The sequence below is a fragment of the Burkholderia sp. CCA53 genome (assembly GCF_001685525.1).
GTDB lineage: Bacteria > Pseudomonadota > Gammaproteobacteria > Burkholderiales > Burkholderiaceae > Burkholderia > Burkholderia multivorans.
In genome coordinates this window covers 1494582-1608840 of record NZ_BDDJ01000002.1, presented here as the reverse complement: position 1 = coordinate 1608840, position 114259 = coordinate 1494582, and the positions used below count along the sequence as shown (strand labels likewise).

The following is a 114259-nucleotide window of genomic DNA, read 5'->3' as shown; positions in this document are numbered from 1 at the left end:
GCGCGCGATCGACACACGGCGAATGTCGTCGTCGAGATTCGCGCCGACCTTCAGCTTCACGTGATCGAAGCCCGCGTCGACCGCTTCGCGGCAGAGCCGCTGCAGCTTGTCGTCGCTGTAGCCGAGCCAGCCCGCGGAGGTCGTGTAGCACGGATAGCCTTCGCGCTCGAGCACCGCGATCCGGTCGGCCTTGCCGGACACCTGGCGGCGCAGCAGGTCGAGCGCCTCGTCCGGCGTCAGGCAGTCGGTCAAATAGCGGAAGTCGATCGCACGCACGAGCTGCTCGGGGCTCATGTCGGCGACGAGCCGCCAGAGCGGCTTGCCTTCGACCTTTGCCCACAAGTCCCACACCGCGTTGACGATCGCGCCGGTCGCGAGATGGATCGCCCCCTTGTCGGGGCCGATCCAGCGCAGCTGGCTGTCCGACGTCACGTGCCGCCAGAAGCGGCCCATGTCCTCGCGGATCCAGTCGAGATCGAGGCCGACGACGAGATGCCGCATCGCGGCGATCGCCGCGCAGCAGATTTCGTTGCCGCGCCCGATCGTGAACGTGAGTCCGTGCCCTTCGAGCCCGTCGCGGTCGGTTTCGAGCACGACGTAGGCGGCCGAGTAGTCGGGATCGGGATTCATCGCGTCGGAGCCGTCGAGCTGGCGCGAGGTCGGAAAGCGCACGTCGAGCACGCGTATCGATCGAATGAGCGTCATGAAGAACCGTCCGCGAAAGAAGGTCAGGCCTGTACCGTGCGCTGGCGCTGCTCGCCCAGCCCGTCGATGCCGAGCGTCATCACCTGCCCGGCACGCAGATAAACGGGCGGCTTCTGGCCGAGCCCCACGCCGGGCGGTGTGCCGGTCGAGATCACGTCGCCCGGCTGCAGGCTCATGAAGCGGCTCAGATAGCTGATCAGGTAGGGCACGCGAAACACCATCGTCGCGGTCGTGCCGTTCTGATAGCGATGGCCGTCGACCTCGAGCCACAGACGCAGCGCATGCGGATCGGGCACTTCGTCGGCCGTCACGAGCCACGGTCCGATCGGGCCGAACGTGTCGTTGCCCTTGCCCTTGTCCCACGTGCCGCCGCGTTCGAGCTGATATTCACGCTCCGACACGTCGTTGACGACGCAGTAGCCGGCGACGTGCGACAGCGCATCGGCTTCGGCGATGTAGCGGCCGCCGCGGCCGATCACGACGCCGAGCTCGACTTCCCAGTCGGTCTTCTCCGATCCGCGCGGAATCTCGACGTCGTCGTTCGGCCCCGAGATCGCGCTCGTCCACTTGCCGAACACGACGGGTTCCTTCGGCACGTCCATGCCCGACTCGGCCGCGTGATCCGAATAGTTGAGCCCGATGCAGATGAACTTGCCGACGCGGCCCACGCAGGCGCCGATGCGCGGCGTGCCTTCGACGAGCGGCAGCGACGACGGCGGTATGTCGCGCAGCCGCGCGAGCGACTCCGGTAGCAGCACGTCGCCGGCGATGTCGTCGACCACGCCCGACAGATCGCGGATCTGTCCGTGCGCATCGAGCAAGCCCGGCTTTTCACGATGTTTGTCGCCGAATCTGAGCAGTTTCATGTCGCGTCGATAGGAAAGGAGAATGGGAACGGTCAGTTGGACCAGCCGCCGTCGATCAGATGAATCGCGCCCGTCGTGAACGACGATTCGTCGGAGGCCAGATACAGCGCGAGCGCCGCGACTTCGTCCGGGCTGCCGATGCGGCCCATCGGCTGACGCGCGACGAACGCCTGTCGCACGGTGTCGACCGGTACCTGCCGCGCCCGCGCCAGCTCGGCGATCCGCTGCTCGAGCGACGGCGACTCGATCGTGCCCGGGCAGATCGCGTTGCAACGAATGCGCTGCTCGACGAAATCGGCGGCGATCGACTTCGTGAGGCCGATCACGGCCGCCTTCGTCGTCCCGTAGACGAAGCGGTTCGGCACGCCCTTCACGCTCGACGCGGCCGAGGCCATGTTGACGATCGACGCGCCACCGGCCGCGATCATCGCGGGCAGCAGCGCGCGCACGAGCCGGTACATCGACGTGACGTTCAGCTGCCACGAGAAGGTCCATGCCGCGTCGTCGCAGTCGAGGATCGAGCCGTGATGGACGTAGCCCGCGCAGTTGAACAGCACGTCGAACGCAGGTTCGGCTGCCGCCAGCGCCGCGATCGCCGTCGCGTCGGTCACGTCGAGCCCGCGCGTGGTCACACGCGTGCCGGCCGCGTCGGCGTCGGCCGCGAGCCGCGCGAGCGCGGCTTCGTCGATGTCCGTCGCCAGTACGTCGGCGCCTTCGCGCGCGAAGCGCAGCGCGGTCGCGCGGCCGATGCCCTGACCGGCGGCCGTGACCAGCGCGCGTTTGCCCTGCAATCTCATGAGCCGCTCTCCGATGACGTCGCCAACGCCCGCAGACCGCCGTACATTGGCGCAATGGACCAAAGGTCCAACCAATCATAGGAAGCGATCCCGCGTTTGTCACGGGCCGGCAATTCAGTGTTTTCCCGAGCGAACGGATCGCGCGGCTGCGCCGCGATGCTGCCCTCTCCGGCACGGCGGCAGGTTCGCCTCGTTCGCCGCACAGCCAATACCGGCGCGGCTTTCAGGCCGTCGCCGCACGCCGCGTCGCGGGCCCTTTCGTCGAAACTGACCGAATCGTCATCTTCGCGTCAGGGTCTCAACGGGCCGCGCGCGCGATCATCCGAAGACCGGGCCGCGCGGTGCGTCGCCAGCGCCCGCCGCCGATCCCTGCGGGCGTCTCCGTCCCCCGGCGGCGCACCCCGTGACTGGGCGAGCAGACACGGTTGCGCGGGCCCGTTTTGCCGCCTCGGACGTTCGCGTCCGGGGCGTTTTTGTGCGCGCGTGCGCAAGAAAATAAGCGTGGATTGTTTCTGAATCGGCAAAAGGTAATTCAATCCAGACAGGATGTTTTTTCACGTCACAGACGCTTACATTTACCGCACCACTCATGGAAACCCCTAACGGAAACGCCATCGGGCACTGAGACCTGTTGCCCGGCGCACACCGCACGAGCTTTAGGAAACGGCACAATGAAGGCTTCCAAATCTTTGCCTGCGCTCGATCCCGCCGACGTCCACGTCGAAATCCTCGAACAGTCCGATACGCTGCTCGTCGTCCGCTGGGTCGAACCCGGCCGCTGCCACTACGGCGAGCAACGCTGGCGCCGCCGCTTCGCGCAGCGCACCGGCACCTGCGCGCTGTCGCGCCAGGTGATCCACCGCGGCGACGAAGTGTTCCGCCCCGCCGAGCGTCCGGCGCCCGCGAATGCCGGCGCGATGATCTCGGCCGCCGAAGTGCTCGGGCTGTCGAGCGGCAAGTAACGCGCTTCGTCGCGCACCGGCATCGCAGTCGCGCCATGCCGGCATGCCACGGCCGCCGCGCGCTTTTCTTCATACTTATTGCGCAAGTTGCAAAGAAAGGCGAATGAAAGATTGATTCTTGCGCCGACTGTTACGACCCAGGAAACAATTTATCGTCAAAATCAGCGTTTACCCTGAGGCCGCCGGTCACTACCATGGAGTCAATCGCTCGAGACATGGTGTCGCGAGCGAACCGAATAAAACACCGGAGGTCATCATGAAATCGCTCGTTATCGCCGCTGCTGCCGCTGCCGCCCTGTCCGCTTCGTTCAGCACGTTCGCCCAAAGCACCGTGACGCGTGCGCAAGTGCGCAACGAACTGGTTCAGCTCGAAAAGGCCGGCTACAAGCCCGGTCTGGCAAGCCCGTACTACCCGAACGACATCCAGGCCGCCGAAGCACGCGTGCATGGCGCCGACGCAAGCGGCTACGGCGCACAGCCGGCGCCGGTCGTCCACTCGGGCGCGCCCGCTGCCGCGACGTCGAACGCACGCGATTCGATCTTCTTCGGCCAGTAAGCCGAAGCGCCCCGAGCGGGCGCCGCGCGTTGCGCGATGAAGCTGTATCCGGACGAGCCCGTCATGCGGGCTCGTCTTTTTTTGCGAAGCACCGCATACCTCCGCCGCCCGGCAACGGGTGGCTTCGCCCGGGCGCATCGCGTCCGGGCGCTTTTTCGTCTGCGGCACGCGAGCCGCGCGGCCGGCCCGCTAGGTATCGGGCGCGAGCAGGAACGCGCCGACCATGCGGTGCAGGCGCGCCGCCTGCGGACTCGTCGCCAGCGCGCGCCAGCAGCCGTGCACGAGCCCCTCGCCCATCCAGTAGCGCGCACGGCCGCCGGCCGCGCGAATCCGTTCGACGTACGCGCGCGCATCGTCGCGCAGCGGATCGTGCTCGGCGCCGATCGCGAGCACCGGCGGCAGTCCGTCGAAACGCGCGGCCTCCAGCGGCAGCGATGCGCGCAGCAGCGGATCCGCGTGCGACGAACGATCGCCGGTGCGCGCCGTTGCCTCGCGTTCGCCCCAGTACCACGCGCGATAGCGATGCACGTCATCGAGCGTCAGCATCGGCGCATGCGCTTCCGTCTCGCGCGCCGGCGATTGCGGTTCGAAGCCGAGCATCGGATAGACGAGCGCGACGCCGTCGATGCCCTCGATGCCGCGCGCGTCCGCATCGCGCAGCACCGTCGCGACGGCCGCCGCGAGATTGCCGCCCGCGCTGTCGCCGGCGAGCGTCAGCGGGGCCGTGCACCGGCCGAACGGCAGGCGCGCATCGCGTGCCGCGCGCGCGACGGCCGCGCAATCCTCGAGCGCGGCCGGCGCACGATGCTCGGGCGCGAGCCGGTAGTCGACCGCGATCACCGCGAGGCCCGTATCGGCCGCGAGCCGCGCGGTGATCAGCTGATGACTGTCGAGCGAGCCGACGACGAACCCGCCGCCATGAAAAAACAGCACCGTGCCGCGCGGCGCGCCGTGCGACGGCGCGTAGCGCCGCAGCGCGATCGCCTGGCCGTGCGGCGCGTGCCATACCGCGTCCTGCCGTGCGACGCCGGCCGGCAGCGTCGCGGGCGTCCACGCGGCCGCGAAGCGGTCGTACAGGCGACGCTGCTCGTCGGGCGGGCACGCGGCCGCGCCCGGCGGATACCAAGCGTCGACCGCCGCGACGAACGCCGCGATTTCCGCTTCGAGCATCGCGTGACCCGCGTACGTTAGCGGCGCGGCGGCAGCGCGATCACCCGGCCCGCATACGCGGGCGCCGCGCAATCGCGCTGCAACGCGTGAAGCTCGGCCACACGCGCGGCGACGTCGTCGTCGAACGGCGCCGATTTCGCGCCGCCGCGCGTATCGACGTGCAGCAGCATCTGCTCGCTCGCCGACACCGCACCGTCGTGCCCGTCCGCGAACAGCTCGAGATACAGATGCAGCCGCTTCGCGTCGTGCGCGAGCACGCGCGCATCGACGCGCACGCGCGTGCCTTCCTTGATCTCCTGCAGATAGTTGACGTGCGCTTCGAGCGTATAGACCGAGCGGCCGCGCTCGCGACGCGCCGCGTCGTCGAGCCCGATGCGGTCCAGCAGCGCATCGGTCGCGAAGCTGAAGATCAGCAGATAGAACGCGTCGCGCAAATGGCCGTTGTAGTCGACCCACTCGGGCCGCACGACGTCGCGGTAGAGCGTCAGCGGGGTATCGCCGGTCATGTTCGTTCAGTCCTCGAATCGCATCCCATGCCGCGCCTTCACCGCGGCGATCGCCTTCAGCACCTCGGTAATGCACTCGTCGCGATAGCGTTCGAGTTCCTTGATGCTGCGCTTGCCCTGCTGCTCGCTCGTGCCGTCGACGACGCGATCGATCAGTTCGTCGGTCAGCGTCGGCGCGACGAGCTTCGTCCACGGCAGTTCGAGCGCGGGGCCGAACTGCTGCATGAAGTGTCGCATGCCCGCGTCGCCGCCGGCGAGCGTGTAGGTCAGGAACGTCCCCATGAAGGACCAGCGGATGCCTGCACCGAAGCGGATCGCGTCGTCGATTTCGCCGGTCGTCGCGACGCCTTCGTTGACGAGATGTAGCGCCTCGCGCCACAGCGCTTCGAGCAGCCGGTCCGCGATGAAGCCCGGCACTTCCTTGCGCACGTGCAGCGGCCGCATGCCGAGCTTCCGATAGATCGCCATCGCGGCCTCGACCGCTTCGGGCGACGTGCGCGCGCCGCCGAGCACTTCGACGAGCGGCAGCAGATACACGGGATTGAACGGATGGCCGACCACGCAGCGCTCCGGATGCGTCGCGCGCGCATAGAAATCGGTCGGCAGCAGTCCCGACGTCGACGATGCGATGATCGCGTCGGGCTTCGCCGCGCGGCTGATCTGCTCGTGCAGTTCGAGCTTCAGCGCTTCGCGCTCGGGCGCGCTTTCCTGGATGAAGTCGGCGTCGGCGACGCAAGCTTCGATCGTCGACTCGAAACGCAGCCGCGCGGGATCGGCGCCCGCTGCAAGACCGACGCGTTCGAGCGCGGGCCACGCGTTCGCGACGTTCGCCCGCAGCCGCGCTTCCGCGCCCGGCGCCGGATCCCATACCACCACGTCGAGACCGTGCGCGAGCGCGCGGGCGATCCATCCGCTGCCGATCACGCCGGTGCCGATGGCGGCGAACGTCTTGATGTCGGTTATCACTGCCATGTCAACGCATCCTTCAATTCGAGAGAAATCGGACGGCGCGCGCGCATCGTGCGCGCCGCCATGTCATATCGGTCGTTCAGCGCGCTCATGCAAATTCGGCGATCGCGCGGCGCTCGAGCGGACGTTCGCCGCGCGGCGGCAGCCCGAGCTTGCGGCGGCCTTCGGCCGGCGTCAGCACGCGTCCGCCGAGCCGCTCGACGATTTCGCGTGCGCGCTCGACGAGCGTGCCGTTGCTCGCGTGAACGCCGCGGTCGAGCCACAGGTTGTCTTCGAGGCCGACGCGCACGTGCCCGCCGAGCAGCATCGCCTGCGCGACCATCGGCATCTGCATGCGGCCGATGCCGAAGCCGGCCCAATGCGCACCCGGCGGCAGGTTGTCGACCATCGCCTTCATCGTGCCGGTGTCGGCCGGCGCGCCCCACGGAATGCCGAGACACAGCTGGAACAGCGGCGGATCGTCGAGCAGCCCTTCCTTCAGCAGCTGCTTCGCGAACCAGAGATGGCCCGTGTCGAAGATTTCCAGTTCCGGCTTCACGCCGAGTTCCTGGATCCGTTTCGCGCCGGCGCGCAGCTGCGCGGGCGTCGACACGTAGATGTAGTCGCCGTCGCCGAAATTGAGCGTGCCGCAGTCGAGCGTGCAGATCTCGGGCAGCAGCTCCTCGACGTGCACGAGCCGCGTGAGCCCGCCGACCAGATCGGTGCCCTTGCCGAAGCGCATCGGATCCTCGCCGGGGCCGATCTCGAGATCGCCGCCCATGCCGGCCGTCAGGTTGATGATCACGTCGACGTCGGCCGAGCGGATCCGGTCGACCACTTCGCGATACAGGTTCGGGTCGCGGCTGCCGCGGCCCGTTTGCGGATCGCGCACGTGGCAGTGCGCGACCGTCGCGCCGGCCTTCGCGGCCTCGATCGCGGCGGCCGCGATCTCCTTCGGCGTGACCGGAATCGCCGGGTGTTTGCCGACCGTGTCGCCTGCGCCGGTGACCGCGCAGGTGACGATGACTTCATGGTTCATGCTGTATGCCTCGCTTGAAACGGGTTGTGTCGCATTGCGCGGAAATCGTTGCGCGCGGCGCGCGCGCCGGCCGTCACAGGCCGAGATACGCCTTCACCGCGGGCAGGCCGTCCTTGCCGTCGAACGTCTTCACGCCCGCGAGCCACGGATCGAGCACCTGCGGATTCTTCTTCAGATACGCCTTCGCGGCGTCGGCAGGCTTCGTCTTGTTCATCACGGCCTGCATCAGCTGGTTCTCGAGCTGCGTCGTGAAGCGCAGGTTCGTCACGAGCTTGCCGGCGTTCGGGCAGCGCGTCAGGAAGTCGGGCGCGGTCAGCGTGTAGACGCGCGCTTCGCCGTAGTTCGGCCCGAACGCCGCGTCGCCGCCCGACAGATAGTTCATGCTGATCTGGATGTTCATCGGGTGCGGTTCCCAGCCGAGGAACACGACCCACTTCTTCTCGCGGATCGCACGTTCGACCGTCACGAGCATGCCCGCCTCGCTCGACTCGACGAGCTTGAACCCGCCGAGCCCGTACTGGTTCGTGTCGATCATCTTCTGGATCGTCGCGTTCGCGCTGCTGCCCGGTTCGATCCCGTAGATCTTGCCGTCGAGTTCCGCGCGGTGCTTCGCGATGTCGTCGAACGTCTTGAGGCCCGCCTGATATTCGTAGCTCGGCACCGCGAGCGTCGCCTTCGCGCCGGACAGGTTCGGCGGTTCGATGACGTTGATCGACTTGCTGTCGAGGAACGGCTGCAGCTGCTTCTGCTGCACGGGCCACCAGTAGCCGAGCGACACGTCGAGCTGCTTGCTCTTCAGGCCTGCGAACGAGATCGGCACGGAAGAGATCGTCGTCGTCGGCTTGTAGCCGAGCGCTTCGAAGACGGTCGACGCGAGCGCCGTCGTGGACGTGATATCGGTCCAGCCGATATCGGCAAAGCGGACGTTGCGGCAGGAGGCGGCATCCGCATCCGCGTGCGCCGCCTGCATGAATGCGCCTGTCGTCAGCATGACCGCGGCCAGCGCGGCGATCTTCGTCGACTTCATGGTCTCTCCCGGTTCAACCGATGGGCCGCGGGTGCGCAGGATTGCGTCCCGGCCTGCATGGTGGACTCAAAAGTAACGAGCCATATTGGCGGCGAGAAGCCCGGCGGCGACCTATTCTTGACTGGCTGCGACTATGAGTGGAAACCACTATGTTGCGCCCGATGCTTGCCGCACGGCGGTTTGCGCGTGGTTTCCGCGGATGCGGGTTTGTTTGGATGCGGCGTCGGGCGATTTGCGGCGGGCGGTCCGTGTCGGGTTGCGGCGCCGCGCGCCTGCGCGGTGCGCGAAGCGGCAGGGCGAAGACGGTCGGGGACCGCCGCCGGCATGCCGCGAGCGCGGCGTGCGGTGTGCGGCGCGACTGCTCAGAAGTTGTGCCGCACGCCCATCGTCAACGCCAGTTGCCGGTTGCCGTTCGCATTCGGCAGGTTCGGAATCTGCGCATAGTTGGCCGGCGCGCCCGTCGCCGGATCGCGACCGATGCCGTGCCCCGCGGCCTGCTGGAAGAAACCGACCGCATAAAGCGCCGTGCGCTTCGAGAGGTTGTAGGTCGCGCCGAGATTGATCTGATGGAGGGTCGGCGAGCCGCTCGCGTCAATCTTCATCGCGTTGTAGATGTATGCGGCACCGAGTGTCAGCGCCGGCGACACCGCAAACGCCGCATTCACCTCGACGATGTCGAAGCGTGCGTCGGCGCCGTGCGGATGCGCGGCATCGGCAAAGTACCGGCTGTCGTCGAGCGTCGTATGCGTGTAGACGAGGCCGAGCGTCAGCGGCCCGATCGTGTACGCACCGCCCGCGCCGATCGCCGTCAACGATCGCGCGTTCTGCAGCGTGCAATACATCGCGGCCGGATTCGAGCACGCGAAATCGCCGATATAGCCGCTCGCGCCGCCGAGCGCCGCGTCGAGCGGCCGGTTCAGATCGAGCACGCCCACGCCGAACGAGAGCGGCGCACGGTTGTAGCTCGCGGCCAGGGCCCAGCCGCGCTGCCGCGAGAAGTCGCCGGCCACGCCGCCGAACGAGAACGTGCCGCTGAACGAGAAACCCGCGAAGGTCGGGCTCGCGTACTGAATCGCGCTGTTCAGGTTGAGCGCCGCGTTCAGGTTGTCGACGTCGCCGATATGCGAGCCGTACAGCGTCGCCCACGGAATGCTCGATGCGTACGGCGCGAGCGTCGTCGTGTACGAGTCGAACTGGCGGCCGACGGTGAGCGTGCCGTAGCGTTCGTTCGTCAAGCCGACCCACGCGTTCTGGTTGAACAGCGTACCGGCCTGCAGCAGGCTGCCGCTGCCGGTCCAGAAGCTGTTCTCGAGCTTGAACGTCACGGCCGTGCCGCCGCCGATGTCCTCGCTGCCCGTCAAGCCGAGGCGCGACGGCGCGAGATTGCCGCCGCCGAGCTGCACGGCGCGGCCGCCGCGCACGCTGCCGTCGGCGCTCGTCGTCTGCTGATCGTTCGTGTACGTGATGCCGGCATCGACGTCGCCATACAGCGTGACGCTGCTCGATGCCTGCACGCCCTGCGCGACGGCGAGCGCCGCCACCGCCGCCACGATCCGGCGCGGCGTCGTCAGACTGTTCATCGGTCATCCCCCTGATCGATCGCGTTGGTGTCGCGCGCGACGGACCGCGCATGCATCGGCCTGGCGTCGCGCGGCGCACTGCTGAAGCGAGCGGGCACGCGCGCGCGTGCCGCAGCGCTCACGCGTAGTTCATCATCACCGACTTCGTTTCCGTGTACTGGTCGATGACCGCGCGCCCGAGTTCGCGGCCGAAGCCCGACTGCTTCATCCCGCCGAACGGCATCGCGTTGTCGAGCAGCGAATGGCAGTTCACCCACACGGTGCCCGCCGCGATGCGCGGCACGAGCTTGTGCACGGCCGACAGATCGTTCGACCAGATGCTCGCGCCGAGCCCGTACGGCGTATCGTTCGCGAGCCGCACGGCCGTATCGATGTCGTCGAACGGCATCGCGACGAGCACCGGCCCGAAGATCTCCTCGCGCACGACGCGCATCGCATGCGTCGTGTCGACGAGCACGGTCGGCTCGACGAAGAAACCCGCGCCGTCGCGCGCGCGTCCGCCCGCGATCGCGCGTGCGCCTTCCTCGAAGCCGGACGCGATGTAGTCGCACACGCGCGCACGCTGCTTTGCCGACACGAGCGGCCCGATCTGCGTCGCCGGATCCATGCCGGGCCCGATCTTCAGACCGGCGGCAATCTGCGCGACGCGCTCCATCACGCGGTCGAATACCTTCGTATGGACGTAGGCGCGCGAGCCGGCCGTGCAGACCTGCCCCTGGTTGAAGAAGATCGCATTCGCGATGCCCTCGGCCGCCTTGTCGACGTCGGCCAGCACGATGACCGGCGACTTGCCGCCCAGCTCGAGCGACATGCGCGTCATGTTGTCGAGCGCCGCGTGGCCGATCGCCTTGCCGGTCTGCGTCGAACCGGTGAACGCGATCTTGTCGATACGCGGATCGCGCGACAGCGCCGCGCCGGCCGTATGCCCGTAGCCGGTCACGATGTTGACGACGCCGTCCGGAAAGCCGGCGTCGCCGATCAGTTCGCCGAGCCGCAATGCGGTCAGCGGCGTATCTTCGGCCGGCTTCAGCACGACCGTGCAGCCGGTCGCGAGTGCGGGCGCAAGCTTCCAGGCGGCCATCAGCAACGGAAAATTCCACGGAATGATCGCGCCGACCACACCGACCGGCTCCTTGCGCGTATAAGTGAACGTCTCGCTGCCCGGCAGATACGGCATGCCGGCGTCGATCACGCTCCCCTCGATCTTGGTTGCCCAGCCGGCCATGTAGCGAAAGCACTGCGCGGCCATCGCGACGTCGAGCCCTTGCGCGACGCTCACCGATTTGCCGTTGTCGAGCGATTCGATCTCGGCGAGTTCGCGCGCGTTCGCGTCGATGAGGTCGGCCAGCGTCAGCAGCAAACGCTCGCGGTCGGTCGTCTTCGCGGCACGCCACGGGCCCGTATCGAAGGCGCGGCGCGCGGCCGCGACCGCGCGCTGCACGTCGTGCTCGTCCGCTTCGGGCACGCGCGCGAGCGTGCTGCCGTCGGCCGGATTGACGACCTCGATCGTGCGGCCCGACGCGGCGTCGCTCCACTCGCCGCCGATCAGCATGCGCTTCGGCTTCGCGAGGAAGGCGCGCGTGGCGTCGAGCAGCGCAAAGTTGTCGTTCGTCTCCATCCTGGTTCTCCTGGAATCGGTCACAGCCGTGAGTGGTTCAGTAGCGGTCGGCGACGCCGTCGATGCCGCGCTCGTGCAACGCGCGAACGAGCCGTGCGCGTACGGTCGCGACGTCGGACAAGGCGGGACGGCGATGCGCGGCGACTTCGTCGGCCGTATAGGGCTTGAAGTCGCGCGGCAGCGCATCGCGACTCATCGTCGTCAGCACCCAGTTCAATACGTCGGCCAGTTCCTGATCGGACAGCGCCGAATTCGATGCGCCGGGCACGCGCATCACGTACTCGCGTCCGGCCGGCACATGCGTGAAATAGCCGAGCGAATTCGCGAGCGGCGGCACCTTGCCGGGAATGCCGCCGCCCGTCGCCGTATGGCAGCCCATGCAGTTGAGCACCCAGTGCTGCCGCGCGCGCGCGGCATCGGCAACGTCGCCGGCCCATGCGTGTGCCGCCATCGCACACGCGGCGGCGGCAGACAGCCACCGTGCGGCGACGCGCCTGCCGACGCGACGCACTGCGCCGTGGCAGCCCCGTGCACGCGCGGCAGTCACAGCCCGAGCCCCTTCGTCACCGCCGCGCGCTGGGCGTGCACGGCCGCGCCGTCCATCTCCTTCGCGCGCCCCGCGCGAATCTCGGCCGCGGTGAACGGCTTCGCATCGCCGTGCTGCACGCCGAGATCGAACACGATGTAGTTCAGCACGTGCGCGATATCGTCATCGCTCGCACTCGCAAACGACGGCATCTTGAAGTTGTAGTGTTTGTCGCGCACCGCGATCTCGCCGAACATGCCGTGCAGCAGCGTCGCGACGAGCTGCGCGCGACCCTGCTCGACCGTCGCGTACTTGCCCGGATAGTCGGTCAGCGGCGGCGCGAGGCCGTCCTGCCCCTTGCCGCCCGCCTGATGACACACCGCGCATTGCGCATCGAACAGGCTCTTGCCCGCCGGGTAGTGCACGGCCTGCTGCGCGCCGGCCGCACCGGGCCACGCGAATGCGACGGCCGCCGCCACGCATGCGGCCCCCCACTTGCTTGCATCGATCGCCTTCATTGCTTTGCCGCTCCCAGCAGGACCGAAACCGAACAGTGATAGTTCGAGTTGCCGTTCGCCATGCACCAGTTGATGTCGTTGTTTAGAGACAGCTTGTAGAGCGGCTTCTCGCGCTCGTTCCGGTTGCAGAAGCACTTGCCGCACGAGGTTTTCCCGCAGCAGTCGTTGTACGACACGATGTAGTCCGACCCGTCGTGCGGATTGCGGCAGGTGCCGATCCACGTGATCGGCGACGGCGTCGTGCCGGGCGGGCAGCTGCTCGACGTACCGCCGCAGCAGCTGCAGAGCCACCCGTCGATCGCGCAGTATTTCCAGTAGTCGCAGCTCGTCGGATCGTCGCTCGTGCCCGAGGCGGCCGCGCCGCCGGCACTCGACGCGCCGGACGCCGCATCGCCCGCATACGCGGTGCGATCGACGGGCAACAGCGGCAGCATCGCGGATCCGACGAGCACCTTGCCGAGCTTCGCCATCGTGCTGCGCCGCGAGCTGTGCTGCGCGACGCCGCGCGCGGAGCGCTCGAACCATGAATCAAACAGCCCCATCTCGTTGTTCTCCCGTGACGTTGAAAAAGGTCCGGTCGCTCACGCGTGCTGCGCGTGCGCTTCGTGGCCGTGACGATCGCGATCGCCGTGCACGAACTGCTGCAGCGATGCGACGCCGCGCTCCTTCGCTTCGAACAGGCTCTCCAGATGCTCGCGCGTATTGACGAGCCCCTTCGCGCGCACCGTGCCCGTTTCGTCGAGCAGCACCGCGTAGGGCAGCTTGCCGATCTGATAGGCGAGGCCGAGCTCCTGCGACAGCACGTACGGGAAGCGTGAGAGGTCGTGCTTCTGCGCGAAGCGCGCATGCTCGTCGCGATCGCCGTCGCTGGCGAGCACGATGTCGACCGGCGTCGTTTCGCTCGCCTGCAGCGACGGCAGCAGCGGCAGCAGCTTCTTGCACACCGGGCAGGTCGGCGACAGGAAGAACAGCAGCGTCGAGCGGCCTGCCGTGTCGATGCCGCCGATCTTCACGCGCGTGCCGCGAATGTCGGTCAGCTCGAACGTCGGCGCGATTGCACCGACGGCCGGCCCCTTGTCGATCATCAGTGCGCCGGCCGGCATGATCCGTTCGTACAAGATGCCGATCTGACGGACGAGCGCGAGACAGATCGCGCCGAGCGCGACGACGGCAACCCACAGCAGGGCGGTGGAAACGGCAAGAGCGGTTTGCATCATGAATTCCTCATAGCGGTCAGGCGCGGTACGTTGGCGAGCAGCACGTCGACGGTGAGCAGCGCGCAGACGATCAGCGGTACGGAAAAGAACAGCGTCAGATAGTCGAACCACACGACGGCACGTGTGTCGGGTGCGAGCAGTGCCGTCGCGACCAGCGCGACGAGCAGCAGCACACGTGCGACGTGCAGCCAGCCGATGCGACGCGGCGTGCCGTCGCCCGACGCAGCGGCGCCCGGCACGGCGCGGACGCCGGCAAGCCCGGTGCAGCCGCAGTCGATGTCGGTGCGGCCGCGCAGGATGTTGGCGGCGAGCGCGGCAGCGAACGCGATCAGCAGCGCGATCAGGCCGATCGCGGCGGCCGTACGCGTAGCGGGGAACAGCAGCGCGGCGGCGCCGAGCGCTTCGACAAGCGGGATCGCGAGCGCGGCCGGCGCGACGAGTGCGTCCGGCAACAGCCGGTAGCCGGCCACCGCGTCACGGAACGCAACCGGCGCGCGCAGCTTCGCAATCGCGCCGAGCAGCACGACGGCGGCTGCGCCGGCCTGCGCGCTGGTGGCGAGTACGGGATCGATCGTCATCGCGGCCTCACGGGTTGACGAGCAGCGTCGACGTGTTGCCGATCTGCTTCTCGACGTGCTGCAGCTTGCCGCTGCGCGCGTCGATCACGACGAGATCGGACGCCGCCGTCAGCCCGTAAAGCAGCGGCGCATCGTCGTCGCTCACCTGGATCGACACGAGCGGCTCGACCTTCTGCTGCGCGAGATCCCAGCGCGCGATGCGCTGCTTCGTCTTCAGGTCGTACGCCCACACCTGCGTGCCGGGATCCTTGTGCGAGTGCGCGTCGCCCTGGTGCATCAGCACGTAGTAGCGGTCGAGCTTCGCGTGCACCGCGGTCTGCTGCATGCCGCCCGGACGCCATCCTTGCGCGCGCTCCGCATCGCTCAGCAGCGACCACGGCCGGCCGAACGACGGCTGATCGCCGCTGAAGTCCGCACGCCGCACGTTGCCGCCGAACGTCGTGAACAGATAGCCGCCGCGATACGGCGACGCATTCACGAATGCGGGGTCGCGATCGACGTCGATGAACGCATCCGACATCGTGCGCTTCACTTCGTGGCCGTTCGCGTCGAGCATGACCGTCAACGCCTTGCCGCTTTCGCAGAGCGAAGTAAAGCGATCGTTCGCGCTCGGATACGCGAGCACGCAGGCGGCCGTGTCGATTTCGGAGAGCACCTTCTTCGAGACCGCGTCGATCACCGTCACCGATGCAGCGGGCGTGATGTTCGCGACGTACAGCCGCTTGCCGTCCGCGCTGAACGCGGTGTTGTACGGCGACGGCACGTGCTGCGCATGCTTCGCCGGAATCGCGATCTCGCCGGCATGATCGAGCGTCGTGTTGTCGGTCAGCTCGACGACGTCCGTGCGCGCGCCGTGCGAGCCGCGCGAGAAGTAAGTCGTCGCGACGTAGCTGGTCTTGTGATCGGGCGAAATCGCCAGGCCGGGCGCGAAGCCCGCGTCGATCTGGCCGAGCAGCTTTTTCGCATCGGCGTCGTAGACGTAGATGCGTCCGTCGGTCATCGACGGCATCGAGATGTCGACGATGTAGATCTCGTGCGGATGCCATGGCGGCATCTTCTGCACGACCAGTTCCTCCGGTTTCTCTGCTGCGTGCGCGCCGCCGGCCGATGTCGCAGCGAGCGCCAGCGTCGCTGCGAGCGCCGCGGCTCGTCGCGTTGTCCTCATGTCGCCTCCAGTCGGAAAATCGTGTGATGTGGGGCGACTGTAGTTCGACAATAAATCGCGTCAGCACCCGGACCGGCAACGCGTGCGTGCCGATTCGGGATATTGGAAAACCGCCTGAAAGCCGCGCGTCGCGCGCACGCTCCGACCCTTGGCACGCGGCGCCCGGAATAACCCTCGGCCTTATTGCACCGGTCGGTCGGCCGGTTTAATCTTGCGCCGTTTGCACGCTACCGGGAGGCGCTGTGTTGGTGTTTCACCAGACGTTCGACGACGCAGACCGACATGCGGAGGCGCTGCGCGGCTGGAATCAGCGCTACGACCAGATCGGGCCGGGCGCGTATCGCAGCGCGGTCAAGCATCTGGCGCTCGAGGGCCTCGAGCTGTTTCAGGAAACCGCGAACGTCCGCATCACGCAGCGCGGCTGGCTGCCTGCCGGTCACACCGTGTTCGGCATGCCGCTCGCCGGCGCCGGCGCATTCGCGTTCGGCGGCGCGCGCATCGAACGCGGGACCATCGTGCTGGCGCGAGGCGGCGCTCCTTTCGAATTGCATTCACCCGACGACATGTCGCTGATCGGCGTGCTCGTCGATGCGGCGCTGATGGCGCAGATCGAGGAAGCCGCCGAGTTGCGCATCGACGAACGCACGCTGCGGCGCGGCGTGATCGATCTTCCGATGGCCGCGCGCATGCGCGCGGGCGTGCAGCTCGCGACGCTGCTCGAGCGCGCGCTCGCCGCGCCGGACGCGCTGCGCGACGCGCGCATGCAGTGCGAGTTGCGCGGCGAAGTGGGCAACGTGCTCGTCGATCTGCTCACGTACTGGATGCCCGACGCGTCCAGCGGCCTCACGCAGGCGTGCCGCGCCGACATCGTGCGGCGCGTGCACGACTACGTGATCGCGCATCCCGAAGCGCCGGTCGACATCCTGAGCCTGTGCGCGCAGTTGCGCGTGAGCCGCCGCACGATGCAGAACAGCTTTCAGTCGGTCGTGCAGACGAGTCCGCTCAACTACGTCCGCTCGCTGCGCCTCGCGCAGGTGCGCCGGATGCTGCTCGATACGCGGCAGTCCGATCTGTCGATCGCCGATGCCGCCGCGCACTGGGGCTTCATTCATCTCGGGCATTTCGCGAACGCCTACAAGGCGCAGTTCGGCGAATTGCCGTCGACGACGCAGCGCCGCTCGACGCGCGGTGCAAAATCGCACTGAGCCGGCCCGAAACCCGCGATAATCTGCGGCAGACCGTTCTGCCGTCGCGGCCGCGCCCCGCACGCGACCTTTCGTCGACTTCTTCCTACGCTCCGATGCCCGAGGATTTCCACTTCCTGCTGCTGCCCGGCTTTTCCGCGCTCGGCTTCATGTCCGCGGTCGAGCCGCTGCGCGTCGCGAACCGGTTTCGCACCGAGCTTTACCGTTGGCACGTGCTGAGCATCGACGGTGGGCCCGTGCGCGCGAGCAACGGCATCCCGGTCGCTGCCGAAGCCGCTTGCGCGGACGTCGAGCGCGTCGATACGGTCTTCGTCGTGGCCGGCTTCGAACCGCTCGCCTGCTACACGCGCGCGCTCGGCGACTGGTTGCGCCGGCAGCATCGCCACGGTGCAACGCTCGGCGGCATCGATACGGGCAGCTTCGTGCTCGCGGAAGCCGGGCTGTTCGACGCGTCGCAGCCGCTGACCGTGCACTGGGAAGCGCTCGCCGCGTTCCGCGAGCGCTATCCGCGGCTGAAGGCGACGCAGGAGCTGTTCGAGATCGACGCGCGCCGTATCACGTGCGCGGGCGGCACCGCGTCGATCGACATGATGCTCGACCTGATCGGCCGCCGGCACGGCGCCGAACTCGCGGCCGTGATCTCCGAACAATTCGTCGTCAGCCGGATCCGGCAGCGCTCCGACAGCCAGCGGCTCGAGATCGCCGCGCGCTACGGCGTGCACAACCGCAAGCTGATCCAGGTGATCGGCACGATGCAGCGGCATATGGAGAACCCGCTCGGCTCCGACGCACTCGCGCAGGAAGTGTCGATCACGCGCCGCCAGCTCGAACGGCTGTTCAGCGCGACGCTGAACGACACGCCGACGCGCTTCTATCAGAACCTGCGGCTCGACCGCGCACGCGAACTGCTGCAGCAGACGGACATGAGCATCACGTCGGTGTGCGTCGCGTGCGGATTCGAATCGCCGTCGCATTTCTCGCGCGCGTATCGCGCGCGGTTCGGGACGAGCCCGCGCAACGACCGGTGCGCGACGCGCTGAAGCGGCCGGCGCTCGCCCGGCGTTCCGGCATCGGCGCCGGCACGCATGGCGGCCCGGCTACAATCGCCGTTCGACCCGCAACCGATGGACGGCTTTCCCGATGACCGACGCTCCCCGCTCTCCCGACGCGCTGTCGCCCGATCGCGTCACGACCGCATTCGACCTGCCCGGCCATACGACGGTACGCGCGCTCGGCGTCGCGCAAGGCATCGTCGTGCGCTCGCGCTCGATCGTCGGCACGTTCGGCGCGTCGCTTCAGACGCTGTTCGGCGGCAACATCACGCTCTATACGTCGCTGTGCGAAAAAGCGCGCCAGCACGCGTTCGACAAGATGCTCGACGACGCACGCCGGCTGGGCTCGAACGCCGTCGTCGCGATGCGCTACGACTCGACCGAGATCGGCTCGGGCGTCACCGAAGTCATCTGCTACGGCACGGCCGTGCAGGTCGCGCCCGACGCGGGTCGCTAGCGCCGGCTCGAAGCAATACGCGCCGGGCGCTTCAGACGCTCGCCGTGCACACGATCGCGACGATCGAGCCGACCACGAGCAGCGCACCGACCGTCTTGCGCTTGTTGAGCCCCGTCCACAGCAGCACGCCGGTCAGCGACAGCAGGATCAGCGCGCCGGCCAGCGTATCGACGAGCAGCACCCAGCCGATGCTCATGCCGACGCCCTTGTGCAGGTTCGTCAGCCACGCAAGCGTGCCGTTGCCGGTACGCTTGAGCGTGATCGCGTCGCTGCCGACCCAGTAGTCGACCGCGACGTTCTCGCGCGGCGACGCGAACACGAGCTGCCAGTGCTCGGGCTGCACGGTCTCGCGATCGCCCCATGCGACCGGATGCGCGGGTTCCTGCTGCACGCGGCCCATGCGCGCCGGCAGATGCAGATCCGGTTGCGTACGCAACCACGTCGCGAGTTCGCGCGGCGACGCGGGCGCCGGGACGGGCACCGCGAGCCGCAGCGTGTCGACGCGCGGCGCGCCGGTCTGGATGCGCAGCGGCGGCGCACGATGATTCAGCAGGAAGCCGGTCGTGCCGAACAGCAGCCCGAGCGCCGCGCCCCAGAGCCCGACCCAGCCGTGTATCTTGCGCAGCCATTGGAGGAACGTGCCGCGGCGCGAGCGCGCGCTGCCGCCCCGCGCGCCGGACGCCGTCCGCGACACGGGCACCGATGCAATCTCAATGGAATCGATCACGCTCACATCTCGCTCCAGATTCGCAAAAGGTTGTGGTAGCAGCCGACGAGGCTGCGGCATGCCTGCGGATCGGCGCCACCGGCATTGAGCCGCTGGATCGCCGTATCCATGTCGAACAGCAGCGCGCGCTGCGCATCGCTGCGCACGAGGCTCTGCACCCAGAAGAAGCTCGCGACGCGCACGCCGCGCGTGACCGGCGTGACCTGATGCAGGCTCGTCGCCGGATAGACGATCATGTCGCCGGCCGGGAGCTTCACCTGCTGCACGCCGTACGCATCCTCGATCACGAGTTCGCCGCCGTCGTATTCGTCGGGCGCGGACAGGAACAGCGTGACCGACACGTCGGTGCGCAGCTTCACGCCGTTCGGGAGCACGCGCACCGCGCCGTCGACGTGGCTGCCGAACGTCATCCCGCCTTCGTAACGGTTGAACAGCGGCGGATAGACCTGATTCGGCAGCGCCGCGCTGATGAAGAGCGGATGGCGCTCGATCGCCGCCAGGATCACGTCGCCGAGCTCGCGCGCGATCGGCGAATGCTCGGCGATCTGCTGGTTGCGCTTGACCGGCGCGCCCGTATAGCCGGCCGTCGCGCGGCCGTCGACCCACGCGTCGCCCGCCTGGTCGAGCCGGCCGCGGATCATGCGGACCTGTTCCGGCGTCAGCACGTTCGGAATGTGTACAAGCATCGTTTCACCTGTTTCGTCGATTGGCACGCCGGCCGCACGCGCCGCTCAGAACCGGTAGTCGAGCGTCGCGAGGAACGTGCGCCCGATGCCCGGCACCGCGCGCCCGCCGTCCGACTGGATCAGCGCATCGTAATAGAACTTGTCGGTCAGGTTCAGCACGTTGAGCCGCAGATCCCACCGCTTCGCGTGATACGCGGCCGTCGCATCCCAGCGCGTGTAGCCGCCCACCTGCACGTAGTTCGTGTTGGCCGCATAGCGCCCCGACATGTAGGTCGGGCCGCCGCCGATTTCCCAGTGCGGCGTGAACGCGTACGTGGTCCACAACGTGAACGTGTTGCGCGGCGTGTTCGCGAGCGTCTTGCCCTGCGTGCCGTCGCGCGCACTGAGGATCGTACCGTTCATGTACGTGTAACTGCCGAACACCTGCCACTTCGGCGTGATATGGCCCGTCACGCTCGCCTGGAAGCCGCGCACGCGAATATCGCCTTCGAGCAGGTATTCGCCCGTCGACGTCTGCGTGCGTGCATTGCTCTTCTCCTGCTGGAACAGCGCCGACGTGACCGACAGGTTGTCGTTCAGCAGATCCCACTTGCCGCCGACCTCGTACGACTTCGTGTGTTCGGGCGACAGGTTCTGCGTGTTGTTCGTGACCGTCAGCGTCTCGAGCGACGGGTTGAACGACGTGCCGTACGAGAAGTAGTACGACTGCGATTCGGTCGGCTGATAGATCACGCCGGCACGCACGCTCGTGAAGTTGTTCGTCTGCGACGCGTAGCCGGGCGCGCTGATCGTGTTCGCGAGATGCGCGCGGAAGCGATCCCAGCGCAGCCCGCCGACGAGTTTCCAGTCGCGGCCGATCGATATCGTGTCGTTCAGATACGCGGCGAGCGTCGTCGCGCCCGATTCCGCGTGGTTGGCCGGCGTCTGCCGCGCGTTCGCCGCGCTCGACGACAGATATGCGGGATCGATCAGCGACAGGATCGGTAGCCCGCTGCGCGTGTATGCCTGGTTCGTATAGCTGTCGTGGCCGACTTCGATGCCCGCGATCAGGTCGTGCTTGACGAAGCCCGTGTCGAACTTGAAATGCGCCATCGTATCGTTGTCGATCGAATGGTTTTCGATCACGCGATCGTGGCTCGCGAGCCGCACGTACAGCGCAGACATCGGCAGCGACGTGTAGTTGCCGTTCGTCAGCGCGGTGCTCGACGACAGCGGCCCCGTCAGCACCGCGTTCGCGGCCGTCTCGCGCGCGTCCGTCATCGAATGGGAGAACGACGTGCGGTTGCTGATCGTCAGCGCGTCGTTCACGCGATGATCGATCCGCGCGGACACCGTCTGCACGTCCTGGATCGTGCGGTCGTCGGTCAATCCGTAGAACGTGTGCTTCGATACGGGCGCCGGATGGCCGTTCACGGCGAGCACGCCGTAATCGGGCATGTCGTAGTTGTGCTGGATCAGCGCGGACAGCGTGATCTCGGTCGGCGTGCCGATGCCGAAGCGCAGTTCCGGCGCGATCCCGTAGTCCTTGTTTTTCATCACGTCGCGCGTCGAGCCGAGCGACTGGCCGAACGCGTTGATGCGCAGCGCCGCGGTCGCGCCGAGCGGCCGGTTCAGATCGACGCTCGTGCGATAGCGGTCGTCAGTACCGATCGTCGTCGACACTTCCGCCGACGGCTTCAGGTTCGCCTTCTTCGATACCTGGTTGATCACGCCGCCCGTCGAGCCGCGCCCGAACAGCATCGAGGACGGTCCGTACAGCACCTCGACCGCATCGAGATCGAAGGTGTCGCGGTAGTACTGGTTGCGATCGCGAAAGCCGTCGAGATAGATGTCGTTCTGCGCGGTGAAGCCGCGCAGATTGATGTTGTTGCCGATCTGCCCGCCTTCCGCGCCGCCGATCGTGATGCCCGGCGCATTGCGCAACGCATCCTGGAACGACGTGAGCCCCTGCGACTCGATCAGCGCCTTGTTGATCACCGTGACCGACTGCGGAATGTCGCGCAGTGCGGTCGGGGTCTTCGCGCCGACCGTCGAGCGCTCGGCCTGGAAGTCCTGCTGCACGGCTTGCCCGGATACGCTGATCGTCGGTAGCGCGTCGCGCACGGCGCTGGAAGCGGCCGGCGCCGTATCGCCGGGCGAGGCCGCAGCGGGCGAAGCGTCGACACGCGCACTCTGTGCGACGGCGGGCGAAGCAATAGGCAAGGCAAAGGCCAACGCGAGCGCGCTCGCGAACGGGGTCCTGTTCGGCATGGTAATTCAGTGTGGATGAACCGGCCGCGTGGACGCGCGGCGATACGCGCGCACGAGGCACGATGCGTTGGCTTGCCGGCCGCGGACGCTCGGAATCAGCGCCGACGAGGCTGGCTGGCTACGGTTGACAGGTGACCGGCGGCAGCGCCGCGGCGGTCATGCAAATGAGAATCGGTATCATTCCATGTATTTCTTTTTGTTTCAATTGATAACCGCATCATCAGACGAAAGCGAGTTGTTTCGGAAAATTACAGAAAGAGAAGCGTAATTTTAATAATGCTTTTGTAATGATCGCGCATCGATTCATCCGACGAAATGATCGCGTCAGCCTTTACCAGCAAGGCTTTGACGCATATGCCGTTTTGAATTCCACCCGCGCACCCGAAAGCTTCCGACAACTTTCTGCCGAATCGACATTCCGCATTCAGCTGCATGGCTGCCGGCATTTTTATCGGTCGGACGATTGCACCGGCTAAAAGCGTTGTTAATTCGACAGAAACAAGAAGGCAATTTGAAATGAACCGCACGCAATATGTCCGCGGCCGTCGCCGCACCCGTTACCCGCGCGCGTTACCGATCGCGTTCGAGCGACGTCATGTTGCGCAGCGTCGGAAAGAGCCGCATCCACGCGAGCGCGACCGCGATCGTGGCCGCGCCGCCGACGACGATCGCCGCGGGCGCGCCCCACCACGCGGCCGTGACGCCCGATTCGAACTCGCCGAGCTGGTTCGACGTGCCGATGAACAGCGCATTGACGGCGCTGACGCGGCCGAGCATGTCGTCGGGCGTGCGCAGCTGCACGAGCGAGAGCCGCACGACCACGCTGATGACGTCGGACGCGCCGAGTGCCGCGAGCGCGACGAGCGACAGCGCGACATGCCGCGACAGGCCGAACACGATCGTCGCGATGCCGAACGCGATCACGCCGCCGAACATCGCGCGGCCCGGCCGCGCCTTCAATGGAAAACGCGTGAGCCAGAGCGTGCCCGCGAGCGCGCCGACCGCGGGCGCCGCGCGCAGTGCGCCGAGCCCCCACGGCCCGACCTGGAGGATGTCGCGCGCATAGATCGGCAACAGCGCGGTCGCACCGCCGAACAGCACCGCGAACAGATCGAGCGACAACGCGCCGAGTATCGCCGGCTCGCGCCGGATGAACGCGATGCCGGAAAACACCGAGCGCAGCGTCACGGGCTCGCGCGCGGGCGGCGCGCTGCGCAGCGGAATCGTGCCGCTCAGCAGCGCGGCGATCGCGAACGCGGCGACGCTCGTGCCGAACGCGACCGGCGCACCGAGCCCGTACAACAGCCCGCCGAATGCCGGCCCGAGAATCTGTGCGGCCTGATTCGCGGAGGTCGACAACGCAGTCGCACGCGGCAGCTCGGCGCGCGGCACGACGGCCGGCAGCAGCGACGATACGGACGGCGACTCGAATGCGCGCGCGGTGCCGACGATCGCCGCGAGCGCATAGACGCCCGGCGCGGCGAGCCAGCCTTGCGCGGCGCCGAGCAGAAACACGCCCGCGGCAAGCGCCTCCACGCTTTGGCAGATCGTCGCGATGCGCCGCCGGTCGAAGCGGTCGGCGACCTGCCCGACGACGAGCGTCAGCGCGAACATCGGCACGAACTGCGCGAGGCCGACGAGGCCGAGCGCGAACGCGCTGTGCGTGAGCGCGTACACATGCCAGCCGATCGCGACCGACAGGATCTGGAAAGCCAGCGACGACATCACGCGCGTGCCCCAGAACCGCCGGAACGGGGCGTGACGAAACAGATTGGCGGGCAGTTCGGAAGCGGTGCGGGCGTCGGGCAACGGAGCGGTCATCGATATCTCGGCTGGGCGGCGCGGCGTGCCGCCGACCGCTTGGCCGGACGGCCCGATCGCGGCCAAGCCGCGATGATATGACAAATGCGCGCGCGCAGCCGGCCCGCCCTGCGCGCCGTGCCGCGCACATAAAAAAAAGCGCGAACCGCAGTTCGCGCGAAAGAGAGACCTCGCTGAAGACGTCGAACGAGCCGGTGCGCCGGTCAGAACGAATGCCGCATCCCGATGCGCACGTCGGCCTGCGTCTGCGTCGTGGACGGCGTGAAGCTGTAGCCGATCACCGCATCGACACCCTGCGATGCACGCAGGTAGTCGCCCGAGATGTACACGTCGGTGCGCTTCGACAGCAGGTAATGCAGGCCGGCCGTGCCCTGGTTCCAGTGGTGGCCTTCGAAGCGCGTGTGCTGATAGCCGGCGATGAAGCTCAGTGCCGGCGTGAACTGATACAGGCCACCGCCTTCGTACACCTGCATGTGCGACGACTGGCCGAAGCCCTTGATCGTCGTGTACGAGTAGTTCGCATCGAGCGTCAGCTTGCCGATCGTATAGCTTGCGCCGACGCCGAACGTGCCCTGGCTGTCGACGTTCATCGCCGTGTTCGCGAACAGGTCGGTCCGCTGGCCGGTCGCCGGATCGACGGTCACCGTCTGCTGGCCGAGGAACGTGTGCGTGCCGATCATCGCGTACGGATCGAACGCATAGATGCCGTTCGGGTTGTTCAGGCGCGTGTAGGCCGCGCCGATCGAGAAGTCGCCCTTCGTGAAGCTGGCGCCCGCGCTCCATGCGCTGTTGCGGTGGAAGTTGCCGGCGACGTTGCCGAACGAGTACATCGCGCCGAACTTGAAGCCGCTCAGGTCGCTCGACAGGAACTTGACGGAGTTGGGCAGGCGATCGCCGTTGAAGCGGTCGAAGTCGCCCTGGTGGATCGCGTAGCCGCTGCCCCACGCGGAGATGTTGTAGATCGACACGAGCTCGTTGGTGATGTCGAGCTGATTGCCGAACGACAGCGTACCCCAGTTGTTCTGCAGGCCGACGTAGGCCTGGCGGCCGAATTCGGCGCCGCCGAAGCCGAGCTGCCCGTTGCCGAGACGGAAGCCGCTTTCGAGCGCGAACACGGCCTTCAGGCCGCCGCCCAGATCCTCGGTGCCCTTCAGGCCGAAGCGGTTTCCATATGCGACGCCGTCGTCGAACTTGAACACGTGCGAGCCGCCGGTGTTGTTCACGTACGTGACGCCTGCGTCGATGATCCCGTACAGCGTCACGCTGCTTTGTGCATGACCGATCGCGGGAACACACGCCGCGCATGCGAGCGCGACTGCCACGGCAACTTTCGATTGCTTCATTGTCGACCACCCTCCCTGACCCGTTCGATGGAAATAACCGCTGGTCCGGCGCGCGCCGCGATACGCCGGCTCAGGGTTGATATGTAATTCGGTAAATCGGATGGCTTCGGTATTTCGTTTTCCGCAATAGCGCAGCCATGGCCGAAAAATACAAACCCATATTTCCTGCGACCCGTCTGAACGCGACACCAAATGGTCTCGTTGCGACCGCTCGGGAAAACACGGATGCCGCGCGGCACGGTGCAACCGGCCGGCGGCGCAGCCGATCAATGGCCGTCCAGCGCCGCGCGCACGGCCGGCAGGCCCGGTGCGCCGGTAGCCGTCGTCACGCCGTCCAGCCAGCCGGCGACGAGCGACGGGTCGGCCTTCAGCGCGTGTTGTGCGGCGAGCGCAGGCGACGTCTTCTTTTCCAGCATGTCGGCGATCATGCGGTTCTCGACATCGACCGAGAACGTCATTTGCCGGAACAGGCGCGCGAGGTTCGTGCACTGATCGGCGAAGCCGGCGCGGGCCACCGTGTTGACCGTCGCGCCGCCGTAGTTCGGGCCGAAATATGCGTCGCCGCCGGACAGATATGTCAGCTTGAACTTCGTGTTCATCAGGTGCGGCTCCCACGCGAGGAACACGATCCAGCGCTTGTCGCGCACCGCGCGCTCGACCTGCGTGAGCATCCCGGTCTCGCTCGACTCGACGAGCGACCAGTTCGCCGGGCCGAGCGCATGGTCGGACAGCATCCGCTTGATGTTCTGGTTCGCCGGCGCGCCGGGCTCGATCCCGTAGATCTTGTCGCCGAAGCGATCCGCGTAGCGTGCGAGATCGGCGAATGTATGAACACCGGCCGCAGCGACGTAGTCGGGCACCGCGAGCGTGAACTTCGCGCCGCTCAGATTCGCGTGCAGCACGTCGATCGATTTCTCGTCGACGAACGGCTTCACGAGCGGCGCCTGCGCCGGCATCCAGTTGCCGAGGAATACGTCGACCTGCCCTTTCTTCAGCCCCTGATACGTGATCGGCACCGACAGGTTCGCCACGTCCTGCCGATAGCCGAGCGCCTTCAGCACGACGCCCGCCATCGCGTTCGTCGCGTCGATGTCGGTCCAGCCGGGCGCCGCCATCCGCACGTCGCGGCAGGTCTGCGGTTCGGCCGCATGCGCGGCCGTCATGCACGCGGCCGCGGCGAGCGCCGCACCGATCCGGATTGCTGCATTGCATTGCCGTTGCCGTTTCATCGTCCGCTTCCTCCGTCGTTTGTCAGTGATCGCGATGCGATACGTTCAGTGCCCGACGCGCGGAAAGCGCGCCATCGCTTCGAGCGTGTCGAGTTCGATGTGATTGCGCATATAGCGCTGGCTCGCATCGGTGAAAGGCTGCCAGTCCCACGGCTGGATCCGGCCTTGCGTCGTCGCCGCGTAATGAAAGCGGCGGCGACGCTGGCTCGCGCGCACCTGCCGGTCGAGTTCCGCCAGGTTCCAGCGCCGTGCCGCTTCCGCGCGGAAGGCAGCGAGCACGTCGGCCGCCTCCGGCGCGCCCGCGAGATTCGTCAGTTCGCGCGGATCGTCGGACAGGTTGTACAGCTGCTCCGGATCGGCCGGGCAATGCACGTACTTCCAGTCGCCGCGCCGAATCATCACGATCGGCGCGATCGCGCCTTCAGCCAGATATTCGCCGAGCGCGACATCGTGTGCGGCCGTGCCGCGCAGATGCGGGACGAGACTGGCGCCGTCCACCGCGTCGGGCCAGCCGCCTTCTGGCGTCGCGTTCGCGAGTTCGACGAGCGTCGGCAGCAGATCGAGATGCGACACGGGACCGCGCACGCGCGCCGCGTCGAAGCGGTGCGGCGCATGGACGATCAGCGGCACGCGACAGCCGCCTTCGAAGAACGTCATCTTGTACCAGAGCCCGCGCTCGCCCAGCATGTCGCCGTGATCCGACGTGATGATCACGATCGTGTCATCGGCGAATCCGCACTGCTCGAGCGCCGCGAGCACACTGCCGAACTGCGCGTCGACGTACGACGTCGCGCCGTAGTAGGCGCGCCGCGCCGCGCGGATCTGCGCGTCGCTCGGCGGCGTGCGGTCGTTCTCGCAGACGAAGCGCAGCCGCTGCGAATGCGGATCGCTGTCCGATGCGCCGAGCCGCACGGCCGGCATGTCGATCTCGTCGTCGCTGTACAGATCCCAATATTCGCGCGTGATCGCATACGGGTCGTGCGGGTGCGTCAGCGACATGACCATGCAGAACGGCCGTTCGTCGCGGCCCGCTGCGCGCTCGCGCGCGACGTCGTAGAGCTTCTGCTTCGCGGCGAACGTCACTTCGTCGTCGAAGTCGAGCTGGTTCGTGCGCACGCACGGGCCAGCATCGAGCACCGAGCTCATGTTGTGATACCAGCTCGGCCGCTCCGTCGGGCGGTCCCAGTCGGGCACCCAGCCGAAGTCGGCCGGGTAGATGTCGGTGGTCAGCCGCTCCTCGAAACCGTGCAGCTGGTCGGGGCCGCAGAAGTGCATCTTGCCGGACAGCATCGTCCGATAGCCGGCCGCGCGCAGGTAGTGCGCGAACGTCAGCGTTTGCGCCGGCAATTCGGCGGCGTTATCGTAGGCGCCGATCCCGGACGGCAGCTTGCCGGTCAGCAGCGAGAAGCGCGACGGCGCGCAGAGCGGGCTTGCGCAGTAGGCGGCGTCGAACACCACGCCTTGCGCGGCGAGCCGGTCGAGCGTCGGCGTGCGCGCGACGCGGTTGCCGTAGGCCGGCAGCGCGAACGGCGTCAGCTGGTCGGCCATCAGGATCAGGATGTTGGGAGTCGGGTTCGTCATCGGCGTTCGTGAGGAAATCGCTGTTCGAATGGAACGGATCGACGCGCAGGCAGCGGCGCATCCGGCATCGCGGACGCAGCCTGCAGAAAGTGCCGCGCGCAGCGGCCGCGACTGGCTAGAATCGCGGAAGGCCTTGCGCGGCGCGGTGCCGCGCCGTCGGATGCACTATCTCCCGCCCGAATTCGCGCGGGAAGGCGTCCGGCTCTTATGGGGCCATTAGAGGGACTTATGTCGAAACCGGAACCGTTACCGTCGATGCAGGCGTTGCGCGCGTTCGAGTCGGCCGCGCGGCTCGCGAGCTTCACGGCCGCTGCGCGCGAGCTCGGCTCCACACAGCCGGCCGTCAGCCAGCAGGTGTTTCAGCTCGAGGCCGAGCTCGGCGTGCCGCTGTTCGAGCGCAGCCCGCGCGGCGTCACGCTGACGGCCGACGGCGAATGCCTGTACGAGGCCGTCCGGCTCAGCCTCGACACCCTGCGCGGCGCCACCGCCACGTTGCGCGCGCGCCGCGAGCACGGCACGCTGACGATCGTCACCGACTTCGGTTTCGCGACGTACTGGCTGATGCCGCGCCTTGCGGGGCTCAAGCGCGTGATGCCCGACGTCGACGTGCGCGTGGTCACGTCGCAGGACTACGACGCGCAGCGCGACCATGCCGACATCGCGATCCTGTTCGGCGACGGCCACTGGCCGTCGTGCACGGCCGCAAGGCTGTTTGCGGAGTCGGTCACGCCCGTCTGCTCGCCGGCGTTCCGCGCTGCGCATCCGCACGTCTCGCGGCCCGAGCATCTGGCTGCGCTGCCGCTGCTGCACGTGCAGCCGACGCGCCCCGAGCGCTGGCTGTCGTGGGCCGGCTGGTTCGACGCGCACGGCCTCGACGCGCAGGCCGCGGCGCGCGGCGTGACGTTCAACAGTTACGCGCTCGTGATTCATGCGGCGCTGCTCGGCGAAGGCGTGGCGCTCGGCTGGTCGCCGCTCGTCGACGAGCTCATCGCGGCCGGCCAGCTCGTGAAGCTCGTCGACGCGCCGGTCGTCACGTCGCGCGGTTATTTTCTGGTACGGCCGCCGCAGCGGCCGGAGCCGGACGCGACGCATGTGTTCCGGCGGTGGCTGCTCGATGCGTGTGCGGGGGCGGGGGCGGGCGTGTAAACCCTGCGCCGCTCCCCTTCCCCGATTTCCCGGCCGCCCGCCCGCTGGCGCGCCGATACCAGTCACACGGCGCGTCGGTTCTATCCGCTCGCAATCTGGCCTGATTTACTACGGCATCGCGATTTGCAGTCGCGAATCGCCTACCGAGACCAGAGGAGCCCCATGAGCGACGTCCACCGTCCCGAACAATTCGTCCTGACGCTGTCGTGCGCGAGCGCAGCCGGCCAGGTCGCTGCCGTCGTCGGTTTTCTCGACCGCCATCGCTGCTACGTCGACGCGCTGAACGTGTTCGACGACGATCTCAGCAATCGTTTCTTCGTGCGCTGCGTGTTTCATCCGACGGATGAGACGCTGCAGATCGACGCGCTGCGCCAGGAATTCGCGCCGATTGCGGCCGGCCTCGGCAGCGAGCTGCAATGGGCCATCCACGACGTAAACGCGCGTCCGAAGGTACTCATCATGGTGTCGAAGCTCGAACACTGCCTCGCGGATCTGCTGTTCCGCTGGCGGATGGGCGAGCTGAAGATGGACATCGTCGGCATCGTGTCGAACCATCCGGACTTCGAACCGCTCGCCGCGCAGCACGGGCTGCCGTTCCGCCACTTCCCGATCACGCCCGACACGAAGGCGCAGCAGGAAGCGCAGTGGCTCGACTTCTTCGAGACGAGCGGCGCCGAGCTCGTGATCCTCGCCCGCTACATGCAGGTGCTGTCGCAGGAAACGAGCGCGAAGCTCGCGAACCGCGCGATCAACATCCATCATTCGTTCCTGCCGGGTTTCAAGGGCGCGAAGCCGTATCACCAGGCGCATGCGCGCGGCGTGAAGCTGATCGGCGCGACCGCGCACTTCGTGACCGACGATCTCGACGAAGGCCCGATCATCGAGCAGGTCGTCGAGCGCGTCGATCATGCATTGCGGCCGGAGCAGTTGCTCGCTGTCGGACGCGATGTCGAATGCATCACGCTCGCGCGCGCGGTGAAGGCGTTTATCGAGCGAAGGGTGTTTTTGAACGGGGATCGGACGGTGGTGTTTTCGTAAGGCGCGAGAGCTTTTCCTTGCGGTCGCGGCCTGCCAAGGAACGCACGACACGCGTGTCGTGCGCTCTGCGTCCGGCCGGAAATCTCTGAACCGATATCGGTCAAGCGCGCATTCGCTTCCCGTCCTTGCTGTTCCTCTATGCAGCGTTGGAACCTGTGGCTACGGCTCAACGCTTTTTGCGCGCCTTCAATCCCCGGATTGATCCATGCGGGACGCTGCCAGCAAGTCCTCGGCAAAGTGATAAAACCCGTGTGCCGCGTGCGTATTGACGATCCATCTGACAGGAATCCGCGTCTCTCCGTAGCAGGCGCCGGCGACCTGCCCAAAAACGGCGCCGATGGTATCCGAGTCTCCCGCCAGATTAACCGCCGCAAGCATTCCCGGCTCGAAATCGTCATGGTGATAGAACGCCCACAATGCCGCTTCGAGCGTGTCGATCACGTAGCCCGACGACGAGATCTCGCTGCGGGATTTTTTCTTGTACGAGCCGCGTGCGATTTGCTCGACGGCCGGCGCGAGTGGATTTTCATCCCAATACCCGGGCAGAGGCGAGAATCGACCGCCTAAGATGTCTTCTTTTGAAAACCCCGCGAACGCGCCCCACATCAGCGCGGCAAAAAACCTGCAGGCATCGACGGCCTCTTTCGCCCCATGCGTAAGCCGGGAGCTTTCGGCTGCAAAATGCACCGCCTTCTCGAAATCGTTCGCATAGAACAGCACGACCGGAGCGAGCCGCATCAGCGATCCGTTTCCTGCCGAATGCGGATCGGTGTCGCCGGAGAACGCATTCCCCGTTTTCAAGAAACGATCGAGCGCTGCCCGGGTGGTACCGCCGATATCGAAACACTCTCCAGTCGGGCTGTATGCGCCGAATCGATACCAGTAGGAAAAAGCCAGCATCGCATGGTCGGGATCGAATCGATGCGAATGGAGAAGACTGTACGCGAGACAGCATGCCATGCTCGTATCGTCGGTCCAGTCGCCGGGCTTGAGATGAAAGGGGCCGCCCCCGACGATATCGGTAACCGTAGCGCTGTCTCTCGGCGAAAACTCGAGCGTCGTGCCTAGCGCATCGCCAATTGCCAGTCCCAGCATTGCGCCGCGAAACCGATCGATGATTTCCGAGCTGTCCGCGCCGATCTGCTGCTGAACGGCGCGCAACGCATCACGATCGGCCCGCGGATTCCGATTCCTGAACTTGAAATATTCGCTCAGCCATGGCGTCTTGAGCGTCACATCCGCGTTGGTGAATCGGCCGGAATAGGGCTGAAAACCCATATCCGCGGGATATCGGCTACGTCGCGCCACACGCGCGGCCGCACGCTCGACGGCCGCCCGCTGCTCTGCCGACAACGCTGCATCCTTATCGCTCATCACTGTTCTTCCAATGTGATATTCCAAGATCCCTCGCGGCGTCGTTACTACGGTCGAGAACCTTGAACAGCGTATCAGACTTGAGCAATACCTCCGCTCCCCGAGCGGTATTCCGAAGTGAGCTGACCGATAGCCATTGTCCGCAAGCTTGGTCAGTCCGTTAGACGCCTCCGTGGTCAAGCGGCCCGATTCGCCGGGGTTCCTGGCACACAGTGCCGGGTTGGCCTCCTCGTACAGGTTGGAGCTATAGCCGCGTATCGCCAGAAATTCGCGGAACTCCATCCTGCATGACCGAGCGGGTCGGTCCGACGAGGCGAGCTCCGCGAACTAACAGAAGGCGGGAGGATGAGCGGAGAAAAAGACAATGCCGCAGAACGCAGCCGTAGAGATGAACGGTTCGGCCGGGGCGGCCTGTTACACCTGCCGTACCGCGATCGCGCGACAGCCCCGTGCGAGCTTGCCAGGACCGGCGCGCGAATCGGGCACGCGTGAAGCGCTCACTTCACCCAGGCAAAGTAATACGACAACCAGATCGTCAGCGCCGCGCCGATCAGCGCCGCATACGGTGCGAGATTCAGCCACACGCTGCGCTTCGGCACCTCGAGCTCCATGTCGCGCTGCATCTGCGCGGGAAAGCGGCCGCGATCCTGCCAGTAGTGACGATAGAGGAACACCGGCACGATCAGCAGCATCGCGATCAGCCCGTTGCGCAGCGTGCCTTCGCCTTGCAGATTCGCGCCCGCGCCGACATACACGAGGTTCGCATACCCGCAGATCGAGCCCGCGACGAGCAGCCAGGTCGGGCAACGGAACGGACGATCCCAGCTGCCGCGATCCATCCGGTGGATCCAGCCCGACTGCAAATTCAGGAACACGAACAACATGTAGCAGACGTTGGAAATCGACAGCACCGTCATGTAGTCCGACATCATCAGCAACACGAGGTTGAAGCCGAGATCGGTCCACATCGCGCGCGTCGGCGCGCCGTGCTCGTTCACGTGCGACAGGAATTTCGGCAGCCAGCCGTCGACCGATGCCTGATAAAGCGTGCGCGACGAGCCCATCATCGACGTCATCACGATCAGCAGGATCGACAGCATCAGCATCACGACGACCGCATTGGCGACCCACGCGCCGCCGCCGACGATCTTCGCCATTGCGGCCGCGACGCCGGTGCCGTCGCCGATCGCCGGATCGAGCATCGCCTGCGTGCCGAGCGCGCCCTGAAACGCCATCGGCACGAGCGTCATCACGACGAGACAGAGCGCACCCGACCAGAAAATCGCCTTCGCGGTGTCGCGACGCGGATCGCGGAATTCGCGCGTATAGCAGACGGCCGTCTCGAAACCGTACGACGCCCAGCCCGCCATGAACATCGCGCCGAGCGCCATCACGACGCCCTGCCCGTTCCACGTACCGAACGTCGCGGCCGTCAGATTGCCGTGCGCGTCATGGCCGAGCGGCAGCAGCGGGAGCAGGTTCGACATCGGCACGTCGCCGGTGACGAACGGCACGATGCCGACGATCAGCAGCGGCGTCAGCGAAGCGATGCCGAGAATGCGCTGCGTGCGCGCGGCTTTCGACGCACCGCTGTGCTGAAGCTTGAACGTGATCAGAAGCAGGATCGTCGCGATGATGAACGTCGCGTTGATCCGCAATGACAGACCCGGCTTGATGAAACCGAGATCCGCGACCTTGAACTGCCAGTGCAGCACCGCTGCATCGGCCGGAAAGAGACTCGTGAGCGCATAGCTCGCGGCGAGACCGCAGCCGAGCGCGAGCATCGGAGACCATGCGAGCCAGTTGCACCACACGGAAACCGGGGCAATCAGCTTGCTGTAGCGAACCCAACCGATCGCGCCGTATACCGACGCGCCGCCCGATTTATGAGGAAATAGCCCCGATATTTCCGCATAAGTCGCGCTTTGGATCAGCCCCATCGTGATCGCGGCGATCCAGATCGCCCACGCGGGCTGGCCGATCGTCGCACATACCCCGCCGATCGTGAACAGCACGCCTGCCGGCACGCCGCTCGTCACCCAGAATGCGTCCTTCCATGTCAGGCCACGATGCAGCGTATGGCCTGTCGAATCATGTGAGATGGTTGCCTCGACATCACTGGTGCGGCTCGCACGCAGTCCTGCTTGACTCATCCAAATCCTCCTGTGATGACTCCGCACAAGCGCCGTAGTGTAACAACATGCGCACTTTCTTGCAGAATCGGTAAAAAAATTCCGGGATATGGGAGCAAGTCATCGCGATCGTTTCGGATTCCTGCTCGCCATTCCCGGCGTATTGTTTTGATGTTTCGGCTGACGAACCGTCAGCCGTTTACTGCGCGCCTTCGGTCCATGCGTTCACGCGGTCGGCATGCGCGGCGATCCACGCGTCGGCAGCCGCTTCCGGCTTCGCGCCGTTCTGGATCGCGAGCATCACGCTGTCGATCTCGCCCGGCTTCCACTGAAATTTCTTCAGGAAGGCAACGACCGGCTTCGCCTTCGTTTCGAGCTGCGGATTCACGACACTGTCGACGTGCTCGGCACCGCCGAACACCTTCTTCGGATCCTCGAGGAAGCGCAGCTTCCATTTCGCGAACATCCAGTGCGGCGCCCAGCCCGTCACGATCACCGGCTTGTTCGCGCTCACCGAGCGCGACAGTTCGGCCGTCATCGCGCTGCCAGAACTCGGCATCAGCGTATAGCTGAGCCCGTAGTTCTTGATCGCTTCGTCGGTCTTGCGCATCACGCCCGCACCGGCGTCGATGCCGACGATGCGGCCGCCGAAACTGCTCTTCTCCGCGTTCAGATCCTCGATGCTCTTCGCCTTCACGTAATCCGGGACGATCAGGCCGATCTTCGCGTCGGGAAAGTTCGCGCCGACGTCGACGACCTTGCTCTTGTATTCGCTCCAGTACGAGCCGTGCGTGACCGGCAGCCAGGCCGACAGCGTCGCGTCGAGATCGCCGCGCGCAACGCCCTGCCACATGATCCCGGCCGCGACCGGCACGAGCTGCACCTGGTAGCCGAGCTTCTTCTCGATCACGCGGGCCGCGACATTCGAGGTCGCGACGCTGTCGTCCCAGCCTTCGACGTAGCCGATCTTCAGCGTCGGTTTCGTATCCGCGAGCGCGGATGCACTCAACGCCACCATCGCCGACAGTGCGCCGGTCCACAACAGTTTTCCGAGTAGCTTCATGGTCGATCTCCTTGAAATGCGCACCCTGCGCGTTGTCTCTCTAGGTTCTTCAACCACAAATCCGCGGTAGCGTTTTTTTCCGACAGATGCTTGTCCGGATGCGACGCGGCGCGTCGCATCGCGGCCGGTCGTTACTTATCGATGACGAGATCCGAAAGCGGCTTGCTGCAGCACAGCAGCACCATGCCCTGGTCGATCTCGCGCTGGCGAATCCCGCCGTTGTGCTTCATGTCGACCTGACCCGACACCAGCTTTACCTTGCAGGTGCCGCACATGCCCTGCGTGCACGAGGCCGGCAGCCGCACGCCCGAGCGGCGCGCCGCATCGAGCACGTGCTGATCGGCGCCGCACGACACCTCGCGGTTGCTCTTCGCGAAGCTGACCGTGAACTGCTTCGTCGCGACCTCGGCGTCGTCGGCCACCGGCGCGAGCTCGGCGAGCAGCTCGTCGCTGGCCGTCTGCGCGAGCGTCTCGAACGAGAAGCTTTCCTCGTGATAGCGCTTGCGGTCGAAACCGGCTTCGTCGAGCAGGTCGCGCACGGCCTTCATGTACGGCGCCGGGCCGCACGTGAAGATCTCGCGCTCCATGAAGTCCGGTGCGATCAGCTTGAGCAGCGGCAGCGTCAGAAAGCCGGTGACGCCCGGCCAGTTCGTGCGCGTGCCGACGCGTTCGACGACGAACGACGTGCGGAAATTCGCGTGGTTCGACGCGATCAGATCGAGCTCGCGCGCGAAGATGATGTCGTCCGGCGTGCGTGCGCTGTGCACGAACACGATGTCGCGATCCTCGGCGAGATCGTGATGCGCACGGCTCATCGACATCAGCGGCGTGACGCCCGAACCCGCGGACAGGAACAGATACTTGCGCGCTGGATGCCGCGCGCAGGTGAACTCGCCGGCCGGCCCGAGCACGCGTACCGACGCGCCCGGCTGCAGGTTGTCGTGCAGCCAGTTCGACACCTTGCCGCCCGGCACGCGCTTGACGGTGATCGAGATGGTGTGCGGCCGCGTCGGCGACGACGAGATCGTGTAGCAGCGATTGATCGTCTCGCCGTCGATGTCGAGCTCGAGCGTGATGAACTGGCCGGGCTCGAACGAGAACGTGCGGCCCTGCGGCGAACGGAAGAAAAAGCTCTTCACGTCGTGCGTTTCCTGCCGCACGTGGCAGCACACCAGCGTTTCCTCGACGTCGCTCGTCCAGCGCTCGGCAAGGGCGTTCCAGAAAGCCGGGCGCGTGACCCGGCTGTCGGTCGGCTCGAAATTGGCCGCATCTCGCATCATGTTTGACTCCGCTGCTAAATCGCTAATCGCTATGCGCCGGTCTTTTCGGCGAGCCGGCCGATGTACCACGCCGAGAATTTCTCGACGAGCCCTTCCGTGAACGGCGAGTACGGGCCGGGCTCGTATGCGCTGCTGTTCGCGCCGCGCTGCGAGAATTCGACGAGCGCGCGGTCCTGGTCGTTGGTCGCGTTCCACACGGCCGTCAGGTTCTTCACGTCGTAGTCGATGCCTTCCTTCGCATCCTTGTGCACGAGCCACTTGGTGCGCACGAGCGTCTTGCCGGCCGACAGCGGAATCACGGAGAACGTCACGATGTGATCGCTCATGAAGTGATGCCACGAGTTCGGCTGCGTCCAGAACGACAGCCCGCCGAGATCGGCCTGGCGGAATTCGCCGAGCAGCTTCTTCGAGGCGACCTTGGCGTCGAGCGTCTGCGACTCGCCGCTGCGATCGAGCGGCAGCCGCTGCGTGCGAAAGCCCGTCACGTCGAGCAGCTTCTCGATCTCGACCGACGGCAGGCCCATCTCGGCCCATTCCTTGCCGCGGCGGATGCAGGTTTCCGCAAAGGCGTCCATCCCTTCGGCGTTCGCCTCCGAGCGCTGATAGCCGAAGCCGTATTCGTACAGCGAGATCGTCAGCTCCGGATGGTTCGCGACGCAGTGATAGCACTCGCGGTTGTTCTCCATCGTGAGCTTCCAGTTGCCTTCCTCGATGATGTCGATCTGCGCGGCGATCTTCGTGTTCGGCAGATCGTGCGGCAGCAGATACGGCTCCATCGCGGCGCGCATCTGCGCGAAATCGGCGGGCGGCTCCTCGGCGAGGCAGATGAAGATCAGGCCCGCGAGGTTCTCGACGTGCACCGGCTTCAGGCTGTGCTTGCAGCGGTCGAACTTCTCGCCCATGTGCTCGGCGAACATCAGCTGGCCCGTCAGGTTGTACGTCCAGCTGTGGTACGGGCACACGATGTTGCCGACCGAACCCTTGTCCTCGTTGCACAGGCGCGCGCCGCGGTGGCGGCACACGTTGTGGAACGCACGGATCTCCATGTCGTCGTCGCGCACGATCAGGATCGAATCGCTGCCGAGTTCGACCGTCACGTAGTCGCCCGGCTCGGGAATGTCGGGTTCGACCGCGACCTGGATCCAGTGCTGGCGGAAGATCGCTTCCATGTCCAGCGCGAAAATCTCCTCGCTCGTGTAGAACGGCGCCTCGAGGCTGTGGCCTTCCTTGCGTCGCTCGATCAGTGCACGAATGTCTGCCGATACTTTCATCGTTTGCTCCGGATTCCTTGCATCCCTGGGTTCTTGCCGACAGAATCAATAGTCGATGAGCTGATGCTCGCGCAAATACGCGAGGATCACTTGTGCTTTTTCGACCGAACTCCCCTCAATTACGACGTTGCCGCCACGGCTTTCGGTCGTCGTCGCCGACAGCATCCGGGCATGCCCGGAGCGCTTCTCGGCGGCCGCCAGCTTCACCGGCTTGCGCTCGATCGGGCCGACCTTCCATGCGGCCGTTTCGGCGTCGGCGCCGGTCACGGTGCGCGCCGGACGAATCGTCCCGGCACGCAGCCGGGCGTACGCGTAGCGCGGCTGCGCATTCGCGAGCGGATGGACCGCGACGACGGCCGGCAGCGCGGCATCGACACGGCGACGCAGGCCTTTCGGTAAGAATTGCCGCACCGTCGCGCGGCCGCCGTCGACCGACACGTCGACGGCCGATCCGACGAGCGGATAGCCGAGCGCCGCGGCGACGCGATACGGCAGCATCCCGCTGTCGAACGCACCTTCGGCGCGCGTGCCGGTCAGCACGAGGTCGTAGCCGTCGACGCGGCCAGCGAGCGCGCGCGCGACGTCTTCGCCGTCGTCGCAGACGAGCACGTCGACCGTGCGCGCACCGAGCGCAAGGTATTCGGCGAGCGCGGGATTCGCGGGATCGCCCGCATGAATCACGTCGAGCTGCGCGCGATGCCGTTCCGCGAGTTCGCGGCCGAGTTCGAGCGCGGCCGCATCGTTGCGGCTGTAGCGCGCGGTCCCGCTGACCGGATGCCGGCCGACGGACACGAGCACGGCGATGCGTTGCAACTGGCGAGGGGCGTTCATGCTGCGACTCCTTCCGGTTCACGAGCGCCGACCGCGGTCGGCGATTGTCCGCGCGCGGCACGCGCGGCCTGCACCTGTTCGATCAGCGCGGCGATCGTCGCCTGCGCGTCGCCGACTACCGTCAGGTTCGCGCGCTTCGCGATCGGCGCGCTGCCGTCGAGGTTGACCGCGATCACGTGGCGGCAATCCTTGATGCCCTGCAGGTGCTGCACCGCGCCCGAGATCCCGAACGCGATATAGACGCTCGCTTCGACCGTCTTGCCGGTCGCGCCGACCTGCTTGTCGCGCGTGAAGTGGCCGTTGTCGACCGCGACGCGGCTCGCGCCGATCGCCGCGCCGAACGCGCCGGCCAGCCGCTCGAATGCGGCGATGTCGGTCACGCCGTTGCCGGCCGATACGATGAAGTCCGCTTCTTCGAGCGCGACCTGCGCGGCGTCGATTTCCTCGAGGCCGAGATCGCGATACGGCTGTGCGGCGTCGGCGGCCGGCCGGATGAAATCGGCGGCCAGCCGCTCGCCCGCGCCGACGAACGGCAGCTTCGCTTCGACCGCGTTCGGCGCGAGCAGGATCACGTCGGGCAGCGCGCGCGTCGCGAACGCGCGCTTCGCATGCACGTAGGCGCCGACGTGCTTCGCATCGATCTCGACGACGTTCGTCGCGACGCTTGCGCCGGCGACCGCGGCATAGCGGCGGCCGAGATCGCCGTCGCCCGTCGCGTTGTCGGGCACGAACACGTGTTTCGGCGCGAGCGCGGCGACGCAGGCCTGCAGCGCCTGCAGCTCGCTCTCGGGCGCGAACGCACGGCGATCGAAGCCCGCGAGTTCGACGAGCTTGTCGACACCGAGCTCGGCGATGTCGTCCTTCAGTTCGCCGAAGGCGAGCAGCGCGACTTCGGTCTGCGCGTCGGCGAGCAGCGCGGCCGCGGCGATCGCCTGGCGCGACAGGTCGTCGAGCGAGCCGCGTTCGGCATGCGCGACCACCAGCATCGTATGCTTCGGGTCCTGCACCGCGCGGCGCGGCTTCGCGGCGGCGGCCGCATGGCCGTGGGCCGGCCATTGCGCGGCACTCGCGTCCGCGCTGCCTTCCTCGCCGAGCGTGATGCGTTTCAGGCCGGCGGCCGTGATGACGAACGGTCGGCGCGGATCGATTCGTTTGATCTTGTTCATCGATTCACTCCAGCGAGGCAGCGACGAGTTCGGCCACGTCGAGCACGTCGGGGCGCGGGCCCACGACACCTTCGAGCATCGCCGTGCAGTTCGGGCACGCGACCGCGACCACCTCCGCGCCGACCGTGCGCGCGTCGGCGATACGGATGTCGGGAATGCGCTGCTTGCCGGGAATGTCGGTCAGCGGCGCGCCGCCGCCACCGCCGCAGCAGCGGCCGCGCATGCCGTTGCGCTCCATTTCGACGACCTGGATGCCGATCGTCTTCAGCAGCTTGCGCGGCGCTTCGATCTCGCCGTTATAGCGGCCGAGATAGCACGGATCGTGATACGTGGTGCGCTTCTCGCGCAGCGCTTCGACAGCCTTCGGCGCAATCTCGCCGCTGTCCGCGAGTTCCGCGAGATAGGTCGTGTGATGCTTGACCGTCACGCGCAGCCCGAGCGCGCGGTATTCGTTGCGCAGGCTGTGCATCACGTGCGGGTCGGCCGTCACGATCTGCTTGTACGACAGCTCGCCGAGCGTGCCGATCAGGCGCTTGGCCATCTGCTGGAACGTCGCCTCGTCGCCGAGCCGGCGCGCGACGTCGCCCGTGTCGGTTTCGTCGGGGCCGAGCACCGCATAGTCGACGCCCGCCTTGTTCAGCACCTTCACGAACGCCCGCAGCGTGCGCTGATAGCGCATGTCGAACGCGCCTTCGCCGGCGACGAACAGCACGTCGACCGGCTTGCCGGGACGCGCGACCGGCGCATTGAGGTCGACCGACCAGTCGTAGCGCGCGGCCGTGTCGTAGCCGCCCATCGTGCCCGTCTCGCGCAGGTTCGCGAGCACTTCCTGGCCCTTGCCCGGCACCGTGCCGTGCACGAGCGTGCGGTTGCGGCGCATGTCGACGATCGCGTCGACGTGCTCGATCAGCATCGGGCACTCCTGCACGCAGGCGCGGCAGGTCGTGCACGACCACAGCGTCTGTTCCTCGATCAGCGCCGACACGATCGGGCCGTTCGGTTCGCCGCGATGCTGGCCGACCGGCAGGCCCGGCGTCGGGCTGCCCGCATAGGCGGCATCGGTGCCGCCCGCCATGCCGACGACGAGATCCTGGATCAGCTTCTTCGGGTTCAGCGGCTGGCCCGATGCGAACGCGGGGCACGCGGCTTCGCACTTGCCGCACTGCACACACGCATCGAAACTCAGCAGTTGATTCCAGCGGAACTCGACCGGCTTCGCGACGCCGTACTCCTCGTGCTCGATGTCGGGCAGCTTCAGCGCGGTGGGCGGCGTGGCGGTGCCGTTGCCCGTGAACGATTCGCGCGATGCGGCGAAACGCTCCTGGCGCGGATGGAACGCGAGATGCAGCAGCCCGGCGATCGCATGCTTCATCGGGCCGCCCTTCGCGGCGCCGACCGTCATCGCGAATGCGCCGACGCCGATCAGCAGCGCGCAGAGCACCGCGAACGCACCGGACATCGCGCCGGTCGGCACGAGCATGAACAGCACGAGGCCGAGCGCGAACGAGCCGAGCAGCCACGGCAGCGTATTCCACGGGCCGCGCGACAGACGCGCCGGCACGTTTTTCGCCGCGCGGCGGCGCCACACGAACACCGCGCCGACGAGCATGGCGAGCGCCGCGAGGAAGATCAGCTTGTCGAGCCACGGAGAATAGATCGCGAGGCCGTAGTTGACGAACACCAGCGCGAGCGCGGCGATCGCGCCGCCGGCGGTCGCGACGTGCGTCTTCGCGATGTACGGATCGCGTGCGACCACATGATGCAGATCGACGAAGTACCGCTTCGGAATCGCGAACAGGTTCGACACGCCGAACGAGCCCGGCGCGGTCGCCCGCCCGAGACGCCAGTACGACGAGCGCTTCGCGACCGCGAACGCGAGCCCCGCCACCGACAGCCACAGCAACGCGGTAATCAGGAATGCCGGATTCATCGTCAGAAATCCTTCACGAGACGCAGCGAGTCGTAGATCGCACCGTGGACGTTGTGCATCGAGATGCAGTCGCCGACACGGAACAGCAGGAAGCGGCCGTTGCCGAGTTCTTCCGACAGGCACGGCTGCGGCTCGGCCGCGAACAGCGTGTGCGGATCGATCTGGCCGCGGTTCACCGATTCCGGCTTCAGCTTCCAGTAGAGCTCGTCGTTCGGCGACGAGCCGTTCTCGATCACGACCTGGTCGACCGCGCGCTCTTCCAGTTCCTCGGTGTATTCGTTGCGCAGCACCGCGATCTTCTTGCCATCTTCCTCGTAGACGCGGTCGAGCATCGTGTTCGGCGTCTGGATCACGCCGAGCGCGTACAGCCGGCGATAGAAGATCGGGAACGTCGTGCCGCCGCAGTCGTCGGCGACCTTCACGTCGGGCGTGACGACCTCGACCTTCGAGCCGCGGCTCGCCATGAAGTCGGCGACGCCCGCACCCGCATGCGTGCTGACGCCGTCGAACAGCAGCACGTTCTGCTTCGGCTCGACCTTGCCGGTCAGGATGTCCCACGAGCTGACGGCGAGCCCTTCGGCGACGCCCCACGCGGGCACCTGCCACGTGAAGCTCGAGCCGCCGGTCGCGAGCACGACGATGTCCGGCTTCTCGGCCATGATCATCTTCTCGTCGGCCGTCACGCCGAGACGCCGGTCGACGCCGATGCGCTTCGTCTCCATGTCGAACCAGCGGATGATCCCCGACATCTGTTCGCGTTGCGGCGCCTTCGCGGCGATCATCACCTGGCCGCCGACTTCCGCGTTCTTCTCGAACAGCACGACGTCGTGGCCGCGCAGGCGTGCCACGCGCGCCGCCTCCAGCCCGGCCGGGCCCGCGCCGACGACGACGACCTTGCGCTTCGGGCCGCGCGACTTCTCGATGATGTGCGGCATCGTCGCTTCGCGCGAGGTCGCCGCGTTCTGGATGCAGAGCACGTCGAGGCCGTTGTACTGGCGGTCGATGCAGTAGTTCGCGCCGACGCACTGCTTGATCTCGTCCTCACGACCGTCGCGGATCTTGATCACCATGTGCGGATCGGCGATCTGCGCGCGCGTCATGCCGACCAGGTCGATCATCCCGTTCGCGAGCAGGCGTTCGGCCTGCCCGGCGTCGCGGATGCTCTGCGCGTGCATCACCGGAATCTTGACGACCGACTTGATGCCGGCCGCGAGATGCACGAACGGCTCCGGCGGCAGCGCCATCGGGGGCATGCAGTTCGCGATCGTGTTGTGTGTATCGCCACCCGAGCCGACGACGCTCAGGTAGTCGATCAGCCCCGTCTCGGCCATCGCCTGCGCGATTTCCTTCAGCGCTTCGTGGTCCAGGCCGTCCTCGTGAAATTCGTCGCCGCACATCCGCAGGCCGACGCAGAAATCCTTGCCGACCGCTTCGCGCACGGCCGTCAGCACCTCGATGCCGAACCGCAGACGGTTCTGCAGGCTGCCGCCCCATTCGTCGGTGCGGTGGTTCGAGCGCGGGCTCCAGAACTGGTCGATCAAATGCTGGTGTGCGGCCGAGATCTCGATGCCGTCCATGCCGGCCGCCTGCACGCGCTTCGCGGCCGCGGCGAAATCGCCGATGATGCGGCGGATCTCCTCGATCTCGATGATCTTCGCGTTGCCGCGGTGCACCGGCTCGCGCACGCCCGACGGCGACATCAGATGCGGCCAGTGCTCGCCGTGGAACGACGAGCGGCGGCCCATGTGCGTCGCCTGGATCATGATCTTCGCGCCGTGCTTGTGCATCGCGTCGGCGAGCCGCGTGAGCGGATCGATGATCTTGTCGTTCGACAGGTTCACCGACTTCCACCAGCCCTGCGGGCTGTCGATCGACACGGGGCTCGAGCCGCCGCAGATCGCGAGGCCGACACCGCCCTTCGCCTTCTCCTCGTAGTAGCGGATGTAGCGGTCGCCCGGCAGGCCACCCGGCTCGGCATACACCTCCGCGTGCGCGGTACTGACGATCCGGTTACGCAGCGTCAGCTGATTGAGCTGCATGGGTTTGAACAGGTGGGGATAACGCATCGCTGGCGACCTCTGGCGTTCGAATGTCTCGTGTTGCGGGTGTTGTTCTGTTTCAGTGCATCAATGCGCGAGCGGCGACACTTCGAAGATGCAGCGGTCGTGATGTTCGGCCGCGCACTGCACTTCCTTCGACTGCGCGCGCGGCGCGCCCTTGCCTTCCGGCGTCGTGTCGTTCACCCAGTCCATCGCACCGGCGAACCAGCCGGCGAACATGTAGCAGAGCTTGCCTTCCTTGCCCGGCTGCTGGAGCACGAACGACGAATGGCGCAGCTCGATCTTCGCGCGCGCGGTGGCCGGGTCGGCCTCGACGATCGAGAACAGCCCCCAGCCGCGCTGCGACAGGCGCTTCAGGTAATGCTCGAACACGGCCATCCCGGCGATGCCGTGCTGCTTGGCTTCCTTGTCGCACCAGTGGTACGCGGACTTGTAGCCGGCCTTGTACAGGATCTCGGCATAGGCCTCGACGCCGAGCGCTTCCTCGACCGCGACGTGGTTGTTCGTGAAGAAGTGGCGCGGCACGTACAGCATCGGCAGCGCGTCGGTGGTCCAGACGCCGGTAACGGGATCGACGTCGATCGGCAGTTGCGGTTGCATCGTGGTGACTCCGTGAGGAAAAGTGGCTGCGCGGCACAGGCGCAGGCACGGCATCGTCCGCGTGCCCGCACACTGTGTGCGGGCACGTCCGGATTGTTGTTGTGGTGTAAATCGCTGGCGGCGGCCGGGGTCGTGCGCGCTTACGCGCCCCAGACGTCCTTGAACACGCGCACCCAGTTCTCGCCCATGATCTTGCGGATCCGCGACTCCTTCCAGCCGTGGCGTTCCATCGCCGCGGTCAGGTTCGGGAATTCGCCGATCGTGCGGATGCCTTCGGGGTTGATCACCTTGCCGAAGTTCGTCAGCTGGCGATAGCGGCCCTTGTCGTGCGTCAGCATGTCGAAGAACTCCTTCGCGTAGTCCTGCGTGAAGTCCGTGCCGATGCCGACCGCGTCTTCGCCGATCAGGTTCACGACGTAGTCGATCGCCTCGATGTAGTCGTCGATGTTCGCTTCGATCCCGCGCTTCAGGAACGGTGCGAACATCGTCACGCCGACGAAGCCGCCCGCATCGGCGATCTCCTTCAGCTGGGCGTCGCTCTTGTTGCGCGGATGCTCCTTGAGGCCCGACGGCAGGCAGTGCGAGTAGCACACCGGCTTCTTCGAGAACGCGATCGCCTCGGACGACGTGTTCGCGCCGACGTGCGACAGGTCGACCATGATCCCGACGCGGTTCATCTCGGTGATCACTTCGCGGCCGAAGTCCGACAGCCCGCCGTCACGCTCGTAGCAGCCCGTGCCGACGAGGTTCTGCGTGTTGTAGCAAAGCTGGACGACGCGCACGCCCATGTCGGCGAAGGCCTCGATGTAGCCGATGTTGTCCTCGAACGCATGCGCGTTCTGGAAGCCGAGGATGATCCCCGTCTTGCCTTCCTTCTTCGCGCGGAAGATGTCGTCGGTCGTGCGCACCAGCGTCAGCAGCTCGCTGTTGTCGCGGATCTTCTTCTTCATCACGCCGATGTTGTCGACGGTCTTCGCGAAGTTTTCCCACACCGACACCGTGCAGTTCGCGGCTGTGATGCCGCCCTTGCGCATGTCCTCGAACACCGGCTTCTCGAACTTCGAAATGTTCAGGCCGTCGATGATGATGCTGTCGTCATGCAGCGTGCTCATATCCGTCTCTCGCTCCAGTCTCGTCCGGTGTGGGTCAGTAAATCGGGAAGCGCTCGCAAAGCGCGAAGATTTCGCGGCGCACGCGCTGCTCGGTCGCGGCGTCGCCCTCCGGGTTCGCGCGCAGTGCGTCGAACACCTCGAGGATCAGGCGGCCGATCTCGCGGAACTCCGCGACGCCGAAGCCGCGCGTCGTGCCGGCCGGCGTACCGAGACGGATGCCCGACGTGATCGTCGGCTTCTCGGTGTCGAACGGAATGCCGTTCTTGTTGCAGGTGATGCCCGCACGTTCGAGCGCCTGCTCGACCTGCGCGCCCTTCAGCCCCTTCGGGCGCAGATCGACGAGCAGCAGGTGGTTGTCGGTGCCGCCCGTGACGAGATCGACGCCGCCCGCCTTCAGCACTTCGCCGAGCGCCTGCGCGTTGGCGAGCACGTTGTCGATGTACGCCTTGAAGTCCGGCTGCAGCACTTCGCCGAACGCGACCGCCTTGCCGGCGATCACGTGCATCAGCGGGCCGCCCTGCAGGCCGGGGAACACGGCCGAGTTGATCTTCTTCGCGATCTCTTCGTCGTTGGTCAGCACGAAGCCGCCGCGCGGGCCGCGCAGCGTCTTGTGCGTGGTCGACGTGACGACGTGCGCGTGTTCGACCGGGTTCGCATGGCGGCCGGCGGCGATCACGCCCGCGATGTGCGCCATGTCGACCATCAGCTTCGCGCCGACGCTGTCGGCGATCGCACGGAAGCGCGCGAAGTCGAGCGCGCGCGGATACGCGGAGAAGCCCGCGATGATGAGGCTCGGCTTGTGCTGCTGTGCGAGTTCCTCGACCTGGTCGTAGTCGATGCGCATCGTGTCGCGGTTCACGCCGTACTGCACCGCGTTGAACCACTTGCCCGACAGTGCCGGCTTCGCGCCGTGCGTCAGGTGGCCGCCCGCGTCGAGCGACATCCCGAGCACCGTGTCGCCCGGCTTGGCGAGCGCGAGCATCACGGAGCCGTTCGCCTGCGCGCCCGAGTGCGGCTGCACGTTCGCATAGCCGGCATTGAAGATCTTCTTCACGCGGTCGATCGCGAGCGCCTCGACTTCATCCGCGAACTCGCAGCCGCCGTAATAGCGCTTGCCCGGATAGCCTTCCGCGTACTTGTTCGTGAGCACCGAGCCCTGCGCCTCGAGCACGGCGCGCGACACGATGTTTTCCGACGCGATCAGTTCGACCTGCGACTGCTGACGCTCGAGTTCCTTCAGGATGGCGCTGCGCACCGGCGCGTCGCGCTCTGCAAGGGGCTGCGAAAAGAAAGACTGGGTGTTCGACATAGTGCGTCCGTGACGAAGAATAAGGGGCTGCAACCGATGCTCAAGGGCCCGCCCTGCCTGGCTTTGCAGCGTGTGGCAGACAAGGTTGCCGACGGCTCTATTCTTGTCGTTCGGATTTTCGGCGGATTGATGAATTTAGACGCGTTCTTTGCCTTTTCCGCCATGCGCGTCCGTTTTACACAAGTGATCGATCGTGCTTTTTCGGATGGCCAATAAAAAGCGCGCTGGCAGTTCACCTATGAACAGGCACGCCGCTGGTGCCGGGCACGCGCGTCGGCAGTGCGCGCGGTCACGCTTTCGGTGCAGTGCAGCAACGCGCTTCAACGCAGACAACGTATGGAGCTAGGGTTTAGCCGTATGGCACGCTTGTTGCGCTCGCTCACACAATACTGCAGCCCGATTCGTGCCTCGGGCAGAAGCTATTAGAGATTCAAGGAACGCTCCCCATGTCGCCCGACCGTACAGCGTCGCTGTCCCACTTCGCGTTCATGCCTTTACCGAACTTCACGATGATCGCGTTCACGAACGCGATCGAGGTGCTTCGGATGGCGAACTACCTGAGCGGTCAGCCTCTGTATCGATGGTCGGTGATCAGCCCCGACGGCGGCCCGGTCACGGCGAGCAACGGCCTGACGGTCGACACCGGTCCGGCCGAATGCGTCGGGCAGCCCGACATCGTGTTCGTATGCGGCGGCGTCGACGTGCAACGCGCGACGACGCCCGCGCATCTGTCGGCGCTGCGCCGTTTCGCGCGCGCCGGCATTCCGCTCGGCAGCCTCTGCACGGGCACCTATGCGCTCGCGAAGTCGGGCCTGCTCGCCGGCTACGCGTGCGCGATTCACTGGGAAAACATGTCGGCGCTGAAGGAAGAGTTTCCGGACACGCGCTTCCTGAAGGAACTGTTCGTCATCGATCGCGACCGCATCACCTGCACGGGCGGCGTCGCGCCGCTCGACATGATGCTGAACCTGATCGCCGCGCGCGTCGGCACCGCGCGCGTCACGCAGATCGCCGAGCAGTTCATCGTCGAACACGTGCGCGACACGAGCGCACAGCAGCGGATGCCGCTCGTCGCGCGCCTCGGCTCGGCGAACAAGTCGCTGTTCGAAGTGATCTCGCTGATGGAAAACAATATCGAGGAGCCGCTGTCGCGCGAGGAGCTCGCGCGGCTCGCGAACATGTCGCAGCGGCAGTTGCAGCGGCTGTTCCGCGAGCACCTCGGCATGACGCCGACGCACTACTACCTGACGCTGCGACTGCGCCGCGCGCGCGAGCTGCTGCTGCAGACGGACATGTCGATCATGCACATCACGATGGCCTGCGGCTTCCAGTCCGCGTGCCATTTCAGCAAGAGCTATCGCGATGCGTTCGGCGTCGCCCCCACGCGCGAGCGCCGCAAGCAGGTTGCACCGCTCGCGCAGGGCACGCCTCCCGGCGGCCCGGCGCTGCCGACGCTGGCGATTCACGCGTGACCTGACCGGCGCATCGCGACGAAAAAAAGCGACCTTTCGAGGTCGCTTTTTTCATCTGCAGCCGGCGCGCCGCGCCGGCACCGCACGGGTCACGATCCCCACACCTGCATCTGATACAGCGAGTAGCCCCACTGCGTCGCGCGCTTCGTGCCGAGCATCCGCACGTAGCGGCCGCGGCCGTTCAGGTTCGGCAAGGTCACGTGCTGGTACGACACGCCGTTGTTCGTCGAGTAGATCGTCGTCCAGTTCACGTTGTCGTTCGACGTCTGGATCTGGTAGACGAGCGCGCCCGCATCCCAGTACAGGTCGACGCTGTTGATCGTCTTCACCGCGCCGAGATCGACCGAGATCCACTGCGGGTCCACGCCCGTGCCTTCCGGCGAATCCCAGCGCGTGCTCGTCGTGTTGCCGTCGAACGCCTTGTCCGGCGTCATCGAAGCGTTGTAGCTCGCCGATGCCGCGGCCGGCCGCCCTTGCGACAGCAACGTCGGCTGCGCCGCGGCCGGACCGCCGTAGTAGTTCGCGCCGAGCTTCGCCTTCGTCGAGTCGGCGTTCACGCCAAACGGCGACAGGCTCCAGCGCTTGCCGGTCGTCACGTCGCCAACGTAGAGCTGATAGCCGCCCGCCGTCGTCGACGAGAAGAACAGGTAGTTCGTGCCGTTCACGGGCGCCGGATCGGAGTTGTTGCTCACGCAGTCGTTGATCGACAGCGCGCTCGGCGTCGACGACGGGTCGGCGCTCTTCGCATAGATCTGGTCGAGCCCGCCGCTGTCCTTCCAGCGTGCGTAGAACACCATGCCGTCCGCGCGCACCATCGGATAGTAGGTCTGCAGTCCGGCCGGATGATCGAACGTCGCGGTCGCGCCCGTCGCGATCGTGCGCTTCATCAGCCCCATGTTCGCGCCGGCGCCGGTCGCGTAGTAGACGGCGGTCGCGTCCGGCGACAGATACGGCATCGAATATTCGGCACCCGACGGCGCGTTGGTCAGGCTCACGATCGACGTGAAAACCGGACCCGCGCTCGTGAACGACAGCGTGCCCTGCTTCACGTCGCCGTTCTGTTTGAACACGAGCGTCTTGCCGTCGGGGCTGAACTTCGGATCCTCGTTGCGCGTCGCGCCCGTGCTGTGCGTCATGTCGACCGGCGGCGTGCCGGCGCCGAGCTGCAACATGAACACGTTCCAGGCGCCGTTGCGGATGCCCATGAACGCGAGCCACTTGCCGTCGGGGCTGAACACGCCGTTCATCGGATCGGTGATGCCCCACGTGCTCTTGCTGAGCTGCGTGAGCGTGTGTGCGGAAAAGTCGTACAGGAAAAGCTGGCTCGTGCCGTCGCCGTACTTGACGTAGCTGTGATACACGAGCTTGCCGGTCAGCGCGGACGGAAACGATGCGCTCGACTGGGCAGGCGGATTGCTGATACAGGCGGCGTCGGCGGTGCCGACGGAAAAAAGGTGAACGAGGGCGGCGGCCGCGATGCCGGCCGCAAGGGTCTTCAATTTCACAGAGCGTTTTCGGAGTGACGTGGAAAGGCCGCCGAGCCGCGTCCGTGCACGCGCGCACGCCGCGCGGCGCGGGTATCCGGCGGCGGGAACGCGGGTCGGTCGGGTCGGGAACGGGCGGGAACGAAAATTGCGCAAGGATGCCTTTGCACAGACGGGAAGAAAAGGATCAGAGCCCGTTAAAAACGTACGGATCAGCGCGCGGCGTGCGGTTGCGCGGCATGGCGCGCGTGCTACTCTTTTTTTCAGTAATGCACCGGAGTGGGGGCATGAAACGATATGCGGCGCTGGCGCAGACGATTGCCGATTCGATTCGGCGAGGCGATCTGGCGCCCGGCGAGCGCATTCCGACCGTGCGCGCCGCGTGCCGCGCGTATCGCGTCAGTCCGTCGACCGTGTTTCGCGCTTACTATCAGCTCGAGAGCGAGGGTCTGATCGTCGCGCGGCCGCGCTCGGGCTATTTCGTCGCGAATCTCGACGCGTCGCGGCTGCGCTCGACGCTCGATCCGCTGCGCAAGCCGGCCGCCGCGCCGCACGTCGCCGACACCGCACTGTGCCGGCTGCTCGACTCGCTGAAACACGGCGACGTCGTCCCGCTCGGCTCCGCGTTCGCGAACTACTCGTTGTTTCCGATGAGCAGCCTGTGGCGTTACGTGCAGTCCGCGACGCGCAACATGGATCGCGTGACGATGCTGTCCGGTCTGCCGCCCGGCGAAGACGGGCTGCGTCGCCAGATCGCGCTGCGCTATCTGACGGCCGGCGCGGCGCTGCCGATGGACGAGATCATCGTGACGACCGGCGCGCTCGACGCGCTGATGCTGAGCCTCCAGGCGCTCACGCGTCCGGGCGAAGTAGTCGCGATCGAGCGCCCGGCGTTTCCGGCGGCGCTGCAGGCCGTGCAGCGGCTGCATCTGAAGGCGGTCGAAATCCCGGTCGATCCGCACACGGGGCTCGACCTCGATGCGCTGGCCGAGGCGCTCGACACGCATCCGGTGCGCGCGTGCTGGTTCATGACGTCGCTGCACAATCCGACCGGCGCGACGCTGTCCGACGAACGCAAGCGCGCCCTGATCGAACTGCTCGCGGCGCACCGCGTGCCGCTGATCGAAGACGACGTATACGGCGAGCTGCAATTCGGCGCCACGCCCGTGCGGCCCGCGAAGGTGTACGACGACAGCGGGCTCGTGCTGCATTGCGGATCGTTTTCGAAATGCCTCGCGCCCGGCTTCCGCATCGGCTGGGTCGCGGCCGGCCGCTATGCGCGGCAGATCCGCCAGGCGAACTGCATGGGCACGCCGTCGGCCGACGTGCCCGCGCAGCTTGCAATCTCCAGCTATCTTCGGCACGGCGGCTACGACCGCTTCCTGCGCAAGCTGCGGCGCAATCTCGCCGCGCATCAGGCGCAGATGGTCGCCGCCGTGCACGCGTATTTTCCGCAGGGAACCGAAGTGTTCGCGCCCGGCGGCGGCTATTTCCTGTGGATCGAACTGCCGAAGCGCGTCGACGCGTTGCGCCTGTTCGGCGCCGCGCTCGAAAACGGCATCAGTATCGCGCCGGGCCCCATCTTCTCCGCAACCGGCGGCTTCCGTCGCTACGTGCGCCTCAACTACGGCCGGCCGTGGACGCCGGCCGTCGAGAACGCGATGCAGACGATCGGAACGCTCGCCGCACGACAACGACACCCGGAGTAGCTCCACCATGCGAATCCTGCCGAACCGGACCCTTCATGCACGCGACACGCTGCGCGGCGTCACGCAGGCACGCGCGGCCGGACGACGCAACGTCGTCTGCCGTTGCCGGCAATGCGGGTTCGTTGCCTTTCACCCGCTGCAGCGCTGCCCCGCTTGCGGGCGCGAAAGCTGGCCGTTCGAACCGCTGCACGCGCGCGCGGGCGCGAACGCGTACCAAGCCGTCGATGCGGCGCCGTCATGCCGCATCGAGCGCTGGGCCGCGCGGATCGCCGCCGCGCTGCGCGCCGCCGCCTTCCGACGACCGCGTGCGTCGACCGCGCCGCTGCTCAGCATCCTGACGCTCGTGCTGCTGGTCGGCGGCTACGTGCTGTCCGACCGGATGTGCAAGGCCGATCCGGCCTGCCGTGCGCCCGACGCGCGCGATACCGGTGCGCGTGCGACCCATCTGCTCGCGCAGGCGTCGGACGACACGACGGCGGCCGCCGAACCCGCGCTGCCGGTGCTGCCGGTGCCCGTCTATCCGTTCCATACGGGCGACGCGACGCAGCTCGCCTCCGATCCGCGCCGCGCGGCGCGCAGCGTCGATGCGGGGGTGCAATCGTCGCCGCCCGCAGCGGCGCAGGTCGCGCAATCCGTTGCACCGAACCGCGCATCGGCCGACATGCGCGGCTGCGCGTCGCGCAGCGCGAGCGGCTGTGCGCGCACTGCGCCGCCCTCGGTGCGCACGGCCGTCTGGCACGGCGGCCGCGACTCCGCGCATCGCGCGCGGGCGGTCCGCCGCGTCGGCACACACGTGCGCCACGTACGGCGCGCGGCGGCGACCGAGGAGCAAATGGCGCTGCTCTACCGCGGCCACTGAGCGCCGCGTGCGTCGCGCGTCTCGGCCGGCGTGCGCGCCCGCCGATTCATTTTTCTAAACCGTGGGCTGCAAAACGTCGTTTGTGCGGCGCGCATTCCGTGACGTTCAATAGGTCTCTCGGCCGGCCGGCGCGCGAGCGTGCCGGCCGGCTGTCCGAACCATCCACGGAGTCCGTTCGATGAATGCATTGCAGCTCGTCACCCTCGCGGCTATCTGGGGCGCGTCGTTTCTGTTCATGCGCATGGGCGCGCCCGAATTCGGCGTGATCCCGCTGATCGCGCTGCGCGTCGCGATCGCCGCCGTGCTGCTGTCGCCGGTGCTGCGCGACGCGAGCGCACGGCGCGAATTCCGCACGCATGCGGTGCCGCTGTTCGTCGTCGGCGTCGCGAATTCGGCGCTGCCGTTCTGTCTGCTGACATATGCGGCGCTATTCGTCACGGCCGGCACCGATTCGATCCTGAACGCGACGACGCCGTTGTGGACCGCGCTCGTCGCCTACGTCTGGCTGCGCACGCCTTTGACGAAACCGCAGACGCTCGGGCTCGCGGTCGGTTTCGCCGGCGTGGTCGTGCTCGCCGGTTCGGCAGTCGGCGCCGGCGCGGCCGGCACGCCGGGCGCGATCGCGGCCGCGATGCTCGCGACGCTGTCGTACGGCTTCGCCGCCCATTACTCGAAGCGCAAGCTCGCGAACGTGCGGCCGTTCGTGTCAGCCTTCGGCAGCCAGCTGTTCGCCGCCGTCGTGCTCGCGCCGCTCGCGGTGCCGCTATGGCCGCGCGGCGACGTTCACGCGTCCGCCTGGATCGCGGTCGTGCTGCTCGGCGCGGTCTGCACCGCGATCGCGTATCTGCTGTATTTCCGCTTGATCCGCAACGCGGGCGCGCAGTATGCGGCGTCGGTCACGTTCCTGATTCCGGTGTTCGGCGTCGTGTGGGGCGCGGTGTTTCTGCACGAGACGATCACCGCGCAGACGCTCGCCGGCTGCGCGATCATCCTGCTCGGCACCGCGCTCGCGACCGGCAAGCTGAACGGGTTCGCGACCGCGGCCGCGCGCGCGTCACGGCGCTAGCGTGTCGCGCGTATCGCGGCCTGCCGGCTCGCCGGCGCCGTCGCCGATTTCGCGCGCGAGCCAGTCGCGAAACGCCACGATCTTCCACTCGTCGCGCCGCGCTTCGTTGCACACGACGTAATACGACAGCTCCGTCGGCCACGGCCGCGCGAGCACGCGTACGAGGCGCCCGGCCGCGATTTCGTCGCGCGCATAGATGTCGCGCACGAGCGCGATGCCCTGCGACGCGACGGCGGCCTTGATCAGCAGCGCGTCGTCGCTGAAGCTCGCGCCGCGCTGCGCGCGCGGATCCTCGATGCCCTGCGCGCGCAGCCACAGCACCCAGTCCGCGCGGTCCGCGTCCTGCAGCAGCGGATACGCGAGACAGTCGGCCGGCTGCGCGATCGGCCGCGCCCGATCGAGCAGTTGCGGGCTGCATACCGGCCACAGCTCGGGCGTCCAGATGCGGAACGACGCGTGCCCCGGATAGCGGCCGAGCCCGTGCCGGATCGCGATGTCGACGTAGTCGCGGCGCAGGTCGACCAGTTGCGGCCGCGTGTCGATCGTGATTTCGATTTCCGGATAGTGCGCGTTGAACGCGCCGAGACGCTGGACGAGCCAGCTGTTCGCGAACGACGCGGTCGTCGTCACGGTCAGGCGCACCACGCGCCGGTTCGCGCCGTACAGGTTGGCCCACGCGCTTTCGATTTCGCGGAAACCGCCGGCGAGCGCGTCGAACAGTGCGCGGCCGGTGCCGGTCAGTTCGAGTTCGCGGCCGTTGCGTTCGAACAGCCGCACCGCGAGGCGATCCTCGAGATGGCGCACGTGCTGGCTCACCGCGCCGGGCGACAGGCAGAGCAGATCGGCCGCCTGCTTCATGCTGCCGCAGCGCGCGACTTCGACGAACGTGTGCAGCGCTGCGAGGGGAATCGACTTGGCCATCCGGGTATCGGCTGCGGGCTGCCGCGAGAAGGTTCGGGAACTGGGCGTCGATTATCGCAGCAATCGCGCGCGCGATGGCGCGCGGAAAAACGCGCAGCCGCGGAGCGTCGCGGCCGCCACAGGACAAACGGGCGGCCCGTTTCCGGTGCCGCCCGCGTCGTGGGTGCGTGCGCTGCGCGTCAGGCCGCGAGCAGCCCGTGCGGATCGATCACGAATTTGCGCGGCGCGCCGCCGTCGAACTTCTTGTAGCCTTCGGGCGCGTCGTCGAGCGAGATCACCGTCACGTTGACGATCTTCGCGATCGGCAGGCGGTCGTACAGGATCGCCTGCATCAGGTTGCGGTTGTACTTCAGCACCGGCGTCTGGCCCGTGAAGAACGAATGCGACTTCGCCCAGCCGAGACCGAAGCGGATGCTCAGGCTGCCGTGCTGCGCGGCCTTGTCCTGCGCGCCCGGATCGTCCGTCACGTACAGGCCCGGGATGCCGATCGCACCGGCCGGCCGCGTGATTTCCATCAGCGAGTTCAGCACCGTCGCGGGCGCTTCCTCAGCATGGCCCGACGAGCCGTGGCCGTGCGCCTCGAAGCCGACGCAGTCGACCGCGCAGTCGATCTCCGGCTTGCCGAGGATCTGCGCGATCTGTTCGCCGAGCGTCGCGTCCTTCGACAGGTCGACCGTCTCGAAGCCCATCGCCTTCGCATGCGCGAGGCGTTCCGCGTTCATGTCGCCGACGATCGTCACGGCCGCGCCGAGCAGGCGCGCCGAGGCGGCCGCCGCCATCCCGACCGGGCCCGCGCCCGCGATGTAGACGGTCGAGCCCGGCTTCACGCCGGCGCTGACCGCGCCGTGATAACCGGTCGGCAGAATGTCGGACAGGCAGGTCAGATCGCGGATCTTCGCCATCGCCTGATCGCGGTCCGGGAATTTCAGCAGGTTGAAGTCGGCATACGGCACGAGCACGTATTCGGCCTGGCCGCCGATCCAGCCGCCCATGTCGACGTAGCCGTACGCGCCGCCCGCGCGCGACGGGTTCACGTTCAGGCACACGCCCGTATGCGTTTCCTTGCACATCGCGCAGCGGCCGCACGCGACGTTGAACGGCACCGACACGAGATCGCCGATCTTCAGCGTCTCGACGTCGCGACCGACCTCGACGACCTCGCCCGTGATCTCGTGACCGAGCACGAGACCGACCGGCGCCGTCGTGCGGCCGCGCACCATGTGCTGGTCCGAGCCGCAGATGTTCGTGCTGACGACCTTCAGGATCACGCCGTGTCCGATTGCGCGGCCGCTCGGGTCGACCATCTTCGGATAATCGATCTTCTGCACCTCGACCTTGCCCGGCCCAAGATAGACGACACCTCGATTGCTGCTCATCGTATTGTCTCCATGTCTCGTTGGATGGCGCCGCTGCGCTGCGGCGGTTGCCGAACACGCGCGACGTGCTGTCCGAGAGTAGTCCGGGAGGCCGGGGCGCCGATGTCTCAAACGCGACATGGGTTTGAACGCCGCCGACATCGATGGCGGAAACACGAAAGTCGGGCCGCGCAACGCATGAACGCGCGACACGAAGGCGCGGCCACCACGCCGGTCGTTGCCTCCGACCCCGCTTTTTTGTTGATTGAACGATCAATAAAAAACCGCTAAGCTGCGGACTTTCCATCGAGGCCCGTGCGGGCGACAGGAGTGACGATGCCGAAAGTCGGAATGCGGGAGATCCGCCGTGCGCAGTTGATCGACGCGACGCTGCGCTCGATCGACGAGGCGGGGCTGCCCGGCACGACGCTCGCATCGGTCGCGCAGCGCGCGAACATCTCGACCGGCATCGTCAGCCACTACTTCGGCGACAAGGACGGGCTGCTCGAAGCGACGATGCGGCACGTGCTGCGCGACCTGTGGTCGGCCACCACGCGCCGCCGGACGGCCGCGCGCAAGGATCCGCGCTCGCGGCTGCGCGCGATCGTCGCCGCGAACTTCGACGACACGCAGATCGCCGCGCCGGTCATGAAGACCTGGCTCGCGTTCTGGTCGCAGAGCATGCACGACCCGATGCTCAAGCGCCTGCAGCACGTGAACACGCGGCGCCTGCATTCGAACCTGTGCGCCGAGTTCGCGAAAGCGCTTCCGCGCGCCAAGGCGCGCGAGGCGGCCAGCGGCCTGGCCGCGCTGATCGACGGCCTGTGGCTGCGCGGCGCGCTCGCCGGCGGCCCGATCGACACCCGGGCGGCGCTGAAGCTTGCCCACGACTACATCGACCTGCTGCTCGCGTCCGACTGACGCGCGGCAGGCGCCTTCAAGGAGATCCTCATGTCCGTATACGGTTTGCAGCGGCTCTACATCGGCGGCGGTTACGTCGACGCGACGAGCGGCAAGACTTTCGACACGTTCGATCCGGCCACCGGCGAATTGCTCGCGCAGGTCCAGCAGGCGAGCGCGGCCGACGTCGGCCGCGCGGTCGCGTCCGCACGCGAAGGCCAGCGCGAATGGGCCGCGATGACCGCGATGCAGCGCTCGCGGATCCTGCGCCGTGCGGTCGAGCTGCTGCGCGAGCGCAACGACGAACTCGCGGCGCTCGAAACGCGCGACACCGGCAAGCCGATCGCCGAGACGCTCGCAGTCGACATCGTCACCGGCGCGGACGTGATCGAGTACTACGCGGGCCTCGCGACCGCGATCGAAGGGCTGCAGGTGCCGCTGCGCGCCGAGTCGTTCGTCTACACGCGCCGCGAGCCGCTCGGCGTGTGCGCGGGCATCGGCGCATGGAACTACCCGATCCAGATCGCCTGCTGGAAGACGGCGCCCGCGCTCGCGGCCGGCAATGCGATGGTGTTCAAGCCGAGCGAAGTCACGCCGCTGAGCGCGCTGAAGCTCGCCGAGATCTACACCGAAGCCGGCGTGCCGGCCGGCGTGTTCAACGTCGTGCAGGGCGACGGCTCGGTCGGCGCGCTGCTGACCGGCCATCCGGACATCGCGAAGGTGTCGTTCACCGGCGGCGTCGAAACGGGCAAGAAGGTGATGTCGCTCGCGGGTGCGTCGTCGCTGAAGGAAGTGACGATGGAGCTCGGCGGCAAGTCGCCGCTGATCGTGTTCGACGACGCCGATCTCGATCGCGCCGCCGACATCGCCGTCACCGCGAATTTCTTCAGCTCCGGGCAGGTCTGCACGAACGGCACGCGCGTATTCGTGCACCGCTCGATCAAGGACGCCTTCACGCAGAAGGTGCTCGAACGCGTGAAGCGCATCCGCGTCGGCAAGCCGACCGATGCCGATACGAACTTCGGCCCGCTCGTGTCGGCCGCGCAGCTCGACAAGGTGCTCGGCTTCATCGAAAGCGGCAAGGCCGAAGGCGCGAAGCTGCTCGCGGGCGGCACGCGGCTGACCGACGGCCATTTCGCGAACGGGCAGTACGTCGCGCCGACCGTGTTCGGCGACTGCCGCGACGACATGAAGATCGTGCGCGAGGAAATCTTCGGGCCCGTGATGAGCCTGCTCGATTTCGAATCGGAGGACGAAGTGATCGCGCGTGCCAACGACACGCACTACGGGCTCGCGGCCGGCGTCGTGACCGAGAACCTGTCGCGCGCGCACCGCACGATCCACCGACTCGAAGCCGGCATCTGCTGGATCAACACGTGGGGCGAATCGCCGGCCGAAATGCCGGTTGGCGGTTACAAGCAATCCGGTGTCGGACGCGAGAACGGCATCACGACGCTCGAACACTACACTCGGATCAAGTCGGTGCAGGTCGAGCTCGGCCGCTACAACCCGGTATTTTGAGTCCTCAAGGAGTTCAACCGTCATGACGACACGCGAATACGACTACATCATCTGCGGCGCGGGCTCCGCGGGCAACGTGCTCGCGACGCGCCTGACGGAAGATCCGAATGTGACGGTGCTGCTGCTCGAAGCAGGCGGCCCCGACTACCGCTTCGACTTCCGCACGCAGATGCCGGCGGCGCTTGCCTATCCGCTGCAGGGCCGTCGCTACAACTGGGCGTACGAGACCGATCCCGAGCCGCACATGGACAACCGCCGGATGGAATGCGGGCGCGGCAAGGGGCTCGGCGGCTCGTCGCTGATCAACGGGATGTGCTACATCCGCGGCAACGCGCTCGACTACGACAACTGGGCGACGCACCAGGGCCTCGAGAACTGGACGTATCTCGACTGCCTGCCGTACTTCAAGAAGGCCGAGACGCGCGACATCGGGCCGAACGACTATCACGGCGGCGACGGTCCCGTGTCGGTGACGACCAGCAAGCCGGGCGTGAATCCGCTGTTCGAGGCGATGGTCGAGGCCGGCGTGCAGGCAGGCTATCCGCGCACGGAGGATCTGAACGGCTATCAGCAGGAAGGCTTCGGCCCGATGGACCGCACGGTCACGCCGAAGGGCCGCCGCGCGAGCACAGCGCGCGGCTACCTCGATCAGGCGAAGACGCGGCCGAATCTCGAGATCGTCACGCACGCGCTCGCCGATCGCATCCTGTTCGACGGCAAACGCGCATCGGGCGTCACGTATCTGCGCGGCAACGAGCGCGCGACCGCGCATGCGCGCCGCGAAGTGCTCGTGTGCAGCGGTGCGATCGCATCGCCGCAGCTGCTGCAGCGCTCGGGCGTCGGCCCCGGCGCTTGGCTGAAGGAACTCGACATTCCGATCGTGCTCGATCTGCCGGGCGTCGGCCAGAACCTGCAGGACCATCTGGAGATGTACATCCAGTACGAATGCAAGGAGCCGGTGTCGCTCTATCCCGCGCTGAAGTGGTGGAACCAGCCGAAGATCGGCCTCGAATGGATGCTGAACGGCACCGGCCTCGGCGCGAGCAACCACTTCGAGGCGGGCGGCTTCATCCGCACGCGCGACGACGATCCCTGGCCGAACATCCAGTATCACTTCCTGCCCGTTGCGATCAACTACAACGGCTCGAACGCGATCGAGATGCACGGCTTCCAGGCGCACGTCGGTTCGATGCGTTCGCCGAGCCGCGGCCGCGTGAAGCTGCGCTCGCGCGATCCGAACGCGCATCCGAGCATCCTCTTCAACTACATGGCCGAAGCGCTCGACTGGCGCGAATTCCGCGACGCAATCCGCGCGACGCGCGAGATCATGCGGCAGCCGGCACTCGACCGCTATCGCGGCCGCGAGCTGAATCCGGGCGCCGACCTGAAGAGCGACAAGGAGCTCGACGCGTTCGTGCGCGCCCGCGCCGAAACCGCGTTCCATCCGTCGTGCTCGTGCAAGATGGGCTACGACGACATGGCGGTCGTCGACAACGAAGGGCGCGTGCACGGGCTCGAAGGATTGCGCGTCGTCGATGCGTCGATCATGCCGATCATCACGACCGGCAACCTGAACGCGCCGACGATCATGATCGCCGAGAAGATCGCCGACAAGATCCGCGGCCGCAAGCCGCTCGAGCGCGCGAACGTGCCGTACTTCGTCGCGAACGGCGCACCGGCGCGCAACGTCGCGAAGGCCGTGCGTCAGCCGGAAACGGTCTGAGTCGGCGGACGCGCACCGCGGCTTGCGGTGCGCGTCCCGTTGTTCGCTTCCCGCGCTTCCTACACTTCGCGCGCTTTCCACACTCCCCATGCTTCCGCCGCGCGCCGCCGATTCCGGCGCGCGCCGCGGCCCGCTTGACCCGATCGGGCAAAATCGCCACCCATTGTTCGTTCATTCCGAATAAATAGACCGGACATGTCGCGCGGCGCGCACCTTTCGCGCCAATCGCCGACGCAACCGCGACGCCCTTTCCACGGAAATGCATTTACATCTGCCGATTGCTAAGATGGCGATCCTGCGATTCCGCACCCCGTGCGATCGACATCGCGCATGTGTGCCGCGTCGTTCCCGCGTTCGGCTGCCTTGTGCCGGCCGCGGGCCGAACGCGCCGCGCGTGCCGTCGCTGCGATCCGCCTGCCATCCGCGAGCATGCAACCGATCCTCTCGATTTCCGACCTCTCGAAAACCTACGCGTCCGGCTTCCAGGCACTGAAGCACGTGACGCTCGACATCCGCCCCGGCGAAATCTTCGCGCTGCTGGGTCCGAACGGCGCCGGCAAGACGACGCTGATCGGCTCAGTCTGCGGGATCGTCACGCCGACCGAAGGCCGCGTGACCGTCGGCGGCCACGACATCCGCGACGCGTATCGCGCCGCGCGCGAGCTGATCGGCCTCGTACCGCAGGAACTGACGACCGACGCGTTCGAGACCGTCTGGGCGACCGTGTCGTTCAGCCGCGGCCTGTTCGGCAAGGCGCCCGACCCCGCGCACATCGAGAAGACGCTGAAGGCGCTCTCGCTGTGGGACAAGCGCAATAACAAGCTGATCACGCTGTCCGGCGGGATGAAGCGCCGCGTGATGATCGCGAAGGCGCTGTCGCACGAGCCGCGGATCCTGTTCCTCGACGAGCCGACGGCCGGCGTCGACGTCGAACTGCGCCGCGACATGTGGAAGCTCGTCGATACGCTGCGCGAAAACGGCGTGACGATCGTGCTGACCACGCACTACATCGAGGAAGCGGAGGAAATGGCCGACCGGATCGGCATCATCCTCGGCGGCGAGCTCGTGCTCGTCGAGGAGAAGCGCGAGCTGATGCGCAAGCTCGGCAAGAAGCAGCTGACCGTGCAGCTCGAGCATCCGCTCGCGAGCGTGCCCGACGCGCTCGCGCCGTTCGGGCTCGAGCTCGCGGAAGGCGGCGCCGCACTCGTGTACACGTACGATTCGCAGCGCGACGACGCGAGCATCGCGACGCTGATCGCCGCGCTCGGCGCGGCCGGCATCGGGTTTCGCGACCTGCACACGACGCAGAGCTCGCTCGAGGACATCTTCGTCAGCCTGATCGACAACCGCCGCAACGGCGCACAACGGGCATAACCATCATGGCGCACATGAACTTCCACGCGATCCGCGCAATCTATCGCGCCGAAATGGCGCGCACGCGCCGCACGCTGATGCAGAGCATCATCGCGCCGGTGATCTCGACGTCGCTCTACTTCGTCGTGTTCGGGTCGGCGATCGGCTCGCGGATCAGCGACGTGAACGGCATCGGCTACGGCTCGTTCATCGTGCCGGGCCTCGTGATGCTGTCGCTGCTGTCGCAAAGCATCTCGAACGCGTCGTTCGGCATCTACTTCCCGCGCTTCACGGGCACGATCTACGAGGTGCTGTCGGCACCCGTGTCGCATTGGGAAATCGTGACCGCCTACGTCGGCGCGGCCGCGTCGAAGTCGATCCTGCTCGGGCTGATCATCCTCGCGACCGCCGCGCTGTTCGTGCCGCTGCATATCCTGCATCCGTTCTGGATGGTGCTGTTTCTCGTGCTGACGTCCGTCACGTTCAGCCTGTTCGGCTTCGTGATCGGCATCTGGGCCGACAGCTTCGAGAAGCTGCAGCTCGTGCCGCTGCTGATCATCACGCCGCTCACGTTCCTCGGCGGCAGCTTCTATTCGGTCGACATGCTGCCGCCCGCGTGGCGCGTGATCACGCTGTTCAATCCGATCGTCTATCTCGTCAGCGGCTTTCGCTGGTCGTTCTACGGGCTCGCGGACGTACACGTCGGCATCAGCCTCGCCGCGACCTCGCTGTTCCTCGTGATCCTGCTCGCGATCGTCGCGTGGATGTTCCGCACGGGCTACAAGCTGAAGAACTGAGCGCGCACGCGTCGCCGGCGATGACGCATTTGTTCAAGCCGACGACGCTTTTCCTCCAATGCGGCCTTTTGTGGTCGCGTCTACTGAAAGCTCGAAGCCTTGAAGCGCGTCGCTTCGAGGCTTCCTTTCTTTCAGAGGACGCCATGCCCGCCGCCACTGCCTCCGCCTCCGCTGCCGCCCGGCTCGAACGCCTGCCGTTTTCCGGCTATCACAAGCGGATCTTCTTCATCATCGCGATCGCGTTCTTCTTCGATTCGGTCGACCTCGGCACGATGACCTTCGTGCTCGGCTCGATCCGCAAGGAGTTCGGGCTGTCGACGGCCGCCGCGGGCGTCGTCGCGAGCGCGAGCTTCGTCGGGATGGTGCTCGGCGCGGCCGTCGCCGGCCTGCTCGCCGATCGCTTCGGCCGCCGGCCCGTGTTCCAGTGGAGCATGGTGCTGTGGGGCGCCGCGTCGTATCTGTGCTCGACCGCGCAGAGCGTCGACGCGCTGATCGTCTATCGTGTGCTGCTCGGGATCGGGATGGGCATGGAGTTTCCGGTCGCGCAGACGCTGCTGTCCGAATTCGTGCCGACCGAGAAGCGCGGCCGCCTGATCGCGCTGATGGACGGCTTCTGGCCGCTCGGCTTCATCACGGCCGGCATCGTCGCCTACTTCGTGCTGCCGCAGTTCGGCTGGCGCACCGTCTTCGCGCTGCTCGCGATTCCGGCGGTGTTCGTGCTCGTCGTGCGCCGCATCGTGCCCGAATCGCCGCGCTGGCTCGAGCATGCGGGCCGTCACGAGGCAGCCGACGCCGTGCTGCGCACGATCGAGGCGAAGGTGATGCGCTCGGCCGGCGTCGCGACGCTGCCGCCGCCGTCGCGGCTCGCCGAGCCGGTCGCCGCGCGCGGGCGCGGCGCGCTGCGCGAAATCTGGAGCGGCGCCTACCGCCGTCGCACGACGATGGTGTGGCTGCTGTGGTTCTTCGCACTGCTCGGCTTCTACGGGCTCACGTCGTGGCTCGGCGCGCTGCTGCAGCAAGCCGGCTTCGAAGTCACGAAATCGGTGTTCTATACGGTGCTGATCTCGCTCGGCGGCGTGCCGGGCTTTCTGTGCGCCGCGTGGCTCGTCGAGCGCTGGGGACGCAAGCCGACCTGCATCGCGTCGCTCGTCGGCGGCGGCATCATGGCGTATGCGTACGGGCAAAGCGCGCTGTACGGCGGCAGCATGGCGCTGCTGATCGGCACCGGGCTCGCGATGCAGTTCTTCCTGTTCGGGATGTGGGCCGCGCTGTACACGTATACGCCCGAGCTGTACGGCACCGGCGCGCGCGCGACGGGGTCGGGCTTCGCCTCGGCGATCGGCCGGATCGGCTCGCTGATCGGCCCGTACGTCGTCGGCGTCGTGCTGCCCGTGTTCGGCCAGGGCGGCGTGTTTACGCTCGGTGCGCTGTCGTTTGCCGCCGCGGCGCTCGCCGTCTGGACGCTCGGCATCGAAACGAAGGGGCTCGCGCTCGAGGAACTGGCGTCGGGCGACGAAGGCGGCGCCGGCGGCCGGTATCCGGCGACGGCCGACAAGGTGTCGTGATCGGCGTGTGGCACGCGGACGCGGCGCCATGCATTGATTTGGGGGCCCGTGCAACGGACGACGTGCAACGGGCGCCTTGCAGCAGGTGACGGGCGACCCGCGCCGAGCAACCGCAAAACGCTCGGTACGCCGCGCCCCGCCGCCGCTCACGCATCGGCGACGATGAATTCCTCGGCCGCCTTGCGCTGAATCGCCGCCATCGTCTCGAGTTCATGCGCGGCACATGGCTCGCTCGAGACGACGCCCGTCGCGTGCTTCGCCTTCGCGCCGGGCGGATAGAACACGAACGACGCGCCGGCCGGCGCATCGGGCGCCGCGCGCAGACGCTTGTTCAGAATCTTCAGATATTTCTTCTTCGACACTACCTTCGCAGCCATGACACCCTCCGGCGTGACGTAATGGCGGTCAGCATACCAGTTCCGGGCGCGCGCCTGACGCGCACGCTTTTTTGTCGGTCGATGTCGATTTCCGGACGCGTCGTGCGTCGTGTGATTGCAAGCCCGCAGCCGCCGTCACGCGCGGCCGGCATGCGATCCACATTCTTATCGAAGGAGAAACGACAATGCGCGTCATGGTGATCGTGAAGGCCACGGCCGATTCGGAAACGGGGGCGCTGCCCGATACCGAACTGCTGACCGCGATGGGGCGGTTCAACGAGGAACTCGTGAAGGCCGGCGTGATGCTCGCCGGCGAAGGGCTCCATCCGAGCTCGCGCGGCAAACGCGTGCGCTTTGCCGGCGAAGGTCGGACCGTGATCGACGGTCCGTTCGCCGAAACCAAGGAGCTCGTCGCCGGGTTCTGGCTGTGGCAGGTGAAATCGATGGACGAAGCCGTCGAATGGGTGAAGCGCTGCCCGAACCCGATGCCCGGCGAATCGGAGATCGAGATCCGTCCGATATTCGAGGCGGAAGACTTCGGCGCGGCGTTCACGCCCGAGCTGCAGGCGCAGGAAGCGCGGCTGCGCGACGAGATCGACGCGCGCCACAAGCCGTAGGATGCGGTCTCGGCGGCATGCCGCCGAAGTCGCTCGCCGGCACCTGACAACCCGTATGTTTCGCCGAAATTCGGTTGAAAGGCCCGGTTGCTAGAGTCGCTCGGCACGGGATGCCGAATGCCCGCTTTTCCGGTGAACGCGACGAATGCGACAAGTGCGACGAGTCCGACGATCGATGAAGCTGATGCGCGTGTGCTGGCTGCTTCTGCTGCTCGCAGCGGCCGGCCCCGCACGCGCGTTTCATACGCGCACCGTCGCGATTCCGAGCGCCGCGATGCGCGCCACGCTCGCCGCAACCGTCGTCCTGCCCGACGATTACGTGCGTGGCGGTGCGCACCGCGTCGAACGCTATCCGGTCGTCTATCTGCTGCACGGCTCGGGCGGCGACCACACCGACTGGACCGCGAACACGCGCATCGGCGAACTCGCCGATCGCTATCGCGTGATTCTGGTGATGCCCGACGGCGGACACGAAAGCTGGTACATCGACAGCCCGTTCGATTCGGGCAGCCGCTACGAAACCTTCGTCGGCGACGAAGTCGTGTCCTACGTCGACGCGCATTTCCGCACGCTCGCGACGCGGCGCACGCGGGCGATCACGGGCCTCAGCATGGGCGGCTTCGGCGCGCTGCGCATCGCGCTCGACCGGCCCGACACGTTCGGAGCGGCCGGCAGCATCAGCGGCGCCGTCGATCCGCGCAACTGCGAGGACGAACCGGGCATCGATCATGTGTTCGGCGATCCGGTCCGTCATCCGTCGTTCTGGAGCCGCAACGCGATCGTCGAAAGCGCCCGCGCGTTCGTGCACACGCATGTCGACCTGACGATCGACTGCGGCCGCGACGACGCATTCATCGGCTCGAACCGCACGCTGCACGAACGGCTCCTCGCGCTCGGCGTGCCGCACGACTATGCGGAGCGCGCGGGCGGCCACACGTGGGACTACTGGGCGCAGGCGATCCGCTATCAGATGCGCTTCTTCGCGACGTCGTTCGAGCGCGGCCGGTATGCGATGCACGCGCATCCGTCGGCGGGTGCCGTGCGGCGCTCGTGATGCGCGCGACGCGATGCACGGCGTCGATCGCGGGGTCGTGCACGGCAGCTGCATGACGGGCAGCGCAGTCGCTGCCGACGACGCGTGCCCGGCCCGCGTCGCGGAAACCGTACCGCTCACCACCGCACGGTTCGACCGCGATAGTCGAGATATTCGAGCCCCGCGCGACCGCGCTTGGCGAGCAGCACATCGACGACGCCCGGCACGCTTTCGTCGATCGACAGCCGCGCATCCGGCCCGCCGAGCTCCGTGCGCACCCAGCCGGGCGCGATCAGCACCATCGCGAGCGGCGTCTGCGCGTGACGCGCCGCGAAGCTGCGCATGAACTGGTTCAGCGCGGCCTTGCTGCCGCGATAGAGCTCGCGCTGGCCCGATTCGTTGTCGGCGATGCTGCCCTGCCCCGACGACATGATGCCGATCAGCCCGTCGCGCGGCACGAGGCCGGCCAGCGTCTCGACCACGCGCATCGGGCTCAGTGCGTTGGTGATCATCAGGTCGACGAAATCGTCGGTCGACACCTCGCCGATGGTCTGCGTCGGATCCGGATTGGTCGTCCCGGCATTGACGAACAGGATGTCGAACACGCGTCCGGACAGGCGCGCGGCCAGTGCGCGGATCTGCTCGGGCTGCGTGATGTCGAGCGTTTCGATCCGCAGCCGGTCCGGGTACGCCTCGGCGAGCGCGTGCAGCGGCGTGCGTCCGCGATCCGCGCGCACGGTGCCCACGACGTCCCAGCCGCGCTTCAGGAACTCGGCCGCCATTGCGTGACCGAGGCCGCGCGACGCGCCGACGAGCAGGATCGTGGGACGAGGGTGAGGGGTATCGGGCATGGGCTTCTCCTTTTCGACAGCGGCACCATGCATTGTCGGGATCGCGTCCGGTTTGCACCAGACGCGCCGCGTGCAATCGTCGATTGCATCGCACGCCATCCGTGCGGCGTTTTCGATTATGCTCGCCGCATGTCACGCGTCGACCTGAACCTGCTGACCGCGCTGGATGCGTTGCTGACCGAACGCAGCGTCACCGGCGCGGCGCGCCGCCTGAACCTGAGCGTATCGGCGACGAGCCGCACGCTCGCTCGCCTGCGCGCGCTGACGGGCGATCGCCTGTTGCTGCAGGCAGGCCGAACGCTCGTGCTGACGCCCTACGCGGAGCAGTTGAGCCGGCGCATTCCCGCCCTCGCGCGCGAAGCGGAATCGGTCCTGAGCCGCGCCGCGTACCGGTTCGACAGCGCGACGCTCGCGCAGCGCTTCACGTTGCGCGCAGGTGAAGGCTTCGTCGATCTGCTCGGCGCCGCGTTGACGAACCGCGTCCGCCGCGCGGCGCCCGGCGTACAGCTGCGCTTCGTGCCGAAGCCGGACTGGAATGCGCAGGCGTTGCGGGACGGGCTCGTCGATCTCGAAATCGGCGTCGTGAAAACCGCGGCGCCCGAAATCCGCACGCGTGTGCTGTTCACGGATCGCTACGTCGGCCTGTGCCGGATCGGCCATCCGCTGCTCGCCGCGGGCGAGATCGACATGCAGCGATGGCTTGCGTACGACCACGTGACGATCTCGCGTACCGGCGAGGCGGACAATCCGATCGACGCCCAGCTCGAATCGACCGGCGTGCCGCGCAACGTGCCGATCGTCGTGCCCTCCTATACCGGCGCGATGCAGCTCGTCCGTCATTCGGATCTGCTCGCCGTCGTCCCGCATTCCTGTCTCGGCAATACGTTCATGCCCGACTACGCGGCCGCGAACGGCGTGCAGTCGTTCGCACTGCCGCTGCCGTTGCCCGCGTTCAACATTTCGGCGATCTGGCATCCTCGGCTCGATCACGATCCGGCGCACCGCTGGCTGCGCGACGAAGTGCGCGCCGTCTGCGCGGCCGCCTATCCGGACAACACGCTGGCCGCTCCGTCGCGTATCGATCGCTAGACGCCCGGCCGGCCGCTATTGCCGCGCGAGCATCAGGTCCAGGTTCTGAACCGCGGCGCCCGAGGCGCCCTTGCCGAGATTGTCGAACACCGCGGCGAGCAGCACCTGCTCCTGCGCCGCGTCGTCAAAGACGCTCAACTGCATGTCGTTCGTACCGTTCAGCGCCTGCGGGTCCAGATGGGTCGACGCGCGCGATGCCTCCAGCGGCAGCACGCGCACGTGCGCGGCCTGCGCATAGTGACGAGCGAGGCACGCGTGCAACGCGGGGCCGTCGACGCCGGGCGCCAGCAGGCGCACCGCGATCGGCACCGTCAGCACGATGCCCTGGCGGAACGCGCCGTATGCGGGCACGAAGATCGGGCGCTGCGCCAGCGTCGCGTGCCGTCGAATCTCCGGTGCGTGCTTGTGCGCGAGTGCCAGCCCGTACACCTGATAGGCACGCGCGTTCGCGGCGCTCGGCCCTTCGTGTTCCTCCACGCCCGCGCGTCCGCGTCCCGAGTAGCCGGATACCGCATGAATGGCGATCGGGTAATCGGCGGGAATGAGCCGCGCTTCCACGAGCGGACGCAGCAGGCCGACCGCGCCGGTCGGATAGCAGCCCGGGTTGCTGACGCGCCGCGCGTTCGCGATCTGCTCGGCCTGCGCCGGCGCCATTTCGGGAAATCCGTACGTCCAGCCCGGCTGCGTGCGATGCGCGGAGCTCGCATCGATCACGCGCACGGCAGGATTGACGATGGCGCTCACGGCCTCGCGCGCGGCGTCATCCGGCAAACAGAGGATCGCGATGTCGCAGCCGTTGATCGCCTCCGCGCGGCGCCGCGGGTCCTTGCGCTCGGCAGCGGGCAGCGTGAAGACGCGAATGTCGGTCCGGCCGCGCAGCCGGTCGTGAATCTGCAGGCCGGTCGTGCCTTGGTCGCCGTCGATGAAGACTACGGGCGTGCTCATGGTGGATGACTCCGCTGACTATGGGTTGTGACAGTTGAAAACGAACCCCTATGTTGCGCGGACGTCTAGAATAGGAAAAGTTGAATTTCATGACCTATACATTCACCTTTTCTGAATCTGGAAATCACCATGCGTGAGATCAGCCTGGACCGTCTGCGCACGTTGGTCGCCGTGGCCGAGCGCGGCTCGTTTGCCGATGCGGCGCGTGCGCTGCACCTCGCGCCGCCGACGGTCAGCCTCCATATCGCCGAACTCGAAGCGCGCATCGGCGCGCCGCTGCTGTCGCGCAAGCGCGGGCACGTCGGGCCGACGTCGATCGGTGCGGTGCTGGTCGAGCGTGCGCGCCGCCTGCTCGCCGACGCCGAGCAGGCGCTCGACGACGTTCAGCGTCAGGTCGCGGGACTCGAAGGACGCGTGCGCCTCGGCGCGTCGACCGGCGTGATCGCGCATCTGCTGCCGCAGGCGCTCGACGCGCTGCGCGCGCCCCATCCCGCGATCGACGTTCAGATCGCGGTGCTGACTTCGCAGGAAACGCTGTCGCGGCTCGTGGACGGCACGCTCGACGTCGGGCTCGTCGCACTGCCGCAGCCGCCGGTGGCCGGACTCGCGATCAAGCCGTGGCGGCGCGATCCCGTGATGGCGTTCGTGCCTGCGCATTGGCGCTGTCCGGCGCGCGTGACGCCCGAATGGCTCGCTGCGCGGCCGCTCGTTCTCAACGATGCGACGACGCATCTGTCGCGGCTGACGGCCGAATGGTTCGCGGCCGCCGGACACCATCCGGCGCCGCGCATTCAGCTGAACTACAACGATGCGATCAAGAGTCTGGTGGCGGCCGGTTACGGTGCGGCGCTGTTGCCGCATGAGGCTGCGACGCCGCTAGCCGACGCGCGTATCGTGATGCGTCCGCTGCGCCCCGGCCTGTGGCGACGGCTCGGCATCGCGCATCGTGCCGGACACGTCGAGCGTGCGACGCAACACGTGCTCGACGCGTTGTGGGATTTGCGGCTCGCGTAGCGCACGGCCGCCTGCGCGACGGGTTCGCGCGATCGATCGCCGGCATGCGCGGGCGCGCATGCCGGTGCGAGCGTCAGTCCTGGCCGTACACGGTAATCGTCACGCGCCGGTCCTTCTGCAGGCAGGCGATGACGGCCGGCGTTTCGCCGGGCGGACAATGCGACACAGGCTGCGACGATCCTGCGCCTTCGGCGCGGATGCGTGCGGCGTCGAGCCCGTGCGCGACCAGATAGCGCTTGACCGTCTCGGCCCGCGCACGCGACAGCGCGCGGTTGCTTTGATCCAAGCCGATGCGATCGGTGTGACCGACCACGTCGATGCGCGTCGTGCCGCGTTCCGCGCGGATTTTCGCGATCGCGTCGTCGAGTTCGGCGCGGCCGCCCGGCAGCATCGAGTCGAGGCTCGACTTCGCAAACGGGAACAGCGCCTCGCCTGCGATCGTGAACTGCGCGCGCGGTGCGGGTGCTGCCGCGGCCGCCGGCGCGACGGCCGGCGCAGCGGACGGCTGCACGAACTCCGCACATTGCGGGTCGCGCCAGTACGTCGCGCTCACGCGCATGTTGCGGTCGAACTGCACCTGGTACTGACACGACACGACCTGATCGCCGCGACGGAAGTCGAACACGTAGTTCCACACGCGATTGCCGACGAACCACTCATGAAACTGCGGCGGTCCGATCAGATCGTAGAGCTGATCCTTGTTGAGCCCCGTACTCACATTGCGCAGATTCGCGACGTTCACGAACGTGCCGCCCGCGGGCGATGCGGACGCCGCATCGGGAAACTGCGGCGGCGTATGGGGCGTCGCACATCCCTGCAGCGCGGCGGCAGCCACGACGCACCCCGAAAGCAGCACGGCCTGTTTGAATTTCATGGTTCGCTGATTGTTCCGTTTGATGTTTCGCATCGACTCGCCTCGTCGCGTTACCACTGATAGCCCGCGCCGACCACGGCGCCGTACGTGCCGCGCGTATTCGTCGAGACGGCCGCCTTGTAGATCCAGTGGTTGTTCTCCGAAATCGTCGAGATGCCGAGCGCCTGCCCCGACTGCCCGCGATACACGCTGCCCGCGATCGCGACCATGCTCTTGCCCGGGCCGGACGGCTGCGGCAGCCCCGCGATGGCCATCGCCGTCGCCGTGCCGCCGTCCGCATCGCGGCGATACGAGTCGAGGCTGTTGCGCAGGCCCGCGATCTGGCCGTCGGTGTAGCTGTTCGCCTGCGACAGCGTGTTGCTCAGCCCCGCGTTCAGCTGGTTCACGTTCACCGCATCGGTGCCCTGCGTGCCGGCCGCGACGTTGACGATCTGACGCGCCGAGTCCGCCGAGCCCACCGCGACGACGTTCGAGCGGCCGCCGTCGTTGCTGCCGTTGCCGATCGCCGTCGAGTTGTTGCCCGATGCGCTCGCGCCCACGCCGATCGCGGTCGAGCCGTTGCCCGACGCGAGCGCGTTATTGCCGACCGCCGTGCTGTTCGAGCCGGACGCCACCGCACCGGAGCCGCCCGCCGACGAATTGGGCCCCGTCGAGCCCGGCGGCACATTGGAGCCGTCCGGGTTCGTCGTGTAGCTGCCGCCGAGGTTCGACGTGCGCTGATCGATCAGCGTCGTCAACTGATCCGCGACCGCATTGAGCTGCGACACGTTGACTGCATCGGTGCCCGCCATCCCGGCTGCGAGGCCCGTGATCTGACGATTGCCGACGTTCACTTCGCCGGCCGACGATTGCGGCGTGCTCAACCCGTACGCGATGTAGTTCGTCAGCGCGCCGACCGTCGTCAGCGAGCCGGCGCCGAGCGCGACGCTGTTCGCGAACGTCGACGATGCGCCGGCGCCGAGCGCCAGTGCGTCCGTCGCGGTGCTGCGCGCGCCCGAGCCGAGCGCAACGCTGCCGACGCTGACCGCCACCGCGTTCGCGCCTTGCGCGACCGACTGCGCGCCCGTCGCCGTCGCGCCGCTGCCGAGTGCTATCGCATCGGCCTGCGCGGAGCTGGCCGCCTGACCGATCGCGACGCCGCCCGGTGCGGTCGAATCGACAATCGCGCCGTTGCCGATCCCGACGCCGTTGTCGCCGTTGACGACCGTCGTCGGGCCGACCGCGATCGATTCGGCGCCGACCGCGAGCGAATCGGCACGCGTCGAATTCGCGTGGAAGTACAGCTGGCCAGTCACCGCGAACGACTGCAGCGCGCCGGTCAGCTGCCGCACGGTCACTGCGTCCTGCTGGCCGGTGCCGTCCGCGACGTTCGTGATCTGACGATAGGTCTTGCTCGTCGCATCGCCGACCGAGACTGCGCCGAGCAGCGTCTGATCGGTCGTGTCGAACGGAATCGACGCGCTGCCGTTGCGCATGATGCCGGACGCCGGCACGGTTGCGCGATCGGCGACCGAGCCCGCACCGAGCGCGATGCTGCCGTCCACGCGCGAGATCGCGTTCGGGCCGATCGCGACGCTGTCGAGGCCGAGCGCCTGGCTGTCCGGTGCGGTCGAGTTCGCGTGGAAATACTTGATCCCGTGCTCGTTGATGTTGTCGAGCGCGGAGCCGACGTTGTTGTTGATCGTCGTCGAGCCGTCGGTGTTGTATGTGACGTACGACGGTGCGGAGATCGTGCCCGTCGTCGGGTCGTAGGTCGCGCCGCCGCCGATCGCGCCGGCCGTGCTGTTGCCGAGATTGTTGTTGTTCGACGTGATCGCACTGACGGTGGTGGACAGCGAGGCCACGTTGCTGGTCGTCGAGCTGAGGCCCGTCGACAGCGATGCGACGTTGCTGTTCGTCGAGCTGAGGCCTGTCGACAGCGATGCGACGCTGCTGGTCGTCGAGCTGAGACCCGTCGACAGCGACGCGACATTGCTGTTCGTCGAACTGAGGCCTGTCGACAGCGATGCGACGTTGCTGGTCGTCGAGCTGAGGCCTGTCGACAGCGATGCGACGTTGCTGGTCGTCGAGCTGAGACCCGTCGACAGCGACGCGACATTGCTGTTCGTCGAACTGAGACCCGTCGACAGCGACGCGACATTGCTGTTCGTCGAACTAAGACCCGTCGACAACGACGTAATGCCCGACATCGTCGACGTCGACAGCGAATCGATCGCCACGTTCGTCGCATACAGCTGCGAGCCGTTGATCGCGTCGGTCGAACCGGCGGTGATCTGACCGGCCGCGACGTTCTGGATCTGACGCGGTGCAGTCGCCGAACCGACGCTCACGACGTCGCCGGCCGCCGGCGTGCCGCCCGCGAACGTATACGTATTCCCGCCGATGACCGCGTTCGGCGTCTGCACGGCGGACGACACCGTCGACGCATTGCCGAGCACGACCGCGCCGTCGAAGCCGGTGGGCACGGACACACCGCTGCCCACGACGAACGCGTTGTTGGAATTGATCGTGTTGTTGTTGCCGAGCGAGTACGAACCCGAGCCGGTAATCGTGCTCGGATCGCCGATCGCCGCCGAATTCGCGCCGCTCACGACGTTGCCCGTGCCGATGCTGATCGAGTTCGCGCCGGACGCCTGCGCGCCCGTACCCATCGCGATCGCGTTGGCGCCCGACGCCTGCGCATTCAGACCGATCGACGTGGTGCCGCTCGCCGCGACGCCGATGCCCGCGTTCGTGCCGATTGCGACGTTGTCGTTGCCCGATACGAGGTTGCCCGCGGAAGCGGCCAGCGCACCGTTATACGTGACCGTGCCGTCGCCTGTGCCCATCGCGACGTTGCGGGTGCCGGTGACACCTGAGCCCGCGCCTCGCATCGCGCTCGCGATACCGCCGCCGACCGCGGTGTTCTGCGCGCCGCTGACGAGCGTGCCGGTTGCAAGACCGACGGCGACCGACCCGGTATTCGCGGTGGTCGAGCCCGCACCCGCACCCTGGCCCGCCGCGACGGTGCCGTCGCCGATCGCGATCGCCTGCCCGCCGATCGCGAGTGCCGTATTGCCGCTTGCTTTCGCGCCGTTGCCGACCGCCGTGGCGGCAGCGTTCGTCGCCTGCGCGTTCGGGCCCAGCGCAACGGCGTTGGCAGCCGTCGCCTGCGCGCTGATACCCATCGCCACACCGTAGAATCCGGTCGCCACGCTCTGCCACCCGAGCGCAATCGCATACTGGTCGGTCGCGCTGGCCGCGGTGCCCAATGCGATCGCACCTTGCTGCGTGGCCATCGCGCCTGCGCCGGCGGCGAACGCGTCCTGCGCCGACGCGATCGCGTTGCCGCCCAACGCGATCGCCTGCAGCGCGCTGGCCGATGCCGAATCGCCGATCGCGACCGACTGACCCGACCCGTGCGTGGCTGCTCCCGCGCCGCCCGACGCGAATGCGCCCGGGCCGATCGCGACGTTGTTGGTGTCGCTCGGCGCCGTCGTGCCGGCCGTCGCCGTACCGACCGCGACCGAGCCTGCAGTTACCGAATTCGCGAATGCGCCGAGCGCCGACGCATTGTCGCCCGATGCCGTGGCCCCTGCGCCGAGCGCAACCGACGTCACGCCGGACGAGCCGCTGTTCGTGCCGATCGAGATGGATTGCGTGCCGCTTGCCCTGGCGTTCGCCATCAGCGCCATCGAGTTCGTGCCGGACGCGGTCGACTGATAGCCGACCGCAACCGCATTACCGCTTGACGCGATTGAGTTACTGCCTAATGCGACCGCACCGGTTCCCGTCGCCTGCGCGACGGGTCCCAACGCCATTGCACCCGTATTGTTCGCGACTGCGCTCACGCCAACCGCGACCGAATTGATGCCGCTCGCTGTTGTCGTACACCCGATGGCGATGCCATTACTCGTCGTCGCTGTTGCCGTCCCCGGGCAATTCGTGCCGGAAACCGCCACCTGCGCTGCCGCGCCGCCGGACCACATCGCCATGCTGCCCAGCACGGCCAACGTCGCGGACTTCAGCGCGACCGTCGTGCCGGCGCCGGCCTGCCCCTTGCCGTTGGCCCGATCGAGTTCGGATACCGCGACGATCACGCCGCGTGCCGCGTTCCACACAGTTCGGTAAGTTCGATTCATAGATTTCTGCCGGTAAGCGGCGCGCGCCATTCACGCACTCGGTCGGGATGCGGACGCAGGCACGTACTGAATCTCCGTGAATCCGCGTCGCGTTCGTGCTGGCGCAAACCGGCCAGCCCCGAATGCCGGGGTGCGAGGAATGTCTGTCGAGCCGTATGAAAACTGTTTTTTTATCGGGGGACGAGGTCTTGCGGCAAAACGATTTCAGACGATCGATCGCACTCGACGGGCGAAAAATCCGCGATTTAAGACGCGCGAATTTTTAATGCCTTTTTTGGGGCATTTTCGATTAACCGAAACCGGCAAGAACCCGCTGAAACACAGAATAAGGGAAACCGATTCCGGCCAGAGAGGAGGCAAATCTGAACAATTGTGACTGAAATGTAAACAAAGAAAACGGGGGCGATCCGATACCGGAACGGCGCGGCTTTGCGGCCGCTCTCACGCCCGCCCGGCGCGCCTGGAACGGCTGAACGCGATGGTTTTTCGCCACAGAATCGAGGCGCGGCAAATGGATTTTCGATAACGCGAGCGATGCGTTAAACTGTAAGATCTTTTCAAAGTCGCGGAAAATCCCTATATCGCTGCGCGACGCGATACGTATGCACTCGCTTTCGAGTGGACAGGGGAATCGGAAGAAAATTCCGGATGCGTGATTTCGGCGCGCGCGCGCCGGCGTTCAACTGTCGCGTCGCGCGACGTTGCGAGGCAGCAGCACGGTAAATACGGAACCGCGTCCGACCGCACTTTCGACGTGGATTTCGCCGCCGAGCGCATCGACCACCTGCTTGACGAACGCGAGCCCGAGGCCATGCCCGGCGGTCGCGCCACGCGCGTCGACACGGAAGAACTCGGTGAACAGATTCGGCAGCTGATGGGCCGGTATGCCGATGCCGGTATCGGCGACGCTTACGCACCAGCGTCCGTCGCGCTCGTCGGCCGATACGGTGACGGTCGCCCCTTCGGGGCTGAACCGCACCGCGTTGTCGATCAGATTCGCGAACGCGCGGCGCAACAGCAACGCATCGGCAACGACGAGCATGCCCGGTTCGGCGAACAGTCGGATCCTGACCCGCTTCGCGCTCGCATGCGCCCACAGGTCGTCGACCGCGTCGCCGAGCAGCGGCGCGAGGTCGACTTCCGTCGCTTTCGATGCGCGCGCCTGCGCGCGTGCCAGGAGCAGGAACTGATCGGCGAGCGTGAGCGTCCAGCGCGCATAGTGACCGACGAGATCGGCGAACTGCGCTTCGGACAAGTCGGCCGGCGCCTGACGACGCTGCTCGATCAGCGCGAGGATCGCCGCTTGCGGCGAACGCATGTCGTGCGACAGAAAGCGCAGCGCCGCATCGCGTTGGCGCTCCGCCGCCCGCATCGGCGTCACGTCCGCGACGTGGAAGATCACCATCGCGTCACCCGCTTCGTGGGCAGGCACGATTGCGCATTTGACCAGCAGCGAGCGCTGTCGTGCATCGACGATCTCGAGGCCGTCCATCGACGCGACGGGCTCGCTTGCGGTCGCGGCGCCGCTGCGTTGCGCGAGCGCCTGCAGCGCGCGGTGCGCATACTGCGCTGCGTCGTCCGACGCCGTCATCTCGCGCAGCATCTGCGCCGCATGGCAGCCCGTCGCCGGCCGCGGCGAACTGCGCCGCTCAGGACCTGCGTCGTAGAGCGCAAGCGCCCTGCGGTTCGCGAGCATGACCGCACCCGACGCGGATGCGACAAGCGTCGCTTCGGGCAGGCTGTTCATCCACTCGGAAATCAAACGCGCCGAACGCCGCAGCCGGTCGATCATCGCGCTCATCACGAGCACGCGCCGGCGGAACGGGTCGGTCGCGTTCGGGCAAATCGGCGCGTCGCCGGGCAGGCCCGGATCGGCCATCGCACGCTCGGCTTCGCGCGTCAGATACTGCAGCAGCGCTTCCTGCCGCCGCCACGCACTGAACGCGTACGCGCACAAGCAGGCGGCCACCGCCGGCGCCGGAAAGAAGAACAGATGGGCCGTTTTCAGCATCAGCAGCGACATGCCGCCCGCAAAGACCGCCGTGCCGATCGATGCGAGCAGCGCGGCACGCGGACCGAGCATGCCGAGCGCCGCGCATAGCCACGGCAGCACCGACAGACTGAACAGCAGCTGGCCGCCCCACGACGCGCGGCGCACCAGCGATCCGCTCGCGAGCGCGTACGTCGCCTGCGCAACGAACTCGACACCGGCGCGCGACTGCGGTTCGCTGCCCGGCGTGATGAAGTGCGTGTCGGCCGTGCTCGTGGTCGGCCCGATCAGCACGATCGCATCCTTCAGCAAGCCGGGCGCGACGCGTCCTTCGAGGGCGTCGAGAAATGCGATCGTCCGATACGACGGACGCGAAGCAAACGGCACATAGCGGCGGCACGCACCGCTCCAGCGCAGCGCGTCGTGCTCGGGCCGTTCGCCGCAGCGTGCGAACGGCACGCCGCTCGCACGCAACAGCGCGACACTCATATGCTCGTAGTCGGTATGCGCCGGCCCCTCGCGCAGATAAAAGCTGCGCGATACGCGATCCGCGTCCGGCACGGCGTTCACGTGTGCGACCGCGAATGCGGCCGCCGCGATCGGCGCGAGCGGCGGCACCGCGTTCGCCTCCCCGTCCTCGTCGACGGCGACCACCGGCAGCACCACGCGACCGTTGCGCTCGGCCGCGCGGGCAAGCCACGCGTCGCCGGCCGGCAGGATTCTGCCGGGATGCGTGACCGCGACGTCGAGCCCGACGGCCGCGACACCGGCTTCGGTCAGCCGGTCGATCAGCGCCGCGCAATCGGCGCGCTTGACCGGCCATCCGCCGAGCGCCTTCGCGCTCGCAGCGTCGATCGCGATCAGCACGATCTTGTGCGGCGACGGTCGCTGCAGCAAGGGCTGCACGATGTCGAAGAAGAACAGGTCCGCGCGGCGCAGCACGCCCGTCGCGGTCAACGACACGCAGAGCAGCAGCACGAACGCGGCGATCGCGATGCATTCGCGCACGAAACCCGAGGGCCCGTGCGCGGCGTCGACGCGCATCATATGTCGCTCACGGCACGCACTCGCACGAAGGGGGCGGACTCATTCACACTCGAATCCCGCCGGGGTCAGCGGCCGCGCGAGCGCCGGCTGCAGGCTCGGCCGATGCGCGGCCGCACTGTCGTGTGCGCGGCCTGACGATACGATCTCGAGCCGATATCCGTGCGTGTAGACGGAACTGAGCCGCAAGCCGTTTTCAGGGCCGAGTTCGAGCTTTTGCCGGATCCGGTAGATGTGCGTATCGAGCGTGCGCGAGTCGGGATCGAGTTCGCGTCCCCACGTACTGATACAGACGACCTTGCGCGACAGCAGCTTGCCGATGTTGCTGAAGAAGAATTCGACGAGATCGAATTCCTTCGGCGTGAGCTTGATCGGCTCGCCGCGCAACAGGATCGTGCGCTCGCGCGGGTTCAGCACGTAGTCGCCGGCGCGGATCGCGCCGGTTCGCGCCGCATCGCGCGTCGAGCGCATCAGCAGCGCGCTCACGCGGCTCGCGAATTCGGCGACACGAAACGGCTTCACGATGTAGTCGTCGGCGCCGGCGTCCATCGCGAGCACGATGTCGTCGTCGAGTGACTTGCTCGTCACGAACAGCACGGCAGGCGTCGTACCGAGCGTGCGGCGAATCCAGTACAGCACTTCGAAGCCGCTCATCCTCGGCAGCAGCCAGTCCAGAATCACGAGGTCGAACGGCTCGGCGCGCAGCCGCTGCTGCGCGTGCTCGCCGTCGCCCGCTACGACCGCTTCGTGGCCGAGCGACGCGACGACGCGCGCCGCAGCCTGCGCATGGACGGGATCATCTTCGACTATCAGCACACGCATCAGTGGGTCATCCTTGTCATCAGCAGCCGGGCGCCGCAGCGCGCGTCGTCCATGCGCACCATCGCGCGTTCACACACGAGCGCACACGCCGCGCACGAGCGACACATGAGCCGACCGTCGACATGCGTCCGCATCTCGCGTCGCGGCGCGCCGGCCGTCGCGTTCGCACCGCGTCGCCGCGCTGCACGATACGCGGCGGGCAGCCGACGCAACGCCTCCGCTGCACGCGCGCACCCGGGCCCGTGATGAAGCGGCGAGCGCCGCCAATCGGCGCGCGACCTACTCGACCGAGATCGCACCGCGATTGCCCCGCCCCGCACGCGTCCGCTCGTGACGGACGTCCGCATGCGACGCATGATGTCGAGCGCCGCCAGCGCACGGGTTGCCTGGAAGCGTCCATTGAGGTAGATGACGTACCTTTTTTGGGTCGTTCAGCCGGGCTCTTCGCATCTGGATGTATAGGGGTTGACGCGCCCTCGTCGGGCTACATGTGTTTCGATTGCGCGTATCGCCCGGTTACGACGTCCGGACGTTTCCCGCGGCGGAGATCGGTTCTCTTCTTCGGGAACCTGGCAATCTTTTCCGATTCGACGATACGATTCGCTGTATCGGTAACACTTGGTAACCCAAGCGCTGGCGGATTTTCGCACATGGGTTTTTATTTGTCATGCGAATAGCTGTGTCACGTCAAACTTACCGGTCGCATGCGCGCAGGCGCCGAGCGCGCGATCGCGACGCCTGCGTCGTGCACGGTTGCACGATGGCGATGCGGCACCGAATGCGTTCGTCGCGTTATCAGGCCGAAGCAGGCCAGCCTGCCTCATCGCGATCATCGCGATCCGGATCGAACGGGCGGCGGAGTTTGGCGCTCGCGGATCGTCGGCTTCGACGCGGAGCTAACTGAATGAATGAAGCGCCGACCATGCGGCAATGACCGGTCGAACGCACGGCGGCGTTCGCGGCGCGCGCTTCAGTTCAGGCGGGGAAAGACATCGCGAGCGCATCGTCCGACCATGTAGCATGCGGCCACGAGCGCTTGCGAGACGACGAGGCAGCGCAGCTTCGTTTCATACGCACGAAATTAAACGCACTTCATCGCTGCAAACGCACGCGAGGAGCACGCGACTCACGCGCGGAATTCGAACGCGGCGCGACGCATTCGAAGCGGCGCCGATATGCGAGAGCGCACAGCGTCACGCCGCACGGACGCCCGGAAAAACACGCGCGTCAATTGCGGCGCGCAGCATCCGCGCTCACGACGTGATCGAAGAACGCCTGCGCACGCGCGAGTTCGTCGAGTGCACGATCGAGCCGCGACATCGCGGCCGCGTATTCGGTGGACGCGCGTTCGTCATCGCCCTCGCCGCGCACTGCGCGAAACGCCTGATCGACATTGCGCGTCGCTTCGACGAAGCGTTGCGCGGCCCGGGCTTCTCGTGAACAGATGTGGGTCGACATCGACACTTCTCCCTCAGGTTGCGTGACGAAGCGGGCCGGCGCCCGATAGGCGGCTGCATGCCGACGCATCGACCGCCGCGCGGCGCGCTTCGACCCGATTGTCTCTCTGCGCTCGCCGAATCGCCACGGCGAGATTGCAACAAATTCTTGCGCCGGCAACACCGCCGACGCGCGCGTCACGCGCGCCCGACGCGCGGATGCGCGAGCGCGCCGAACGCAGACGCTTCGCCGGGCGACAGATCGAACAGATCGCCGGTGAACCCGCGCGCATGATCGGCCACGGGCCGCGTGCGCAAACGCGCGACATGCGCGGGCGCGACATACGCGGCGGCTGTTTCGATCGGCGGCACGTCGAACAGATCGCGTGTGAAGCCGCGCACCGCATCCGTCGACGAACGGCCGCGCAAGCGCGCGACGAGCTCCACGAAACGCTCGAAGTCGCCCGCGCGCGTCGCCTTGTTGACCTCCGCGAGATCGCGCGCCTTCAGCACGCTCGGCTGCGCGAGCCGCACGAAATACGGCGCCTCGAGTTCAACCGACAACGCGAGCGGATAGCTCTTGCCCGTTTGCTCCTTCGCGCGCCCGACGCAGTCGACGACGGCCGCGCCTTGCGCAGCGCCGAGCGGCTTGCCGGTACTGACGCTGCGCAGATGCTCGGGAAACACGCGCAGCTGCGTGCCGACCGTCAGCGCGGTGGACGACATGCAGACGAGCGCGTAGTGCTGCTCGCGACGGCGCCCTGACGGCAGCGTTGCACGGCTCGCGATGAACGCATGCGGCGGCAGCTGCCGCACCTGCCCGCTCGCATCGATCCACGCGTTCCACAGCAATGCGTCCTCGCGCTTGCGCTCGCCGCCGCGCGAGCGTGAGGCGACCGGCGAAAACAGCGCGAGCAGCGAACCGGTGCGATGCGCGGCGACTTGCGCGCTGCTGCCGAGCGGCTGGTTGATGCCCCACAGAAAGCGCCCGCCGCCGAGCCTGCGCTCCCATTCCTTGCGGAGCACGACGGTCGGCAGTTCGTCGCCGGACTCGGTACCGATCTTCGTCCAGCAGAACGTGGGAGGGAGGTGTTTCAGTGTCATCGACTTTCTCGGATACAGCCGCTCGCTGCAGACAGCAAGCCCATTCAACAACCGTAACTGTATAGGTATAATGCATCTCATGGAAGCCCCGGACAATGATTTTCCTGTTCAAGACCTGTTGCGCCATCTGTTGGCAGATACGCGCTCGTCCAGCGAAATCGCGCGGCTTTCGGGCGTCAGCCAGCCCACGGTGTCGCGTCTGAGGCTGTCGAAAGGGCAGCGGCTGCGGCGCAGCGCGCCATTCAATAAGCTATGCAGTTTCTACGGCCTCGATACCGCTCCTGCGCGGCGCCGCTACAACGATCTGCTGCGCGACGCGATCGTCGACGCATGGGACGGCTCCGACGAGCACGGGCGTGCGCTGCTGGTCGTGATTCAGGGCCTGAAGGATCTGCAGGCGAAGGCCGACGACGGCTGACGGCGCGCGCGCGTGGACGCAAACGCGCACACGAGGCGTCGGCAGACGAAACGAAACGGGCGGTGGCGAACGCAATTCGCCGCCGCCCGTTTTTCATTGGCGCGCCATAAAAAAAGCGAAACGAAACCCCGCTTAATTCAAGAAAAATTAAAAGTGGAATTACGTTTGCATTTTTTCGAGAACAAGCATATAAAGCCTGTGCGCCATCGCTTCAAAACGACATCGACCAAGCAAACGCCTCGGGGCCACGCACATGAGTTAGTCGCGCTCGTTGTCCGCCATCAAGACCGCCGCGTCTTTTTCGATTCATCCCGTCAAGCCGTTGTCTCGCCTGCTCGTCCAGGCGCGGCCGCTCGCGCGCCGCGCGCTGACGCACGCGCGATCGCGGCGGGGAAAGCCGTCGTCGTCATCGAGAAAAAATCGCGCGAAATGCAGTGATCGTCTATTGGTCGATCATTTGCGCGTTATTTACCCAACGATTTTTCATCCGTATTTGAAACTCGCCCACTGCAGTATCAAAGGAGAATTTTCATGGGAATTGAAACCATCGAATCGACCGTTCTGCACGCCTTTTCCGCACGCGTCGCAGAAGCGCCGAATCACACCGCGATTCTCGCGCGCGATGCGTCGCTGACCTACGGCGAACTGGACGCGCGCAGCAATCGCGTCGCGCGGGCGCTGATCGCACGCGGCGTCGCGCCGGGCAGCCTGGTTCCGGTCGAAGCCGTGCGCTCCGCCGATTTCCTCGTGGCGCTGCTCGGCGTGCTGAAGGCCGGCGCCGCCTACATTCCGATCGACGATGCGTATCCGGCGGAGCGCAAACGCCACATCTACGAACAAAGCGGTGCGACCGTCGCGCTCCACGCGCGCGCCAATGCGGCCGCCGAACCGTCGAGCGCGGGCGTCGCGCCGCTCGCGGTGGCGTCGCTGATCGGCGACGATGCGCCCGACGGCGAGCTGCGCACACCGGCGCCGCACGATCTGCTCTACGTGATCTTCACGTCGGGCACGACCGGCCGGCCGAAGGGCGTCGAGATCGAGCATCATGCGGTCGCGCGGCTGGTCGACTGGCACAACCGCGAGTTCGGCGTGACGGCAGCGAGCCGGATGCCGCTGATGGCCGGACTGAGTTTCGACATCTCGCAGTGGGAGATCTGGTCGGCGCTGACGGCCGGCGCGACGCTGCTGTTGCCCGACGAAGAGATCCGCCCCGACGCCGATGCACTCGTCGCGTTTCATCGCGACCATGCGACGACGCACGCGTTCGTCCCGACCGTGATGGTGCCCGACTTCGTACGCGCATCGCGCGGCAGCGATCTGGCGCTGCGCTACCTGTTCACGGCCGGCGAAAAGCTGCAGCCGGTCGACACCGACGGCGCGACCTACACGCTGATCGATTTCTACGGACCGACCGAGACGACGATCTTCGCGACGATGCATCGCGTGCCGAGCGCGACGCTCGGCCGCCCTTCGTCGATCGGCCATCCGGTGCCCGGCGCGACGATCCATGTGCTCGACGCGCAACTCGCGCCGCTGCCCGACGGCCAGGTCGGCGAGCTCTGCATCGCGGGCCCGTGCGTCGCTCGCGGCTATCTGAACGACCCGTCGCTCACGCACGACAAGTTCGTCGCGCTGCCGCACGATCCCTCGCAGCGGCTGTACCGCACGGGCGATCTCGGACGCCGGCTGCCCGACGGCTCGATCCAGTATCTCGGGCGCATGGACGATCAGTTGAAGATCCGCGGCCACCGTGTCGAACTCGGCGAGATCGCATCGGTGCTGTCGACGCAGCCCGGCATCCGCAAGTGCGCGGTGATTGCCGTCGAGGACGCGTCGAATGCGAAGGACATCGTCGCGTTCGTCGTGCCCGACGCGGAGCACGCGAACGGCGACGTGATCGGCTCGATCCGCACGCGGATCCGCGCGTGCCTGCCGCACTACATGCGTCCGCGCCGCTACGTCGTGCTGCCCGAGCTTCCCGTCACGTTGAACGGCAAGGTCGACAAGGCCGCGCTGCGCGAACTCGACGACGGCAGCGCGGCGCGCGCATCGCACGCGGGCTGGCGCGACGACCGCATCGACACCGCGATCGCGCGGACGCTCGCACCGATCCTCGGCCATACCGATTTCGGGCCGGCCGACAATTTCTTCGACATCGGCGGCCACTCGCTGCTGATCGCGGAGTTCGTGCGTCGCCTCGGCGAAACGTTGCGGATGAAGGTCTACGTGCGCGACGTGTACGAGTGTCCGACGGGCGCCGCGCTGCGCGAGCGCCTCGAAGCACGGCTCAACGAGCGGCAGTCGCTGCTCGATGCGGAGCCGGCGCGCGCGCTGCGCGACGACATCGCGCTGCCGGACGGCATCGCGTCGTTCCGCCCGTTCGATACGCGCCGGCTCGAACGGCCCGCGCATATCCTGCTGACGGGCGCGACGGGCTTCGTCGGCGTGCATCTGCTGGCCGATCTGCTCGAGCGCACCGACGCGGTCGTGCACTGTACGGTCCGCGCGGCCGATGGCGCATCCGCCCGCGCACGCATCGTCGAACAGGCGCAGCGCTATCGCGTCGCGCTGCCCGACTCGTCGCGCTGGGTCGCACATGCGGCGGACCTGTCGCTGCCGCGGCTCGGCATGAGCGATGCCGATTACCGCACGCTGGCGGGCTGCGTCGACGTGATCTATCACTCGGCGAGCGCGGTCAACTTCATTCAGCCGTATTCGTACATGCGCACCGACAACGTCGACGGGCTCAAGCGCGTGCTCGCGTTCGCGGCGGACGGCCAGCCGAAGGCACTCATGCTGCTGTCGACGATTTCGGTCTACAGCTGGGGCCATCTGCACACCGGCAAGACGACGGTGTCCGAAGACGACGACATCGATCAGAACCTGCCGGCCGTGATGACGGACATCGGCTACGTGCGCAGCAAATGGGTGATGGAGAAAGTGGCCGATCTCGCGGCGTCGCGCGGGCTGCCGCTGATGACGTTCCGCCTCGGCTACGCGACGTTCCATCGCGACACGGGGCTCAGCGCGAACTATCAGTGGTGGGGCCGGCTCGTGCGCACCTGCATCGATCAGCAGCAGATTCCCGATCTGCGCAATCTGCGCGAAGGGCTGACGACAGTCGACTACATGACGCGTGCGATCGCGCATATTTCGCGCAATCCGTCGGCGCTCGGCCACAAGTACAACCTCGTGCATACCGACGACAACAACCTGACGCTCCGGCAGTTCTTCGAGCGCCTCGAACGGCATTTCGGATTGCGCTTCGAGACCGTGCCGTTCCGTCAATGGCTCGACGGCTGGCAGCACGACACGGCCGCGCCGCTCTATCCGCTGCTGAGCCTGTTCCGCGACGTGATGTACGACGGACGCTCCACCGTCGAGCTCTATCAGGACACGTACCGGTGGCGCTGCGACCGCGTGCAGGCGGCACTACAGGGCAGCGGCATCGAGGAGCCGACGTTTACGCGCGACGAACTCGCGCGCTATCTGACGGAGTCGATCGGCCATCGCGTGTAACACACGGCAGGACCGGCACAGCACGCACGATCGCACGAGCGATCCTGCGTGCGCGTCTACGGTGCCCTCATTGCGCGCGATGTTCCCACGTCCCTTCGACGTCGATCGTCGTGCGCACCGAATTCGCGAGAAAGCAGGCGTCGTGCGCGGCGTGATGCAGCGCCGCGACTTCGTCGTCGGTCGGCGCACGCTCGCCACCGAACGTGACGGCCGGCTTCAGCACGATGCGCGTCACGACTTCCTTGCCGGCGTCGTTTTTCGCCATCGTGCCTTCGGCTGCGTCGCGATAGCGTGTCACGACGAAGCGCCGCTGCGCGGCGATCGACAGAAACCACAGCATGTGACAGCTCGACAGCGCGGCGACGAACGCCTCTTCCGGGTCGACTGCAGCCGGATCGGAGAACGGCACGCGCACGACGTGCGGCGAGCTCGACGCAGGCACCGTCACGCCGCCGTCGAAACGCCATTCGTGCCGGCGGCTGTAGCGGTTGTCGACGAACTTGTCGTCGGGGGCGGCCTGCCATTCCACTTCAGCGATGTACGTCGACATCGGGATTCCTTCGTAGACAAAAAAATGTGTGAGGCGCGTGGCGGCGGCCGCGCTCACAACGGCGTGAGCAGCGGCTCGCCCGCGAGATGCCGCGCGGCGTTGTCGAGAAACTGCTGCACCGAACGATCGAGCGCCTCGGGCGACCAGCCGCCGAGGTGCGGCGTCAGCACGACGTTGTCGAGCGCGGTCAGCGCGCGCGGCGGTTCGGGTTCGCCTTCGTACACGTCGAGCGCCGCGCCCGCGAGGCGCCGTTCGCGCAGCGCGTCTGCCAAAGCAGCGGTATCGACGACGCTGCCGCGCGAAACGTTGACGAGAAACCCGTGCGGGCCGAGCGCATCGAGTACCGTGCGGTCGATCAGATGGCGCGTGCCCGCGCCGCCCGGCGTCGCGACGATCAGAAAATCGGCCCACTGCGCAAGCGCGTCGAGCCGTTCGAAGTAGCGGTACGGAACCTGCTTCGCCGCGCGGTTGTGATAGCCGATCTCGATGTCGAAGCCCGCCGCGCGCCGCGCGCATTTCTCGCCGATCCGGCCGAGCCCGACGATGCCGAGCCGCTTGGCCGACACGTTCGGCGGCATCGGCAACGCGTCGCGCCAGACGCCCGCGCGCGTCGCCGCATCGAGCCGCACGATGCCGCGTACCGCGGCGAGCAGCAGTGCGAACGCATGATCGGCGACGCAGTCGTCGTTGGTGCCGGCGCCGGTGACGACCGCGATCCCGCGCGCCTTGGCATGCGCGACGTCGATCTGCTCGTAGCCGGCACCGAGCGCGCCGACGAGCGTGACCTGCGGCAGTGCATCGATCTCGTGCGCGGCGAGCCCCGTGCTGCCGTTGGTCAGCACCGCGCGGATCGTGCCGCCGTGCTCGGCGATCGTGCGTGCGCGCAGCTCGGCGGTCGGTGCGTAGCGCACCTCGAACGACGCGGCAATGCGGCGCTGCGCGTCGTCGCGCAGCGCAATGAGGACCAGCAGTTCCGGTTTCATGGCAGCAGATGTCCGCAGGGCGGGAACGGCTTGCAGTGTAGCAAGGCCGCGCGCCGGCTGCCGGTTGTCCCCACGCGCGCAGGGGCCACGCGGCCGCGCGCGGTTTGCCAAAGCCGGCTCAGTCAAGTAAGTTTCGGCGTACGCCCCCGTCCTGGAGATTGGCCACGATGAAGCTCGCCCTGCCCGCCCGGATCCTGGGCCTCGCACTCGCCGCATCCGTCGTCGCACCCGGTGCACACGCGGATGCGCCCGTCGTCGTATCGTCGAAGATCGACACCGAAGGCAACCTGCTCGGCAACGTGATCGCGCAGGTGCTGAAGGCGCACGGCATTCCCGTCACCGAAAAGATCGCGCTCGGCGCGACGCCGATCGTACGCAAGGCGCTGACGAGCGGCGAGATCGACATCTACCCCGAATACACCGGCAACGCCGCCTTCTTCTTCAACAAGGCCGACGATCCGGTCTGGAAGAACGCGAGCCAAGGCTACGACACCGCGAAGCAGCTCGACTATGCGGCGAACCACCTCGTGTGGCTCGCGCCGGCGCCCGCCAACAACACGTGGGGCGTCGCCGTGCTGTCGTCGGTCGCGCAGGCGCGGCATCTGAAAACCTTCAGCGATTTCGGCAAGTGGGTCGCGGGCGGCGGCAACGTGAAGCTCGCCGCATCGGCGGAATTCGTCAACAGCGCGTCGGCGCTGCCGTCGTTCGAGAAGGCGTACGGCTTCAAGCTGAAACCCGATCAGCTCGTCGTGCTGTCCGGCGGCGACACGGCCGCGACGATCAAGGCGGCCGCGAACCAGACCGACGGCGTGAACGCCGCGATGGTGTACGGCACCGACGGCGGGATCGCATCGAGCGGGCTCACGGTGCTCGACGACGACAAGCACGTGCAGCCCGTCTATGCACCGGCGCCGGTGATCCGCGAAGCCGTGCTGAAAGCGCATCCGCAGATCGCCGACTATCTGAAGCCCGTGTTCGCGAGCCTCGATCTGAAGACGCTGCAGATGCTCAACGCACGCATCCAGATCAACGGCGAGCCGGCGGCCGGCGTCGCGAAGAGCTATCTGAAGTCGAAGGGCTTCGTGAAATGACGATGCGCGCGGCGGCCTGCGCGCGGCGCGTGACACCGGACAAGGTCGGCATCCTGATCGGCGTGCTGACGATCGTCGCCGTGCTCGGCATGCCGTTCGTCGTGCTGCGGCCGAATCGTATCGCGGCCGGCACCGGGCTGTCGGTGTTCGCCGCGCTGCCGGTCGCGCAGGGTGCGGCGCTCGCGACGCTGTGGATCGTCGGCGCCCTGTGGGCGATGACGGCGAGCCGCCCGACGTGGCGGCTCGCGGCCGGCTGCACCTGGCTCGCGACGCTCGCGTATGCGCTCGGCGCCGCCACGTCGCACGCGGTCGCACCCGACGACATGCTCGCGCGCGTGTCGCCGGCAGCCGGCGTGTGGGTGCTGCTGTTCGCGTGGGCCGTGCTCGTCGCCGACGCGCTCGCGCGGCTCGCGTTCGGTCCGTGGCGGCGGCTCGCCGCGCTCGTCGTCACGATCGCGGCGGTGTCGGTGCCGCTCGCGACCGGCTGGTGGGACGGGCTCTCCGTGATGCGCGAATACGCGGTGCGCAGCGACGACTTCTGGCGCGAGGCAAGCCGTCATCTGTCGCTCGCGGGCGGCTCGGTCGCGGCCGCGCTCGTCGCGGGGCTGCCGCTCGGCATCGCATGCGCGCGCGCGGCGTCGGTGCGTGCGATCGTGATGCCGGTGCTCAATATCGTTCAGACGATTCCGAGCATCGCGATGTACGGCCTGATGATGGCGCCGCTCGGCCTGCTCGCCGCGCACGTGCCGCTCGCGGCGGCGCTCGGCGTGCGCGGCATCGGCGTCGCGCCGGCCGTGCTCGCGCTGTTCCTCTACTCGCTGCTGCCGATCGCGTCGAGCGTCGCGGTCGGGCTCGCGCAGGTGCCGCCGCATGTGACCGAAGCGGCGCGCGCGATGGGCATGACGCGCGCGCAGCGGCTGTTCCGCGTCGACCTCGTACTTGCGCTGCCGGTGATCCTGAGCGGCGTGCGCGTCGTGCTCGTGCAGAACATCGGGCTGACCGCAGTCGCCGCGCTGATCGGCGGCGGCGGGTTCGGCACCTTCATCTTCCAGGGAATCGGGCAATCGGCGGCCGACCTCGTGCTGCTCGGCGCGATTCCGACGATCGCGCTCGCGCTCGCGGCCGCGGTCGTCTTCGAAGCCGCGACGTCGCTCGCGAAAGGACGGTCCGGATGATCGAGATCGATCGCGTCGGCAAGCGTTTCGGCGACATCGTCGCCGTCGACGACGTCTCGCTGACGATGAAGCAAGGCACCATCACCGCACTCGTCGGCGCATCGGGCAGCGGCAAGTCGACGCTGCTGCGGATGATCAACCGGCTGATCGCACCGACGAGCGGCACGATCCGCATCGACGGCACCGACACGGCCGGCGTGCCGCCCGAGCAGCTGCGGCGGCGCATCGGCTACGTGATCCAGGGGCACGGCCTGTTTCCGCACTGGAGCGTCGCGCGCAACATCGCGACGGTGCCGCGCCTGCTCGGCTGGCGCCCCGACCGCATCCGCGCGCGCGTCACCGAACTGCTCGAGCTGTTCCATCTCGCGCCGGCCGAGTTCGCCGACAAGCTGCCGCACGAACTGTCGGGCGGCCAGCAGCAGCGCGTCGGCGTCGCGCGTGCGCTCGCCGCCGAGCCCGCGATGCTGCTGATGGACGAACCGTTCGGCGCGCTCGATCCGATCATCCGCAACAAGGCGCAGGACGATCTGCTCGCATTGCAGCGGCGGCTCGGCATCACGGTCGTGATCGTCACGCACGACATCGAGGAAGCGCTGAAGCTCGGCGACACGATCGCCGTGATGGACGGCGGCCGCCTGCTGCAGGTCGCGACGCCGGCCGACATACTCGGCAATCCGGCCGAGGGCGTCGTCGAGCAGCTCGTCGCGGGCGTCGATCGCCCGTTGCGCCTGCTCGCGCTGACACCGGTCGACGCCGTCGCCGAAGCGGGCCACGCGGACGGCGCGCCGATCGAGGCCGCACGCACGCTGCGCGATGCGATCTCCGAGCTGCTGTGGCGCGGCGTCGACGCGCTGCCGGTCGACGACGGCCACGGCCGCCCGTCGCGCCGCATCACGCTCGACGCGATCCGCGCGCATGCGAGGAAGCCCGCATGAATGCGCGCGATGCGCTGCGCGGTACGCCGTCGGCGTCGCGGCCGTTCACGGCGCGCCGGCTCGTCGCGCCCGCGGCGCGCGCGGCCGCGCTCGCGCTGCTGCTCGTGCTGCTGCTGCGCCCGGCCTGGCTGCACGGCTGCTTCGCGCCGTTCGCCGACAACGGCGCTCCGGTGATCTACGATCGCGCAAGCCTGCTCGATCTCACGCTCGCGCATCTCGGTACGGTCGCGCTGTCGAGCGCGATCGGCACGCTGATCGCGGTCGCGGCCGGCATCGCCGTCACACGGCCGTTCGGCGCGGACTTCCTGCCGGTCGCACGCAGCATCGTCGACATCGGTCAGACCTTTCCGCCCGTCGCCGTGCTCGCGCTCGCGGTGCCGGCCGTCGGCTTCGGATTGAAGCCCGTGCTGATCGCACTCGTGCTGTACGGGCTGCTGCCCGTGTTCGAAAGCACGATCGCCGGGCTCGAGGACGTGCCGCGCGACGTCGTCGAAGCCGCGCGTGGAATGGGGATGAGCGGCTGGCAGCGGCTGATGTCGGTCGAGCTGCCGCTCGCGTTTCCGGTGATCGTCAACGGCATCCGGCTCGCGGTCGTGATCAATCTCGGCACTGCGACGATCGGCTCGACGGTCGCCGCGCGCGGGCTCGGCGACGTGATCATCGCCGGCCTGCAGACGTCGAACACCGCGTTCGTGCTGCAAGGCGGCGTGATCGTCGGGCTGCTCGCGGTGCTCGTCAGCGATGCGGTCGGCGCGGTCGCGCGCATCGCGGCCGCGCGACGCGCGTAGCGCATAACGCGTGGCGCGACGCGACCGTTCGTCAGGACGCCGTTGCGTGTTCATGCAACCGCTTCGGCGCCGCCCGTCACACACCTACAGATCGCTTTCGTTCGAGCGCCGCTTCGAATGCGCGGCGGAATTGGCCGATATACTGTGCGCCTTCCGTTCTCCCTCATTCGCCCATGCGACGGTTACTCTGGCTGATCGTGCTTTCGTTCGGCGTCGCGCACCAGGCGTCGGCGCAATCGGCATCGGCGGCGGCCGCGCCCGCTGCCGCGGACGTTGCGGCCGCATCGAACGCGCTGCCCGCGTCCGACCCGCTCGCCGCCGCCGATCAACCGAACGAAGCCAATCGGCGGATCACGGCGTATCTGACGAAGAAGTTCGGCGTCGCGAAGGAAAAGGCGATCAAGCTCGCGGACATCGTCAGCGCGACGGCGACGAAATATTCGCTGCCGCCGGCGCTCGTCTACGCGATCATCTCGATCGAATCGCGCTTCCAGGAAAAGGCGCGCGGCCAGCATGGCGCGACCGGGTTGATGCAGGTCGTGCCGGCCGCGCATCGCGGGCTGCTGCGCAACGTGAAGGATTTGACCGAGCCGAACGCGAACGTCGAGGCCGGCTCGGCCATCCTGTCCGGCTATGTGAAAGCGGCCGGCGGCAACGTGCAGGCCGCGCTGAAGAGCTACGGCGGATCGAATGCGTATGCGGCGAAGGTGCTGCAGCGCGTCGATTCGTTCCGCTTCGTGCTCGAGCCGGCCGACGAGGCGAAAGCCGGCAGCGATGCGAAGGCGCGCATCGTGCCGGTCGGCGATTCATCGCCGGCGCCGCGCAAGCCGTAAGCGGGTGCCGCGCGAATCTCGGAGCAGGCAGGCAAGGATAAAGCGCTGTCGGCGCGACGCCACAACATAGCTACGAAAATATCGGCATTACAGGCGCACCAATGCAAAACGGCCCATTGTTCCGATATTTCAGGAACAACGGGCCGCTTCCCGTCGGTCTCATCGATTATTCCGATATTCCAGGAATAACCCCGCCCGCACCGCCAGCGCTCAGATCTGCCCGGCCGCGCCCGTCCACCGCAGGTAATCGCCGCGCGTCCAGTCGAGCGACACGCCGACGCGCTTCGTGCCCGGCCGGATCTTCGGCTTGTGCACCGACAGCGTCAGCGATTCGAGCGCGGGCCATTCGCGGAACGACAGCGCCGCGATGTCGGCGACGAGCGTCTCGAGCAAGCGCGTATGCGGCTTGTGCGCGAGATACGACGCGATCCGCGCGCAGTAGCCGTCGTAATCGATCCACTCGCCCTGTTCGCTCGGCTCGCAGCGATACTCGAGCCGCGCATCGATCACGATCGGCTGCGGCGCCTCGTGCTCGTGCGCGTGAATGCCGACGCGCGCGGGCACCTTCAGTTCGTCGACGAACACGCTCCAGCCGCGCCCGCGCAGGCGCGGTCCGTCGATCGCCGCGAACGGTTCGTCGAACGGCTTCATGATGCGAGCGGCGCCGCGGCGTCGAGCATGATGCGCACGAAATAGTCGGCGAAGCTGCGGCGCACGACGATCTCGTACGACGCGTCGCCGGTCGGGATCAGCACGATCGACGCCTTGAAGTAGTGCGACTGCGCGCACTGGCCCGGCTTCAGCACGCGCGGATGCAGATCGAGCGGGCAGCCGCGTGCGAGCACGTCGCGCACGCGCTCGCCGCCGATCTCGACGACCGTGTAGCCGCTGCCGACGTCGACCGCCGCCGCATACGAACCCTGCACGGCCTCGGCGAGCTGCGCTTCGAGCACGCCGGCCTGCACGGGCCCGTTCGAGCGCACGAGCCATTCGTCGGGACCGAGCCACAGCACGTCGTAGTCGGCGCTGCGCGCAACGGTGTTCGGCTCGGCCGGCGGCCGGCAGCCGACCACGCGCTCGAACGCGCCGACGAACGCCGGATCGCTCAGCTCACCGCGCACGTTCACGAGATCGAGGAACGGCCGCTCGCGCAGCGTGAACTTCTTCGAGGCGCGCGCCTGATGCGTTTTCAGCAGGTCGGCCGCGCCGACGAACGGCGACTCGAGCCGCACGCTGCCCGTGCCCGCCACCGGCGTCTGGTTTCTGGTCTCATTCCACATGCTGGCGCACCCCTTCCGTATCGTAGAAAACCGGGCTCGAGATCTTCGCGGTGACGCGCTTGCCGTTGGCCAGCGGAATCACGACGCTCTCGCCCATCTTGTTCAATCCGCCCTTCACCACTGCCAGCGCGATCGAGCGCTTCAGGATCGGGCTGTAGTAGCTCGACGTCACGTGGCCGATCATCGGCGTCGGTTCGACCGTCGAAATCTGCGTGTCCTTCGCGACGATCTGGGCGCCTTCCGGCAGCACGAACTGCTCGTCCTCCGTCAGCAGGCCGACGAACTGCTTGCGGCCTTCCTTCGCCGTGTCCGAACGCGACAGCGAACGCTTGCCGAGGAAGTCCTTCGACTTCGCGACGAGCCCGCCCATCCCGAGGTCGTACGGCGTGACCGAGCCGTCCGTGTCCTGACCGACGATGATGTAGCCCTTCTCCGCACGCAGCACGTGCATCGTCTCGGTGCCGTACGGCGTGATGTCGAACTCGGCGCCCGCCGCCATCAACGCTTCCCACACCGCGCGGCCCGCATTGGCCGGCACGTTGACTTCGTACGCGAGTTCGCCGGAGAAGCTGATCCGCATCACGCGCGCCTTCACGCCCGCGACGGTGCCGTTCCGGTAGCTCATGAACGGGAACGCTTCGTTGCCGAAGTCGATGTCCTGGCAGACCTTCTGCACGACCTTGCGGCTCTTCGGGCCGACCACCGCGAACGTCGCCCAGTGATCGGTGACGGACGCGAGGCGCACCTTCATGTCGGGCCATTCCGTCTGCAGCCAGCGCTCGAGCCACGTGAGCACGCGCGCGGCGCCGCCCGTCGTCGTCGTCATCATGAAGTGCTGATCGGCGAGGCGCACCGTCACGCCGTCGTCGAACACCATGCCGTTTTCGTCGAGCATCAGCCCGTAGCGGCACTTGCCGACCTCGAGCTTGTTCCACGGGTTCGTGTACATCCAGTTCAGCAGCTTCACCGCATCGGGGCCCTGGATGTCGATCTTGCCGAGCGTCGAGGCATCGAGAATGCCGACGCTGTTGCGCACCGCGAGACATTCGCGCTTCACGGCCGCATGCAGATCCTCGCCCTTCTTCGGGAAGTACCACGGGCGCTTCCAGTTGCCGACGTCCTCGAACATCGCGCCGTGCTCGACGTGCCATTCGTGCACGCAGGTCTTGCGGATCGGATCGAGGAAGTCGCCGAGCTCGCGGCCCGCGAACGTGCCGAACGACACGGGCGTGTAGTTCGGGCGGAACGTCGTCGTGCCCGTTTCCGGAATCGTCTTGCCGAGCGCCTGCGCGAGAATCGCCATCCCGTTGATGTTGCCGAGCTTGCCCTGATCGGTGCCGAAGCCCATCGCGGTATAGCGCTTCACGTGCTCGATCGACTCGAAGCCTTCACGTGCGGCCAGCAGGATGTCCGCCGCCGACACATCGTTCTGGAAGTCGACGAACTGCTTCGGCCCGCGCGCGGCGGCCTCGCGGCTGCCGACGAGCCAGAGCGGCTGCAGTGCGCCTTCGACCGTTTCGGCAACCTGCGGCGCCACCGGGCGCTGCGCGGCCGTGAAACCGGCCGCTTTCGCCGCTTCCGCACCGGCGTCGAGCGCGAGGCGCAGTGCGCGCGCCAGCCCGAACTCGCCGGCGGCCGCGCCGACGCTCGCCTCGGCCTGCACCGGCTTGCCGGGCAGGAAGCACGCCTTCTCGTCGCTCCAGCATGCCTTGCCGCCCGACTGCGCGAACAGGTGCAGCACGGGGCTGAAGCCGCCCGACATCGCGAGGAGGTCGCACGGCAGCGTCTGCAGCTTGCCGCCGGTCTGGCCGTTCGTATAGGACGCGACGTCGACCGACGATACGCGCCATTTGCCCGAGGCGGCCGTCACGACCGTCCCGCTCATCACCGTCACGCCCTGCCGCTTCGCGGCGGCCGGCAGCGCGCCGTTCGACGACGCGCGCGAATCGACGACCGTCACCTTCGCGCCGCAGGCCTTCAGATCGAGCGCGGTCTGGTACGCACGGTCGTTGTTCGTGAACACGACCGCATTGCGCCCCGGCAGCACGCCGAAGCGATGAATGTAGGTCGACACCGCGCCGGCCAGCATCACGCCGGGCAGATCGTTGTTGCCGAATACGATCGGCCGCTCGTGCGCGCCGGTCGCGAGAATCACGCGCTTCGCACGCACCTTCCACAGCAGTTCGCGCGTGCCCTTGCGCATCGACACCGGCAGATGATCGGTCAGGCGCTGCGTGATCGTCACGAGGTTGTGATCCTGATAGCCGAACGCGGTGCTGCGCGAGAGGATCGTCACGTCCGGCAGCTTGCGCAGCTCGGCCTCGATCTTCTCGACCCATTGCAGCGCCGGCTTGCCGTCGATCTCCGCGCGGCACGACAGCAGGCTGCCGCCGAGCTCGCGCTGATCGTCGACGAGCATCACGCGCGCACCGGCCGTCGCGGCCGCGTGCGCAGCGGCGAGACCCGACGGGCCACCGCCGACCACGAGCACGTCGCAATGCGCGTAGCACTTGTCGTAGCGATCGGCGTCGAGCGTGTCGGGCGCCTTGCCGAGGCCGGCCGCCTCGCGGATCTTCTCTTCATACTTCGGCCACATCTTGCGCGGCCACATGAAGGTCTTGTAGTAGAAACCGGCGGGCAGGAAACGCGACAGCTTCTGGTTGATCGCGTACTTGTCGTTCTCGAGCGACGGCTCCGCATTCACGCTCGTCGCGACGAGCCCCTGATACAGCTCGATCTCGGTCGCGCGCGCATTCGGCACCGTGTACGGGCCCGACTCGAGCTGCACGACGGCATTCGGTTCCTCGACGCCGGCCGTCACGATCCCGCGCGGACGGTGATACTTGAAGCTGCGCGCAACGAAGTGCACGCCGTTCGCGAGCAGTGCGGACGCGAGCGTGTCGCCCTGGAAGCCCTGATACGTGCGTCCGTTGAACGTGAACGTCAGCGGAATCGCGCGATTGATGCGGCCACCGGTGCCGAGGCGGTCTTTCTGGCTCATTTGCTCGTGCCCTCTTCGTGTGCGTTGCCGGCGGTCGCCCCGCCGAACTTCTCGTAGCTCTTGATTTCGTACGTGACGGTGTCGCGCGTGACCTTGAACCAGCGGCGGCAGCCCTGCGTGTGCAGCCATTGCTCCTTGTGGAGCCCGCGCTTGTTCTCGCGCATGAACACGTACTCGCCCCACTCGCGGTCGGTCATCGTTTCATTCGCGACCGGGCGCACGATGTCGGCTTCGCCGCCGCACGTGAACTCGGATTCGGCGCGCGGCCCGCACCACGGACATTCGATCAGCAACATGTTGGTTTCTCCTCGTTCAGTGCGCGACGGCGGCGGCGCCGTGTTCGTCGATCAGGTGGCCGGTGTAGAAGCGGTCGAGCGAGAACGGCGCGTTCAGCGGATGCGGTTCGTCGCGAGCGATCGTATGGGCGAACACCCAGCCCGAGCCCGGCGTCGCCTTGAAGCCGCCCGTCCCCCAGCCGCAGTTGAAATACAGCCCCTTCACGTCGGTCTTGCTGATGATCGGGCAGGCGTCCGGCGACACGTCGACGATGCCGCCCCACTGACGGTTCATGCGCACGCGCGAGAACACCGGGAACATTTCGACGATCGCCTGCAGCGTGCCTTCGATGATGTGGAAGCTGCCGCGCTGGCCGAAGCCCGTGTATTGGTCGATGCCCGCGCCGATCACGAGGTCGCCCTTGTCGGACTGGCTGATGTACGCGTGCACGGCGTTCGACATGATCACCGAGTTGACGACCGGCTTGATCGGCTCGGACACGAGCGCCTGCAGCGGATGGCTTTCGATCGGCAGCCGCACGCCGGCCATGTCGGCGAGCGTCGTCGTGTTGCCGGCCGCGACCACCGCGACCTTCTTCGCCTTGATGAAGCCCTTGACCGTGTCGACGCCGACCACCGCGCCGCCTTCGCGACGAATGCCGGTGACCTGGCAGTTCTGGATGATGTCGACGCCCGCGCGGTCCGCGCCGCGCGCGAAGCCCCATGCGACGGCGTCGTGACGCGCGACGCCCGCGCGACGCTGGATCGATGCGCCGAGCACCGGATAGCGGCTGTTCAGGTTGATCGTCGGCTCGATTTCCTTCACCTGCGCGGGCGTCAGGAATTCCGCATCGACGCCGTTGAGCCGGTTCGCGTTCACGCGGCGCTCGGTGTCGCGCACGTCCTGCAGCGTGTGCGCGAGGTTCATCACGCCGCGCTGGCTGAACATCACGTTGTAGTTGAGGTCCTGCGACAGCCCTTCCCAGAGCTTCATCGCCTTCTCGTACAGCGCGGCCGATTCGTCCCACAGATAGTTCGAGCGCACGATCGTCGTGTTGCGCGCGGTGTTGCCGCCGCCGATCCAGCCTTTCTCGAGAATCGCGACGTTCGTGATCCCGTGCTCCTTCGCGAGGTAGTACGCGGTCGCGAGCCCGTGCCCGCCGCCGCCGACGATCACGACGTCGTACTCACGCTTGGGCTCGGGGCTCTTCCATTGCTTCTCCCAGTTCTCGTGATACGAGAGGCCGTTGCGGAACAGGCTGAATATCGAGTAGCGGCTCATGTTGATGGTCCTTCGTTAGCATTCGATGACGTTCACGGCCAGACCGCCGCGCGACGTTTCCTTGTATTTCGTCTTCATGTCGGCGCCCGTCTCGCGCATCGTCTTGATGACCGAGTCGAGCGACACGTAGTGCTGACCGTTGCCCTTCAGCGCCATGCGCGACGCGTTCAGCGCCTTGATCGCGCCCATCGCGTTGCGCTCGATGCACGGGATCTGCACGAGCCCGCCGACCGGGTCGCAGGTCATCCCGAGGTTGTGTTCCATGCCGATCTCGGCGGCGTTCTCGACCTGGTCCGGCGTGCCGCCCATCACGGCCGCGAGCGCGGCCGCGGCCATCGAGCACGCCACGCCGACTTCGCCCTGGCAACCGACTTCCGCGCCGGAGATCGACGCGGTTTCCTTGTAGATGATTCCGATCGCCGCGGCGGTCAGCAGGAATTCGACGATGCCCGCCTCGTTCGAGCCCGGCACGAACTTCACGTAGTAGTGCAGCACGGCCGGAATCACGCCGGCCGCGCCGTTGGTCGGCGCGGTGACGACGCGCCCGCCCGCCGCGTTCTCCTCGTTGACGGCCATCGCATAGAGGTTGACCCAGTCGAGCATCGACAGCGGATCGCGCAGCGATTCCTCGGAACGCGCACGCAGCCGCGCATTCAGTTCCGCCGCGCGGCGCTTGACGCGCATCGGGCCCGGCAGATCGCCCTCGACCTTGCAGCCGCGCTCGACGCAGGCCGCCATCGTGCGCCAGATCGCGAGCAGCCCCGCACGCACTTCGTCTTCCGGACGCAGCGCGCATTCGTTGCGCATCATCAGCTCGGCGATCGACAGCCCGTGCTCGCGGCACTGGCGCATGAGGTCGTCGCCGGTGCGAAACGGATACGGCACCTCGGCCGCCGCGCGCACGCCGTTGACGCGATCGCCGTCGCGGTTCACGACGAAGCCGCCTCCGATCGAGTAATACTCCTTCTCGACGAGCAGCTGACCGTGTTCGTCGAACGCCTGGAAGCGCATGCCGTTCGGGTGCACGATGCTCGTGCCCGTCATCAGCTTCCGGTAGAAGCCGATGTGCTCCTTCTCGTCGAAGCGGATCGTCTGCTTGCCGAGCAGCGACAGCGACTTCTCGGCGCGGATCGCCGCGAGACGCGGCTCGATCAGATCCGGATCGATCGTGTCCGGCAGATGGCCCTCGAGGCCGAGCAGCACGGCCTTGTCGGTGCCATGGCCCTTGCCCGTCGCGCCGAGCGAGCCGTACAGCTCGACGCGCACGCGGCGCACGAAGCCGAGCAGGTTCGCGTCCTCCACGTGCGACGCGAAGCGGCACGCCGCGATCATCGGTCCGACCGTATGCGAACTCGACGGTCCGATGCCGATCTTGAACAGGTCGAAAACGCTGACGTTCATCTGGCTTCCTCTGGATGGCACTGCAAAGTGACGTTGGACGCCAGTACATCAAAGCGTAAAATCCGCCGATAGAACAAAAACGGCATCGGCGTGGGATAGCGCCGCCAAGCGCCCGGCCGCCCGGCCCGAAAGTGCGTTTTGGCGATGGTTCGCGACGAAAAACCACAAGTCCGGCCGCGTCCGCTTCGCGCGGCCGCGCGCCGGTTGCCGTATCCTGAACAGCGTGAGACCGCCCGCCCGGCGTAACGAGATTTGCCGCAATGACACCCGACGTACCCGCTTCCCCTCTCGCCGAACCGGCGCCGCAGCGCATCCGCTTCGGCATCGTGCTGCTGCCGAACTTCACGCTCACCGCGTTCTCCGGGTTCGTCGACATGCTGCGGCTGTCCGCCGACGACGGCGACTACAGCAAGCCCGTGCGCTGCGCGTGGAGCGTGATCGGCGACACGCTCGCGCCGGTGCGCGCGAGCTGCGGGATCCAGATCACGCCGTGGGAAATGTTCGATGCGGCCGAGCCGTTCGATTACGTGGTCGTCGTCGGCGGGCTGCTGCACTCGGGACCGCAAGCCGGCCCCGAAACGCTCGAGTTCATCCGTCGCGCGGCCGCGCGGGGCGCCACGATCGTCGGGATCTGCACGGGCGTGTTTACGCTGATGCGCGCCGGCGTCCTCGACGGCTACCGCACCTGCGTGAGCTGGTTCCATTACTGGGATTTCATCGAGCGCTTTCCGAACGCCGATCCCGATCTGCTGATCGCCGACCGGCTGTTCGTGATCGACCGGCGGCGCATCACCTGCTCGGGCGGGCGCGCATCGATCGACGTTGCCGCCGCGATTCTGCTGCGCCACTTCGAGCACGCGACCGTGCAGAAGGCGCTGCGCATCCTGCTCGTCGGCGAGATGCAGAAGGGCAATGCGCCGCAGCCGCATCCGCCGGGCCTCGAGCCCGCAACGCATCCGAAGGTCAAGCGCGCGATTCTTCTGATGGAACAGCATGTCGGGCGCGCGCTGCCGCTCGAGGAACTCGCATGCAAGCTCGATCTGTCGACGCGGCAGCTCGAGCGGCTGTTCAAGGCCGAAACCGGCAAGAGCCCGCAGGCGTTCGCGAAGCAGGTGCGGCTGCGCACGGCCGCCTGGCTGCTGACCAGTTCGGACCGCACCGTCGCCGACATCGCGTCGAGCTGCGGATTCGCCGACGCGTCGCACCTCGGGCGCGAGTTCCGCAAGCAGTTCGGCGTGCCGCCGGCCGCGTATCGCGAGCGCGGCGGCGACGAAGCGGCAGCCGCCGCGAGCGTGACGGACGACGCGCTTCACGACGAAGTCGAGTGAGCGGGCAGTCCGTCGGCGCGTGACGATCGGCCTGCGCCAGCGCGAAAACCAGACGTTCATGCCGCGCGTGTGCCGGCGCCCCCGCTCGAGCGCCAGCAGAGTGGCTACGGACTGACCGAGCGCGGCCCTTCTCCCGGTTCTCCCTGCTCCAGTCGAGCCGCGCAGTTCCCTGCCGTTCGGCTCCGACGGCGCGGCCGCGCAATCACATTGCGCGCCGTTCGCGTCGAAATGGAACCGGTTCCAGTCAATTTCGCCGATGTTCGTGCATTTTGACCCGAGGGTATTCCCGGATGCCTCACCGCGATCAAATTTATATGATGACCACATCACCTTACAAACTATCGCGTCATGTTCGAGAAAATCCCTGCCCGTGCGATGAGCGACCACGTCGCGCAGCAGCTGCTGAAGCAGATCGAAGCCGGCAGCTTCGTGGCGACCGGCAAGCTGCCGACCGAAGCGGTGCTCGCGCAGGAATTCGGCGTGAGCCGCACCGTCATTCGTGAAGCGATCTCGCGGCTGAAGAACGAAGGCGTCGTCGAGCCGCGTCAGGGCAGCGGCGTGTACGTGAACCAGCACGGCGCGATCCGGCCGCTGCGCATCGACTATGCGGAAGCGGTCGAGGCGAGCTCGCTGCCGCATCTGCTCGCGGTGCGTCGCGCGATCGAAGCCGAAGTCGCGGCCGAAGCCGCGCTGCGTCACAGCGACGAAGACATGGCCGACATCGACGACGCGCTGCGCAAGATCGACGAAGCGGTCGCCGAGGGGCGCGACGGCGTCGCCGAGGACGTCGCGTTCCACCGCACGATCGCGGCCGTCACGGGCAACCCGTACTTCCTCAAGACGCTGCAGTTCCTGAACCAGTATCTCGAAGCGGGCGTGAAGGTCACGCGCCGCAACGAAGCCACGCGCGAGGACTTCTCGCGGCAGGTGCGCGAAGAACATGCGGCGATCGCCGACGCGATCCGCTCGCGCGATCCGATGGCCGCGCGCAACGCGGCGCGCACGCACATGTACAACGCTGCGCGCCGTCTCGCGGAAGCCGGCATCTGCTGACGCCGCGGCGCATTCCCGAATCTGTTCCGAATCGATCAAGGTTGACCATGTCACGAAATGTTGGAGTCATCGGCCTCGGCGCGATGGGCCTCGGCGTCGCGCGTTCGCTGCTGCGCGCGGGCTTTCGCGTGCACGCGTGCGACGTCCGTGAAGCCGTGCTGCACGCGTTCGCGGCCGAAGGCGGCATCGCCTGCGCGACGCCGGCCGAACTCGGCGCGCAGTGCGACGTCGTCGTTACGCTCGTCGTCAATGCCGCGCAGACGGAAACGGTGCTGTTCGGCGAACACGGCGCGGTCGCGTCGATGAAGCCGGGCGGCGTCGTGATCGCGAGCGCGACCGTCGCACCCGAATTCGCGGTCGCGCTCGGCGCGCGCATCGAGGCCGCCGGCCTGCAGATGCTCGACGCACCGGTGTCGGGCGGCGCCGCGCGCGCGGCGTCCGGCGAGATGACGATGATGACGTCCGGCCCCGCGGCCGCATACGCCGCATGCGAAGACGTGCTCGCCGCGATGGCGGGCAAGGTCTACCGTCTCGGCGATACGCACGGTGTCGGCTCGAAGGTCAAGATCATCAACCAGCTGCTGGCCGGCGTGCATATCGCGGCGGCCGCCGAAGCGATGGCGCTCGGCCTGCGCGAAGGCGTCGATCCCGATGCGCTGTACGACGTGATCACGCACAGCGCCGGCAACTCGTGGATGTTCGAGAACCGCGTGCCGCACATCCTGAACGGCGACTACACGCCGCTATCGGCCGTCGACATCTTCGTAAAGGATCTCGGCCTCGTGCTCGACACCGCGCGCCGCAGCAAATTCCCGCTGCCGCTGTCGGCCACCGCGCACCAGATGTTCATGAGCGCATCGAGCGCCGGTCACGGCGGCGAGGACGATTCCGCCGTGATCAAGACTTTCCCCGGCATCACGCTGCCGCCCGCCCGCTGATTCGAACCACGCCTTGCCATGACCGCTTCCGCTTCCCGTCCCCTGCTCGGCTGCATCGCCGACGATTTCACCGGCGCGACCGATCTCGCGAACATGCTCGTCAAGAGCGGCATGCGCACCGTGCAGACGATCGGCGTGCCGGCCGAATCGGCATCGATCGACGCCGATGCGATCGTCGTCGCGCTGAAGTCGCGCACGATTCCGGCCGCCGACGCCGTCGCGCAGTCGCTCGCCGCCTACGAATGGTTGCGCGCGCAAGGGTGCCGGCAATTCTTCTTCAAATACTGCTCGACGTTCGACTCGACCGATGCCGGCAACATCGGCCCCGTCGCCGATGCGCTGCTCGACGCGGCCGGCGGCGGCTTCACGATCGCGTGCCCCGCGTTTCCGGAAAACGGCCGCACGATCTATCGCGGCCACCTGTTCGTCGGCGACGCGCTGCTCAACGAATCGGGCATGGAGAACCATCCGCTCACGCCGATGAAGGATGCGAATCTCGTGCGCGTGCTGCAGCGGCAAACGCCGTCGAAGGTCGGCCTGATCCGCTACGACACGATCGCGCGCGGCGCGGCCGACGTGCGCGCCTGCATCGCGCAGCTGCGCGCCGACGGCGTACGCATCGCGATCGCCGACGCGCTGTCGGACCGCGATCTGCACGTGCTCGGCGAAGCGTGCGCAGCGCTGCCGCTCGTCACCGGCGGCTCCGGCATCGCGCTCGGGCTGCCCGAGAACTTCCGTCGCGCTGCACAGCTCGCCGCGCGCGACAACGCGGCATCGCTGCCGCGCATCGACGGCACGTCGACGGTGCTCGCCGGCAGCGCGTCGAAGGCGACCAACGCGCAGGTCGCCGCATGGCGCGCCGCGCGACCGAGCTTCCGTATCGATCCGCTCGCGGCCGCGCGCGGCGAGCCGGTCGTCGAGCAGGCGCTCGCGTTCGCAAGTTCGCATCTGCCGGAACCGGTGCTGATCTACGCGACCGCGACGCCCGACGAAGTGAAGGCCGTGCAGCAGGCGCTCGGCGTCGAGGCGGCCGGCGAGCTCGTCGAGCGCACGCTCGCCGCGATCGCGCACGGCCTGCGCGCGCTCGGCGTGCGCAAGTTCGTCGTCGCAGGCGGCGAGACGTCCGGCGCAGTCGTGCAGGCGCTCGGCGTGAAGTCGCTGCAGATCGGCGCGCAGATCGATCCGGGCGTGCCGGCAACGGCGACCATCGACACCGAGCCGCTCGGTCTCGCGCTGAAGTCCGGCAATTTCGGCGCCGTGGACTTTTTCGACAAGGCGCTGCGCGCGCTCGACGGAGCCGCATGATGAGCATCGAAGCGAAGCTGCGCGAAGAAATCTGCGTGGTCGGAGCGAGCCTGTACGCGCGCGGTCATGCCGTCGGCAGTGCGGGCAACATCAGTGCGCGGCTGCCCGACGGCTGGCTCATCACGCCGACCGATGCGTGCCTCGGCCGGCTCGATCCGAACGACATCGCGAAGGTCGATGCGAACGGGCAGGCCGTGTCGGGCGGCAAGCCGTCGAAGACGCTGACGCTGCATCGCGGCATCTATGCGCGCAACGCCGAGGCGAACGGCATCGTCCACACGCATTCGACGCACCTCGTCGCGCTGACGCTCGCGGGCGTGTGGCGCGACACCGACGTGCTGCCGCCGATCACGCCGTACTACGTGATGAAGGTCGGCCACATTCCGCTGATCCGCTACCGCCGCCCCGGCGACCCCGACGTCGCGGCCGAAGTCGCGGCGCTCGCCGACCGCGTGCGCGGCGTCCTGCTCGATCGCCTCGGCCCGGTGATGTGGGGGCCCTCGGTGTCGCACGCGTCGTACGCGCTCGAAGAGCTCGAGGAAACCGCACGGCTGTGGCTCATGACGAACCCGAAGCCCGAGCCGCTGCCCGATGCGGCGCTCGACGAACTGCGCGCCGCGTTCGGCGCGCGCTGGTAGCACGCGAATCTCATGCCCGCCGTGTGCGCGGGCCCTTCCGTCAGCACACACCTACGACCGGCAGCGTGCGCGCCGCCGGCACTCGCCACCTTTGGAGACGACGATGACTGCACTCGACGCGGCTGCGGGCCGCTCGCCCGCCGCGGCCGCCAGCCCGGCCGAACTCGACCTGACCTACAAGAAAGTGTTCTGGCGCATCGTGCCGTTCCTGATGCTCTGCTACGTGGTCGCGTATCTCGATCGCGTGAACGTCGGCTTCGCGAAGCTGCAGATGTCGCAGGACCTCGCCTTCAGCGAGACGGTGTTCGGCCTCGGCGCCGGCATCTTCTTCCTCGGCTACTTCCTGTTCGAGCTGCCGAGCAACATGCTGATGCACCGGATCGGCGCGCGCATCTGGATCGCGCGGATCATGATCACGTGGGGGCTGCTGTCCGCCATGTTCGCGTTCGTGAAGACGCCGACGCAGTTCTACGTGCTGCGCTTCCTGCTCGGTCTCGCCGAAGCGGGCTTCTATCCGGGCGTGATCCTCTATCTGACGTACTGGTTCCCGTCGCACCGGCGCGCGAAGATCATTGCGGTGTTCATGTCGGCGATTCCGGTGTCGGGCATCTTCGGCAACCCGCTGTCGGGCTGGATCATGGAAGCATTCCACGGCGGCTCGGGCTTCCACGGCTGGCAGTGGATGTTCATGATCGAAGCCGTGCCGGCCGTGCTGGTCGGCATCGCGACGATCCTCTATCTCGACAACAACATTCGGAGCGCGAAGTGGCTGAACGAGCGCGAAAAGCAGCTCCTCGAAGACGAGATCGCCGCGCAGCCGCAGGAACAGCAGAAGCACGGCCATTCGCTGAAGGCCGTGTTCGCCGACCCGCGCATGTGGTGGATGTCGCTGATCTACTTCGCGTTCGTCACCGGCCAGTACGGGCTCACGTTCTGGATGCCGACGCTCGTCAAGTCCACCGGCATCACCGACACGCTGCAGGTCGGCCTGCTGTCCGCGATTCCGTTCGTCGTCGCGATCGTCGTGATGAACCTGTTCGGCCACAGCGCGGACAAGCGCCGCGAGCGTCGCTGGCACCTGATCGTGCCGGCGCTGATGGGCGCTGCCGGCTTTGCGGTCGCCGCGTCGTACTCGCACAATACGGCGGTGTCGATCGTGTTCCTGTCGATCGCGGCGGGCGGCGTGCTGACCTGCGCACCGCTGTTCTGGTCGCTGCCCACCGCGTTCCTCGCGGGCAGCGCGGCCGCCGCCGGCATCGCGATCATCAACTCGGTCGGCAACCTCGCCGGCTTCGCGAGCCCGTACGTGATCGGCTATCTGAAGGACCTCACGCACAGCACGTCGTCGGGCATGTACGTGCTCGCCGCGATGCTCGTGATCGGCGCGTTCGCCGTGTGGCTCACGCCCGCGAAACTCGTGAACCGCTGATCGGCCACCGTTCGATGCGGGGCATCTCGCCCCGCCCCATTCATTCACAGGATCCGCTGCCATGCCACGCTTCGCCGCCAATCTCTCGATGATGTACAACGAGCACGCGTTCCTCGAACGCTTCGCCGCCGCCGCGTACGACGGCTTCAAGGCCGTCGAGTACCTGTTCCCGTACGACTTCGCGGCCGAGGACATCCGCGCGCGCCTCGACGCGCACGGCCTCGAGCAGGCGCTGTTCAACGCGCCGCCCGGCGACTGGGCGGCCGGCGAGCGCGGCATCGCATCGCTGCCGGGCCGCGAAGACGAGTTCCGGCGCGGGATCGACCGTGCGCTCGACTACGCGCGCGTGCTCGGCAACAAGAAGCTGCACGTGATGGCCGGCCTCGTCGCGCCCGGCGCCGATCGGGCGCGCCATCGCGACACCTACGTCGCCAATCTGCGTCACGCGGCGCAGGCGGCGGCCGCGCACGGCATCACGGTGCTGATCGAGCCGATCAACCAGCGCGACATGCCCGGCTATTTCCTGAGCCGCCAGGATGACGCGCATGCGATCCGCGCGGAAGTCGGCGCGCCGAACCTGAAGGTGCAGTTCGACTGCTACCACTGCCAGATCGTCGAAGGCGATCTCGCGATGAAGCTCAAGCGCGACTTCGCGGGCATCGGCCACATCCAGATCGCGGGCGTGCCGGAGCGGCACGAACCCGATCTCGGCGAACTGAACTATCCGTATCTGTTCGAGCTGATCGACGCGCTCGGCTACGACGGCTGGATCGGCTGCGAATATCGGCCGAAGGCCGGCACGTCGGCCGGCCTCGGCTGGCTCAAACCGTACCTGTAATTCGCGTAACTCAAGGATTCCTGCGAGGGCAACCAACATGAAAGTACTGATCACCGGCGGCGCCGGCTTTCTCGGCCAGCGGCTCGCGCGCAAGCTGCTCGAGCGCGGCGAACTGACCGGCCCCGACGGCCGGCCGGAAAAGCTCGACGAGCTGGTGCTGCTCGACGTCGTCGCCGGCAGCGACTTCGGCGACGCGCGCGTGACGTCGATCGTCGGCGACATCGCCGATCGCGCCGTGCTCGAGCGCGCGATCGACGCGCAAACGGGCGCGATCTTCCATCTCGCGGCGATCGTCAGCGGGCAAGCCGAAGCCGACTTCGATCTCGGCATGCGCATCAACCTCGATGCGTCGCGCACGTTGCTCGAAGTGTGCCGCGCGCGCGGGCATCGGCCGCGTGTCGTGTTCACGAGCTCGGTCGCGGTGTACGGCGGCACGCTGCCGGACGTCGTGCAGGACGATACCGCGCTGAATCCGCAATCGTCGTACGGCACGCAGAAGGCGATCGCCGAGCTGCTGCTGTGCGACTACGCGCGACGCGGGTTCGTCGACGGCCGCGTGCTGCGCCTGCCGACCATCAGCGTGCGGCCCGGCCGGCCGAACGCGGCGGCTTCGTCGTTCGCGAGCGGGATCATTCGCGAGCCGCTGAACGGCGAGGAAAGCGTCTGCCCGGTGCCGGGTTCGACGCGGCTGTGGCTGCTGTCGCCGCGCGCAGCGATCGACGCGCTCGTCGCCGGTTGCGAGCTCGATGCCGCGCAGCTCGGCAGCAAGCGCGTGATCAACCTGCCCGGCATTTCGGTGTCGGTCGACGAGATGATCGCGGCGCTGCGCGAAGTGGCCGGCGACGAAGTCGTGAAGCGGATCCGTCATGTGCCGGACGAGCGCGTCGAGAAGATCGTCGGCAGCTGGCCCGGCCGCTGGGACACGACGCGCGCGCATGCACTCGGTTTGAAAGGCGATGCATCGTTCGCGGACGTGATTCGCAGCTATATCGACGACGAACGGCGCTAAAGGCGGTGCGCTTCGGCGCCGCGGCACGCGGTGCGAGGCGCGACGCGCATGCGCGTCGCGCACATCGCGCGCGGCCGCGACATGCGGGCGGCCGATACGCAGCCCGCACGCACGAACGCGCTAGTTCGTCATCCGTGCGGGCGCGCCGACACCGTCGTCGGCCGACGCGGCGATCCGTCGTTGCGTCTCGGCATGGGCCTGCGCCTGAACCGCGAGCTTCGCCTCGGCCGCCTGAATATCGGCGGGATATGTGCCGTCGTCGCCTCTCGACGGATCGTAGCCGGCCGCTTCGAGGCGCATCAGTTCGTCGCGCACCTGGGCGCGCGTCAACGGCGCGGTCGGCTGCGCGAAGGCGGACTGAACGACGACGGCAGCCGTCGTCGTCAAAAGGGCAATCAAGGTTTTCATCGTGAACTCCTCAGGTTTTGCGCGACGCGCATCCGCTCGGGAATGCGCGCCTCATGCGCGCACGCGCGGCATCAACTGCCGAAGTAAAGCGTGCAGAAACTTTCGGGACCGACACACGCCGCCGGCCGCTTGCCCGACGGCAGCGCAGAAGGCCCGCCCGCTTCCGACGCCGCAGCCGCATCAGCGCCGATTGCCGTATCGCCGTTCGCTTCCGGCATTGGTGCGATCGGCGCCATCGATTGCACGCCACCCGCGTCGCGCACGAGCTGCGCGACCTGCATACGCATCGGCGACTGCGCGCGCGCCGGCATCGCCCCACTCGCGATCGCGCTGGCCGCGACGAGCGCGACGATCCATCCATCCGTGTTCATGTTCCACTCCTTCAGAAGTCGACGAGACGACGTGCTGCACCCGTACGACGACGGAGCGTGGCCGTTTATTCCCGCGCCGCACGATCGGCGCGCACGATGCGGTGCCACCCTGTTTTTTCGCTGCGGCGCGCGGTCGCTGTCATTCATTCGTCAGCCGGCGTAACCTGACGTAACCGTCCCCTTGCGCGTCTGGGGCAGACTGACGGCACTTCGTGGAGCGCCGCTCGAACATGTCCGTTGCCTACGACTACGCCGCCGGCCTGCTGCGCCGGCTATACGACCGCCACATCGACGGCGGCGCGGTGCTCGACACGTCCGCCTTCCCCGACGCCGACCGTTTCGTGCACGCGTGGCGCGCGATTCGCGCGGAAGCGCTCGCGGTCGCGCGCGACCTGCCGCGCATTCCGCGCTTCCACGAGATCATGCGAGAGCAGCACGACATCTCGGCCAACGATGCGCGCGACTGGCGGATGTTCATCATGCAGGCGTACGGGCAGCCGTTTCCGCGCAACCTGTCGCGCTGCCCGACCGTCGCGTCGATCGTCGCGACGTCGCCGGACGTGCTGTCCGCGTCGCTGTCGTTCCTCGCGCCGGGCAAGCACATTCCGCCGCATCGCGGGCCGTTTCGCGGGATCCTGCGCGGCTATCTGGTGCTGTCGATGCCCCGTCGCGCGGACGGCACGCCGGCCGCCGTGCTGAAGGTCGACGGCCGCGAATACCGGCTCGACGAAGGCCGCTTCCTGCTGTGGGACGACACGTTCGAGCACGAGGTATGGAACGACAGCGACGACGTGCGGATCGTGCTGCTGCTCGACATCCGCCGGCGCGACATGCCGCGCATGCTGAGGTGGTTGTCGAATGCGGTGATCGGTATCGTGCGGCTCGGGATACGGCTGCGTGGCGGGTCGATTCCGGTGTAGCGTGTTGTGGCGGCGCGCGAGTGGCAGCGGCCGGCGGACTCGGTCTAGACAGCGGCGGAGCCGGCCGTCCTGTCCCATTGTCCAAAGCTCCGACGATATCATTTTCTGATATCATTTGATATCAGAATCTGCTATCATTTGGGCATGAAAACCAAGCACGCCCGCACGCTCACCGCGATCTACACGAAGCCGACTTTGGGTGGCATCGTGTTCGCGGATATCGAAACTTTGATTGTCGCGCTGGGCGGCAGCATTCACGAAGGCGCCGGGTCGCGCATCGCCTTCGAGCTGAACGGGACGCGCCGATACCTGCATCGCCCGCATCCTGGCAAAGAGGCGAAGCGCTATCAGGTCGAAGATGTGCGCGACTGGTTCAACGAATTGGGGATAAAGCCATGACCAACGCAATGACGTACAAGGGCTATTACGCCCGCGTCGACTTCGACGGCCGCGACAATATTTTTGTCGGGCACGTGCTCGGCATCGCCGACAAGATCAGCTTTCACGGTGAGACGGTGGCCGAGTTGACGCAAGATTTTCATGCGGCCGTCGATCACTATCTCGAAGAATGCGCCCGCATGGGTCGGGCGCCGCAAAAGCCTGCGTCTGGAAAACTGATGCTACGCCTCAACCCCGAAACGCATGCGGCCGTCGGTGTGGCCGCCGCCGTTGCAGGTGCCAGCGTGAATCAATGGTCGGAAGAGGTATTGGGACGTGCGGCTCGCGAAGTACTTGAGCGTGCCGCGCACGCCTGAGCCTGCCCATTGAAGACTTCCGCATCGGATTGCCACGGTGGCGACATTGAATAGCGTCGCGACTACCCCCGACCGCTACACGAAGTTGTTGGGGGAATACGATGCGATGCTCGACTATGCGTGCGCTATGTCTGATCGCTTGGCGGACCACCGCGTAGGCGCCAGGCATCTAGCGTATGCCGAGACCATTTTTACCAAACTCGTTTGTCATGGCGTAAGCCTGAAAAAGCTCTGTCCGACACTCTCGCCTTCGCATGAACTTTGGGACATTGGCGCAATTTGTGCCGTTGCGCGCACACTAATCGAGGCGTTCGACGCGCTGGCATATATCAGCCTACAGCCAGTACTTCCCGCGCAGCGAGAACTGCGGCTTCTGGCATGGGAGCTGCATAGTCATGAGCGGCGCTTGGTGATGTTGGATGGTATTGGGGCGAGTGGTCCGGAGGTAGAAGCGGTCCGAACGGCGGCAAATAGCCTACGCGAAGCAGTTATGGCTCATGCGCTATATACCGAACTGCCCAGCGGTGCAAAGAAACGTATCGAGTCACGTGATGCACCCGACATGCTTCTTAGCCAAAGGGAATTGAACTCCTCGTGCGGCGTCTGTCATGATTTTTATGCGGTCGTGACCAGATTTCTCTCACAGTACGTGCATACGCACCCATTGGCGCTGAATCAACTGGCGTTGACCCACGCCGGGGATCCGGGGGCGTTGCACCTGATCGCACTGGCTGTGCAATACGCGACGGCTTTCCTCGCAAAAGCCATAGAAGGGATGGGCTCGCTCTGGCCGGACATACGCGTCGACATGTCGGAAGATTTAGAGCGCGCCTACGTTGTATGGTTGAGACTTGTGCAAAAAGGCGTGAAAGGAATCACGCTGTGACCGGCAACACCGTTGCGAACTATTGAAATTCCTTGGATACCGGAACTTCTGAGGAGGTATCCGGAATTCCGTGTGTGAGGCGGGTTGAGATTCAGATTCCAATGTTGAATCGTTCCGGGTAAAGCAGCGCGAACTGGGTCATCGCGCTCTTCCAATCGTGCCGAGAGCCGGTCCACTTGGCCACGACGTTGCGCAGTGCCAGCCAGATCAGTTTGAGCGCGGCCTCGTCCGACGGGAAGTGACCGCGCGCCTTGATGATCTTTCGAAGCTGCATATGCAGCGACTCGATCGCGTTGGTCGTATATACAATTTTCCGGATGTCGGGCGCGAAGGCGTAGAACGGAATCACCTGATCCCAGGCCCGGCGCCAGAGCGCGGCAATCGGTGGGTATTTCGTACCCCACGGGCTCGTATCGAACGCGTCCAGCGCCACGGCGGCCGCTTCGGCCGACGGTGCCCGATAGACTTCCTTGAGCGCCGCCGCGACCGATTTCCGGTCCTTCCAACTGGCGAAGTCCAGCGAGTTCCGGATCAGATGCACGATGCAGGTCTGGACCGTCGTTTCCGGGAACACCGTGTTGATCGCTTCCGGGAAGCCCTTCAGGCCGTCGACCACGGCGATCAGAATGTCCTGCACGCCGCGCAGCTTCAGGTCGTTCACCACCCGCAGCCAGAACCTGGCGCCCTCGGTCTGCTCGATCCAAAGGCCCAGCACGTCGCGTGTGCCGTCGCGGCGCACGCCCAGCGCCAGGTAGATCGCCTTGTTGCGCACCACGCCTTCGTCGCGGATCTTGACTCGCAAGGCGTCGAAGAACACGACCGGGTACATCGGCTCGAGCGGTCGCTGCTGCCATTCGCGCACTTCGTCGATCACGGCATCAGTCACCGTGCTGATGAAGTCCGGCGACACCTCGATGCCATACATCTCCAGCAGGAAGCCCTGAATCTCCCGCACGCTCATGCCGCGGGCGTACATCGCAATGATCTTGTCGTCGAAGCCTGTGAAGCGTCGCTCGCCCTTGGCGATCAGTACCGGATCGAACGTGCCTTCGCGGTCGCGCGGAATCTCGACGTCGAGCAGGTCATTGTCGGTCGCGATGCGCTTGCAGCTGGTGCCGTTGCGATGGTTCGTGCGGCCCGCCGGCTTGGCTTCGCCCTTCTCGTAGCCCAGGTGGTGGGTCAGTTCACCGCCCAGTGCACGCTCGAATATCGCCTTCTTCAGGGCCGCGAATTGCTCGTTGATCGAAGCCCGATCCAGCGTTCCGGGCACCAGTTGCTTGATGAGTTCCGGGTCCAGGTTCAAGCCCTTGCCCGGTTCAATCGTCACTTCTTCCTTGCGTTTGCGTGGCATAACGTGGCTCCTTGGCCATCAGTTTATGCCTCACACACAAAAGTTCGGATAGGCTCACTTCTGACACGAGAATCGGCTGCATCCGGTCCCTTGTTCGCACCCGGTGAGTAGTAGAACAGTTCCGGAAATTGCCCCGCCACCTCGCACTCCTCAACGAAACCACTTGCAGCCTGCACGCCCGCTGCACTCCGAACGCAGCATTGCTCGTCGACACACAACGGAGAACACGAATGGCCCCGTCGCCCGATTCCACCTACGCGCGCCAGATCGGCACCTATCTGCAAGCGCTCGAACGCGGCGACGTCGCCGCAATCTGCGCGCTGTTCGCGCCAGATGCGCAGATTCATTCGCCGTTTCTCGGCTGGATGGCGCCCGCGCCGTTCTTCGAGAAGGTCGCGGCGGCGTCCGGGCAGAGCCGCATCACGCCGATCGACATCTGCGTAAGCACCACCGGCGCCCGTCGCGCGACCGGCTATTTCGTCTATGACTGGGGACTGAAGGACGGCTCGGTCGTCACGTTCGAATGCGTCGACGTGTTCGAATTCGACGAAGCGGGGCTGATCGAGCGGATGAAGATCGTCTACGACACGCATCCGGTGCGCGGCGCGGTCGGCGACAAGTACGCGTAAGCTGACTCGGCGACAAGTACGCGTAAGCTGACGCCCGCGGCCCGCATGCGATGCTGCATCGCAATGCGGTCGCGCCAAACCGATCGCCTACACTACAGAACCGGCGCAACCATCGCTCCGTCCGCCCCACTTTCCGGTGTCCCGCCATGGCGCATCTGTTTTTCGCCGCGTCGATCCAGCGGCATATCGAGACGCCCGAGCGCGACGTCGACGCGCATTCGCTCGGCGAAGCGCTCGACGCGGTATTCCGCGAGCAGCCGCGACTGCGCGGCTATATCGTCGACGATCAAGGCGCGCTGCGTAAGCATCTCGCCGTGTTCATCGACGGCCGGCCGATCCGCGACCGGCAGCGGCTGTCCGACGCGCTCGCCGCGGACAGCCGCGTGTACGTCGTGCAGGCGCTGTCGGGCGGCTGACGTCCGCCGCGCAGAACGAACGACGAAACGAACGACGCGGCGCCGCCATGCAGCGCGCGCCGGTGAACAGGAGACATCGATGAACGACCGTTTGCTTGTCGCGACCCGCAAGGGCCTGTTCGTGCTGCATGCGGACGGCAGCGGCCGCTGGACGCTCGGCGATCCGCACTTCGCCGGCGAACCGGTCGGCATGACGCTTGCCGATCCGCGCGACGGCACGCTCTATGCGGCACTCAATCTCGGTCACTTCGGCGTCAAGCTGCATCGTCGCCGTGCTGGTGCGGACGAGTGGGAAGAATGCGCGGTGCCCGTCTATCCGCCGCAGCCGGCCGACGCACCGCGCCCGAACGGCGATGCGCACGCGAGCGCCGCCGCCGATCCGGACGGCAACGCCGCATCGCCCGCGCCCCCGCAGCCGCCGTGGACGCTTCAGCAGATCTGGTCGCTCGAAGCGGGCGGCGCCGACGAACCGGGCGTGCTGTGGGCTGGCACGATTCCCGGCGGCCTGTTCCGCTCCGACAACGGCGGCGACTCATGGGTGCTGAACCGCGCGCTGTGGGACCGCCCCGAGCGCCCCGAATGGTTCGGCGGCGGCTACGACGCGCCGGGCATTCATTCGGTGATGGTCGACCCGCGCGACAGCCGCCACGTGACGGTCGGCATTTCGTGCGGCGGCGTCTGGCAGACCGACGATGGCGGCGCGAGCTGGCGCGTCACCGCGGACGGGATGGAAGCCGACTACATGCCGCCCGAACGGCGCGGTGAACCGAACGTGCAGGACCCGCACCGCGTCGTCCAGTGCGCGGCCGCGCCCGACGTGCTGTGGGCGCAGCATCACTGCGCGATCTTCCGCTCGACCGACGGCGGTGCGCGCTGGCAGCGCATCGAAGCGCAGCCGTCGAGCTTCGGCTTCGCCGTCGCCGTGCACCCGCGCGATCCGGACACGGCGTGGTTCGTGCCGGCCGTCAAGGATGCGTGCCGGATTCCGGTGAACGGCGAATTCGTCGTCACGCGCACGCGCGACGGCGGCCGCAGTTTCGAGCGGCGGTCGAACGGCCTGCCGCCCGCACCCGCGTACGATCTCGTGTACCGGCACGGACTCGCGGTCGACGATTCAGGCACACGGCTCGCGATGGCGTCGACCACCGGCGCGCTATGGACGTCCGACGACGGCGGCGATCGCTGGCAACTGGTGTCCGCGCATTTGCCGCCGGTCTATTGCGTGCGGTTCGCGTGACGGCGGCGACGCGGTAGCGCCGCACGCGATTGTTCCGACGAAAAAAAACCGCGCGCAGGCGGCGCCGGCCGCCATACTCGCGGGGGTATCGCGCGGCCGCTGCCCGGGATGCCCGAGCAGCAGCGCGCGCCGCTTACTGCACGCCGAGATAGGCCTTCACGGCCGGCAGGCCGGGCTTGCCGTCGATCGTCGTCACGCCGGCGAGCCACTTGTCGAGCGACTGCGGATTCGCCTTCAGCCATTCCTTCGCGGCCTTGTTCGGGTCTTCCTTGTTCATGATCGGCACCATCACGTGGTTCTCGATCGACGTCGTGAACTGCAGGTTCGACACGAACTTCGCGACGTTCGGGCAGCGCTGCGCATAGTCGGGCGGCGTGGCCGTCAGCACCTTCGCCTCGCCGTAGTTCGGGCCGAACACGTCGTCGCCGCCGGTCAGATAGTCGATCTTCATCTGCACGTTCATCGGGTGCGGCTCCCAGCCGAGGAACACGATCCACTGCTTGTCGCGGATCGCGCGATTCACCTCGACGAGCATCCCCGCCTCGCTCGACTCGACGAGCTTGAACTTGCCGAGGCCGAACTGGTTCGTGTCGATCATCTTCTTGATCAGCGCGTTGCCGTCGTTGCCGGGCTCGATGCCGTAGATCTTGCCGTTCAGCTTGTCCGCGTATTTCTGGATGTCCTGGAACGACTTCAGGCCGCCCTGATAGACGTAGTCGGGCACCGCGAGCGTG

Annotated in this window: 104 protein-coding genes (2 of these 104 only partly in view); 45 read left to right on the top strand and 59 right to left on the bottom strand. The window is 67.1% G+C overall.

Annotated elements, in window-relative coordinates; genetic code table 11:
* The 3 genes in view from BCR55_RS23435 to BCR55_RS23425 are tightly spaced (at most 32 nt apart) and all read right to left on the bottom strand, a layout consistent with a single transcriptional unit that may run on beyond the window.
* Nucleotides 1–705: the 5' portion of an L-fuconate dehydratase gene (locus tag BCR55_RS23435; RefSeq protein WP_006406069.1), read on the bottom strand. The gene continues 573 nt to the left of window position 1, outside the view; only the first 705 of its 1278 coding nucleotides appear in the window; the start codon lies at nt 703–705; its stop codon lies beyond the left edge, outside the window.
* 23 nt (nt 706–728) lie between these two features.
* On the bottom strand, nt 729–1571 hold the full coding sequence (locus tag BCR55_RS23430) for an ureidoglycolate lyase (protein ID WP_006406068.1): 843 nt from the start codon (nt 1569–1571) through the stop codon (nt 729–731).
* Between the two features lie 32 nt (nt 1572–1603).
* On the bottom strand, nt 1604–2368 hold the full coding sequence (locus BCR55_RS23425; protein WP_065496103.1) for an SDR family oxidoreductase: 765 nt from the start codon (nt 2366–2368) through the stop codon (nt 1604–1606).
* A 671-nt stretch (nt 2369–3039) separates the two neighbouring features.
* Here BCR55_RS23425 and BCR55_RS23420 point away from each other — a divergent pair.
* On the top strand, nt 3040–3330 hold the full coding sequence (locus tag BCR55_RS23420; RefSeq protein WP_006396408.1) for a DUF3331 domain-containing protein: 291 nt from the start codon (nt 3040–3042) through the stop codon (nt 3328–3330).
* A 256-nt stretch (nt 3331–3586) separates the two neighbouring features.
* Nucleotides 3587–3886 (top strand): DUF4148 domain-containing protein, encoded by a 300-nt coding sequence (locus BCR55_RS23415; protein ID WP_053298265.1) that lies wholly within the window; start codon nt 3587–3589, stop codon nt 3884–3886.
* Nucleotides 3887–4075: 189 nt separating this feature from the next.
* Here the strand turns inward: BCR55_RS23415 and BCR55_RS23410 are convergent, their stop codons facing one another.
* The 13 genes from BCR55_RS23410 to BCR55_RS23350 form a co-directional block, all read right to left on the bottom strand.
* Nucleotides 4076–5056 carry an alpha/beta hydrolase gene (locus tag BCR55_RS23410; protein ID WP_065496101.1) on the bottom strand — a complete coding sequence of 327 codons (981 nt, stop codon included), beginning with the start codon at nt 5054–5056 and terminating at the stop codon, nt 4076–4078.
* 17 nt (nt 5057–5073) lie between these two features.
* Nucleotides 5074–5562: a thioesterase family protein gene (locus BCR55_RS23405; protein ID WP_006406064.1), complete on the bottom strand. Its 489-nt coding sequence runs from the start codon at nt 5560–5562 to the stop codon at nt 5074–5076.
* Between the two features lie 6 nt (nt 5563–5568).
* Nucleotides 5569–6534: an L-carnitine dehydrogenase gene (locus tag BCR55_RS23400; protein ID WP_006406063.1), complete on the bottom strand. Its 966-nt coding sequence runs from the start codon at nt 6532–6534 to the stop codon at nt 5569–5571.
* 85 nt (nt 6535–6619) lie between these two features.
* On the bottom strand, nt 6620–7549 hold the full coding sequence (locus BCR55_RS23395) for a 3-keto-5-aminohexanoate cleavage protein (protein WP_006396403.1): 930 nt from the start codon (nt 7547–7549) through the stop codon (nt 6620–6622).
* A 73-nt stretch (nt 7550–7622) separates the two neighbouring features.
* Nucleotides 7623–8576 (bottom strand): choline ABC transporter substrate-binding protein, encoded by a 954-nt coding sequence (locus tag BCR55_RS23390; RefSeq protein ID WP_006406062.1) that lies wholly within the window; start codon nt 8574–8576, stop codon nt 7623–7625.
* Between the two features lie 362 nt (nt 8577–8938).
* On the bottom strand, nt 8939–10156 hold the full coding sequence (locus BCR55_RS23385) for a porin (RefSeq protein WP_065496099.1): 1218 nt from the start codon (nt 10154–10156) through the stop codon (nt 8939–8941).
* A 118-nt stretch (nt 10157–10274) separates the two neighbouring features.
* The gene (locus tag BCR55_RS23380) at nt 10275–11774 is read right to left on the bottom strand and encodes an aldehyde dehydrogenase (RefSeq protein ID WP_065496098.1); all 1500 of its coding nucleotides are present in this window, start codon (nt 11772–11774) and stop codon (nt 10275–10277) included.
* Between the two features lie 37 nt (nt 11775–11811).
* Complete coding sequence (locus BCR55_RS23375) at nt 11812–12285, bottom strand: cytochrome c (RefSeq protein WP_065496096.1); 474 nt, start codon at nt 12283–12285, stop codon at nt 11812–11814.
* 32 nt (nt 12286–12317) lie between these two features.
* Nucleotides 12318–12818 (bottom strand): cytochrome c, encoded by a 501-nt coding sequence (locus BCR55_RS23370; protein ID WP_006406058.1) that lies wholly within the window; start codon nt 12816–12818, stop codon nt 12318–12320.
* Complete coding sequence (locus BCR55_RS23365; protein ID WP_065496092.1) at nt 12815–13360, bottom strand: methylamine dehydrogenase light chain; 546 nt, start codon at nt 13358–13360, stop codon at nt 12815–12817. Before BCR55_RS23365 ends, BCR55_RS23370 begins: the two co-directional genes overlap by 4 nt.
* Nucleotides 13361–13399: 39 nt before the next feature.
* Nucleotides 13400–14035, bottom strand: coding sequence for a methylamine dehydrogenase accessory protein MauD (mauD, locus tag BCR55_RS23360; RefSeq protein ID WP_065496090.1), 636 nt, complete (start codon nt 14033–14035; stop codon nt 13400–13402).
* On the bottom strand, nt 14032–14613 hold the full coding sequence (locus BCR55_RS23355; protein WP_065496088.1) for a MauE/DoxX family redox-associated membrane protein: 582 nt from the start codon (nt 14611–14613) through the stop codon (nt 14032–14034). The genes mauD and BCR55_RS23355 overlap by 4 nt, the downstream gene beginning before the upstream one ends.
* A gap of 7 nt (nt 14614–14620) precedes the next feature.
* Complete coding sequence (locus BCR55_RS23350) at nt 14621–15778, bottom strand: amine dehydrogenase large subunit (RefSeq protein ID WP_065496087.1); 1158 nt, start codon at nt 15776–15778, stop codon at nt 14621–14623.
* A gap of 242 nt (nt 15779–16020) precedes the next feature.
* On the opposite strand from BCR55_RS23350, the gene BCR55_RS23345 reads away from it, so the two are divergent.
* The 3 genes from BCR55_RS23345 (at nt 16021) to BCR55_RS23335 (ending at nt 18492) form a co-directional block, all read left to right on the top strand.
* The gene (locus tag BCR55_RS23345; protein WP_065496085.1) at nt 16021–16983 is read left to right on the top strand and encodes a helix-turn-helix domain-containing protein; all 963 of its coding nucleotides are present in this window, start codon (nt 16021–16023) and stop codon (nt 16981–16983) included.
* Nucleotides 16984–17078: 95 nt separating this feature from the next.
* Nucleotides 17079–18023, top strand: a complete 945-nt coding sequence (locus BCR55_RS23340) for a GlxA family transcriptional regulator (RefSeq protein ID WP_006406052.1) — start codon at nt 17079–17081, stop codon at nt 18021–18023.
* Nucleotides 18024–18123: 100 nt separating this feature from the next.
* Nucleotides 18124–18492: a YbjQ family protein gene (locus BCR55_RS23335; protein ID WP_065496083.1), complete on the top strand. Its 369-nt coding sequence runs from the start codon at nt 18124–18126 to the stop codon at nt 18490–18492.
* 31 nt (nt 18493–18523) lie between these two features.
* Here the strand turns inward: BCR55_RS23335 and BCR55_RS23330 are convergent, their stop codons facing one another.
* The 7 genes from BCR55_RS23330 to betC form a co-directional block, all read right to left on the bottom strand.
* Complete coding sequence (locus BCR55_RS23330; RefSeq protein WP_065496081.1) at nt 18524–19225, bottom strand: PepSY-associated TM helix domain-containing protein; 702 nt, start codon at nt 19223–19225, stop codon at nt 18524–18526.
* A complete protein-coding gene (locus tag BCR55_RS23325; RefSeq protein ID WP_006406049.1) occupies nt 19222–19905 on the bottom strand; it encodes a Fe2+-dependent dioxygenase in 684 nt (227 codons plus the stop codon). The genes BCR55_RS23330 and BCR55_RS23325 overlap by 4 nt, the downstream gene beginning before the upstream one ends.
* 45 nt (nt 19906–19950) lie before the next feature.
* Entirely contained in the window at nt 19951–22155 is a 2205-nt protein-coding gene (locus tag BCR55_RS23320) for a TonB-dependent siderophore receptor (protein ID WP_065496079.1), read from the bottom strand.
* A 570-nt stretch (nt 22156–22725) separates the two neighbouring features.
* Entirely contained in the window at nt 22726–23976 is a 1251-nt protein-coding gene (locus BCR55_RS23310; protein WP_065496741.1) for an MFS transporter, read from the bottom strand.
* A gap of 203 nt (nt 23977–24179) precedes the next feature.
* On the bottom strand, nt 24180–25319 hold the full coding sequence (locus tag BCR55_RS23305; RefSeq protein ID WP_006396383.1) for a porin: 1140 nt from the start codon (nt 25317–25319) through the stop codon (nt 24180–24182).
* Nucleotides 25320–25585: 266 nt separating this feature from the next.
* A complete protein-coding gene (gene choX / locus BCR55_RS23300) occupies nt 25586–26548 on the bottom strand; it encodes a choline ABC transporter substrate-binding protein (protein WP_053298252.1) in 963 nt (320 codons plus the stop codon).
* Between the two features lie 45 nt (nt 26549–26593).
* Nucleotides 26594–28129 carry a choline-sulfatase gene (gene betC / locus BCR55_RS23295; RefSeq protein WP_065496075.1) on the bottom strand — a complete coding sequence of 512 codons (1536 nt, stop codon included), beginning with the start codon at nt 28127–28129 and terminating at the stop codon, nt 26594–26596.
* 228 nt (nt 28130–28357) lie between these two features.
* Here betC and BCR55_RS23285 point away from each other — a divergent pair, with 228 nt between their 5' ends.
* Together BCR55_RS23285 and purU are read left to right on the top strand one after the other, a co-directional pair.
* Nucleotides 28358–29275, top strand: coding sequence for a LysR family transcriptional regulator (locus BCR55_RS23285; RefSeq protein WP_065496073.1), 918 nt, complete (start codon nt 28358–28360; stop codon nt 29273–29275).
* Nucleotides 29276–29437: 162 nt separating this feature from the next.
* Nucleotides 29438–30313, top strand: a complete 876-nt coding sequence (gene purU / locus BCR55_RS23280; RefSeq protein ID WP_039216836.1) for a formyltetrahydrofolate deformylase — start codon at nt 29438–29440, stop codon at nt 30311–30313.
* 186 nt (nt 30314–30499) lie between these two features.
* On the opposite strand, the gene BCR55_RS23275 is transcribed toward purU, so the two are convergent.
* From BCR55_RS23275 to BCR55_RS23220, 12 genes are all read right to left on the bottom strand, one after another.
* Nucleotides 30500–31687, bottom strand: coding sequence for an ADP-ribosylglycohydrolase family protein (locus tag BCR55_RS23275; RefSeq protein ID WP_059940898.1), 1188 nt, complete (start codon nt 31685–31687; stop codon nt 30500–30502).
* Nucleotides 31688–32184: 497 nt separating this feature from the next.
* Nucleotides 32185–33840, bottom strand: a complete 1656-nt coding sequence (locus BCR55_RS23270) for an APC family permease (protein WP_053298248.1) — start codon at nt 33838–33840, stop codon at nt 32185–32187.
* Between the two features lie 178 nt (nt 33841–34018).
* Nucleotides 34019–34882, bottom strand: a complete 864-nt coding sequence (locus tag BCR55_RS23265) for a glycine betaine ABC transporter substrate-binding protein (protein WP_006406029.1) — start codon at nt 34880–34882, stop codon at nt 34019–34021.
* Between the two features lie 131 nt (nt 34883–35013).
* Complete coding sequence (locus tag BCR55_RS23260) at nt 35014–36162, bottom strand: hybrid-cluster NAD(P)-dependent oxidoreductase (RefSeq protein WP_006406027.1); 1149 nt, start codon at nt 36160–36162, stop codon at nt 35014–35016.
* Nucleotides 36163–36191: 29 nt separating this feature from the next.
* On the bottom strand, nt 36192–37433 hold the full coding sequence (locus tag BCR55_RS23255; protein ID WP_006396366.1) for an aromatic ring-hydroxylating dioxygenase subunit alpha: 1242 nt from the start codon (nt 37431–37433) through the stop codon (nt 36192–36194).
* A gap of 45 nt (nt 37434–37478) precedes the next feature.
* Nucleotides 37479–38264, bottom strand: a complete 786-nt coding sequence (locus BCR55_RS23250) for an electron transfer flavoprotein subunit beta/FixA family protein (RefSeq protein WP_006396365.1) — start codon at nt 38262–38264, stop codon at nt 37479–37481.
* On the bottom strand, nt 38261–39430 hold the full coding sequence (locus BCR55_RS23245) for an electron transfer flavoprotein subunit alpha/FixB family protein (RefSeq protein WP_006409130.1): 1170 nt from the start codon (nt 39428–39430) through the stop codon (nt 38261–38263). The genes BCR55_RS23250 and BCR55_RS23245 overlap by 4 nt, the downstream gene beginning before the upstream one ends.
* Before the next feature lie 4 nt (nt 39431–39434).
* Nucleotides 39435–41360, bottom strand: coding sequence for a (Fe-S)-binding protein (locus BCR55_RS23240; protein WP_065496072.1), 1926 nt, complete (start codon nt 41358–41360; stop codon nt 39435–39437).
* A gap of 2 nt (nt 41361–41362) precedes the next feature.
* Nucleotides 41363–43426: an NADH:flavin oxidoreductase gene (locus tag BCR55_RS23235; RefSeq protein WP_006396362.1), complete on the bottom strand. Its 2064-nt coding sequence runs from the start codon at nt 43424–43426 to the stop codon at nt 41363–41365.
* 60 nt (nt 43427–43486) lie between these two features.
* Nucleotides 43487–44020: a DUF5943 domain-containing protein gene (locus BCR55_RS23230; protein WP_006396361.1), complete on the bottom strand. Its 534-nt coding sequence runs from the start codon at nt 44018–44020 to the stop codon at nt 43487–43489.
* Nucleotides 44021–44160: 140 nt separating this feature from the next.
* Nucleotides 44161–45132, bottom strand: a complete 972-nt coding sequence (locus BCR55_RS23225; RefSeq protein ID WP_006396360.1) for a dipeptidase — start codon at nt 45130–45132, stop codon at nt 44161–44163.
* Nucleotides 45133–45166: 34 nt separating this feature from the next.
* Entirely contained in the window at nt 45167–46441 is a 1275-nt protein-coding gene (locus tag BCR55_RS23220) for a serine hydroxymethyltransferase (protein WP_006410995.1), read from the bottom strand.
* 9 nt (nt 46442–46450) lie between these two features.
* Here BCR55_RS23220 and BCR55_RS23215 point away from each other — a divergent pair, with 9 nt between their 5' ends.
* Entirely contained in the window at nt 46451–46657 is a 207-nt protein-coding gene (locus tag BCR55_RS23215) for a hypothetical protein (RefSeq protein WP_226823199.1), read from the top strand.
* 230 nt (nt 46658–46887) lie between these two features.
* Nucleotides 46888–47913 carry a GlxA family transcriptional regulator gene (locus BCR55_RS23210; protein WP_006396357.1) on the top strand — a complete coding sequence of 342 codons (1026 nt, stop codon included), beginning with the start codon at nt 46888–46890 and terminating at the stop codon, nt 47911–47913.
* A gap of 89 nt (nt 47914–48002) precedes the next feature.
* Here BCR55_RS23210 and BCR55_RS23205 read toward each other — a convergent pair whose 3' ends face one another.
* The gene (locus tag BCR55_RS23205) at nt 48003–49418 is read right to left on the bottom strand and encodes a discoidin domain-containing protein (protein ID WP_006410999.1); all 1416 of its coding nucleotides are present in this window, start codon (nt 49416–49418) and stop codon (nt 48003–48005) included.
* Nucleotides 49419–49684: 266 nt separating this feature from the next.
* Between BCR55_RS23205 and BCR55_RS23200 the strand changes: the two genes are divergently transcribed.
* The 3 genes from BCR55_RS23200 (at nt 49685) to BCR55_RS23190 (ending at nt 53031) form a co-directional block, all read left to right on the top strand.
* Nucleotides 49685–51106: a PLP-dependent aminotransferase family protein gene (locus BCR55_RS23200; protein ID WP_053298244.1), complete on the top strand. Its 1422-nt coding sequence runs from the start codon at nt 49685–49687 to the stop codon at nt 51104–51106.
* 7 nt (nt 51107–51113) lie between these two features.
* On the top strand, nt 51114–51965 hold the full coding sequence (locus BCR55_RS23195; RefSeq protein WP_006406020.1) for a hypothetical protein: 852 nt from the start codon (nt 51114–51116) through the stop codon (nt 51963–51965).
* A 178-nt stretch (nt 51966–52143) separates the two neighbouring features.
* Complete coding sequence (locus BCR55_RS23190; protein ID WP_053298242.1) at nt 52144–53031, top strand: DMT family transporter; 888 nt, start codon at nt 52144–52146, stop codon at nt 53029–53031.
* On the opposite strand, the gene BCR55_RS23185 is transcribed toward BCR55_RS23190, so the two are convergent.
* On the bottom strand, nt 53020–53952 hold the full coding sequence (locus BCR55_RS23185; protein WP_065496071.1) for a LysR substrate-binding domain-containing protein: 933 nt from the start codon (nt 53950–53952) through the stop codon (nt 53020–53022). The genes BCR55_RS23190 and BCR55_RS23185 overlap by 12 nt on opposite strands.
* Before the next feature lie 179 nt (nt 53953–54131).
* Nucleotides 54132–55328 carry a formaldehyde dehydrogenase, glutathione-independent gene (gene fdhA / locus BCR55_RS23180; protein ID WP_006396349.1) on the bottom strand — a complete coding sequence of 399 codons (1197 nt, stop codon included), beginning with the start codon at nt 55326–55328 and terminating at the stop codon, nt 54132–54134.
* Nucleotides 55329–55643: 315 nt separating this feature from the next.
* On the opposite strand from fdhA, the gene betI reads away from it, so the two are divergent.
* From betI to BCR55_RS23150, 6 genes are all read left to right on the top strand, one after another.
* The gene (gene betI, locus BCR55_RS23175) at nt 55644–56228 is read left to right on the top strand and encodes a transcriptional regulator BetI (RefSeq protein WP_006396347.1); all 585 of its coding nucleotides are present in this window, start codon (nt 55644–55646) and stop codon (nt 56226–56228) included.
* Between the two features lie 30 nt (nt 56229–56258).
* The gene (gene betB / locus BCR55_RS23170) at nt 56259–57728 is read left to right on the top strand and encodes a betaine-aldehyde dehydrogenase (RefSeq protein WP_065496070.1); all 1470 of its coding nucleotides are present in this window, start codon (nt 56259–56261) and stop codon (nt 57726–57728) included.
* A 22-nt stretch (nt 57729–57750) separates the two neighbouring features.
* Nucleotides 57751–59451: a choline dehydrogenase gene (gene betA / locus BCR55_RS23165; protein WP_006406015.1), complete on the top strand. Its 1701-nt coding sequence runs from the start codon at nt 57751–57753 to the stop codon at nt 59449–59451.
* Nucleotides 59452–59880: 429 nt separating this feature from the next.
* Entirely contained in the window at nt 59881–60825 is a 945-nt protein-coding gene (locus BCR55_RS23160; RefSeq protein WP_065496740.1) for an ABC transporter ATP-binding protein, read from the top strand.
* A gap of 5 nt (nt 60826–60830) precedes the next feature.
* The gene (locus tag BCR55_RS23155; RefSeq protein WP_006396342.1) at nt 60831–61601 is read left to right on the top strand and encodes an ABC transporter permease; all 771 of its coding nucleotides are present in this window, start codon (nt 60831–60833) and stop codon (nt 61599–61601) included.
* Nucleotides 61602–61744: 143 nt separating this feature from the next.
* Complete coding sequence (locus tag BCR55_RS23150; protein ID WP_006396341.1) at nt 61745–63166, top strand: MFS transporter; 1422 nt, start codon at nt 61745–61747, stop codon at nt 63164–63166.
* Nucleotides 63167–63312: 146 nt separating this feature from the next.
* Here BCR55_RS23150 and BCR55_RS23145 read toward each other — a convergent pair whose 3' ends face one another.
* A complete protein-coding gene (locus tag BCR55_RS23145) occupies nt 63313–63543 on the bottom strand; it encodes a hypothetical protein (RefSeq protein ID WP_006396340.1) in 231 nt (76 codons plus the stop codon).
* Between the two features lie 185 nt (nt 63544–63728).
* Between BCR55_RS23145 and BCR55_RS23140 the strand changes: the two genes are divergently transcribed.
* Together BCR55_RS23140 and BCR55_RS23135 are read left to right on the top strand one after the other, a co-directional pair.
* On the top strand, nt 63729–64160 hold the full coding sequence (locus BCR55_RS23140) for a YciI family protein (protein ID WP_065496069.1): 432 nt from the start codon (nt 63729–63731) through the stop codon (nt 64158–64160).
* 175 nt (nt 64161–64335) lie between these two features.
* Nucleotides 64336–65214 carry an alpha/beta hydrolase family protein gene (locus BCR55_RS23135; protein ID WP_006406009.1) on the top strand — a complete coding sequence of 293 codons (879 nt, stop codon included), beginning with the start codon at nt 64336–64338 and terminating at the stop codon, nt 65212–65214.
* 116 nt (nt 65215–65330) lie between these two features.
* Here BCR55_RS23135 and BCR55_RS23130 read toward each other — a convergent pair whose 3' ends face one another.
* The gene (locus tag BCR55_RS23130) at nt 65331–66044 is read right to left on the bottom strand and encodes an SDR family NAD(P)-dependent oxidoreductase (RefSeq protein ID WP_065496738.1); all 714 of its coding nucleotides are present in this window, start codon (nt 66042–66044) and stop codon (nt 65331–65333) included.
* Between the two features lie 129 nt (nt 66045–66173).
* Here BCR55_RS23130 and BCR55_RS23125 point away from each other — a divergent pair, with 129 nt between their 5' ends.
* Entirely contained in the window at nt 66174–67133 is a 960-nt protein-coding gene (locus BCR55_RS23125) for a LysR family transcriptional regulator (protein ID WP_065496068.1), read from the top strand.
* Between the two features lie 15 nt (nt 67134–67148).
* On the opposite strand, the gene argC is transcribed toward BCR55_RS23125, so the two are convergent.
* Nucleotides 67149–68078: an N-acetyl-gamma-glutamyl-phosphate reductase gene (gene argC / locus BCR55_RS23120; RefSeq protein ID WP_065496067.1), complete on the bottom strand. Its 930-nt coding sequence runs from the start codon at nt 68076–68078 to the stop codon at nt 67149–67151.
* 129 nt (nt 68079–68207) lie between these two features.
* On the opposite strand from argC, the gene BCR55_RS23115 reads away from it, so the two are divergent.
* On the top strand, nt 68208–69092 hold the full coding sequence (locus BCR55_RS23115; RefSeq protein ID WP_006406004.1) for a LysR family transcriptional regulator: 885 nt from the start codon (nt 68208–68210) through the stop codon (nt 69090–69092).
* 73 nt (nt 69093–69165) lie between these two features.
* Here the strand turns inward: BCR55_RS23115 and BCR55_RS23110 are convergent, their stop codons facing one another.
* The 6 genes from BCR55_RS23110 to BCR55_RS23080 all read right to left on the bottom strand — a co-directional run bounded on the left by BCR55_RS23110 (nt 69166) and on the right by BCR55_RS23080 (nt 80483).
* Entirely contained in the window at nt 69166–69999 is an 834-nt protein-coding gene (locus tag BCR55_RS23110) for an OmpA family protein (protein WP_065496066.1), read from the bottom strand.
* A gap of 17 nt (nt 70000–70016) precedes the next feature.
* Nucleotides 70017–74117 carry a YadA-like family protein gene (locus BCR55_RS23105; protein ID WP_053298236.1) on the bottom strand — a complete coding sequence of 1367 codons (4101 nt, stop codon included), beginning with the start codon at nt 74115–74117 and terminating at the stop codon, nt 70017–70019.
* 649 nt (nt 74118–74766) lie between these two features.
* On the bottom strand, nt 74767–77124 hold the full coding sequence (locus tag BCR55_RS23100; RefSeq protein ID WP_065496063.1) for a CHASE2 domain-containing protein: 2358 nt from the start codon (nt 77122–77124) through the stop codon (nt 74767–74769).
* Nucleotides 77125–77163: 39 nt separating this feature from the next.
* On the bottom strand, nt 77164–77943 hold the full coding sequence (locus tag BCR55_RS23095; RefSeq protein WP_006411483.1) for a response regulator transcription factor: 780 nt from the start codon (nt 77941–77943) through the stop codon (nt 77164–77166).
* Nucleotides 77944–79170: 1227 nt separating this feature from the next.
* Nucleotides 79171–79401: a hypothetical protein gene (locus BCR55_RS23085; protein WP_006405996.1), complete on the bottom strand. Its 231-nt coding sequence runs from the start codon at nt 79399–79401 to the stop codon at nt 79171–79173.
* Nucleotides 79402–79577: 176 nt separating this feature from the next.
* Nucleotides 79578–80483, bottom strand: a complete 906-nt coding sequence (locus BCR55_RS23080) for a hypothetical protein (protein WP_006405993.1) — start codon at nt 80481–80483, stop codon at nt 79578–79580.
* Between the two features lie 79 nt (nt 80484–80562).
* Between BCR55_RS23080 and BCR55_RS23075 the strand changes: the two genes are divergently transcribed.
* The 3 genes from BCR55_RS23075 to BCR55_RS23070 all read left to right on the top strand — a co-directional run bounded on the left by BCR55_RS23075 (nt 80563) and on the right by BCR55_RS23070 (nt 84420).
* A complete protein-coding gene (locus tag BCR55_RS23075; RefSeq protein WP_006396323.1) occupies nt 80563–80901 on the top strand; it encodes a helix-turn-helix transcriptional regulator in 339 nt (112 codons plus the stop codon).
* Nucleotides 80902–80913: 12 nt separating this feature from the next.
* Nucleotides 80914–81339 carry a hypothetical protein gene (locus BCR55_RS32720; RefSeq protein WP_139094079.1) on the top strand — a complete coding sequence of 142 codons (426 nt, stop codon included), beginning with the start codon at nt 80914–80916 and terminating at the stop codon, nt 81337–81339.
* Between the two features lie 93 nt (nt 81340–81432).
* Nucleotides 81433–84420: an amino acid adenylation domain-containing protein gene (locus tag BCR55_RS23070; protein WP_053298234.1), complete on the top strand. Its 2988-nt coding sequence runs from the start codon at nt 81433–81435 to the stop codon at nt 84418–84420.
* A gap of 67 nt (nt 84421–84487) precedes the next feature.
* Here BCR55_RS23070 and BCR55_RS23065 read toward each other — a convergent pair whose 3' ends face one another.
* Together BCR55_RS23065 and BCR55_RS23060 are read right to left on the bottom strand one after the other, a co-directional pair.
* The gene (locus BCR55_RS23065; protein ID WP_006405990.1) at nt 84488–84970 is read right to left on the bottom strand and encodes an OsmC family protein; all 483 of its coding nucleotides are present in this window, start codon (nt 84968–84970) and stop codon (nt 84488–84490) included.
* Nucleotides 84971–85023: 53 nt separating this feature from the next.
* The gene (locus BCR55_RS23060) at nt 85024–85953 is read right to left on the bottom strand and encodes a 2-hydroxyacid dehydrogenase (RefSeq protein WP_065496057.1); all 930 of its coding nucleotides are present in this window, start codon (nt 85951–85953) and stop codon (nt 85024–85026) included.
* 167 nt (nt 85954–86120) lie between these two features.
* Between BCR55_RS23060 and BCR55_RS23055 the strand changes: the two genes are divergently transcribed.
* The 5 genes from BCR55_RS23055 (at nt 86121) to BCR55_RS23035 (ending at nt 90775) form a co-directional block, all read left to right on the top strand.
* Nucleotides 86121–87044 carry an ABC transporter substrate-binding protein gene (locus BCR55_RS23055; RefSeq protein WP_006411484.1) on the top strand — a complete coding sequence of 308 codons (924 nt, stop codon included), beginning with the start codon at nt 86121–86123 and terminating at the stop codon, nt 87042–87044.
* Nucleotides 87041–88219, top strand: coding sequence for an ABC transporter permease (locus tag BCR55_RS23050; RefSeq protein ID WP_053298232.1), 1179 nt, complete (start codon nt 87041–87043; stop codon nt 88217–88219). Before BCR55_RS23055 ends, BCR55_RS23050 begins: the two co-directional genes overlap by 4 nt.
* Nucleotides 88216–89154 carry an ABC transporter ATP-binding protein gene (locus BCR55_RS23045; protein WP_065496056.1) on the top strand — a complete coding sequence of 313 codons (939 nt, stop codon included), beginning with the start codon at nt 88216–88218 and terminating at the stop codon, nt 89152–89154. Before BCR55_RS23050 ends, BCR55_RS23045 begins: the two co-directional genes overlap by 4 nt.
* On the top strand, nt 89151–89942 hold the full coding sequence (locus tag BCR55_RS23040) for an ABC transporter permease (RefSeq protein ID WP_053298231.1): 792 nt from the start codon (nt 89151–89153) through the stop codon (nt 89940–89942). Before BCR55_RS23045 ends, BCR55_RS23040 begins: the two co-directional genes overlap by 4 nt.
* A 173-nt stretch (nt 89943–90115) precedes the next feature.
* Nucleotides 90116–90775 carry a lytic transglycosylase domain-containing protein gene (locus tag BCR55_RS23035; RefSeq protein WP_065496054.1) on the top strand — a complete coding sequence of 220 codons (660 nt, stop codon included), beginning with the start codon at nt 90116–90118 and terminating at the stop codon, nt 90773–90775.
* Nucleotides 90776–90985: 210 nt separating this feature from the next.
* Here BCR55_RS23035 and BCR55_RS23030 read toward each other — a convergent pair whose 3' ends face one another.
* Genes BCR55_RS23030 through BCR55_RS23005 form a run of 6 tightly spaced genes read right to left on the bottom strand, consistent with a single transcriptional unit; the run spans nt 90986 to nt 98014 of the window.
* The gene (locus BCR55_RS23030; RefSeq protein ID WP_006396314.1) at nt 90986–91426 is read right to left on the bottom strand and encodes a dihydroneopterin aldolase; all 441 of its coding nucleotides are present in this window, start codon (nt 91424–91426) and stop codon (nt 90986–90988) included.
* Nucleotides 91423–92055, bottom strand: a complete 633-nt coding sequence (locus BCR55_RS23025) for a sarcosine oxidase subunit gamma (protein WP_035489014.1) — start codon at nt 92053–92055, stop codon at nt 91423–91425. The genes BCR55_RS23030 and BCR55_RS23025 overlap by 4 nt, the downstream gene beginning before the upstream one ends.
* Complete coding sequence (locus BCR55_RS23020; RefSeq protein ID WP_006396312.1) at nt 92045–95056, bottom strand: sarcosine oxidase subunit alpha family protein; 3012 nt, start codon at nt 95054–95056, stop codon at nt 92045–92047. The genes BCR55_RS23025 and BCR55_RS23020 overlap by 11 nt, the downstream gene beginning before the upstream one ends.
* A complete protein-coding gene (locus tag BCR55_RS23015) occupies nt 95053–95352 on the bottom strand; it encodes a sarcosine oxidase subunit delta (protein ID WP_006396311.1) in 300 nt (99 codons plus the stop codon). The genes BCR55_RS23020 and BCR55_RS23015 overlap by 4 nt, the downstream gene beginning before the upstream one ends.
* Before the next feature lie 16 nt (nt 95353–95368).
* Nucleotides 95369–96613 carry a sarcosine oxidase subunit beta family protein gene (locus BCR55_RS23010; RefSeq protein ID WP_006396310.1) on the bottom strand — a complete coding sequence of 415 codons (1245 nt, stop codon included), beginning with the start codon at nt 96611–96613 and terminating at the stop codon, nt 95369–95371.
* A 15-nt stretch (nt 96614–96628) separates the two neighbouring features.
* Complete coding sequence (locus BCR55_RS23005) at nt 96629–98014, bottom strand: L-serine ammonia-lyase (protein WP_006396309.1); 1386 nt, start codon at nt 98012–98014, stop codon at nt 96629–96631.
* Between the two features lie 260 nt (nt 98015–98274).
* Here BCR55_RS23005 and BCR55_RS23000 point away from each other — a divergent pair, with 260 nt between their 5' ends.
* The 8 genes from BCR55_RS23000 to denD all read left to right on the top strand — a co-directional run bounded on the left by BCR55_RS23000 (nt 98275) and on the right by denD (nt 106552).
* Nucleotides 98275–99342: a GlxA family transcriptional regulator gene (locus tag BCR55_RS23000; protein WP_053298230.1), complete on the top strand. Its 1068-nt coding sequence runs from the start codon at nt 98275–98277 to the stop codon at nt 99340–99342.
* A gap of 348 nt (nt 99343–99690) precedes the next feature.
* Nucleotides 99691–100395, top strand: coding sequence for a FadR/GntR family transcriptional regulator (locus BCR55_RS22995; protein ID WP_006396307.1), 705 nt, complete (start codon nt 99691–99693; stop codon nt 100393–100395).
* A 47-nt stretch (nt 100396–100442) separates the two neighbouring features.
* Nucleotides 100443–101333 (top strand): L-threonate dehydrogenase, encoded by an 891-nt coding sequence (gene ltnD, locus BCR55_RS22990; RefSeq protein WP_053298229.1) that lies wholly within the window; start codon nt 100443–100445, stop codon nt 101331–101333.
* A gap of 18 nt (nt 101334–101351) precedes the next feature.
* Nucleotides 101352–102638, top strand: a complete 1287-nt coding sequence (otnK, locus tag BCR55_RS22985) for a 3-oxo-tetronate kinase (protein ID WP_006405979.1) — start codon at nt 101352–101354, stop codon at nt 102636–102638.
* Nucleotides 102635–103276, top strand: coding sequence for an aldolase (locus BCR55_RS22980; protein WP_006405978.1), 642 nt, complete (start codon nt 102635–102637; stop codon nt 103274–103276). The genes otnK and BCR55_RS22980 overlap by 4 nt, the downstream gene beginning before the upstream one ends.
* A gap of 103 nt (nt 103277–103379) precedes the next feature.
* The gene (locus tag BCR55_RS22975; protein ID WP_065496735.1) at nt 103380–104705 is read left to right on the top strand and encodes an MFS transporter; all 1326 of its coding nucleotides are present in this window, start codon (nt 103380–103382) and stop codon (nt 104703–104705) included.
* 61 nt (nt 104706–104766) lie between these two features.
* Nucleotides 104767–105543, top strand: a complete 777-nt coding sequence (gene otnI / locus BCR55_RS22970; protein WP_006396302.1) for a 2-oxo-tetronate isomerase — start codon at nt 104767–104769, stop codon at nt 105541–105543.
* A 37-nt stretch (nt 105544–105580) separates the two neighbouring features.
* A complete protein-coding gene (gene denD / locus BCR55_RS22965; protein ID WP_006409739.1) occupies nt 105581–106552 on the top strand; it encodes a D-erythronate dehydrogenase in 972 nt (323 codons plus the stop codon).
* 120 nt (nt 106553–106672) lie between these two features.
* Here denD and BCR55_RS22960 read toward each other — a convergent pair whose 3' ends face one another.
* Nucleotides 106673–106960: a DUF4148 domain-containing protein gene (locus tag BCR55_RS22960; protein WP_065496053.1), complete on the bottom strand. Its 288-nt coding sequence runs from the start codon at nt 106958–106960 to the stop codon at nt 106673–106675.
* A 71-nt stretch (nt 106961–107031) separates the two neighbouring features.
* The gene (locus tag BCR55_RS22955) at nt 107032–107331 is read right to left on the bottom strand and encodes a hypothetical protein (protein WP_006405974.1); all 300 of its coding nucleotides are present in this window, start codon (nt 107329–107331) and stop codon (nt 107032–107034) included.
* A 230-nt stretch (nt 107332–107561) separates the two neighbouring features.
* Between BCR55_RS22955 and BCR55_RS22950 the strand changes: the two genes are divergently transcribed.
* The 4 genes from BCR55_RS22950 to BCR55_RS32715 all read left to right on the top strand — a co-directional run bounded on the left by BCR55_RS22950 (nt 107562) and on the right by BCR55_RS32715 (nt 109892).
* Nucleotides 107562–108251, top strand: coding sequence for an aspartyl/asparaginyl beta-hydroxylase domain-containing protein (locus BCR55_RS22950; RefSeq protein WP_065496051.1), 690 nt, complete (start codon nt 107562–107564; stop codon nt 108249–108251).
* A gap of 144 nt (nt 108252–108395) precedes the next feature.
* Entirely contained in the window at nt 108396–108650 is a 255-nt protein-coding gene (locus BCR55_RS22945) for a type II toxin-antitoxin system HicA family toxin (RefSeq protein WP_035946484.1), read from the top strand.
* The gene (locus tag BCR55_RS22940; RefSeq protein WP_006409751.1) at nt 108647–109006 is read left to right on the top strand and encodes a type II toxin-antitoxin system HicB family antitoxin; all 360 of its coding nucleotides are present in this window, start codon (nt 108647–108649) and stop codon (nt 109004–109006) included. Before BCR55_RS22945 ends, BCR55_RS22940 begins: the two co-directional genes overlap by 4 nt.
* Nucleotides 109007–109043: 37 nt before the next feature.
* Nucleotides 109044–109892, top strand: a complete 849-nt coding sequence (locus BCR55_RS32715) for a hypothetical protein (RefSeq protein ID WP_139094078.1) — start codon at nt 109044–109046, stop codon at nt 109890–109892.
* Between the two features lie 91 nt (nt 109893–109983).
* On the opposite strand, the gene BCR55_RS22930 is transcribed toward BCR55_RS32715, so the two are convergent.
* Complete coding sequence (locus BCR55_RS22930; RefSeq protein WP_065496046.1) at nt 109984–111243, bottom strand: IS256 family transposase; 1260 nt, start codon at nt 111241–111243, stop codon at nt 109984–109986.
* 230 nt (nt 111244–111473) lie between these two features.
* On the opposite strand from BCR55_RS22930, the gene BCR55_RS22925 reads away from it, so the two are divergent.
* From BCR55_RS22925 to BCR55_RS22915, 3 genes are all read left to right on the top strand, one after another.
* Nucleotides 111474–111872 (top strand): nuclear transport factor 2 family protein, encoded by a 399-nt coding sequence (locus BCR55_RS22925; protein WP_065496043.1) that lies wholly within the window; start codon nt 111474–111476, stop codon nt 111870–111872.
* Nucleotides 111873–112018: 146 nt separating this feature from the next.
* Nucleotides 112019–112288: a MoaD/ThiS family protein gene (locus BCR55_RS22920; RefSeq protein WP_006396295.1), complete on the top strand. Its 270-nt coding sequence runs from the start codon at nt 112019–112021 to the stop codon at nt 112286–112288.
* A gap of 79 nt (nt 112289–112367) precedes the next feature.
* Complete coding sequence (locus tag BCR55_RS22915) at nt 112368–113525, top strand: sialidase (RefSeq protein ID WP_065496041.1); 1158 nt, start codon at nt 112368–112370, stop codon at nt 113523–113525.
* Nucleotides 113526–113658: 133 nt separating this feature from the next.
* Here BCR55_RS22915 and BCR55_RS22910 read toward each other — a convergent pair whose 3' ends face one another.
* Nucleotides 113659–114259, bottom strand: partial view of a choline ABC transporter substrate-binding protein gene (locus BCR55_RS22910; RefSeq protein WP_006409742.1) — the 3' portion only. 350 nt of this gene lie beyond the right edge of the window; 601 of the gene's 951 nt are visible here — the last part of the coding sequence; the start codon falls outside the window, past its right edge; its stop codon occupies nt 113659–113661.

Excerpts from the sequence above, each read along its gene's own strand:
- BCR55_RS23160 (WP_065496740.1), top strand. The coding sequence starts at position 59,881 with ATGCAACCGATCCTCTCGATTTCCGACCTCTCGAAAACCTACGCGTCC.
- BCR55_RS22975 (WP_065496735.1), top strand. The coding sequence starts at position 103,380 with ATGACTGCACTCGACGCGGCTGCGGGCCGCTCGCCCGCCGCGGCCGCC.
- BCR55_RS23355 (WP_065496088.1), bottom strand. The coding sequence starts at position 14,613 with ATGACGATCGATCCCGTACTCGCCACCAGCGCGCAGGCCGGCGCAGCC.
- BCR55_RS23060 (WP_065496057.1), bottom strand. The coding sequence starts at position 85,953 with ATGAAACCGGAACTGCTGGTCCTCATTGCGCTGCGCGACGACGCGCAG.
- BCR55_RS23395 (WP_006396403.1), bottom strand. The coding sequence starts at position 7,549 with ATGAACCATGAAGTCATCGTCACCTGCGCGGTCACCGGCGCAGGCGAC.
- BCR55_RS23305 (WP_006396383.1), bottom strand. The coding sequence starts at position 25,319 with ATGAAGCAATCGAAAGTTGCCGTGGCAGTCGCGCTCGCATGCGCGGCG.
- BCR55_RS23115 (WP_006406004.1), top strand. The coding sequence starts at position 68,208 with ATGCGTGAGATCAGCCTGGACCGTCTGCGCACGTTGGTCGCCGTGGCC.
- BCR55_RS22930 (WP_065496046.1), bottom strand. The coding sequence starts at position 111,243 with ATGCCACGCAAACGCAAGGAAGAAGTGACGATTGAACCGGGCAAGGGC.
- BCR55_RS23225 (WP_006396360.1), bottom strand. The coding sequence starts at position 45,132 with ATGAGCACGCTGCATGACGACAGCATCATCATCGACGGCCTGAACATT.
- BCR55_RS23310 (WP_065496741.1), bottom strand. The coding sequence starts at position 23,976 with ATGACCGCTCCGTTGCCCGACGCCCGCACCGCTTCCGAACTGCCCGCC.
- BCR55_RS23240 (WP_065496072.1), bottom strand. The coding sequence starts at position 41,360 with ATGAATCCGGCATTCCTGATTACCGCGTTGCTGTGGCTGTCGGTGGCG.
- BCR55_RS23015 (WP_006396311.1), bottom strand. The coding sequence starts at position 95,352 with ATGTTGCTGATCGAATGTCCGTGGTGCGGGCCGCGCGCCGAATCCGAG.
- BCR55_RS23010 (WP_006396310.1), bottom strand. The coding sequence starts at position 96,613 with ATGAGCCGCTACTCGATATTCAGCCTGTTCCGCAACGGCCTCTCGTAT.
- BCR55_RS23030 (WP_006396314.1), bottom strand. The coding sequence starts at position 91,426 with ATGAAGCCGTTCGACGAACCGTTCGCGGCGATCGACGGACCGCGCCTG.
- BCR55_RS23400 (WP_006406063.1), bottom strand. The coding sequence starts at position 6,534 with ATGGCAGTGATAACCGACATCAAGACGTTCGCCGCCATCGGCACCGGC.
- BCR55_RS23235 (WP_006396362.1), bottom strand. The coding sequence starts at position 43,426 with ATGCGTTATCCCCACCTGTTCAAACCCATGCAGCTCAATCAGCTGACG.
- BCR55_RS23385 (WP_065496099.1), bottom strand. The coding sequence starts at position 10,156 with ATGAACAGTCTGACGACGCCGCGCCGGATCGTGGCGGCGGTGGCGGCG.
- BCR55_RS23110 (WP_065496066.1), bottom strand. The coding sequence starts at position 69,999 with ATGCGAAACATCAAACGGAACAATCAGCGAACCATGAAATTCAAACAG.
- BCR55_RS23150 (WP_006396341.1), top strand. The coding sequence starts at position 61,745 with ATGCCCGCCGCCACTGCCTCCGCCTCCGCTGCCGCCCGGCTCGAACGC.
- BCR55_RS23105 (WP_053298236.1), bottom strand. The coding sequence starts at position 74,117 with ATGGCGCGCGCCGCTTACCGGCAGAAATCTATGAATCGAACTTACCGA.
- otnK (WP_006405979.1), top strand. The coding sequence starts at position 101,352 with ATGACCGCTTCCGCTTCCCGTCCCCTGCTCGGCTGCATCGCCGACGAT.
- BCR55_RS23245 (WP_006409130.1), bottom strand. The coding sequence starts at position 39,430 with ATGAACAAGATCAAACGAATCGATCCGCGCCGACCGTTCGTCATCACG.
- BCR55_RS23200 (WP_053298244.1), top strand. The coding sequence starts at position 49,685 with ATGAAACGATATGCGGCGCTGGCGCAGACGATTGCCGATTCGATTCGG.
- BCR55_RS23270 (WP_053298248.1), bottom strand. The coding sequence starts at position 33,840 with ATGAGTCAAGCAGGACTGCGTGCGAGCCGCACCAGTGATGTCGAGGCA.
- BCR55_RS22940 (WP_006409751.1), top strand. The coding sequence starts at position 108,647 with ATGACCAACGCAATGACGTACAAGGGCTATTACGCCCGCGTCGACTTC.
- BCR55_RS23340 (WP_006406052.1), top strand. The coding sequence starts at position 17,079 with ATGCCCGAGGATTTCCACTTCCTGCTGCTGCCCGGCTTTTCCGCGCTC.
- BCR55_RS23250 (WP_006396365.1), bottom strand. The coding sequence starts at position 38,264 with ATGAACGCCCCTCGCCAGTTGCAACGCATCGCCGTGCTCGTGTCCGTC.
- BCR55_RS23420 (WP_006396408.1), top strand. The coding sequence starts at position 3,040 with ATGAAGGCTTCCAAATCTTTGCCTGCGCTCGATCCCGCCGACGTCCAC.
- BCR55_RS23025 (WP_035489014.1), bottom strand. The coding sequence starts at position 92,055 with ATGTGGAATGAGACCAGAAACCAGACGCCGGTGGCGGGCACGGGCAGC.
- BCR55_RS23155 (WP_006396342.1), top strand. The coding sequence starts at position 60,831 with ATGGCGCACATGAACTTCCACGCGATCCGCGCAATCTATCGCGCCGAA.
- BCR55_RS23335 (WP_065496083.1), top strand. The coding sequence starts at position 18,124 with ATGACCGACGCTCCCCGCTCTCCCGACGCGCTGTCGCCCGATCGCGTC.
- BCR55_RS23430 (WP_006406068.1), bottom strand. The coding sequence starts at position 1,571 with ATGAAACTGCTCAGATTCGGCGACAAACATCGTGAAAAGCCGGGCTTG.
- BCR55_RS23320 (WP_065496079.1), bottom strand. The coding sequence starts at position 22,155 with ATGCCGAACAGGACCCCGTTCGCGAGCGCGCTCGCGTTGGCCTTTGCC.
- BCR55_RS23185 (WP_065496071.1), bottom strand. The coding sequence starts at position 53,952 with ATGGCCAAGTCGATTCCCCTCGCAGCGCTGCACACGTTCGTCGAAGTC.
- BCR55_RS23050 (WP_053298232.1), top strand. The coding sequence starts at position 87,041 with ATGACGATGCGCGCGGCGGCCTGCGCGCGGCGCGTGACACCGGACAAG.
- BCR55_RS23020 (WP_006396312.1), bottom strand. The coding sequence starts at position 95,056 with ATGAGCCAGAAAGACCGCCTCGGCACCGGTGGCCGCATCAATCGCGCG.
- BCR55_RS22950 (WP_065496051.1), top strand. The coding sequence starts at position 107,562 with ATGTCCGTTGCCTACGACTACGCCGCCGGCCTGCTGCGCCGGCTATAC.
- BCR55_RS22925 (WP_065496043.1), top strand. The coding sequence starts at position 111,474 with ATGGCCCCGTCGCCCGATTCCACCTACGCGCGCCAGATCGGCACCTAT.
- denD (WP_006409739.1), top strand. The coding sequence starts at position 105,581 with ATGAAAGTACTGATCACCGGCGGCGCCGGCTTTCTCGGCCAGCGGCTC.
- BCR55_RS23190 (WP_053298242.1), top strand. The coding sequence starts at position 52,144 with ATGAATGCATTGCAGCTCGTCACCCTCGCGGCTATCTGGGGCGCGTCG.
- BCR55_RS23075 (WP_006396323.1), top strand. The coding sequence starts at position 80,563 with ATGGAAGCCCCGGACAATGATTTTCCTGTTCAAGACCTGTTGCGCCAT.
- BCR55_RS23365 (WP_065496092.1), bottom strand. The coding sequence starts at position 13,360 with ATGGGGCTGTTTGATTCATGGTTCGAGCGCTCCGCGCGCGGCGTCGCG.
- BCR55_RS23425 (WP_065496103.1), bottom strand. The coding sequence starts at position 2,368 with ATGAGATTGCAGGGCAAACGCGCGCTGGTCACGGCCGCCGGTCAGGGC.
- BCR55_RS23085 (WP_006405996.1), bottom strand. The coding sequence starts at position 79,401 with ATGTCGACCCACATCTGTTCACGAGAAGCCCGGGCCGCGCAACGCTTC.
- BCR55_RS23285 (WP_065496073.1), top strand. The coding sequence starts at position 28,358 with ATGTCGAAACCGGAACCGTTACCGTCGATGCAGGCGTTGCGCGCGTTC.
- BCR55_RS23410 (WP_065496101.1), bottom strand. The coding sequence starts at position 5,056 with ATGCTCGAAGCGGAAATCGCGGCGTTCGTCGCGGCGGTCGACGCTTGG.
- BCR55_RS22960 (WP_065496053.1), bottom strand. The coding sequence starts at position 106,960 with ATGAAAACCTTGATTGCCCTTTTGACGACGACGGCTGCCGTCGTCGTT.
- BCR55_RS23260 (WP_006406027.1), bottom strand. The coding sequence starts at position 36,162 with ATGATGCGAGATGCGGCCAATTTCGAGCCGACCGACAGCCGGGTCACG.
- BCR55_RS23350 (WP_065496087.1), bottom strand. The coding sequence starts at position 15,778 with ATGAGGACAACGCGACGAGCCGCGGCGCTCGCAGCGACGCTGGCGCTC.
- BCR55_RS23095 (WP_006411483.1), bottom strand. The coding sequence starts at position 77,943 with ATGCGTGTGCTGATAGTCGAAGATGATCCCGTCCATGCGCAGGCTGCG.
- BCR55_RS23415 (WP_053298265.1), top strand. The coding sequence starts at position 3,587 with ATGAAATCGCTCGTTATCGCCGCTGCTGCCGCTGCCGCCCTGTCCGCT.
- BCR55_RS22995 (WP_006396307.1), top strand. The coding sequence starts at position 99,691 with ATGTTCGAGAAAATCCCTGCCCGTGCGATGAGCGACCACGTCGCGCAG.
- BCR55_RS23325 (WP_006406049.1), bottom strand. The coding sequence starts at position 19,905 with ATGCTTGTACACATTCCGAACGTGCTGACGCCGGAACAGGTCCGCATG.
- BCR55_RS23220 (WP_006410995.1), bottom strand. The coding sequence starts at position 46,441 with ATGTCGAACACCCAGTCTTTCTTTTCGCAGCCCCTTGCAGAGCGCGAC.
- fdhA (WP_006396349.1), bottom strand. The coding sequence starts at position 55,328 with ATGAGCAGCAATCGAGGTGTCGTCTATCTTGGGCCGGGCAAGGTCGAG.
- BCR55_RS23135 (WP_006406009.1), top strand. The coding sequence starts at position 64,336 with ATGAAGCTGATGCGCGTGTGCTGGCTGCTTCTGCTGCTCGCAGCGGCC.
- BCR55_RS23255 (WP_006396366.1), bottom strand. The coding sequence starts at position 37,433 with ATGAAAGTATCGGCAGACATTCGTGCACTGATCGAGCGACGCAAGGAA.
- purU (WP_039216836.1), top strand. The coding sequence starts at position 29,438 with ATGAGCGACGTCCACCGTCCCGAACAATTCGTCCTGACGCTGTCGTGC.
- BCR55_RS23140 (WP_065496069.1), top strand. The coding sequence starts at position 63,729 with ATGCGCGTCATGGTGATCGTGAAGGCCACGGCCGATTCGGAAACGGGG.
- argC (WP_065496067.1), bottom strand. The coding sequence starts at position 68,078 with ATGAGCACGCCCGTAGTCTTCATCGACGGCGACCAAGGCACGACCGGC.
- BCR55_RS23045 (WP_065496056.1), top strand. The coding sequence starts at position 88,216 with ATGATCGAGATCGATCGCGTCGGCAAGCGTTTCGGCGACATCGTCGCC.
- mauD (WP_065496090.1), bottom strand. The coding sequence starts at position 14,035 with ATGATGCAAACCGCTCTTGCCGTTTCCACCGCCCTGCTGTGGGTTGCC.
- otnI (WP_006396302.1), top strand. The coding sequence starts at position 104,767 with ATGCCACGCTTCGCCGCCAATCTCTCGATGATGTACAACGAGCACGCG.
- betB (WP_065496070.1), top strand. The coding sequence starts at position 56,259 with ATGTCCGTATACGGTTTGCAGCGGCTCTACATCGGCGGCGGTTACGTC.
- BCR55_RS23230 (WP_006396361.1), bottom strand. The coding sequence starts at position 44,020 with ATGCAACCGCAACTGCCGATCGACGTCGATCCCGTTACCGGCGTCTGG.
- BCR55_RS23275 (WP_059940898.1), bottom strand. The coding sequence starts at position 31,687 with ATGAGCGATAAGGATGCAGCGTTGTCGGCAGAGCAGCGGGCGGCCGTC.
- BCR55_RS23265 (WP_006406029.1), bottom strand. The coding sequence starts at position 34,882 with ATGAAGCTACTCGGAAAACTGTTGTGGACCGGCGCACTGTCGGCGATG.
- BCR55_RS23100 (WP_065496063.1), bottom strand. The coding sequence starts at position 77,124 with ATGATGCGCGTCGACGCCGCGCACGGGCCCTCGGGTTTCGTGCGCGAA.
- BCR55_RS23065 (WP_006405990.1), bottom strand. The coding sequence starts at position 84,970 with ATGTCGACGTACATCGCTGAAGTGGAATGGCAGGCCGCCCCCGACGAC.
- BCR55_RS22915 (WP_065496041.1), top strand. The coding sequence starts at position 112,368 with ATGAACGACCGTTTGCTTGTCGCGACCCGCAAGGGCCTGTTCGTGCTG.
- BCR55_RS22945 (WP_035946484.1), top strand. The coding sequence starts at position 108,396 with ATGAAAACCAAGCACGCCCGCACGCTCACCGCGATCTACACGAAGCCG.
- BCR55_RS23405 (WP_006406064.1), bottom strand. The coding sequence starts at position 5,562 with ATGACCGGCGATACCCCGCTGACGCTCTACCGCGACGTCGTGCGGCCC.
- BCR55_RS23070 (WP_053298234.1), top strand. The coding sequence starts at position 81,433 with ATGGGAATTGAAACCATCGAATCGACCGTTCTGCACGCCTTTTCCGCA.
- betA (WP_006406015.1), top strand. The coding sequence starts at position 57,751 with ATGACGACACGCGAATACGACTACATCATCTGCGGCGCGGGCTCCGCG.
- betC (WP_065496075.1), bottom strand. The coding sequence starts at position 28,129 with ATGACGAACCCGACTCCCAACATCCTGATCCTGATGGCCGACCAGCTG.
- BCR55_RS23145 (WP_006396340.1), bottom strand. The coding sequence starts at position 63,543 with ATGGCTGCGAAGGTAGTGTCGAAGAAGAAATATCTGAAGATTCTGAAC.
- betI (WP_006396347.1), top strand. The coding sequence starts at position 55,644 with ATGCCGAAAGTCGGAATGCGGGAGATCCGCCGTGCGCAGTTGATCGAC.
- BCR55_RS23380 (WP_065496098.1), bottom strand. The coding sequence starts at position 11,774 with ATGGAGACGAACGACAACTTTGCGCTGCTCGACGCCACGCGCGCCTTC.
- BCR55_RS22980 (WP_006405978.1), top strand. The coding sequence starts at position 102,635 with ATGATGAGCATCGAAGCGAAGCTGCGCGAAGAAATCTGCGTGGTCGGA.
- choX (WP_053298252.1), bottom strand. The coding sequence starts at position 26,548 with ATGAAACGGCAACGGCAATGCAATGCAGCAATCCGGATCGGTGCGGCG.
- BCR55_RS23080 (WP_006405993.1), bottom strand. The coding sequence starts at position 80,483 with ATGACACTGAAACACCTCCCTCCCACGTTCTGCTGGACGAAGATCGGT.
- BCR55_RS23055 (WP_006411484.1), top strand. The coding sequence starts at position 86,121 with ATGAAGCTCGCCCTGCCCGCCCGGATCCTGGGCCTCGCACTCGCCGCA.
- BCR55_RS23040 (WP_053298231.1), top strand. The coding sequence starts at position 89,151 with ATGAATGCGCGCGATGCGCTGCGCGGTACGCCGTCGGCGTCGCGGCCG.
- BCR55_RS23035 (WP_065496054.1), top strand. The coding sequence starts at position 90,116 with ATGCGACGGTTACTCTGGCTGATCGTGCTTTCGTTCGGCGTCGCGCAC.
- BCR55_RS22920 (WP_006396295.1), top strand. The coding sequence starts at position 112,019 with ATGGCGCATCTGTTTTTCGCCGCGTCGATCCAGCGGCATATCGAGACG.
- BCR55_RS23195 (WP_006406020.1), top strand. The coding sequence starts at position 51,114 with ATGCGAATCCTGCCGAACCGGACCCTTCATGCACGCGACACGCTGCGC.
- BCR55_RS23000 (WP_053298230.1), top strand. The coding sequence starts at position 98,275 with ATGACACCCGACGTACCCGCTTCCCCTCTCGCCGAACCGGCGCCGCAG.
- BCR55_RS23210 (WP_006396357.1), top strand. The coding sequence starts at position 46,888 with ATGTCGCCCGACCGTACAGCGTCGCTGTCCCACTTCGCGTTCATGCCT.
- ltnD (WP_053298229.1), top strand. The coding sequence starts at position 100,443 with ATGTCACGAAATGTTGGAGTCATCGGCCTCGGCGCGATGGGCCTCGGC.
- BCR55_RS22955 (WP_006405974.1), bottom strand. The coding sequence starts at position 107,331 with ATGAACACGGATGGATGGATCGTCGCGCTCGTCGCGGCCAGCGCGATC.
- BCR55_RS23390 (WP_006406062.1), bottom strand. The coding sequence starts at position 8,576 with ATGAAGTCGACGAAGATCGCCGCGCTGGCCGCGGTCATGCTGACGACA.
- BCR55_RS23370 (WP_006406058.1), bottom strand. The coding sequence starts at position 12,818 with ATGAAGGCGATCGATGCAAGCAAGTGGGGGGCCGCATGCGTGGCGGCG.
- BCR55_RS23130 (WP_065496738.1), bottom strand. The coding sequence starts at position 66,044 with ATGCCCGATACCCCTCACCCTCGTCCCACGATCCTGCTCGTCGGCGCG.
- BCR55_RS23005 (WP_006396309.1), bottom strand. The coding sequence starts at position 98,014 with ATGAACGTCAGCGTTTTCGACCTGTTCAAGATCGGCATCGGACCGTCG.
- BCR55_RS23125 (WP_065496068.1), top strand. The coding sequence starts at position 66,174 with ATGTCACGCGTCGACCTGAACCTGCTGACCGCGCTGGATGCGTTGCTG.